The following is a 115,343-nucleotide window of genomic DNA, read 5'->3' on the forward strand; positions in this document are numbered from 1 at the left end:
AGCCCGGCGTCTTCCAGGTGCACGGCCAGGCGCCGGATACCCCGGGCTTGCAGGCCCGCCGCCAGGCTCAGCGACTGCTCCCACAGTTGCGCGTGGTTCATCTCGGGCTCAGTGGTTACCCAACGATTTTGCAGCGGCTCAAGCAGCAAGTGCTCAAGTTTCAACCCATTCATACGCGGCCTCGAACCCTTTGTCGTACCAGCCATTCCACGGCAAACAACAGCCCCATCAGCCCGTAGGCGATCAGGCCGTTGTACAACGTCCACCAGCTCAGCGGTGCCCACAGGGTGAGCGCGGCGGCGAGCAGGCCATTACAGAGAAAAAACACACTCCACACCAGGGTGACCCGGCGGGTATACACCACCGCGTGGGGCGGCAGGTGCGGGTCGGTCATGCGCGCCAGGCGCTCGACCATCGGCGGGCCGTATTTCAGGCTCAGGCCGAACAGCGCCAGCATGAATCCGCTGACCAGGCTCGGGTACCAGCGCAGCCACTGCGGGTTATCGAACCAGGCCAGCGCCAGGCAAAACACGATCACCACCACCGCCATCCAACGGCTGCCCGGGCGCTGCGCAGCGGTGAGCGCGCGCAACAGCCACAAGCTGCCCAGCAGCAAGCCGAACTGCCAGGGTGCAAAGTGCTCGGTGCCGTAATACACGGCGAAGGGGTACAGCAGCCCCGCCAATAACAGGCCAAGGCCGATCAGCCGGCTCATGCGGCGGGCTGGACCAGACGGTACACCGCCTCTACCACGTCGTTCACCGTGCGTACCGCCTTGAACTCTTCGGCGGCGATTTTCTTGCCGGTCTGGCGCTTGATGTGGTCGATCAGGTCCACGGCGTCGATGCTGTCGATTTCCAGGTCTTGGTACAGGTTGGCGTCGAGGGTGACGCGTTCCGGGGGCAGTTCAAACAGTTCCACCAAGGCGTCGCGCAGGGTGTTGAAGATATCGTCACGAGTTTGCATGGTACGGTCTCAAGCTGCCTGTCGGGCCGTGACGAATGCCGCAAGGCTGGCCACGTTGGTGAAGTGATTGCGGGTGTCCTTGGCGTCGGCATCGATTTTGATGCCGTATTTTTTCTGAATCGCCAGGCCCAATTCCAGGGCGTCGACCGAATCCAGGCCCAGGCCTTCGCCAAACAGCGTCTGCTCGCTGCCAATGTCGTCGACGCTGATGTCTTCCAGGCCCAGGGCCTCGATGATCAGCGTCTTTATGTCGTGCTCAAGGCGGTGTTGGTCGCTCATCTTCGGCGAGCTCCTTAATGAAATAGTGATGCAGGTGATCGTTGAGCTTGCGTGAAGCCTGGGGCGCGGCGCCGAGCGCGGCGAACGCCTGTGGTTCTATATCGGCCCCCACGCGCAAACTGAAGTGAAATCGACGGTGGGGAATGCGATACCAGGGTTCGGCCTTGGTCAGCGTGGTGGGGCTGACCTTGATCACCACTGGCGTGATGATTGTCGCACCACGCAGCGCAATGGCCGCACCGCCGCGATGAAAGGCCGGCGCCGCGCCCGGCGTGGTGCGGGTGCCTTCGGGAAAGATGATCAGCGTCTGGCCGGCGCGTAGGGCGTCGGCTGCTGCATCGAGCATGTCGGCACTGCCGTCATTGCTGATATAGCCGGCATCGCGCACCGGGCTGCGGGTGAACGGGTTCTGGAACAGGCTCTGCTTGACCACGCAGTTGGTCTGGCGCATCAGGCCGATCAGGAACACCACGTCGATCAGCGACGGGTGGTTGGCGACGATCATCTGGCCAGGGCGGCCAAGCTTTTCGGCACCCTCGACGCGGTACGTGAGAATGCCCAGGCCCTTCATCAGGCGAATAAAAAACCAGAACAGGCAACTGATGGTGTGGCGTGCGCGCCGTTGATGCTGGCTGGTGTCGCCCGGCAGGCAACTGAGCAACGGAAATACCAGCAAACGCAGGCACAGCCCGCCGATGCCAAACAGGCAAAAGCTGAGGGCCGTGGCGAACAGGCGCCAATAATAGGCCTGCCGTGGCTTGTGGGTCAGGGCTTGCGTTGCCAGTTCCATACTCGGTTCTTCCAGGCATGTTGGCAGGCGCCCTGTTCGGTCAGCAGGGTGCGCAGCAGGTTCAGGGCGTGGGGCCACTGGGTTTGAGTGAGTTGGACAGTGCCGGTGGTGAGTTCCAGTTGCCACTCGTCGCCCGGCGTGAGCAACAGGCCGAGGGCGTAGGGGAAGGGCACATCCCTAATCCAGCTGGCGTAGGCGTGGGGCGGTTGTTCTTCGGTGATCACCAGCAATACGGCGGCGGCGCCTTCGTTGAGCAACGCGGCGGCTTCGAGCAGGCCGTGTTCGAGGCCATCGCCGGCGGCGGCGAGGGCGGTCATCTCGCTGGTTTCATTGCGCAGGATCGACCACAGGCCAATCACCGCGTTATGCACCGACAGGCTGAACTGAGTGGGCGACAGCGGCTGCTCGTTGGCCAGGTCGCTGAGGATGTCCAGGGTGCGCGGGGTTTCGCCGTGGCGGGAAATAAACACCAGTGGCAGGTCTTCAAGGCCCTCGGCCAGCGGCCAGCCGACGCTGAACGCCATGCGCGCCAGCCGGCTCAGACGGCGGCGCTGCATGGCTGGCAAAAATGACACATCGGGGGACGCTTCGCTGACAGGCGGCAACACCGGGTCCCGGCACCAGGCGTACCAGTCGTCCGCACTCGCAAGGCCAGGAGCCCAGGCGCGCCATTGGGCGATGTTGAAGTTGATCACTGAGAAGTTATCCCGCCCCTGCGGGCTTCCATGTGCGGCCAATGGCCCCGGATTCCGGGACAGGGAGCAATGGCCGTATGGCGCGCATTATCCCGGTGCTGTGGGGTTCTAGCAAATAGTGGTGAAAGTTTGTTCACTAATGATCACAAATAAGTTGGAAGAATTTGCAGATTATCGGCGATCAAAGGCCGGACTCGATCGTTACGCGGTTTCCATTCATTTGTGAGCCAGACAGCGCGCAAGGATGAACGAGGTAGCTAACCGGCGCTTTTGCGCTCTACACTCGGGGGATTCATTGATACACGGAGGTTTTTCCATGCGGCGCGTGGTGTTCAATCAAAAAGGCGGTGTGGGCAAGTCCAGCATCGCCTGCAACCTGGCGGCGGTCAGCGCCAGCGAAGGTTATCGAACCCTGTTGGTGGACCTCGATGCACAGGCCAACTCAACCCAGTACCTCACTGGGCTGACGGGTGACGACATCCCCATGGGGATCGCGGATTTTTTCAAGCAGACGTTGTCTTCCGGGCCGTTTTCGAAGAAGAACAAGGTAGATATCTACGAAACGCCGTTCGACAACCTGCACGTGATCACCGCCACCGCCGAGCTGGCAGACTTGCAGCCCAAGCTCGAAGCCAAGCACAAAATCAACAAGCTGCGAAAGCTGCTGGATGAGCTGAGCGAGGATTACGACCGGATTTACCTGGATACGCCTCCGGCCTTGAACTTCTATGCGGTTTCGGCGCTGATTGCCGCTGATCGCGTGCTGATCCCCTTCGATTGCGACAGCTTCTCGCGCCAGGCGTTGTATGGCCTGCTAGCAGAGATCGAAGAATTGAAGGACGACCATAACGAAGGCCTGGAAGTGGAGGGCATCGTGGTCAACCAATTCCAGGCACGGGCGAGCTTGCCGCAGCAGATTCTCGATGAGTTGATTGCCGAAGGGCTGCCGGTACTGCCGGTGTACCTGGCCAGCTCCGTGCGTATGCGCGAGTCGCACCAGGAGAGCAAGCCGCTGATTCATCTGGACCCACGGCATAAGCTGACGCAGCAGTTTGTGGAGCTGCATAACTTGCTGGAAAACGCCTGACTCCACAGGCAACACCGAACACTGTGGGGGCCGGGCTTGCCCGCGATGAGGGCGGCACATTGAGTCAATGTGTCGCTTGGAACACCGTTATCGCAGGCAAGCCAGCTCCCACAGTTTGGATTGCATGCCGGCAGGTGAGTTGGATTTGTCCCACAAAGTATGTAGGAAGGGTCTGGCAATGGGGCTTGTGCCTTGTAACCTTGCCTACAGCTACGCCAGAATCCGCCGGCTTGTGCGTCTGGATGGGCGTCTCTAAGGTTTGCCGGTCGCTGAATGTTCAGTGATCGGGTTTAGTAGCCCGTGGTGAGATGTACGGCATATCGTCGATCAGGATCTTCCTGAATTCTATGGTGGCTGTACGGAGGGCGTTTTCGAGCGCGCCGGTTGCGTCTCCCCGGTCTACTAACCTGCGTACAGCTGCCACCCTCCGTTTAGTAGCGGGCTGGTTGCGGCTTCCCAACCCGGAGACGATCCATGGCTAACCTCTATACCGTGTCACCCAACCTCCCCACCGAAACCCTCGTACTCAACAGCTACGAAACCTTCTCCTCGGTGCGCACCTTGCTGCTCAACCTGTCCAACGACCTCACCGGCGAACACCGCGACGTAGCGCTGGCCATCCACCAGTTAAGCGAACTGGGCGTCATGCTGGTCAGCCAGATGATGGACCGCGAAGCCCCGCTGACCTAACGCATGAAATGCATCTAATGTGGGAGCTGGCCTTGCCTGCGATGGCATCACCTCGGTATACCAGGCAGACCGAGTCGCCTGCATCGCAGGCAAGCCAGCTCCCACATTGACCGAGTTGATGGGGGGATGTTTACACCCCCTGGCTACGCAACCAACTCATCAACTGCGGCAACGGAAACGCCCCACTCTGGCGCGCCACTTCGCGGCCGTTCTTGAACAGAATCAAACTGGGAATCGAGCGAATCCCCAGCTGAGCCGACAGCTGCTGGTTAGCCTCACTGTCCAGCTTCGCCAGCCGGCACTTGCCTTCCAACTGCCCGGCGGCCTGTTCGAATACCGGCGCAAACGACTTGCACGGCCCGCACCAGTCGGCCCACACATCGACCAGGAGCGGCAGGTCGCCCTTGATCTGGCTGGCATAGTCACCCTGTTTCAAATCAAAGGGTTTGTTCAGCAACACCGACTGCTTGCAACGCCCGCACTTGGGCGCATCAGCCAGGCGTTCGCCGGGGATGCGGTTGAGGCCGTTGCAATGAGGGCAGGGGATGACAAGAGGTTCGGACATCGGAGGCTCCTGGGGTTTGGCCAGTTGGGTATTTGGTGTCGAGACAGAGGTTTCTCAAGGATATAGATACTTATTCGCTCACATTTTCGTCCTCGCCAGCGTGAGCGGTGTGGCTAGGCTTTTTGTTGTGCGCCACCGGTCTGTTTGCGGCTATAGCAAATTGCGATAGTTCGAGTTCAGGTTTAACCTTCATAGCAAGATGCGATAAGGACGTTGCATGCGAGTCATCAGTGAAAGCAGGATCTGGGAAGCAAAAGGAAAATGGCCGCGCTCTGCAACAGCTCTGGATCAGTGGTATCGCGTGATCAAGCGCAACGCCCCCAAGGACTTTGCCGCAATGAAAGCCATGTTTCCCGCCACCGACAAGGTAGGTGAATTTCATGTATTTGATATTGGCGGTAACAAGCTGAGGTTGATTGCGTCGGTGCAGTATCGAATGCAGCACGTTTATATCAAACACCTGCTTGACCACCGTGATTTTGAGAAAAACAAATGGAAGGAAAAAATCAGATGAGCGCACTTATGCGAGTGGCGGCAGAGCACTGGCAGTTCGTTTCGCCTGTGCTGCGCAAGCCGGAAAACGAGGCAGACTACGACGCATTGGTATGCGGTTTGGATGAGCTATTGAGCTTGGTGGGTGAAGACGAGGACAGCCCGCTGATGAGCCTGGTCGACATTCTGAGCGACTGGATCGAAGCTTATGATCGTGAGCATCGCCCAATGCCCGTCGCCAGCGGGGTCGATGTGCTGCGCTACATGATGCGCGAGCACAATCTCACCCAGAGTGACCTTCCTGGCGTTGGGGCGCAATCAGTGGTCTCGGAGATATTGAGCGGAAAACGCCAGCTCAACGTGCGCCAGATTCGTTGGCTGGCCGAGCGTTTCGGGGTGTCAGTGGAGACCTTTATCTAAGAGGTCAAGACGAACAACTAATCTCCAAATGCTTGCCCCAATCCGGCGGCCGTTGCGCGTACTGCTCCATCCCTGCTTGCTCCTCAAACGGCCTGGTCAACACTTCATGCAGCCGCCGGACTTCGCTGTAGTCGCCTGATTCGGCGGCGGCGATGGCGTTTTGGGCCAGGTAGTTGCGCAGGATATATAGCGGGTTGACCGCGTGCATGCGCTCACGGCGCTGTTCCTGGGTGTAATCCCCGTCCCGCGCCACGCGGGCCTTGTACTGCTCGGCCCAGGCGTCGAACCCGGCCAGGTTGACAAAGTCATCACGTAGCCGCGCCACGGCCAGAGCAGCGGGTTCATCGCCCAGATGGCGCAAGAACAGCGTGTAGTCCACGCCGCTGTTCTGCATCAGCTTGAGCAAGCGCTCCACCAACTGCTGGTCGGCGTCTTCGGCGGTGGTCAGGCCCAGGCGGCGGCGCATCAAGTCCAGGTAGTGCGCCTGGTACAGCGGCAGGTACAGGCCGAGGGCTTCTTTCAGTGCGTCAACGCTGATAAACGGCGTGAGCGCCTGGGCCAAGGCGCTGAGGTTCCACTGCCCGATCGGCACCTGGTTGCTGAAGGAGTAGCGGCCTTCATGATCGGAATGGTTGCAGATGAAGTGCGCGTCAAAATCATCGAGAAACGCGAAGGGCCCGAAGTCGAAGGTAATGCCCAGGATCGACATGTTGTCGGTGTTCATCACGCCGTGGCAAAAACCATAAGCCTGCCACTTGGCGATCATTTCGGCGTTGCGCTCGACGATCTCGCGGAACATCGCCAGGTAAGGCTCGGGTTGCTCGCGGCATTCGGGGTAGTGCAGGTTCAGCACGTGCTCGGCCAGTTCGGCCTGTTGCTCAGGCTTCTTGGTGTAATAGAAATATTCGAAGTGCCCGAAGCGAATATGGCTGTGGGCCAGGCGTAAAACCATCGCTCCGCGTTCCTGTTTCTCCCGCCATACCGGCGTGCTGGAGCCGATCACGCACAGGGCGCGGCTGGTGGGAATGCCCAGCGCATGCAGGGCCTCGGAGGCGAGGAATTCACGAATCGAAGAGCGCAACACGGCACGCCCGTCACCCATGCGCGAGTAAGGCGTCATCCCGGCGCCCTTGAGGTGTAAATCCCAATGCTCGCCGGCCTCGTTATAGACCTCGCCCAGCAATAACCCGCGGCCATCGCCCAACTGCGGGGTGTAGCCGCCGAATTGATGCCCGGAATACACCATCGCCCGTGGCTCTGCCTCGGCCCATAGCTTATGGCCACCGAACAGCTCGGCAAATACCGGCGTTTCGGCCACGGCCGGGTCGAGGTCAAGCAGGGCCATGGCGGCCTTGCTCGCCACCACCAGGCGCGGTTCGTCCAGGGGTTCGGGCAGAACGTGGGTTGAGAACGCATCGCCCAGGCGTGCGAAGCGATTGTCGAAGGTCAGTTCGTCGAGGGCTTTCACCGGCCATCTCCAGCAGAATGTCCGAGCATTCTGCTGGGGATAGGGCATTTAGTCGAGTTTGCTGGGTGGCGGCTCCGGCGCATCCACCACTTTGCCCGCAGGTGGCTCTGGGGCGTCGGGCTGGTCGACGGGCTGCACAATGGTCTTGCGCTCATCCTCGGCCGGCACCAGTTTGTATTCCTGGCCGTGGAGGTTTTTCAGGTAGATCTCCATCTGCCGGAACGAGATGTTGATGTGCTGTTTCTTGAACTCACGGTTGATAAAGCGGTTGACCTCGTCTAGCACCGGGTTGCGGTCGCCCAGGTCGCGCACGTGCATGCGCAGCTCATGGTCCAGTGTGCTTTCGCCGAAGTTGAGGAAGTACACATGGGGTTCCGGTTCTTTCAGGACCCGAGGGTTTTCCCGAGCGGCTTTCAGTAACAGTTCCTTCACCAGGTCGAGGTCGGAGCCGTAGTCCACGCCGAGTTTGAGGGTCACCCGGGTGATGGTGTCGGTCAGCGACCAGTTGATCAACTGCCCGGTAATGAAGGTCTTGTTGGGGACAATGATGTCTTTATTGTCGAAGTCGGTAATGGTGGTGGCACGAATGCGGATCTTGCTCACCGTACCCGACAGGTTGCCGATGGTAATGGTGTCGCCGATGCGCACCGGGCGTTCGAACAAAATCATGATGCCGGAGATGAAGTTGGCGAAGATCTCCTGCATGCCGAAACCCAGGCCCACCGACAGCGCGGCCACCAGCCATTGCAGTTTGTCCCAGCTCACACCGAGGGTGGAAAGGGTGGTGACAAAGCCCACGCCGGCAATGATGTAGGACAGTAAGGTGGTGGTGGCGTAGGCGCTGCCTTGGGCCAGGTCGAGCTTGGACAGCACCAGGACTTCCAGCAGGCCGGGCAGGTTGCGCGCCAGGGCGAAGGTGATACCGATGATAATCGACGCGCCCAGCAGGTCGCCGATGCTGATGGGCACCATGCTGATATTCGCACCGGTACCGCTGGTGTATTCGTACAGCGTGACGTTGTCCAGGTAGGAAAATACCGAGATCAGGTCCGACCACACCCAATACAACGCCGCGATAAAGCCGCCGAGCAGGGCAAGGCGGATCAGGCGCATGGACTGTTCGTTGACCTGCTCGATGTCCAGGGTCGGCTCTTCGATCACCGCTTCGCCGTCACCGGCCTCCTTGGCTGCCTGGCGTTTGGCCAGGGCGCGGGCGTAGGCCAGGCGCCGTGCGGCAACACCCAGGCCGCGCACGAAGGTGGCTTCGATCACCAGCCAGAACATCAGCAGGTACAGGGTGTTGATCAGCCGGTCACTGAGTTTCAGCGCGGTGTAGTAATAGCCAAAGCACACGGCAATAAACAGCGCGATGGGCAGGGCGGTGAACACCACGCCGATTGCTTTGCGAAACAACGAGGCCTTTTCGTGGGTTGGGCTGTTCAGCAGCAGGCGGCCCAGCAGCCAGGCCATCAGCCCGTAGCAGGTCAGCACCACGGCGATACCCAACACGTCGTCAGCCAGCGCGGCCGGTTGATGTTCGGCAATTGCGACCACGGCCACCAACGCCAGTACCACCAGCCCGAGCTTGCGTATCCAGCCTTGCAGGAATTCGACCTGCGGCCTCTCCCAGCGAAAGTGCAGCTCCGCCACGCCGCCCGGCGCGAGGATGCGGTAGGCGGTGTAGAACACCAGCCAGGCTTGGGCGATCTGCAGCAAGGCCGCGCCCAGGTTGGCGTTTTGCCCGCGGGCGTCGATCTGCAACGCGTAGCCGCACAGCGCCAGGCCCAGGGCCACGGGCATCGCCAGCAGGATGTTGATCAGGATGGCCTGCGGCGTATGCCACTGGCTGTCGCGCTTGAAGTGGCCGATGTCCTGGTGAACCTTTTTCAGGCGCACATACAGCGCATTGCGCCGCCACAGCAGCGCGCCGATCAGCAACAGCAACGGCAGGAACAGCAGCGGGCGTTGGGTCAGGCCGTCATACAGCTCGCTGACGCTGGACGCCCAGGGCAGGGTGGTGACCTGCTTGCTCAGGTGCGCCGGTACGGTTTCCAGCCATTCGGTGTCCAGCGGCTTGTTGCTGGGGATCCAGAACATTTGCTCGTCGAGCGTGGCGCGCAGGGTGCTGGCGGTGCTGAGCAGTTGTTTCTGGTTCAGTTGCAGGGTGATGGATTCGTTGAGCAGTGCGCTCAGTTCGCGGCTCAGGCGTTCCAGCAGGTCGCTGCGGGTGATCGCCACTTCCAGCAGGGTGCGGCGCAGTTGCGGGGTGACTTCATCTGGCGGCTGGTTGGCCAGCAGGTTGTCCACATAGGCGCTGGGGGAGGTGATCAGCTCTCGCTGTTGGTTGACCTCGAACTGGTACAGGCGAATGTTGGCGATGTCGTCGGCCAGGTCTTTGTCCACGGTCAGACGCGGCAGGGCCTGCTTTTGTTTATAGAGAATCTTGGACAGCAGCAGGCTGCCCTTGAGCACGTTGATCTGCTCGTCCAGGGCCGAATCGCTTTGGGTCACGGTGTCCAGTTGCTGCTTGGTCTGCAGGTTTTTCTGGGTCAGGTCGTTGAGGCGGTCGGTGCTTTTGAGCAGGTAGTCGGACAGCTTCAGGTTGTCTGCGCTTTCCTTGGCCAGGATGCTGCTGCCGCCGGCTTTCTGCGCTTCGATGGACTGTTGGGTCACCGTCTGCTGGGACTGGGCCAGGCGTTTCTGGTTGATCAGGGTTTGCAGGTCCTGGATTTCCTGCTCCAGGCGTGCGGTTTTTTCCTGGATCAGGTCATGCTGGCTGTTGCCCAAATCTTGCAGCTGGCTGTTGCCGGCCAATTCCTGGCGGCGCAGGGGAATCAAGGCATTCAGGGCCGCCAGTTCGGCGTTGAGCTGGTTGCGCTGGTCGCTGCTGAGGGGCTTGCCGTTGTCTTTGCCAAGCTTGAGCGTCGCGTTGATTTGCTGGATGCGCGTCTGGCTGCTGCTGATTTCGGTCTGGGCGCGCTCGGGGCGGGTCTGGGCGGCGATGGTCAGGCTGTTGGCGTCGGCCAGTTCTTTTTGCAGGTCGCCTTGCTGGGTGCTGCGTTGCACCAATAACTGCTCAAGCTGCGGCACCGGCAGGCTGGCGTAGCGTTGGGCCACCGGAATGATTTTGGTGGCCTTGAGGCGCGCCAGCTCACGCTGGTTCTCATTGGTCTGGCGCGGGGCCTCTTCCAGCTGGCGCTTGAGGTCGGCCAGACGCTGCTCGTAGTCCTGCTGATTGCCCAGGTAGGTCAGGGTCTGTTGCAGGGTCGCCTGCAGCGCCTTCATGTCGGCGTCAGGCAGCTTGCGGTCGGGCAGTTTATCCAGGCTTTGCTGGACGGCTTCGGCGCTGGGCGGGTCGGCGGCGTATACGCTGCCAACACAAAGGGTCAGGCCCAGCAGGGCAGTGGCGAGAAAAGTACGCAGGGTTGGCATAGAGACCGGTCTTGCAAAGTGAAGAATCGGGGCGTCGTTGTCCCGCAGTTTAGAGGAAGAGTCCGGGGCCCGGGCGACTTCCTTCGGGGAATCTGACGCCGACTTTGCCAATCTTGTTCCCGTCCATGACCGCGACGGTCCAGATGGTGTTGTTCCACTCCACCTGGTCGCCGACTACCGGTGCACCGCCCACCTTCTGGGTGATGAAACGGCTCAGCGGCATGTCCGGGTCGATACCCTCAAGCTTGAGCCCGTACAAGGCGGAAACCGCGCCCAGCTGGGCGTCGCCTTCGAGGACGAAGTCGCCGAAGAAGCGCAAATCGAGGCCCCGTTGCGGTGCCTGGCTGAACAGTTTGCCCAGAGCCGGCAGGTTGTGTTCGTGGCCGATCACACAGAGCAAATCGTCGACTTCCAGCACCGTACTACCCGACGGATGGAGCAGTTGCTGGCCCCGAAACAGCGCAGCGATACGCGTGCCTTCGGGCATTTTCAGCTCGCGCAGGGCCGCGCCGATGCACCATTTTTCTGCGCCCAGGCGGTAGACGAAGAGCTCCCACTCGCTGGTAACGTGCACTTCCAGCGCTGCCCGGGAAATCGGCGCCGGGTCCGGCGGTACGGTGACTTTAAGCAACTTGGCCACCCACGGCAGGCTGGTGCCCTGCACCAACAGCGAGACCAGCACGATAAAGAACGCCAGGTTGAAGTACAGCTGTGCATGGGGCAGACCGGCCATCAGCGGGAACACCGCGAGGATGATCGGTACCGCGCCGCGCAGGCCGACCCAGGCGATAAAGGCCTTTTCGCGCCCGTGGAACGCTTTGAATGGCAGCAGGCCAACCATCACCGACAGCGGCCGGGCAAACAGGATCATCCACAGCGCCAGGCCCAGGGCGGGCAGGGCGATGGGCAGCAAATCGTGAGGCGTGACCAGCAGGCCCAGCACCAAGAACATCCCGATCTGCGCCAGCCAGGCCATGCCGTCGAGCATGTGCAAAATGCCATGGCGGCTGCGCACCGGGCGGTTGCCGATCACCAGCCCGCACAGGTACACGGCGAGGAAGCCGCTGCCGTGCAGGGCGTTGGTCAGGGCAAACACGAACAGGCCGCCGGCGATCACCAGGATCGGGTACAGGCCGTTGGCCAGGTTGATGCGGTTGACCAGTTGCAACATCAGCCAGCCGCCACCCAGGCCTACCAGGCCACCGATGCCGAATTCGCGGATCAGGTGCGTGAGCAGGCTCCAGTGCAGGCCGGTCTGGCCGCTGGCGAGCATGTCGATCAGGGTGACGGTGAGGAACACCGCCATCGGATCGTTACTGCCCGATTCGATTTCCAGGCTGGCGCTGACCCGCTCGTTGAGGCCCTTGCCGCCCAGCAGTGAGAACACCGCCGCGGCGTCCGTGGAGCCGACAATGGCGCCAATCAGCAGGCCCTGGATGATATTGAGGTCGAATAGCCAGGCCGCGGCCATGCCGGTGAGGCCGGTGGTAATCAACACCCCCACCGTGGCCAGGGACAAGGCCGGCCACAGCGCCACGCGGAAACTCGCCACCCGGGTGCGCAAACCGCCGTCGAGCAGGATCACGGCGAGGGCGAGGTTGCCCACCAGGTAGGCGGTCGGGTAGTTATCGAAAATGATGCCACCGCCATCGACCCCGGCGGTCATGCCCACGGCCAGGATAATCACCAGGATGGGGATCCCCAGGCGTGACGAAAGCGAACTCACCAGAATGCTCGCAGTCACCAGCAACGCGCCGATCAAGAACAGGCTGTTGATGGTCGTCGCATTCAAAGGCAGTACTCCAAGGCAGGGGAAGACAGGACGCAAACTGACCATGCAGTCTGCGTGCCAGGGATTCTAACCTGTTGAATTGCTGCGCTGTCAAAAAGCTTTTTCTGATTCGCGCACAGGCAAATGTGCGAGAGGGCTGCCTCTGTAGGAGCGAGCTTGCTCGCGAAAAACTCCCAGGCGCCACGTTCATTCAGCAAGCGCGCGTTATCGTTGGCGTTTTTCGCGAGCAAGCTCGCTCCTACAAGGGTGGGGCGGGTTTTAGGGTTAGAGACGGAAGCGGCCGACCATCCCATTCAAATCCACCGCCAACCGCGACAACTCACCGCTCGCCGCGCTGGTCTGGCTGGCGCCGGTGGCCGATTGCACCGACAGGTCACGGATATTCACCAGGTTGCGGTCCACTTCCCGCGCCACCTGGGCCTGTTCTTCCGCCGCGCTGGCGATCACCAGGTTGCGCTCGTTGATCTCCACAATCGCCGTGTTGATGGTGTCCAGCGACAGGCCCGCGCCTCGTGCGATGTTAAGTGTCGATTCGGCGCGCTCGGTGCTGTTGCGCATCGAATCCACCGCGTGCTCAGTGCCTGTCTGGATGCTGCCGATCATGCGCTCGATTTCGCTGGTGGACTGCTGGGTGCGATGGGCCAGCGCCCGCACTTCATCAGCCACCACGGCGAAACCACGCCCGGCTTCCCCGGCTCGCGCTGCTTCGATCGCGGCGTTCAGGGCCAGCAGGTTGGTCTGGTCGGCCAGGCCACGGATCACGTCCAGCACTTTGCCGATATCCCGCGATTCATTGGCCAGGTCGCCAATCAGGGAGGCGGTGGCCTGCACATCGGTACTCATGCGTTCGATGGCGCTAACGGTTTCCTGCACCAGGTCGCGGCCGTCGCCGGCAGAGGTGGTGGCGTTGCGCGAGGCTTCGGAGGTGCTCACCGCGTTGCGTGCGACTTCTTCCACCGCGCTGGTCATCTCGTTGACGGCAGTGGCGGCCTGTTCGATTTCGTTGTTCTGCTGGGTCAGGCCACGGGCGCTTTCGTCGGTGACCGCATTCAGCTCTTCAGCGGCAGACGCCAGCTGGGTAGCGGAGCCGGCGATACGTTGCAGGGTGTCGCGCAGTTTGTGTTGCATCTTGGCCATGGCCGCGAGCAGGCGTCCGGCTTCGTCGTTGCCGTCCACGGTGATCGGGCGCGTCAGGTTGCCTTCGGCCACTTCTTCGGCGGCTTCTAGCGCCTGTGCGATGGGCAGGGTGATGCTGCGGGTCAGCAGCCAGGCGAACAGCAAGGTCAGCGCCGTGGCAACCACCAGCAGGCCTACCACCAGGTCAAAGGCCATGTCGTATTGGTCTTTGGCGCGCTGGTTGGTGGCGTTGGCGTCGTCGTTATTGATATCCAGCAAGCGGGTCAAGACCGCATTGACCTGCTCGGAGTTGTCCAGCAACTCGGTGTTGAGCAGGCTGCGCAGCTCGTTGACCTGATTGGCGCGAGACAGGCTCTTCATGCGCTCTTCAATCTGGCGGTACTGACCCAGCAAGCGCACGTACTCGTTGTAAGCGTTGCGTTCTTCGGTGCTGGTGATCAGTTTTTCGTAGATGTCCTGGGCTGTGCGAATCTGCTGATTGCGCAGTTCGAAGGCTTCCAGGGTCTTTTGCTGTACATCTGGCTCGCGGTTGGTCAGCAAGCGGTACGACAGCACGCGCAGGCGCAGGGTCAGTTGGGTGAATTCATCCAGGGCGCGAATGCTGGGCACGCTGGCCGAGGTGATGTCTTCGGTGGCTGCACGAATTTTGCTCATCTGGTTCAGGGCGAACACACCGAGCAACAACATCAAGGCGCCAATAAACGCGAAGCCAAGGAAGGCCCTCGGGGCGATATTCATATTACGAAGAGACATGCTGGAGTCCTGGGGGAGGCGCTATCCATGCGGCCATGAGACGAGGTGTGCCCGCCTTATCGGCCCTGCGACTAAAGTCTTAAGGGGGCGCGCGCTTTTGTCGCATCGGACCAGGGGTTGGGTGAGTTCAGGAACCAGATCGGGTAAATGCAGTCACTAAGGCTCGAAAGTGCGGCCCGGCCTTGCAACATCGGGCTGCGCGGCCGGGGATAACCCTGGCATCCGAGGTGAATTTTCTTTATCGTCACCGCCCTTTTTAAACGCCCGAGAAATCAAAATGTTAGAAGCATCCCTCAGCCAATTGGAACAACTGGTCAGCGACCTCGTACAGCAGAATCAAGAACTGCTGGGCAGCAACGAATCCCTCAAGGCCGAGCTGGCCCGCGCCAAGGACGAAAACGACAGCCTGCAACTGAACCTGATGGAACAGGAAGAAAAGCACGGCGCCACCGCCGCCCGCATCCAGGCGCTGGTTGAGCGTGTAAGTGCAGGGCCTGTCAGCGCATGAGTGAGGGCATAAAGGTCGTTTCGATTCTCGGAGAGGATTACTCGATCAAGGCACCGGCCGGCGAAGATCAGACCCTGATGCATGCAGTGACCATGCTCAAAGCCTCCCTGGCGGTTACCAAGAAAAAGTACCCGACCCTGATCGGTGACAAGCTATTGGTACTGGCCGCGCTGAACCTGTGCGCCGAGCAGATTGAAATGCAACAGGCGCACCAGCAGGAACTCGACCGTTACCAAGAGCAAGTCAGCGCCACGGTCGATGTGATCTCTAAGGTGATCGGTCAGCCCTGAGGGCTAGAACCATTCCTCTTGCATGCCCAGGCACGTATCGTCGCGTGCCTCCAGAATCGCCAGTTCATGATGGCAGCTCGGTACTTCCCAGGTCAGGAAGTACCGGGCGGCCTGGAGCTTGCCCTTATAAAAGGCCGCGTCAGCCGCTTCCCCTTTGGCCAGCCCTTCTTCGGCGCGGATCGCCTGTTCCAGCCAGCGCCAGCCAATCACCGTGTGCCCGAACACTTTCAAGTACAGCGCCGAGTTCGCCAGGCTGCTGTTGACCTTGCCTTGGGCGAGATCGGTCAGCAGGCCAATCGTGACGCTTTGCAGCCGGTTTACCAGTTGCTCCAGAGGCTCTCGCAGTGCCGTGAGTGAAGGGTGCTTTTGCGCCCGGGCTCCGGTTTCGGCGATCAGGCGAATCAACTGCTTTAAACCGGCGCCGCCGTTCTGCGCCAATTTGCGCCCGAGCAGGTCCAGGGACTGGATGCCGTGGGTGCCTTCATGGATGGGGTTCAGGCGGTTGTCGCGGTAGTACTGCTCCACCGGGTATTCGCGGGTGTAGCCGTGGCCGCCGAGAATCTGGATCGCCAGCTCGTTGGCCTTGAGGCAGAACTCCGACGGCCAGGATTTGACGATGGGCGTGAGCAGGTCGAGCAGTTCGTGGGCTTGCTTGCGCTCGGTGTCGGTTTGCAGGGTGGTGGTGTCGTCGAATAGCCGCGCCGCGTAGAGGCCGAGGTCAAAGGCGCCTTCCACATAGGCTTTCTGGGTCAGTAGCATGCGCTTGATGTCGGCGTGCTGGATGATCGCCACCGGTGCGGTGCTCGGGTCTTTACTATCAGGCAGGCGCCCCTGGGGCCGTTCGCGGGCGTAGTCCAGGGAGTAGAGGTAGCCGGCGTAACCGAGCATCACCGCGCCCATGCCCACGCCGATGCGTGCCTCGTTCATCATCTGGAACATGCAGCTCAGCCCCTGGTGCGGCTTGCCCACCAGATAGCCGACACAGTTGCCGTTATCGCCAAAGTTAAGCGCCGTGGACGTGGTGCCGCGCCAGCCCATCTTGTGGAACAGCCCTGCCAGCAGCACATCGTTGCGAGCGCCCAGGCTGCCGTCCTCGTTGACCAGGAACTTGGGCACGATAAACAGCGAAATGCCCTTCACGCCTGCGGGAGCGTCCGGCAATTTTGCCAGCACCATATGCACGATGTTTTCCGACAGCGAATGGTCGCCACCGGAGATAAAGATCTTGTTGCCCTTGAGCCGATAACTGCCGTCAGCCGCGGGTTCTGCACGGGTACGAATGTCCGACAGGGAAGAACCTGCATGGGGCTCGGTCAGGGCCATGGTGCCGAAGAAGCGCCCGTCGATCATTGGCTGCAGGAAGCGTTGTTTCTGCTCCTCGGTGCCGAAGCTTTCGATCAGGTTGGCGGCGCCCATGGTCAGGAACGGGTAGGACGTCGAGGCGGCGTTGGCCGATTGGAAGTGCGCGAAACAGGCCTGGGACAACAGGGTCGGCAGTTGCATGCCACCTGCTTCAAAGCTACGTGCTGCGTTGAGGAAACCGGCCTCCAGGAAGGCGTCTACGGCGGGTTTGACTTCCGGGATCAGGATCGCTTGGCCGTTCTCATAACGCGGTTCGTTTTCGTCGTTCTTGCGGTTGTGGGGGGCGAAGTACTTTTCGGCGATGCTGCGCGCCGTGCTGATTGCAGCGTCGAAAGTTTCGCGGTTGTGCTCGGCAAACCGCTCGCGCTGGGTCAGGCCCTCGGCATCGAGGACTTCATACAGCTCGAAAGCCAGATTGCGGGAACTGAGCAGCGTCTCGGACATGGCGGCGTACCTTTGAAGGAATTGGCCTGAGTCTAAGTGCGCGAATGTAGGGTGGCTAGCAAGATTGATTTAAGTGATAGAAGGGCAGAACGCTGGCGAGGCATCGAGATCGTTCCCACGCTCTGCGTGGGAACGCCTCTTTTGACGCTCCGCGTCACGCTTCTGGACGCAGAGCGTCCTTAAGCTGCATTCCCACGCGGAGCGTGGGAACGATCAGCCGCGGTGTGTCAGTTAGCCGATGGTCATCAGGCTGGCGTTACCACCCGCCGCGGCGGTGTTTACGCTCAACGCTCGCTCGATCACCAGGCGCTCCAGGGCAATCGCGGTCTCACCTTGAGACATGCCATGCACCCCGACAATCGCCCCACCGCGCTGCGCCACTTGCTGGCACACCGCACGCAGTTGGTCGGAATCACCGTGATGCAGCACGGCGTCAAACACCACGTCGTCCTTGGTCCAGTCAGCCACGCGCTTGATCTTCGCCTGAATCTCTTTAGGCAGGCGTGGGAACAAGGCCTTGGTCAGCTCGGTTTCCGGCCATACCGCCGAACCACCGACGGCCAATACCGCCGCCAGTTGGGTCAGCAGGTCGCCTTCCACTTCGGCCAGGCACAGTACGTGCTCGCGCGGCAGGATGGCGTAGCTGTTGCGCTCGCCGGTCGGGCCGGCCAGTTGGCGGGTGATACCGCTTTGCGACTGGGCGGCGAACTGCGTGCACAGGGCGCTCAGTTCACTGAACTTATTGCCGTCGGCCCAGGTTTTCAGGGCGGTCAGCGATTGGCTCATGGCATCACGCAGGCGCACATCCGGCGCGGCCAACTTGTCGCCGCGTACGAAGGATTGCTCGATTGCATCGGTAGGACGAGTCGACAACAAGCGGTACAGGTACAGCGGGCCACCGGCTTTCGGGCCAGTGCCCGACAGGCCTTCGCCGCCGAACGGCTGCACGCCGACCACGGCGCCAACAATGTTGCGGTTGACGTAGACGTTACCGGCATTGACGTTGTCGATCACCTTGGCGATGGTCTCGTCGATGCGCGTGTGCACGCCCAGGGTCAGGCCGTAGCCGGAAGCGTTGATCTGGCCGATGAGCTGGTCGATCTCTTTGCGCTTGTAGCGCACTACGTGCAGCACCGGGCCGAAGATCTCGCGTTGCAGTTCGTCGAAGCTTTCCAGCTCGATCAGGGTCGGCATCACGAAGGTGCCGCGCTTGATCTCTTCACCGTCGGCAATCGCCACCTGGTAAACGTTGCGGCCTTTGTCACGCATGGCCTGGATGTGTTTCTCGATACCGGCCTTGGCTTCGGCGTCGATCACCGGGCCGATGTCGACCGACAGGCGTTCCGGGTTACCCAGGCGGCATTCAGCCATGGCGCCCTTGAGCATTTCGACCACACGGTCTGCCGAATCTTCCTGCAGGCACAGTACGCGCAGTGCCGAGCAACGTTGACCGGCGCTGTCGAAGGCCGACGACACGACGTCGATCACCACTTGTTCGGTCAGCGCCGAGGAATCGACGATCATCGCATTCTGGCCACCGGTTTCGGCGATCAGTGGAATCGGGCGACCCTGGGCATCCAGGCGACCGGCGACATTGCGTTGCAGCAGGCGCGCCACTTCGGTGGAACCGGTGAACATCACGCCTTTGACGCGATCATCACCCACCAGACGGGCACCGACGCTTTCGCCCTGGCCTGGCAGCAATTGCAGCACACCTTCCGGAATACCGGCTTCAAGCAGAATACGTACGGCCTGGGCAGCCACCAGCGGCGTCTGCTCGGCAGGCTTGGCCAGCACCGGGTTACCGGCAGCCAGCGCTGCAGCTACCTGACCGCTGAAGATGGCGAGGGGGAAGTTCCACGGGCTGATGCACACCACCGGGCCCAATGGGCGGTGGGCGTCATTGGTAAAGTCGTTGCGCGCCTGCACCGCGTAGTAACGCAGGAAGTCCACGGCTTCACGCACTTCGGCGATGGCGTTGGCGAAGGTCTTGCCGGCTTCACGGGCCAGCAGGCCCATCAGCGGCTGGATCTCGCCTTCCATCAGGTCGGCGGCGCGCTCCAGGATGGCAGCACGTTCGGCGGGCGGGGTGGCCTGCCAGATCGGCGCGGCGCTGATGGCGCACTGGATGGCGTTGTCGACGTCTTCGACGGTGGCTTCCTGTACCTGGCCGACCACATCACGCAGGTCGGATGGGTTCAGAACCGGTTGTGCCGCTTCATTGCTGGCAGCGCAACCGAGCATCGGTGCGGCTTTCCAGTTGTTGTGAGCAGTGGCCAGCAGGGCGCAGGACAACGAGGCCAGGCGATGTTCGTTGGCCAGGTCGATACCGGCCGAGTTGGCGCGGTCGCTGCCGTACAGGTCACGCGGCAAAGGGATGCGCGGGTGTGGCAGGCCGAAACCGCCTTCCTGGGTTGCCATTTGCTCGATGCTGGCCACCGGGTCGGCTACCAGTTCCTGGATCGAGATGGACTGGTCAGCGATGCGGTTGACGAACGAGGTGTTGGCGCCGTTTTCCAGCAGGCGGCGTACCAGATAGGCCAGCAGCGTTTCGTGGGTACCGACCGGCGCGTACACACGGCACGGACGGTTCAACTTACCTTCGGAAACCTTGCCTACAACCTGTTCGTACAGCGGTTCACCCATGCCGTGCAGGCACTGGAACTCGTACTGGCCGGGGTAATAGTTCTGACCGGCGATGTGGTAGATAGCCGACAGGGTGTGGGCGTTGTGCGTGGCGAACTGCGGGTAGATGACTTCCGGCACCGACAGCAGTTTGCGCGCGCAGGCAATGTAGGAAACGTCGGTGTACACCTTACGGGTGTACACCGGGTAGCCTTCCAGGCCTTCGACCTGGGCGCGCTTGATTTCGCTGTCCCAGTACGCGCCTTTTACCAGGCGGATCATCAGGCGATGGCGGCTGCGGCGGGCCAGGTCGATGACGTAGTCGATCACATACGGGCAACGCTTCTGGTACGCCTGGATCACAAAGCCGATGCCGTTCCAGCCAGTCAATTGCGGCTCGAAGCACAGGCGTTCGAGCAGGTCCAGGGACAGCTCCAGGCGGTCGGCTTCTTCGGCGTCGATGTTCAGGCCGATGTCGTACTGCTTGGCCAGCAAGGTCAGCGACAGCAGGCGCGGGTACAACTCGTCCATCACCCGCTCGTACTGCGCACGGCTGTAGCGCGGGTGCAGGGCGGAGAGCTTGATGGAGATGCCCGGGCCTTCATAGATCCCACGGCCATGGGAGGCTTTGCCGATGGAATGAATGGCTTGTTCGTACGAGGCCAGGTACTTCTGGGCGTCGTGTTCGGTGAGGGCGGCTTCACCGAGCATGTCGTAGGAATAGCGGAAGCCCTTGGCTTCGAACTTGCTCGCATTGGCCAGGGCTTCGGCGATGGTTTCGCCGGTGACGAACTGCTCGCCCATCAGGCGCATAGCCATGTCGACGCCCTTGCGGATCATCGGCTCGCCGCTCTTGCCGATGATGCGGCTCAGGGACGAGGTCAGGCCCGCTTCGTTGTGGGTCGACACCAGCTTGCCAGTCAGCAGCAGGCCCCAGGTGGCGGCGTTGACGAACAGCGAAGGGCTGTTGCCCAGGTGTGGCTGCCAGTTGCCGGTGCTGATCTTGTCGCGGATCAGCGCATCGCGGGTGCCTTTGTCCGGGATACGCAGCAGCGCTTCGGCCAGGCACATCAGCGCCACGCCTTCCTGGGACGACAGGGAGAATTCTTGCAGCAGGCCCTGAACAATACCGGCACGGCCGCCGGCACTCTTCTGATTGCGCAGTTTTTCGGCAATGCTCGCGGCCAGCTTGTTGGTGGCTTCGGCCATCGGCGCCGGCAGGCGCGCCTGTTCGATCAGCATCGGCACCACTTCCGGCTCGGGGCGACGGTAAGCGGCGGTGATTGCGGCACGCAATACCGATTGCGGCAGGATGCTCTCGGCGAACTCAAGGAAGCACTGGTGGGCGTGGTCGGCCTGGACCTCGCCGGCATCATCGGCCTCCTTGCTGCTCAAGCCATTGAGCTCGGACAGGGTTGCACCACCCTCGAGTTTCTCCAGGTAATTGAAAATCGCCTGCTTGATCAGCCAGTGCGGCGTACGATCAATGGAGGTCGCGGCGGCCTTCAGGCGTTCGCGGGTCGGGTCGTCGAGTTTGACCCCAAGGGTGGTCGTTGCCATTTTTTTATCCTCATGGGTGCCACTACCGAGTGGCATCTGCTGGCGGCAAGATTAGCTTTGCCCATCCCGAGGTGCAACCGGGTGCAACCCTTTTGTTGGTTAAATGTTCGACGCTTGATCGGAAAAAAATAAACAGGCGACCGAATCCGCTCCGCGCTGGTGCATTTGCTTCTGAGATCGGCTGTTCTTGCTCCGAAAAGGAGCAAAAAAAGCGCGTTTGTCCTAAAACATACTTGGGTGCAACTTAATCGGCAGAAACTGGTTGCACCTTATTTGCTTTGTTGAATAGCATTCGCGCACCAAGGTGCAACCAACCCTCAGGGTGGGTTCATCGGCTGGCGGCTTTCCTGGGGAAACGCCAGTCATAAATGCGCGGCATGCAGGTTCGTCTATCCGGTTATCCACGGGTGGCCGTCCCCATGACCGTCGCTACATAAAAACAAAGCCAGGGCGTCACTCCTATGAGCGTTAGCAATCCAACCCTGATCACGTTCGTGATCTACATCGCAGCAATGGTGCTGATCGGCCTGATGGCCTATCGCTCCACCAACAACCTTTCCGATTACATCCTGGGCGGTCGCAGCCTCGGTAGCGTGGTGACAGCCTTGTCCGCCGGTGCTTCCGACATGAGTGGCTGGCTGTTGATGGGCTTGCCGGGCGCGATCTACATGTCCGGTCTGTCGGAAAGCTGGATTGCCATCGGCCTGATCGTCGGTGCTTACCTCAACTGGTTGTTCGTGGCCGGCCGCCTGCGGGTGCAGACCGAACACAACGGCGACGCCCTGACCCTGCCGGATTACTTCTCCAGCCGCTTCGAAGATAAGAGCGGCCTGCTGCGGATCATCTCCGCCGTGGTGATCCTGGTGTTCTTCACCATCTACTGCGCCTCCGGCATCGTCGCCGGCGCCCGCCTGTTCGAAAGCACCTTCGGCATGTCCTACGAGACCGCGCTGTGGGCCGGTGCTGCAGCGACCATTGCCTACACCTTCATCGGTGGCTTCCTGGCAGTCAGTTGGACCGACACCGTACAAGCCACGCTGATGATCTTCGCGCTGATCCTTACGCCGATCATCGTGCTGCTGGCCACCGGCGGCGTAGACACCACCTTCCTGGCCATTGAAGCCAAGGACCCGACCAGCTTCGACATGCTGAAAAACACCACCTTCATCGGCGTTATTTCGCTGATGGGCTGGGGCCTGGGCTACTTCGGCCAACCGCACATCCTTGCGCGTTTCATGGCGGCGGACTCGGTGAAATCGATCGCCAAGGCGCGTCGTATTTCCATGACCTGGATGATCCTGTGCCTGGGCGGCACCGTGGCAGTGGGCTTCTTCGGTATCGCTTACTTCTCGGCACACCCGGAAGTAGCAGGCCCGGTGACTGAAAACCCAGAGCGTGTGTTTATCGAACTGGCCAAAATCCTGTTCAACCCATGGGTTGCCGGTGTGTTGCTGTCGGCCATTCTGGCGGCTGTGATGAGCACCCTGAGCTGCCAATTGCTGGTGTGCTCCAGCGCCCTGACCGAAGACTTCTACAAGGCGTTCCTGCGCAAGGGCGCGTCCCAGCGTGAACTGGTATGGGTCGGTCGCCTGATGGTGCTGGTCGTGGCCTTGATCGCCATCGCCATGGCAGCCAACCCGGAAAACCGCGTACTGGGCCTGGTCAGCTACGCCTGGGCCGGTTTCGGTGCAGCCTTCGGCCCTGTGGTACTGATCTCGGTAATCTGGAAACACATGACCCGCAACGGCGCGCTGGCCGGCATCCTGGTCGGCGCAATCACCGTGATCGTGTGGAAGCACTTCGAATTGCTGGGCCTGTACGAAATCATCCCAGGCTTCATCTTCGCCAGCCTGGCGATCTACTTCGTGAGCAAGATGGGCGCACCGACGGTGGGTATGGTCGAGCGTTTTGACGCGGCGGAAAAAGATTACAACTTGAACAAGTAATTCGCTGGGCGTTTAACGCCTGCTGAGCGAACAAGAAAGGCCCACGTCCGAAGGACGCTGGGCCTTTTTTTGGTGGGCTGATTGGGGCAATAGCCGCCGATGCCCGTGGATTCCAGCGGTACTCACGTAGGACCTTACTTATTTGCCGAGGCAGCGCTCGGCCAGGCGAACGGCTGGTGCAGAATCGGCCGCCCACCCTTCGCAGAGAAACACCGGATGTTCGCTCCTGCCAACCAACCCGCATTTACCCTGGCCCTGGATGGGTCGTCCAGTGACTTCAAGGTGTTCGCGTTCAACGGCACCGAGGCCATCAGCCAGCCTTACCGGTTTGAACTTGAGCTGGTCTGCGAGCAACCGGATATCGATCTGGAGGGCTTGCTGCATCGCCAGGTGTACTTGGGCTTCGATGATCAGGGGCATGGCGTTCATGGCCTGGTGTATCGGGTAGCCCAGGGCGACTCGGGCCGGCGCTTGACGCGTTACCAACTCAGTCTTGCGCCGCATTTGGCGTACCTGGCGCACAGCAGCCATCAGCGTATTTTTCAGCATAAGACGGTGCCGCAGATTGTTGCTCAGGTGCTGGCCAGGCAGGGGATTCACAGTGATCGCTTTGAGTTCCGGTTGAGCGGTGATTACCCGGAGCGTGAATATTGCGTGCAGTTCGGCGAGAGCGACCTGGCGTTCATTCAGCGCCTGTGTGCCGAGCTGGGGATTCACTATCACTTCCAGCATTCCCCCGAAGGGCATCTGCTGGTGTTTGGCGATGACCAGACGGTGTTTGCCCAGATGGATCAGCCCACGCCTTACCGGCCAGGTTCGGGAATGGTGGCCGATACCCCTGGGATCAAGCGCTTCACCTTGCAATTGGCGACCCGGACCACGGCGTTGAACCTGCGCGATTACGACTTTCGCAAACCCCATGTCGAGCTGGAAAGCGCAGCCGTCGATGAGTCTTTGCCCAAGCTTGAAGCGCAGCACTACCCCGGCAATTTTTCCGACCGAGCCCATGGCCGATACCTCGCCCAGCGTGGCTTGGAGCGGCACCGCAGCGACTACCGCAGTGCCCATGGCCAGGGCGATGAGCCGGCATTGGCCAGTGGTCGGTTTTTGCAGTTGCGCGAGCACCCCCGCGAGGACTGGAATGATTTGTGGCTGGTGACGCAGGTGCGCCATGAAGGCAAACAACCCCAGGTGCTGGAGGAGGCGGTTACCGAGGAAGAGGGTGGGGAGCTGCGCCAGGGGTATCGCAACGCATTTGTGGCCGCGCCATGGGATGCGGTGTTTCGTCCGCCTTTGCCGGAGCCGCCGCGCCCGACGGTATCGGGGTATCAAAGCGCGGTGGTTACCGGCCCGGTTGACAGTGAGGTCCACTGTGACGAGTACGGCCGGGTCAAGGTGCAACTGGCCTGGGATCGTGTCGGTGAGCACAACGACCATTCCAGTTGCTGGCTGCGGGTAGCCAGCGGCTGGGCCCATGACCGTTATGGCGTGGTGCTGATCCCCCGGGTCGGTATGGAGGTGCTGGTGGGGTTCGTCAATGGCGACATGGACATGCCGCTGGTGGTGGGGTGCCTGCCCAACGCCGCCACGCTAGTGCCCCTCGACCTGCCCGCAGACAAGACCCGCAGTCTCTGGCGTAGCCAGAGCAGCCCTGGCGGTGGTGGCTACAACGAACTGCGTATCGAGGACCGCAAGGGCGCTGAGGAAATCTACCTGCGCGCCCAGCGGGACTGGACCCAGCATGTGTTGCACGACCAGCAGGTACAGGTCGATAACCAGCGTCGCGTGCAGGTGGGCGGCGAGTCGCGCCATGAGCTGCGGGGCGAAGAGCAGCGCATCACCCACGGCAACCGTTTGACGCAGCTCGAGCAGGATGACCATCTGGTGGTCGGCGGTTCGCAGCACATGCGTGCCGGGCAGACCATTGCGTTGGGGGCCGGGCAAAACATCATCATTGATGCGGGTGCCAGCGTGACGATCCAGGCGGGTGGGCAGTCGATCACGTTGTCAGCGGGCGGGATATTCAGCAGTGTGCCGATTCAGCTCGGCAGCGCGCCTGCTCCGACACCTGCACCGTTGATGCCTGGATTGAACGAGACTTTATTGACCGTGGTTCCCGCGTCGTTAAGCCGTGCACAAGTGTTCAGCCTCAAACGCAGCGCGCCGTTCTGCGAAGAATGCGAGCGCTGCAAGAACGGCCAGTGTGACATCGGCGCCCATGCACGGAGTGCGTCCTGATGCCTTCGCTCTTGACGCCCAATGCCTGGCTGGCGCACTACCCGTTGCAGCCAGATGAACAGCTGTACGCCGTGCTGGGCAATGCCAGCGACGCCAAGCCGCTCGCCACCTGGCAAGGCACGGCTGCGGGGAAGATGCCGCGACCGATCTGGGTGGGCACGGCCTACGCCGACTGGGATGAGGTCATGCCCTACGTTGGCGTCGTTGAGCCGAGCAGTGCTTTTCTCGAGTGGATAGCCGCCACCCAAGCGGCGGATTGGGGCTGGCTGGCGGTCTCATCCAGCCCGCTGGAGGTGGTGATCGCGCATTTGAAGGGGTTGACCCAGGTGTACCTGCCGGAAAGCCAGCCGGTGTTTTTGCGCTTCTGGGACGGCGCGCACCTTTTGCCGATGTTGCAGTCATTAGGCGACGAGGCGGCGCGCGTGTTGCCGGTGTTCCAGCGCTACCTGGTCAACGGCCAACCGCTGTCGGTGGCGCCCAAATCAGTCACTGCGGCCCCAACCAGCCCGTGGTGGCAGGTACCGGCATCGTTGCTGATGCATATGGCCCAGCAGTCACCGCAGGTGCTGGTCGACAACCTGTTGCAATGGCTCCAGGAACAGCGCCCTGACCTCTACACCGCGTTTACGCCAGCGACCTTGCAGCACAAGGTCGCCTACTTCGTACGCAGGCCGCAAGTCAGCCATGGCGCATTGGCTGATTACCTTGCCTCGCAACTCAGTTGAGCCCCTGGCAATAGCGTGACATCCGTGCCGCCTGCCGTGCGGCCCTGCACCTTTGCGTCGGTAGGAGGTAAACTTCGCCCCCTGCGCAGGAGCAACCATGAATTATCGTCACGCCTTTCACGCCGGCAACCACGCCGATGTCTTCAAACACCTGACCTTGACCCGCCTCATCGCCCTGATGTCGCGCAAGGAACAGCCGTTCGCCTACCTCGACACTCACGCAGGCATTGGCTTGTACGACTTGCAGGGCGACCAGGCCAACCGCACCGGTGAGTACCTGGAAGGCATCGCCCGCCTGTGGGGCGCAAGCGACCTGCCTCCGCTCACCGCCGACTACATGCGCGTGCTGCACGAGATGAACCCGGATGGCCAGTTGCGCTACTACCCGGGCTCGCCGGAACTGGCGCGCCGCCTCACACGGCCCCAGGACCGTGTGCTGCTCAATGAGAAGCACCCGGAAGATGGCGTGCTGCTCAAGGACAACATGAAGGGTGATCGCCGCGTCAAAGTGCATCTGGGCGAGGGCTGGCATGTGCCACGGGCCTTGCTGCCGGTGCCGGAAAAGCGCGGGCTGATGCTGATCGACCCGCCGTTTGAAAAACTCGACGAAATGCAGCGTTGCGCGGCGTCCCTCAAGGAAGCCGTCAGCCGTATGCGCCAGACGGTCGCGGCGATCTGGTACCCGGTGAAAGACCAGCGCATGTTGCGCCGTTTCTACCAGGACCTGGCCGGTACCGGTGCGCCGAAGCTGCTGCGTGTGGAGTTGCTGGTGCATCCGCTGGACACGCCCAACACCCTCACCGGCTCGGGCCTGGCGATTGCCAACCCGCCGTGGGGTCTGGAAGAGGAATTGCGTGAGTTGCTGCCATGGTTGTCCAAGCAACTGGGCCAGACCCAGGGTGGCTGGCAGATGGATTGGCTCATCGCCGAATAACCGATCTCAATCCAAACGCAGGACCCAATGTGGGAGCGGGCTTGCTCGCGAAAGCGGAGTGTCAGTCACTGAATTTGCTGACTGATATACCGCTTTCGCGAGCAAGCCCGCTCCCACATTTTGGTTTGTGTAGCTTCCTAGATCGGGCAGGTCACGCCAGTGCCGCCGATCCCACAGTAACCCTGGGGATTCTTCGCCAGGTACTGCTGGTGATACGCCTCGGCGAAGTACACCGTCGGGGCCTCTTCGATTTCCGTGGTGATCTCACCCAGGCCGGCCTTGCTCAGCTCTTGCTGATAAGCATCAGCACTGGCTTTGGCCGCCGCCAATTGCTCCGGCGTGGTGGCGTAGATCACCGAGCGGTACTGGCTGCCGATGTCGTTGCCCTGGCGCATGCCCTGGGTCGGGTTGTGCAGTTCCCAGAACATCTTCAGCAGGTCTTCGTATTTCACCTTGGCCTGGTCATACACCACCAGCACCACTTCGCTGTGGCCGGTCAGGCCCGAGCAGACTTCTTCGTAAGTCGGGTTAGGCGTGAAGCCGCCGGCGTAGCCGACCACGGTGCTGACCACGCCGTCGCGCTGCCAGAATTTGCGTTCTGCGCCCCAGAAGCAGCCCAGGCCGAAGATCGCAAAGCCGACGTCATCCAGGAACGGGCCCAGCAGTGGGTTGCCGTTGACGAAGTGCGTTTCCGGTAACTTCATCGGGGTTTCACGACCAGGCAACGCTTGTTCTTGAGTAGGCAGCACGTTTTTGTTCACCAGAATTTCCGAGCGCAAGACCATGATCAGTCCTCTCGTCAGGTTGAGTAACAGTAAATTGTCAGACAGCCAGTGTGCCCGAGTGTTACAGCGCTGTCAGGCGATTGGCCCGCGCGGGTAGCGTTTAAGCCTCTGCATCAGCTCGGCACCCGGGATCGGGCGGTCGAACAGGTAGCCCTGGCCCACGTCGCAACGGTGCCGGCGCAGGAACGCCAACTGCTCAGCGGTTTCGATGCCTTCGGCCACGACCTTGAGTTTGAGGTTGTGGGCCATGGCGATCACCGCCGAGGTGATTTCCATGTCGTCCTGGTTGTCCGGGATTTCATGGATAAAGCTGCGATCAATCTTAATGATGTCGATGGGGAATTTTTTCAAGTAGCTCAGCGACGAGTAACCGGTACCGAAGTCGTCCATCGCCAGGGTCAGGCCAAAGCTCTTGAGCTGGTCCAGTTGCAGGCGCGTATCTTCGGTGGCTTCCAGCAGCAAGCCTTCGGTCAGCTCCAGCTCCAGCAGGTTGGCCGGCAGCTGTTCCTCCTTGAGGATGGTGGCAATCGAGGCCACCAGGTCCGGGTCGGAGAATTGCTTGGGCGACAGGTTGATGGCCACCTGCAAGTTGCCCAGGCCTGCGGCCGTCAATTGGCGGCTCATGCGGCAGGCCTGGCGCGCGATCCATTTACCGATGGGGATGATCAGCCCGGTTTCTTCAGCCACGCTGATGAACTGGTCGGGGCGGATCATGCCTTTTTCCGGGTGGTTCCAGCGCAACAGTGCTTCCATGCCCAGCAGGCGACCGCTGCGCAGGCATAGCTTGGGCTGGTAGAACACGTCCAGCTCGTTCTGGGTCAGGGCACGGCGCAGATTGTTTTCCACGAACAGCTTGTAGCTGGCCTCGGCATTCAGGGCTTCGGTGAACACCTGCACCTGGTGTTTACCGTTGGCCTTGGCCTTGTGCAGGGCCAGGCCGGCGTTGCGCATCAAGGTCTGTGGGTCGCGACCATGCAGCGGCGCACAGGCCAGGCCCACGGAGCCGGTGACGCTGATCAATTGGTTGTCGACGAACATCGGCTTGTCGAGGGTGGTCAGCAACTGGCTGGCCACCTGCTGGCCGGTCTCAAGGTCGGCGTCGTCCAACAGCACCGCGAATTCGTTGCTGGCAAAACGCGCCAGGCTGCCGCCGCTGCTCAAGCTGTTGCGCAGGCGGCGCGCCAGGCTGATCAGCAACTTGTCGCCGGTCTGGTGGCCGAGGCTGTCGTTGATGCGCTTGAAGTTGTCGATGTCCACCAACAGCAGGCTGATCGGGCTGTCGCTGTCGCGGGCAAAGCGCTCGTCGAGGTTGCGAATGAACGCGGGGCGATTGCCCAGGTTGGTCAGGTTGTCGGTGTAGGCCAGGCGTTCGATGCGCTGCTGCGCCAGCTTGGTCTGGGTGATGTCTTCGTAGATGCCGATGTAGTGGGTCAACTCGCGGTTGTCGCCATACACTTTGGAAATCGACAGCTGGCCCCAGTAGGGTTCCAGGTTCTTGCGGCGGCTCTTGAACTCGCCTTGCCAGCTGTTGCTTTTGGCCAGGGCCGAGGGCGCGTCGAACAGCAATTCGCTGAGGTTCTCCAGGGCTGGCAGTTGGGCCAGGCGATGGCCGTGGACTTCTTCGGCGCTGTACTGGGTGATCGCGGTGAAGCTGGGGTTGACGTACTCCACCACGCCGTCGCAATTGACCAGCAAGAACGCGTTGGCGCTTTGCTCTACCGCGCGCTGGAACAGGTGCAAGGCGCTGGTGGCAGTGCGGCGGTTGTGGTTGTTGATGACCTGGGCGAACTGGTCTGCCAACTCGCCGGCGAACGCGATTTCATCGGACTGCCAGGCGCGCGGGCTGCCACCTTGTTCCAGGCACAGCACGCCGACCACCTGGCCGTCGACACGGATGCTGGCGTCGAGCATCGCGTGGATGTCCTTGGCGCGCAGGCTTTCAGCCATTTCCCGGGTGCGTGGGTCGCGCATGGCGTGGGTGGCGTCGATGGCGCGGCTGGAGTGCAGGGCTTCCAGGTAATCCGGGAAGCCGCTGGCATCGATGGCTTCAGGCAGGTGGTGTTGTTGATCGGCGCGGTGATAGGCGGAGATCGGTACCAAGTGATGGCCTTCGAGGTTCCAGATGCTGGCGCAGTCGATCTGGTAAATGTCGCAGGCGCTGCGCGTGATCAGTTCAGCGGCTTCTTGCAGGGAGTTTGGCGTGGTGTAGCGTTGGCGCGCCAGCAGCAGGATCAGTTCTTGCTGGGCGCGCACTCGCTCCAGATGCTGCAACTGTTCCTGCTGTGCTCGCTGATTGAGCTCCAGGGCAATTTGCAGGCGGCTGTTCTGGTTTTCCAGGTCGACCGTCGGGGCGGGTGCGCTGTTCTCGCTGAACAGCCCCTCGACCACCATCAGGTAGCCGCGCACCAGGTGGCGGTTGTGTTGTTTGTAGGCCTCGCCCATTTCCAGCACGCTCAGCGGGCCGTCATGGGTGTGCAGGGTATAGCGCACCAGATAATGGGGGCTGTGGGCCAGTTGTTGCTGGATCGCATCGTGCAACTGGTAGCGCGCCTGGGGTTCCATCAGGCTGGCGTAGGGCGTGCCGATCAAGGCGCAGAGTTCAACCGCCGGCAGGCCGAACTGGCGTTCGCAATTGGGATCGAGGTAGAGCAGGGCCCAGCTTGCCTCATTAAGCCGCTCGAAACGCAGCATACCGAGGCGCGAAGGCACCGGTAATTGCGTCACTACCTCGGCCGCCATACGGGCGACATCGGGTTGGCTTTTCATGGGGAAACTCGCTTGGGAAAATGCGCACTGCGCTGGGCTCACGCCCTCTTGACTGTCGACTGCGGCAAGGTTGCATCATGCAGGACGCAGTGACAAGAGAGGATGAAGGCTAAGTGCTATAAGCCTGTTATCGGCCGCGCGAGGGATTTCTGTAATTGGGGTGATCGATGGTTCACGCCTGTTCTCTGTAGGAGCGAGGGGGACGCCTAGTTCTTGCTCGCGAAAAACGCCAGGGCACCGCGTTTATCCAGAAGACCCGCGTCATCGTTGACGATCTTCGCGAGCAAGCTCGCGTCTACAAAAACACAGGCAAAAAAAGCCCCGCCAAGTGGCGGGGTTGAGGTACGAGCGTGGCGCTCGGAAATCGGTGTGGCAAGGACCTTCCCGGTAACAGGAAGGCCCTGCGACTTACAGCAGGATGGTGCGGATGTCGTTCAGCAACTGGCTCAGGCGCTGGGTGAAGCGCGCAGCCGCGGCGCCGTTGATCACGCGGTGATCGTAGGACAGCGACAGTGGCAGCATCAGCTTGGGTTGGAACGCTTTACCGTCCCACACAGGCTGGATGGTGGCCTTGGACACACCCAGGATCGCCACTTCCGGCGCGTTGACGATTGGCGTGAAGCCAGTACCGCCAATGTGGCCGAGGCTGGAGATGGTGAAGCAGGCGCCCTGCATGTCGTCCGGGGTGAGCTTCTTGTCGCGGGCCTTGGCAGCCAGCGCAGCCGCTTCGCCAGCGAGCTGCAGCAGGCTCTTCTGGTCGACGTTCTTGATGACCGGTACCAGCAGGCCATCCGGGGTGTCGACCGCAAAGCCGATGTGCACGTACTTCTTGCGAATGATCGCCTTGCCGCTTGGCGCCAGCGAGCTGTTGAAGTCCGGCAGTTCCTTGAGCAGGTGTGCACAGGCCTTGAGCAGCAGTGGCAGTACGGTCAGCTTCACGCCGGCCTTCTCGGCCACGGCTTTCTGCGCAACGCGGAACGCTTCCAGGTCGGTGATATCGGCCTGGTCGAATTGGGTCACGTGCGGGATGTTCAACCAGCTGGCATGCAGGCCTGCCGCGCCGATTTGCATCAGGCGGGTCATCGGCACTTCTTCGGTTTCGCCGAAGCGGCTGAAGTCCACGGTGCGGATCGGCGGAATGCCCGAACCACCGGTAGCGCCGCCGGCAGCCGGAGCTTCCTTGGCTTTTTGCATCATGGTTTTGACGTAAACCTGCACGTCTTCCTTCAGCACACGGCCGTGCGGGCCGCTGGCTGCAACAGCGCTCAGCTCGACGCCGAATTCACGGGCCAACTGACGCACGGCTGGGCCGGCGTGAACCTTGGCACCGCTTGGCGCAGGTGCAGCCGCCGCAGGGGCTGGCGCAGCTTCGGCTTTTGCGGCCGGCGCAGGGGCAGCAGCGGCAGGTGCCGCTTCAGCCTTGGCCGCCGGAGCAGCAGCCGGTGCTGGTGCGGCGGCTGGCGCAGCACCTTGTACTTTGAGCTTGAGGATGAAGTCACCGGTGCCGACTTCGTCTTCCAGCTTGACCGCGATGCTTTCCACTACGCCGGCAGCCGGCGATGGGATCTCCATGGAGGCCTTGTCGGACTCCAGGGTGATCAGCGACTGGTCGGCTTCGACGGTGTCGCCGACCTTGACCAGCAGCTCGATGATCTTGGCCTTGCCCGACGAGCCGATGTCCGGGACGTGAATGTCCTGGACGGTGGCGGCGGCAGGTGCGGCGGCCGGGGCTGGAGCAGCCTCGGCAGCGGCAGGCTTTTCAGCAGCAGGTGCAGGTGCAGCGGCGGCCGGAGCCGCGGCCGCAGGGGCTGCATCAGCAGCGCCTTCGATTTCCAGTTCCAGCAGTTCGTCGCCTTCTTTCAGGCGGTCGCCCAGCTTCACTTTCAGGCTCTTGACCACGCCGGCCTTGGGAGCAGGGATTTCCATGCTCGCCTTGTCCGACTCCAGGGTCAGGATGCTCTGGTCGGCTTCGACGGTGTCGCCGACCTTCACAAACAGCTCGATTACTTCACCTTCACCGCTGCCGATGTCAGGTACGCGAATGAGTTCGCTCACAAAAAATCTCCTCAGCAGTCCAGTGGGTTGCGTTTTTCCGGGTTGATCCCGAACTTGACGATAGCGTCAGCCACCACCTTAGGTTCGATCTCACCACGGTCAGCCAAGGCTTCCAGGGCTGCCAACACCACGAAGTGACGGTCGACTTCGAAGAAGTGACGCAGCTTCTTGCGGCTGTCACTGCGGCCGAAACCATCGGTGCCCAGGACTTTGAATTCCTTGGACGGGACCCACTGGCGAATTTGTTCAGCAAACAGTTTCATGTAGTCGGTAGAGGCAATGACTGGACCCTTACGGCCGGCCAGGCACTCTTCGACGTAACTCTTGGCTGGCTTCTGGCCAGGGTGCAGACGGTTGCTGCGCTCCACGGCCAGGCCGTCGCGGCGCAGCTCGTTGAAGCTGGTGACGCTCCATACGTCGGCACCGACGTTGAACTCGTCGCGCAGGATCTTCGCCGCTTCACGCACTTCACGCAGGATGGTGCCGGAGCCCATCAGCTGTACGTGGTGTGCTGCTTCCTTGGTGTCTTCTTCGAGCAGGTACATGCCCTTGATGATGCCTTCTTCCACACCGGCCGGCATGGCTGGCTGCTGGTAGGACTCGTTCATCACGGTGATGTAGTAGAAAACGTCCTGCTGCTCTTCGGTCATCTTCTTCATGCCGTCCTGGATGATCACCGCCAGCTCATAGCCGTAGGTTGGATCAAAGGTGCGGCAGTTCGGGATGGTGGCAGCCAGGATGTGGCTGTGACCGTCTTCGTGTTGCAGGCCTTCGCCGTTCAGCGTGGTGCGGCCGGCGGTACCGCCGATCAGGAAGCCACGGGTACGGCTGTCGCCTGCTGCCCAGGCCAGGTCGCCGATACGCTGGAAGCCGAACATCGAGTAGAAGATGTAGAACGGCAGCATTGGCTGGTTGTGGCTGGAGTACGAAGTACCGGCAGCGATGAAGGAGCTCATGGCGCCTGCTTCGTTGATGCCTTCTTCGAGGATCTGACCCTTCTTGTCTTCCTTGTAGAACATCACCTGGTCTTTATCGACTGGCTCGTAGAGCTGGCCGACGGAGGAGTAGATGCCCAACTGACGGAACATGCCTTCCATACCGAAGGTACGGGCTTCGTCCGGGATGATCGGGACGATGCGCGGGCCGATGTCCTTGTCCTTGACCAACTGCGCCAGAATACGCACGAAGGCCATGGTGGTGGAGATTTCACGGTCACCCGAGCCGTCAAGGATAGCCTTGAGGGTGCTCAGGTCTGGCGTCGGTACGCTGAAGCTGTTGGCGCGGCGCTGTGGCACGAAACCGCCCAGTGCAGTGCGGCGCTCGCTCAGGTAGCGGGCTTCGGCGCTGTTTGGCTCTGGCTTGAAGAACGGCAGGTTCTCCAGCTCTTCGTCCTTGACCGGGATGTCGAAGCGGTCGCGGAACAACTTCAGGCTGTCGACATCGACTTTCTTGGTGTTGTGAGCGGTGTTCTTCGCTTCGCCGGCACCGGTGCCATAACCCTTGATGGTCTTGGCCAGGATGACGGTCGGTTGTTCTTTGTGGTTGACCGCTTCGTGGTACGCCGCGTAGACCTTGTACGGGTCGTGGCCGCCACGGTTGAGCTTCCAGATCTCGTCGTCGGACAGGTCGGCAACCATCGCCTTGAGTTCAGGCGTGTTGAAGAAGTGCTCACGGACGAACGCGCCGTCTTTGGCTTTGTAGTTCTGGTATTCGCCGTCGATGACTTCGTCCATGCGACGCTGCAGGATACCGTCGACGTCCTTGGCCAGCAGTGGGTCCCAGAAGCGGCCCCAGATGACTTTGGTCACGTTCCACTGAGCACCGCGGAACACGCCTTCGAGTTCCTGGATGATCTTGCCATTGCCGCGAACCGGGCCGTCGAGGCGCTGCAGGTTGCAGTTGATGACGAAGATCAGGTTGTCGAGCTTCTCGCGGCCGGCCAGGGAAATGGCACCCAGGGATTCCGGCTCGTCGCACTCGCCGTCGCCGAGGAAGCACCAGACTTTCTGCTTGCCTTCGGGGATGAAACCACGGGCTTCCAGGTACTTCATGAAGCGTGCCTGGTAGATCGCCTGGATTGGGCCCAGACCCATGGAAACGGTCGGGAACTGCCAGAAATCAGGCATCAGCCAAGGGTGCGGGTAGGACGACAGGCCCTGACCGTCGACTTCCTGGCGGAAGTTGTTCATTTGTTCTTCGCTGATGCGACCTTCCATGAACGCACGGGCGTAGACGCCTGGCGAGGTGTGGCCCTGGAAGTAGATCAGGTCGCCGCCGTGTTCGTCGGTCGGGGCCTGGAAGAAGTAGTTGAAGCCGATGTCATACAGGGTTGCGCTGGAAGCGAAGCTGGAGATGTGACCGCCCAGGTCCGAATCTTTCAAGTTCGTGCGCATTACCATCGCCATGGCGTTCCAACGTACCAGCGAGCGAATGCGGCGTTCCATGAACAGGTCGCCAGGCATGCGTGCTTCGTGGGTAACGGGGATGGTGTTGCGGTATGGCGTAGTGATGGCGTAAGGCAGTTGCGAGCCGCTGCGGGTCGCGAGTTCGCCCATACGGGTCATCAGGTAGTGAGCACGGTCTTCGCCTTCTTTGTCGAGAACCGATTCCAGGGCGTCCAGCCATTCCTGGGTTTCGACGGGATCGAGGTCTTGCATGGCTTGCTCCAGGGCGGAAAGGCTACCAGAATCGGTTGCCTGAAGTTTGCGACTGGCCTTGTGGGCAGACGACATAAATTCTTGGATGGCCGAAGGTTGCTTCGGCGTCCTGTAGTTTTACTACAAATCGTCGGCCATTTCAGCCTTTCGAATGTATATACGAGTAGTAAAACTACACAAGACTGAGCGTATGGCTCGGTCTTGCTGGTGAGCATAATCGTTATTGTTGGTCTATTGCGAACAAGAAAAGGTGAAACTTTGATGTTGCCTGCCAAGATTAATTTAATTTCAGCTATTTCTAACCTTTGTTCGACAGTCCTTCACCGAGTATGGCTCTTGCCTTCACAACTACACGCCATTTACACGCCGATCAAGGATAGACCATGAGCCTTCCAACGCTGGCCGAACTGCCGGCCATTCTGTTGCCTTACGCCAACCGGGCCGAGCAGTCATTTCGTGACGCAGTGGCCGCGCTGGATGACGATCATGGCCTTTCTGCGTGGACGCCGCAACGGTGGGCCGACTTCGCCCGCGTGTGCGCCGCCAGTGATTTCGTCATTGAACAGAGTGTTCGTGACCCTTTGATGTTGCTGGAGCTGGCGGCCTGGGGCGAGCTGGACCGCGGCTTTGCGCCCGGCGAGCTGTGCAGCCAGATAGCCGGTGCCGTGCAACAGGCCGAAACAGAAGATGAACTGGGCCGTGCGCTACGCCGCCAACGCACGCGCCAGCAGGTGCGCATCATCTGGCGCGACCTCACACGCCAGGCCGACCTGGTGCAAACCTGTCGCGATCTGTCCGACATGGCCGACGCCTGCATCGACCAGGCCTATCAATGGCTGTACCAGCGCCACTGCGCCCAGTTCGGCACGCCGACCGGCGCACGCAGTGGCGAGGCGCAGCACATGGTCATCCTCGGCATGGGCAAGCTCGGTGCGGTGGAGCTGAACCTGTCGTCGGATATCGACCTGATCTTCGCCTACCCCGAAGGCGGCGAGACGGTGGGCGTGAAGCGCGCCCTGGATAATCAGGAGTTCTTTATTCGCCTGGGTCAAAAACTGATCAAGGCCCTGGACCCGATGACCGTCGACGGTTTTGTCTTCCGCGTCGACATGCGCCTGCGTCCCTACGGTTCGGCCGGCGCCCTGGTGCTCAGCTTCAACGCGCTGGAGCAGTACTACCAGGACCAGGGCCGGGACTGGGAGCGCTACGCCATGATCAAGGCGCGGGTGGTGGCCGGCGACCAGGCGGCTGGCGCGCAACTGCTCGACATGCTGCGCCCGTTTGTCTATCGCCGTTATCTGGACTTCTCGGCCATCGAAGCGCTGCGCACCATGAAGCAACTGATCCAGCAGGAAGTGCGGCGCAAGGGCATGGCCGACAATATCAAGCTGGGCGCGGGCGGCATTCGTGAGGTGGAATTTATCGCCCAGGCATTCCAGCTGATCCATGGCGGCCGCGACCTCAGCCTGCAGCAACGCCCGCTGTTGAACGTGCTGGGCACGCTGGAAGGCCAGGGTTATTTGCCCGCGGCGGTGATCAGCGAGCTGCGCAGCGGTTACGAGTTCCTGCGCTACACCGAACATGCGATCCAGGCGATTGCCGACCGCCAGACGCAAATGCTGCCGGACAGCCCCGAAGACCAGGCACGCATTGCCTTTATGCTGGGCTTTAGTGACTGGGCCGCGTTCCATGAGCGCCTGATGTACTGGCGTGGCCGTGTGGACTGGCACTTTCGCCAAGTGATTGCCGACCCTGATGAAGAAGAGGGCGAAGAAAGCGAATTGGTGGTCGGCGGTGAATGGTTGCCACTGTGGGAGGAATCCCAGGATGACGATGCCGCGTGCCGCCAACTGAGTGAAGGCGGTTTCACCGATGCCCCCAAGGCCCTCAAGGCCTTGGCCAGCCTGCGCGCCAGCCCGCAGTTGCGCGCCATGCAGCGCCTGGGGCGTGAGCGCCTGGATGCGTTCATCCCGCGCCTGCTGGCCCAGGCCGTTGAACATGCCAACCCAGACCTGGTGCTGGAGCGCGTGTTGCCGCTGGTGGAAGCCGTGGCCCGGCGTTCGGCCTACCTGGTGCTGCTGACGGAGAACCCCGACGCCTTGCGCCGCCTGTTGACCTTGTGCGCAGCCAGCCCGTGGATCGCCGAACAGATCACCCGTTTCCCGCTGTTGCTCGATGAATTGCTCAACGAAGGCCGCTTGTTCAAGCCGCCGCTGGCGCCGGAGCTGGCCGCTGAGTTGCGCGAGCGCCTCACGCGCATTCCCGAAGATGACCTTGAGCAGCAGATGGAAGCCTTGCGCCATTTCAAACTGGCGCACCGCCTGCGGGTGGCCGCTTCCGAAATCGCTGGCAGCCTGCCGTTGATGAAGGTCAGCGACTACCTCACCTGGCTGGCCGAAGCCATTCTTGAACAAGTGCTGGCCCTGGCCTGGCGCCAGACCGTCGCCCGCCACGGCTCGCCGCAGCGCCTGGACGGCACCCTGTGCGATCCTGGGTTCATCATTGTCGGTTATGGGAAAGTCGGCGGCATCGAACTGGGGCATGGTTCGGACCTGGACCTGGTGTTTATCCATGACGGCGACCCCCAGGCCGAGACGGACGGTGCCAAGCCGATCGATGGCGCGCAATTCTTTACACGCCTGGGCCAGCGCATCATTCACCTGCTGACCACCCAGACCAACTCTGGGCAGCTGTATGAAGTAGACATGCGCCTGCGACCTTCCGGCGCATCCGGCTTGTTGGTGAGTTCCCTGGGTGCATTTGATCGCTATCAACAAAATGAAGCCTGGACCTGGGAACATCAGGCCCTGATCCGTGCGCGGGTACTGGTGGGCAGCCAGGATGTGGGCCAGGCGTTCGAGCAGGTACGGGCTAACGTGTTGGGGCGTGAGCGGGACTTGGAGAAGCTGCGCCAGGAGGTCAGCGAGATGCGTGCCAAGATGCGTGACAACCTGGGCACCAAGGCCACGACTGCCGGCAGGGGCGCCAATGCCTTCGAGGCCACGGCGCTGTTCGACCTCAAGCAGGACGCCGGAGGTATCGTCGATATTGAATTTATGGTGCAATACGCGGCTTTGGCGTGGTCTGCGCAACATCCATCGTTGCTGCGCTACACCGACAATATCCGCATTTTGGAGGGCCTGGAGCAGGTCGGGCTGATGCCCGCCGCCGATGCCCATTTGCTGCGTGAAGTGTACAAGGCTTATCGCTCAGCCGCGCACCGCCAGGCTTTGCAGAACGAGGCCGGTACGGTAGCCGGGGACCAGTTCGCCGACGAGCGGCGACAGGTGATGCGAATCTGGCAGGCGCTGGGCTTAAATTGAAACTCGACTGATTGGCGACGCCAATTTTTATATGGGATGCGGATTAATGTGGGAGCCGGGCTTGCCCGCGATGCAGGCGCCTCGGTTTATCAGGGATACCGAGGTGATGCGATCGCAGGCAAGCCAGCTCCCACATAAAGATGCTCCCTGGCGCACCGCGATCTACAGTTATTATCGAGGCGGGGAGGCATAGGCCTCCCCGCATCGTTTGTGGAAACTACATGAATATTCTGATCGTTGGGCCCAGTTGGGTCGGTGACATGGTGATGGCACAGACACTGTTTCAGTGCCTGCGCCTGCGCTATCCAGACTGCCAGATCGACGTGCTCGCCCCTGAGTGGAGCCGGCCGATCCTCGAGCGCATGCCAGAGGTGCGTAAGGCCTTGAGCTTCCCGCTCGGCCACGGCGCCCTTGAGTTGGCGACCCGCCGACGTATCGGCAAGTCCATGGCGGGCCAGTACGACCAGGCGATCCTGCTGCCTAACTCGCTGAAATCGGCGCTGGTGCCGTACTTTGCCGGTATCCCCAAGCGCACCGGCTGGCGCGGTGAGTTTCGCTATGTGCTGCTCAATGACGTGCGCACCCTGGATAAAGCCCGTTACCCGTTGATGATCGAACGCTTTATGGCTTTGGCCTACGAGCCGGGCGCTGAACTGCCCAAGCCGTATCCGCGCCCCAGCTTGCAGATCGACCCGGTGACCCGCGACGCGGCGCTGGCCAAGTTCGGCCTGACCCTGGATCGGCCCGTATTGGCCTTGTGCCCGGGCGCCGAATTTGGCGAGTCCAAGCGTTGGCCGTCGGAGCATTACGCCAAAGTCGCCGAAACCAAGATCCGCGAAGGCTGGCAGGTGTGGTTGTTCGGCTCCAAGAACGATCATTCGGTGGGTGAAGACATTCGTCAGCGCTTGATCCCCGGCCTGCGTGAAGAGGCGGTGAACCTCAGTGGCGACACGTCCCTGGCCGAGGCCATCGACCTGTTGTCGTGCGCCGACTCGGTGGTGTCCAACGACTCCGGCCTGATGCATGTGGCGGCGGCGCTGAATCGTCCGCTGGTGGCCGTGTACGGCTCCACATCCCCAGGCTTCACTCCGCCGTTAGCCGACAAGGTCGAAGTGGTGCGCCTGGGCCTGGATTGCAGCCCGTGCTTTGACCGTACTTGCCGCTTCGGCCACTACAACTGCCTGCGCCAGTTGCTGCCCCAGCCGGTAACCGATGCCCTGCAGCGTTTGCAGGGCGACGTGGTCGAGGTTCATTGAATTGCGGGTTCTGGTAATCAAGACCTCATCCCTGGGCGACGTGATCCATGCCTTGCCGGCCCTCACCGACGCAGCGCGGGCGATTCCCGGCATTCGGTTCGACTGGGTGGTGGAAGAAGGCTTTGCCGAAATCCCCACCTGGCACCCGGCGGTCGACAAGGTGATTCCGGTGGCGATTCGCCGCTGGCGCAAGAACCTCTGGCAAACCATCAAGAGCGGTGAATGGCGGCGCTTCAAGCAGGCGGTGCAGTCGACTAAATACGACCTGGTGATCGACGCCCAGGGCTTGCTCAAAAGCGCCTGGCTGACGCGCTATGTGCGGGCGCCCATCGCTGGCTTCGACAAAGATTCTGCGCGTGAACCCCTGGCTGCGCGCTTTTATTCCCGGCGCCTGGCCGTGGCCCGTGGGCAGCATGCGGTGGAGCGCTTGCGCCAGCTGTTTGCCGTGGCCCTGGGCTACGACCTGCCGCAGCGTCTGGGCGACTACGGCCTGAGCGTCGAAAAACTGCTCGGCCTGCCGCCGAAAAAACCGTTCGTATTGCTGTTGCATGGCACCACCTGGGACACCAAGCACTGGCCCGAAGCCTATTGGCGCGAGCTGGCCGAACGCATGGGCCGCCTGGGCGTGGACGTAAAGCTGCCGTGGGGTAACGCCGCCGAAAAGGCGCGGGCCGAACGCTTGGCCCTGGGCCTGCCCAACGCCGAAGTGTTGCCCAAGCTCAACCTGGCGGGCGTGGCCGGTATATTGGCGAGCGCCCGTGCCTGCGTGGCCGTGGACACCGGCCTTGGTCACTTGGCGGCGGCATTGGACGTGCCGACCATTTCCCTGTTCGGCCCCACCAACCCAGGCCTCACCGGCGCCTACGGCAAGGGCCAGATTCACTTGGCCAGCGACTGGCCGTGTGCGCCTTGCCTGCAAAAACAGTGCACTTATCAACCCACTGCCGACGACCTGCGGCGGTTCGACATCGCCCGCGAGTCGCCCCTGTGCTTCACGCGCTTGAACCCTGAGCGTGTTGCAAGCCGGCTGAGCACGTTGTTACTGGCCGAGGAGCAGCACTGATGCAACTGGCTTTTGTTCTGTACAAGTACTTCCCTTTCGGTGGCCTGCAGCGCGACTTCATGCGCATCGCCCTGGAATGCCAGCAGCGCGGCCACAGCATTCGGGTGTACACCCTGATCTGGGAAGGTGATATCCCGCCAGGCTTTGAGGTGCTGGTGGCGCCGGTCAAGGCCTTGGTCAACCACCGTCGCAACGAAAAGCTCTACGCCTGGATCCAGGCCGACCTGGCCAAGCGCCCAGTGGACCGCGTGGTGGGCTTCAACAAAATGCCGGGGCTGGACCTGTACTTTGCCGCCGACGGTGTGTTCGAGGACAAGGCCCAGACCCTGCGAAACCCGATGTATCGCTGGTTCGGGCGCTACAAGCACTTTGCCGAATACGAGCGCGCCGTGTTCGATAAAAACGCCAAGACGCAGATCATGGTGTTGTCTGAGCATCAGCAGCAGCTGTTTACCCAGTATTACGGCACCCAGGCCGAGCGTTTTCACCTGTTGCCACCGGGTATTGCCCGCGACCGCCGCGCCCCGCCGAACGCCGCCGAAATCCGCGCCGAGTTCCGCGCTGAATTCGGCTTGGCCGAGGATGATCTGCTGTTGGTGCAGATCGGTTCGGGGTTCAAGACCAAGGGCGTCGACCGCAGCCTCAAGGCGCTGGCCGCTCTGCCTTCGCGGCTGAAGAAACGCACCCGGCTATTTGTAATCGGCCAGGACGACCCCAAAGTATTCCAATTGCAGAGCGCGGCGCTGGGCCTGGGCGACCAGGTGCAGTTCTTCAAGGGCCGCAATGATATTCCGCGTTTCCTGCTGGGGGCGGACCTGTTGATTCACCCTGCGTACAACGAGGCGGCCGGCATGGTGCTGGTCGAAGCGGTGGTCGCCGGCCTCCCTGTACTGGTGAGCCAGGTGTGCGGCTATGCGTTCTACATCGACAAGGCCCAGAGCGGCCGGGTGTTGGACGAGCCGTTCGAGCAAACCCAGCTCAACCAGTATTTGGTCGATATGCTCGACGACCCACAAGCGCGTGCGACCTGGAGTCGCAATGGTCTGGCCTTCGCCGAGACGGCCGACCTCTTTAGCATGCCGCAGTACGCTGCGGACCTGATTCTGGCGGAGCCAAACCGATGAAGTTGATTCTAGCCGAACCCTTCAAGACCCTCTGGGCCGGACACGATGCGTTCGCCGAGGTCGAGAAGCTGGAAGGCCAGGTGTTCCGCGAGCTGGCCGCTCGCCGTACGTTGCGTACGGTAGTCGAGGGCCAGCCTTATTTTGTGAAGATCCACCGTGGGATCGGCTGGGGCGAAATCCTCAAGAACCTGGTCACCGCCAAATTACCGGTGTTGGGCGCGGGCCAGGAGTGGGTGGCGATCCAGCGCTTGCAGGCGCTTGGCGTACCGACCATGACCGCCGTGGCGTTCGGTGAAAAAGGCAGCAACCCTGCCGACCAGCATTCGTTCATCATCACCCAGGAACTGACCCCCATCATCAGCCTGGAAGACCTGACCCTGGACTGGGTCAAGCAACCGCCCGTGCCGGCCATCAAGCATGCCTTGACCCTTGAGCTGGCGCGTACCGTGGGCGCGATGCACCGCGGCGGCGTCAACCACCGTGACTGCTACCTGTGCCATTTCCTGCTGCACACCGACCGGCCTATCAGCGTCGACAACCTCAAGCTGTCGGTGATCGACCTGCACCGTGCCCAGGTACGTGCGACGATCCCCGTGCGTTGGCGCAACAAAGACCTGGCCGGCCTGTATTACTCCGCGTTGGAGATCGGCTTGACCCAGCGCGACAAGCTGCGTTTTCTCAAGGCCTACTTCCAGCAGCCGCTGCGCCAGATCCTGGCAGAGCAAACCGCGCTGTTGTCTGCGCTGGAACGCATGGCAGCAAAGCTGTATGCGCGTAAACAGCGATATGGGGATGCGATCTGATGGCGGGTTGGAATCTGGAACCTGCCTACGCCGCCCTGGCGGATGACTTTGGAAGCCTGGACGCGGTGTTCGCCCTGCAAGGCGAGCGGCTGACCCGCGACCCGTTGTCGGAAGTGATCCGGGTGGAGCGTGGCGGGGTCAATTATTACGTCAAGCGCTACGTAGGTGCCGGCAAGGGCCTGCGTCGTTACCTGGGCAGGCCGCGGGTGAAGTCCGAATGGCAGAACCTCAAGCGCTTCGCCAAGTGGGGCATCCCTACCGCCGACGTGGTGGCCTGGGGCCTGGACCGTAAGGGCCTGGCCTATAACCGTGGCGCCATGATCACCCGCGAACTGCCCAAGACCGAAGATCTGTCGGTGCTGGCCGAGCGTCACGATGAGCGCCTCAAAGACCCCCGGTGGGTCGATGGCATCAGCCGCCAGCTCGCCGAATACACGCGCACCATGCACGATCACCGCTTCACCCATAACGACTTGAAGTGGCGCAATCTGCTGGTGGACGACCAACGCACCCTGTACCTGATCGACTGCCCCAACGGTGATTTCTGGCGCGGTTTCTGGCTCAAGTACCGCATCACCAAAGACCTGGCCTGCCTGGACAAAGTCGCCAAGTATCACTTGTCGGCCACCCAGCGCCTGCGCTTCTACCTGCAATATCGTCAGCGCGCGCACCTGACCGCGTCGGACAAACAGCGAATTCGCCATGTGGTGAAGTTTTTCGAGGGACGCGAATGAGTGACTTCCTGGCGGCCGAAGACCGCGCTCTGCTTGAGCGCAACGGCCTGGCGACCTTCGACGCGCTGTGGGCCAAGCAACTGGATGCAGTGGACGAGCCGAACACCAGCGGCGACGGTTGGAGCAGTGTGTATCGCCTGGAGCTTGAGGGGCAGGGTTACTACCTCAAGCGCCAGAGCAACTACCTCACGCGCACCTTGCACCGCCCGTTCGGCGAGCCGAGTTTTGCCCGCGAGTTTCGCAACATCAGCCTGTATCGAAAGCTCGGTATACCGGCCCTGCAAGCGGCGTTCTTCGGTGAACGCAAGGTCAAGGGCGAGCGCCGGGCGATGCTGCTCACCCGTGCGCTGGATGGCTGGAATGACCTGGACTCGTTGCTGGAGCAGTGGTCGCAATTGAGCGCAGCCCAGCACAGTGCGATCCTGTTGGCGTGCGGCAAGCTGGCGCGTCATCTGCACAGCGTCGGGCAAGTGCATGGCTGTTTTTACCCCAAGCATATTTTCCTGCAGCCTGCCGGTGAGGGTTATGCCGCGCAGTTGATCGACCTGGAGAAAACCCGCCCGCTGCTGTTTGGCTGGCGTGACCGGGTCAAGGACCTGGAACCGCTGCTGCGCCGCGCGCCGCAATGGTCGGATGCGCAGGTGCGCCAACTGCTGGCGGCGTACCTTGAGCAGCCCGAGGACGGTGCCCTGGTGTCCACTTGGCACCAGCGCCTGACCGCGCGCCGCAGCCACAAGGAGAACCGCTGATGCGTTTATCCGAGCTGAAATCGGCTGGGCGTACCCCCAGCCTGCCACTGACCCTCGACCTGGCGGATGCCGCCGGCCCTGGGCAATTGCAATTGCTGAGCCTTTTGCGGGTGTTGCCGGGGCAGCGCTATGTGGGCGCCGCCGTGTGGCGGGGTCGCCCGGTGTTGGCCAAGTTGTTGGTGGGCAACAAGGCGGCGCGGCATTTTCAGCGTGAGCTTACGGGGGTGCGCCTGTTGGCTGAGCAGGGCCTGACCACGCCGTTGCTGCTGGCCGATGGCTTGCAGGACGGCGAGGGCGGTTGGCTGCTGTTTGAATTTATCGAGGGGGCCCAAAGCCTGTCCGACGCTTGGCTCGCCGTCGAAAACCTGCCGCCTTTGGCGGACGAACAAACCGCTGTGCTCGCCGAAGCGCTGGGCGCGATTGCCCAGATGCATGCCAAGGGCCTGTGGCAAGAAGACCTGCACCTGGACAACCTGCTGCGCAAGGATGGCAAGCTGTATTTGATCGATGGCGCCGGTATTCGTGTCGAAGAGGCGGGCAAGCCGTTGTCGCGCAATCGAGTGCTGGAGAACCTCGGTGTGTTCTTCGCCCAACTGCCCAAGAACCTCGAGCCCTTTACCGAAGAGTTGCTGGTGTATTACTTGTTGGCCAACGGCGAACACGCCTTGCCAATGCAAGCCTTGGAAAAGCAGGTGCGTAAAGTCAGCGCCTGGCGTTTGAGAGACTACCTGGACAAGACCGGCCGCGAATGCACGCTGTTCAGCGTGGTGCGCGGCGCTTTTGGCTTGCGTGCGATCCGCCGCGAAGAAGAAGCCGCCATGGTGCCGGTGCTGGAGCAGGCCGATGCGTTGCTCGACCAGGGTCACCTGTACAAGACCGGTGGCGCGGCGAGCGTGGCCAAGGTCGACGTGGCTGGCCGGCCGCTGGTTATCAAACGCTACAACATCAAGGGCTTTGCCCATTGGCTCAAGCGCTTCTGGCGCCCGAGCCGCGCCTGGCACTCCTGGCGCGAAGGCAACCGCCTGGCCTTCCTGGGCTTCGCCACGCCCAAGCCGCTGGCGGTGCTGGAGAAACGGTTCCTGTGGTTGCGCAGCCGTGCCTACCTGGTCACCGAATACCTGCCTGGGCCAGACATCATCGAGCGCTTTGCGCCGTATGTTGAAAGCGGCGATGCGCCCGAGAGCGAATTGCAGGCGCTGGACCAGTTGTTTGCCGAGCTGATCCGCGAGCGCATCAGCCATGGGGATTTCAAGGGCCATAACCTGTTCTGGAGCGACGGGCGCTGGGCGATGATTGACCTGGATGCGATGTGCCAGCACGGTTCGCTGTCCAGCTTCGCCCCTGCGTATGCCAAAGACCGTGCGCGATTTATGCGTAACTGGCCGCAGGGCAGTGCGCTGTACCAGGTGATTGACCAGCGCTTGCCCAAAGAGGCGGGTGTCGGCAGTTAAATCTATCGCGGGCAAGCCCGCTCCCACACTTGATCTGTGAACGCGGTCAAAATGTGGGAGCGGGCTTGCCCGCGATGGCGCCCGTCCAGGCGCTGCATTCAGAACTGGTACTGCGCCCCAGCCCCTGCATACCACGACCGCCCCGGCGCGGCTTCGTAATAGCGACCATTGCCGTCGCCCACAATTACCGACCCCACATACTGGCGATCCAGCAGGTTATCCAGGCGCAAGGTCTGGTGAAAGGTCCAGTGCTCTACCTTCTGCTCAAACCGTGCGCGCCAGTTGAAGACGCTGTAGGCCGGTGCGGCGTGTTGCTGGTTGGTGTCTTCTACGTAGACTTTGCTGCGGTACAGGCCCTCGATGGCGGTGCTGACCCAGTCCCGTGGTTTCCAGTTCAGTTCGGCGAACAGGGTAGTTTGTGGCACGCCGGAGAGGTAGTTGCCTTTGTCGATGGTGTTGGCGCCGCTGGCAAAGTCGCTGTCGTAGGTGGCGTGCAGGCGGGTGTAGGCGAGGCTGGTGCTCCAGTGCTCGCTCAGTTGGCTTTCAACGCCCAGTTCGAAGCCGCGGCGCAATGTGCGACCGGCGTTCTGGTAGCTGGTACGGCCGCCGATGGATTGCTGCACCACCAGTTCGTCCTCGGTGGTGATCTGGAAAACGGCGGCGTTGATCCGCGTGTTGTTCAGTTGCGCTTTCACACCCATTTCATATTGCGTACTTTCAGACGGCTTCAAGCCGAAGTTGAAGCCCTCGGCGTTGCCCGGTGCATAGGCCAGCTCGGCCTGGGTCGGGGTTTCAAAGCCTTTGCCTGCGCTGATGTAGCCATGCAGGTCGGGGGTGAACGCATACATCACGCTCATCGACGGTGTGTTTTTCTGGTAGGTCTTGTTGCCGCTGGCGTCGCCATTGCTGAGGAACTGGTCGTCAACGTCCATCTGCATCGTGCTGTGGCGTACGCCGGCTTGCAGGGTCCAGCGGTCGAGGGCCCAGTTGGCTTGGATATACGGGTCGAGGCTGCGAGCCGTGTCGATTTCGTCGCGGCGTAGTTGGCCTTTCACGCCCAGGGCATTGCCGCTGTAGTTCTGATAGCCATGGCGGCTGTCCTCGCTTTGGTCGAAGTCCAGGCCGGTAATGATCATCAGCTCGCCAGGCGCGCTTTCGATGGGCTGCATCCAGCGCACGCTGCCGCCGTAGAACTTTCGATCAAATTGCACCACGCCTCCGCCGCGTTCGTTGGCGGGCGTGCCCTTGGGGATCGACAGGTACTGAATCACACTACGGCGCCCAGTGTAGGCATTGACCTGCAAGGTGGCGCCACCGAAATACCGCTCGTAATTCATCCCCAATTGCTGATGATCGATACTTTTGCGCGTGTTGTAGTTCAGCGCATTGGCGCTCACCGAACGCGGGTCGGCCTTGTACGCCGCCCAGGTCTGCCCCAGTGGATCTTGCGTACCGTTCTGCTCCAGGCTGCTGTAGATCAGCGCCAGCTTGCTGTCGTCATCGGGCTGGAAATTGAGCTTGGCGAAAGTCTGGTCGCGGCGCGCGCTGCTGTGATCGCGGTAGCCGTTGGTGTCCATGCGCGAGGCGTCGAGCACAAACCCGGCGCCATTCGCCGCGCCCTCGGCGCTCAGGTGGTTCTTGTTCAGCCCGTCGCTGCCCACCAGGGTTTCGGCGCCGATGCGCGGCGGGCCTTCGCCGTCGCGGGAGAACATCTGGATAACACCGCCGGCGTTACTGCCATACAGCGTCGCCGCCGGGCCGCGCAACACTTCGATGCGCTCGGCGGTGTCGAGGTTGAAGGTGGCGGCCTGGCCCTGACCGTCCGGGGTACTGGCGGGAATGCCGTCGGCGACCAGCTTGATGCCGCGCACGCCGAATGCTGAACGGGCGCCGAAGCCTCGGGAAGAAATTTGCAGGTCCTGCGCATAGTTCTGGCGGTTCTGCACCACCAGGCCGGGCACGCGGGACAGGGCTTCGGAGGCGTTGATGCCGAGTTGGCCGTCACTGATCTGTTCGCGGCTGATGCCGTCCACGGAGTAGGGCAAATCAAACGTTGGGCTGGCGCTGCGCGAACCGGTGACCACGCTGGGGTCAAGTATCAGTGGCGAGTCCTCGCCTTGCGCTGTGCTGCTCCAGGCCAGCAGGCCAGGCAGCAAGAGGGAAAAGCGAGCGTGCGTTTTTTTCATGAGGCAGCCAGAGTCTCGGGCACGCATAGTGAAGGCGCGCAAAAAGTGCGCAAGTTTAAACAGTCAGGTAAGTTTTACCATTTCGGATTTTTCCCACGCAATGTGGCGGTGCTTCTCGGATGAATGAGCCAATCTCTCGGTGCTAGCGTGGCTGACCGTTTGCGAGGCTCGGATATGAAAAGAAAAAGAATGGCTGCACTGGGTATAAGTGTCGTTGCGCTGTTATTAAGCGGTTGTGGAACCGTTAATAGCGTCATGCGCAAAGAGGGCGACACGGCGCGTGAGCTCAGGCTCGTAAAAACCTATTGCCAATCCATTCCCCGCGCTTACAGCGGCGTGGCGTTTGATTTCTGCATGCTGCACGCGGCCCCGGACCCCACCGGGTTCCTCATACCCTTCGTGCTCGTAGATATTGCGGTGTCCGCGGTTGCCGATACGGTGGTTTTGCCCTATACGATTTATCGACAATCGGCCGACGGTAATATCAGCATCTATTGGCGTCCAGGCCGTTCATAAGCCTATGGGTATAAAAGCACCTGCCCAGCCCATTTACTGGGCGAAAGGAGTAGTCCGTGAGTCGTGGTTTCAAAGTACTGCTGGTTTCAACCTTGTTAATGGCCTCCGGTTGCGGAACGATCAATACCGTCTTGCGTCCGGATGCCGTGGCCAGCCAGAATCTCAAGGAGTCGCGCAGCCACTGCGAAAACGTGCCGCGTATCTACAGTGGGGTGATCTACGGCTTTTGTACCCTCAATGGCGAGCCCGCACCGGACAAAAGCCTGAAGGACCAAAGCCTGCTGGATCGCCAAGGCAATGCCTTCCCGATCATCGCGATTGAATTTGTCGCCTCTGGTGTCATGGACACCCTGATGCTGCCTTACACGATCTACCGCCAGAACAAGGACGGCAGCATCGAGATCTTCCGCTAGCCCCTCTCGGCGCTTGCCGCTAACAGCTTCCCTCTGCTTTTAAGCTATAATCCCGCCCTTTAGCTGTTTCTCGCCCAGGCGAGAGGCACACTTTTTTCAGGCGCGATGCGCCTGCATGCAGACTAAAAGAGGCTAGACCCCAGTGGCATTGACGATTCTTGGCCTGTCCGGCGCCCTTAGCCATGATCCTTCCGCAGCCCTGTATATCGACGGCAAGCTGATTGCGGCCGCCGAAGAAGAGCGCTTCGTACGCGACAAACATGCAAAGAACCGCATGCCCTACGAGTCGGCGAAGTTCTGCCTTGAGCAGGCTGGCATCAAGCCTTCGGACGTTGACGTGGTGGCGATCCCGTTCGCCCCGATCAGCCTGTTCGGCGAGGCGCGCTGGCACTACGCCAAGCGTTACTGGTACGCCCCGGACCGCGCCCTCGACGCGATCCTGATGGGCAACCGTCGTTACAAACGCTATCGCAACAAGATCGTCTGGTGCCTGGAGCAACTGGGCTTCGATCCTAAGAAAATCAAGATCGAACCGGTTGAACACCACCTGGCTCACGCCTCCAGCGCCTACCACTGCTCGGGCTTCCAGGAAAAAACCGCGATCCTGGGCATCGATGGCAAGGGCGAGTACGCCACCACCTTCTTCGGCTACGGCGAAAACGGCAAGATCCACAAGATCAAGGAATTCTACGATCCGGACTCCCTCGGCGGCCTGTACGGCGCAATCACCGAGTTCCTCGGTTTCGAGATGCTCGACGGTGAGTTCAAGGTCATGGGCATGGCGCCGTACGGCGATGCCAGCAAGTACGATTTCTCGCGCCTGGCCTCCTTTGAAAACGGCGAGCTGGTGATCAACACCGACTACGCCAATGTCATCGGCCTGCGCCGCTACAAAGAGAAGGGCAAGGGTTTCTACTTCTCGCCGAAACTGATCGAGTGGCTGGGGCCGAAACGCGAAGGCGACATCGCCGACGAGCCGTACATCCACTACGCGGCCAGCATGCAGGCGCTGTTCGAGAAACTGGCCTTGCAGATGATCGACCACTACCTGGGCGACATCCTCAAGGACACCGGCAAGCTGGCCTTCGCCGGCGGCTGTGCGCTGAACGTCAAGCTGAACCAGAAGATCATTGCCCGTGACGACGTCAAAGAGCTGTTCGTACAGCCGGCTTCCGGCGATGCCGGCACCGCCGTCGGTGCGGCGGCCTACGTGTCCCATGCTCGTGGTGTACCGGTCGAGAAGATGGAACACGTCTACCTCGGCCCGTCCTACAGCAACGAAGACGTGATTGCCGCGTGCGCCAAGCACGAGAGCAAGCCGAACTGGCGCAAGATCGAGAACATGCCTAAGCGCATTGCCAAGATCATGGTCGACGGCAATCCGGTAGCCTGGTTCCAGGGCCGCATGGAGTTTGGCCCGCGTGCGTTGGGCGGTCGTTCGATCATCGGTTGCCCAAGTGCAACCGGCGTGGCGGATCGCATCAACCACCAGATCAAGTTCCGCGAGCGCTGGAGGCCTTTCTGCCCGTCGATGCTCGACACCGTGGCCCCACAGATGATCAAGGTCGATCACCCGGCGCCGTTCATGACCTTCACCTTTGAAGTCGCCGAAGAGTGGAAGACCCGTGTACCGGAAGTGGTGCACGAAGATGGTACTTCCCGTGCCCAGGTGCTCAAGCGCGAATACAACCCGCGCTACTACGACATGATGAAAGAGCTGGAAGTGCTGACCGGTAACGGCGTATCCCTGAACACCTCGCTCAACCGTCGTGGCGAAGCGATGATCTGCTCGCCGACCGACGCGCTGAACATGTTCTTCGGCTCGGACCTGCAGTACCTGATCATGGAAGACATCCTGGTGGTCAAGGACGGCGTGGACCCTTATGACGCCGTGGTTTAAATGCTGAACCGCTTCCAGGGCTGGCGTGAACGTGGCTGGGCGCCTGTCGAGGCCGAGGTTTACGCCCAGGCCTGGCAGCGTTACGGCGGCAGCGTGGCGACCCATCCCCAGGTGATCGAGCGGCTGGCCGGCCTGGCGCAGATACCCGTGCGCTACCTGGGCTGGGAGCAAGGTGGTGAGTTCAAGGGGGCGATCGCCACCTGGGGGCGCGACCTGGCGCTGTCCAAGGACGTGCTCAAGCGCAGCGGCAAGAAAGGCCTGTTTGACCTGGGCAACGCCGAGATCATCCTGCCGATTGCCGCCGATGCGCAGGTACCGTTACGGCACCGTGCGCGCTACCTCTCGGCGCTGAACGAGGGGCGCGTGAGCACCCTCAAGCCTCAGGCCGAGCAATTGGCCATGGCGCGCACGCCCGAAGACCTGTCGAAGAAGTTTCGCTATAACCAGCGGCGTGAACTGCGCCTGTTGGAAGAGGCGGGCGGCGTGGTACGGGCGGTCAGTGAGTTTTCCAGCGTAGAACTGGCGGCGATTTATTGCGACCTGTTCCAGCGTCGTTGGGGCTTCCCGGCGGCGGGCGCGGCGCGTCTGGCCGAGGTGCTGGAGTTGCTCAAGGAATTCCTGTTCGGCTCGGTGCTGTTTCTGAACGACGCGCCGATTGCAGTGCAATTGGTGTATCAGGTGCAGTCCAACGAGTGGTTCAGCGCCGAGTATGTCAACGGCGGCGTCGACCCTGAAACCCGTGCATTCAGCCCTGGCAGTGTGCTGAGTTTCCTCAATACCCAAAGTGCCTGGGAACAGGCGCGGGCGGCGAACAAGTCACTGCGCTTCTCCTTCGGGCGTTCCGACCGTGAATACAAGGAACGCTGGTGCAACCCGGTGCCGGTGTTCAGCGTATGAGCCGCAAACAGCAACTGCTCAAGCGCCATCGGCGTAACAAACGTATTGCGCTGCTGATCGGCGTGCTGGTGTTGGTCGCGACCGGCGTACTGGTTGCCTGGTGGTTGCCGCTGATCCTTGCGGTGCTGTTGTGGGCCGCCCATGAGGCCTGGTTTGCCGATCACCTGTTTTACTCGCCCAAAGACAGCTATGAGTACGCGTTCCCGGCCGGCAGCGAACAACCCGGCTTGCGCCTGGAGGCGGGCCGACTGTTGCTGGATGCGCCGTTGGCGGCGGAGGAAACCCTGATCGTCGGCATTGAGTTGAAAAGTACCTGGCTGGGGCGTTTCTTCGACCCTGCGGTAGACCTGTTGGGCCTGGCAAGCCCGGACCGGCAAACCTTCGAACGCGGCGTCGCTGGGCGGCGTTATCTGAACCTGACCGGCGCCGCCGAAGACTTGGCGGCGGGCAAGCTCCACTTGCGCGGGCGTTTTTGCCGGATCAAGGGGCAGCCGACGCTGTGGCGCTTTCGCCAGCCCGACTATCGCCAGCAACGTGTGATGGTGATCGCGCCCCATGCCGACGATGCCGAGCTGGCTGCGTTCAGCCTTTACAGCCAGGCGACTGAAAGCTGGATCGTCACGCTGACCGCCGGTGAAATCGAAGCCGAGCATTATCAGCACATGGGCCTGCCCAAGGCTGAAGCTGCGCGCCTCAAGGGCCGTTTGCGCGCCTGGGACAGCGTCGCCGTGCCCCGCTGGGCGGGCGTGCCCGAGGCGCAGTGCGTGCAATTGGGCTACTTTTGCATGCAGTTGCAAGCCATGCAGGTCGCGCCGGATCAGCCTCAAGCCTCGCGCGAAGCCGATTTGGCCGATACGCGGCTGTTTCGCCAGTTCAATGGTTTTGCCCTGCCTGGCGATGCTGATGGCGCGCCGACTTGGCACAACCTGATCGCCGATCTGCGGGCGCTGCTGCTCAAGGCGCGGCCCCAGGTCATCGTGTTGCCCACGCCGTTGCTGGACCCCCACGCCGACCATATCTGCGCCCATGCGGCAGTGCTGGAAGCCTTGCAGGGCCTGGCGTGGCAGCCCGACACATTGCTCGGCTACGCCAATCACCTGCATGATAACGACCGTTGGCCCATGGGCGATTCCGGCGCTGGCGTAGCATTGCCGCCGCGTTTCGATGGCGCTGTGGAGCTGGTGCCGTGCAGTTTCGCCCTCGCCTTGAGCCAGCAGCAGGACAAGGCCATGGCCCTGGGCATGATGCACGACCTGCAGCCGCCAGCGCCGTTCAAGCGTCGAGTGCGTAGGTGGTTGCAGCAACTGCTGGCGGGCCGTAGTCCATCGCCCTATGGCGAGAACGAATTCTTTCGCAAGGCCGTGCGCCGCCACGAGCTGTTGTGGGTCCTGAAGCAGGACTGAGAGCCGATTGAAGGCGGGCCGTTATGCGCCTGCCGCCCTTTTTACCGGGCTGCGTGCCCGTAGCCAGATCGCTGCATGGAGAGTTATGAAGCCTCGTTTCAAGGTTTTGCAGTTACAGCCGGACTACAACGTCAAGACCCATGACTTCGCGGACTTGGGTGAGCAAATCGTCAAATCCCTGCCGGCTGAGCGTTTCGAGGTGACCTCCGGATTTCTCAGTGGGCGCCCGCTGCCCGGCCAGCCCCTGAGCGTGGCCGAGCACTCCCACTATTTCGAGCTGCCGGAGAAGTCTCTCAAGGGTATTCGCTTTGGCGCCATGTGGCAGATCTACAAATACTGCCGTGAGCAGAAGTTCGACGTGGTCATCTGTAACCGGTTCAAGTCGGTGAACATGATGCTGTCGCTCAACCGCTGGTTGAAGATCCCGCTGTGCATCGGCATCTCCCACGGCTTTGGCGAGTACGCCCGTGGTTACCGTCGACGTCAGACCCAGCGCTGGGTCAGCCCGGCGTGGCGCTTTGTCGGTGTGTCCGAAGCGGTCAAGGACTACCTGGTAGACCTCAACTGCGGCTTCACCCGTGAGAACACCACCTACGTCACCAACGCGATCGACATTCCCCAGGCAGAGGCTTTGCAGCTGTCCCGTGAAGACGCACGCAAGGCCTTGGGCCTGCCCATGGATGCACGGATGATTGGTGCCCTGGGCCGCCTCGTGCCGATCAAGGGTCATACCCATCTGCTGCAAGCCTTCGCCACGCTCAAGGACAAATACCCTGAGGCGCAGGTGGGCATCATTGGTTCCGGCCGTGCCGAAGCCGACCTGCGCGCCGACATCGAGCGCCTGGGCCTGACCGGCCGTGCGCACTTGCTGGGTTTTCGCGAAGACGGCATGAAGTACGTGCGTGGCTTCGATATCTGGACCATGCCGTCGCTGTTCGAAGGTCTGGGCCTGGCCTTGCTGGAAGGCATGAGCGGCCATCTGCCGGTGATTGCCTCCAACGGCCCGGCGATGCTGCCGCTGGTGCAGGGCGCGGGCGGCTTGTCCCACGACCCGGGCAATGTCGAACAACTGGCTGCGGCCCTGGATACTTACCTGGCCTTGAGCGATGAACAATTGCGCGCCAAGGGGGAGGAGGTGTTCCGCTATCTGGAGGCCAACCACACCCTCGACGAGTTCAAGCACAAGTACCTGACCCTGATTGAAACCGGTTTGCGTGAAGTAGGTAGAGCATGAATCAGCCACAACCCCTGGTCTCGGTGATCATCGCTTCCTACAACCATGGCCAGTACATCGAGCAAAGTATTCTTAGTGTGCTGGGGCAGACCTACCCCAATATCGAGCTGTTGGTGGTCGACGACGGCTCCAAGGATGACAGCGTCGAACGCATCCAGCGCTTGCAGGCCGAGCACGGCTTTGATTTCCAGGTGCAGCAGAATCAAGGGCTCAGCGCCACCTTGAACGGTGCGATTGCTCGCGCCAAGGGCAGCCTGATCGCACCGTTCGGCTCGGATGACATCATGTTGCCGGACCGTATTGCCACCCAGGTGGCGTATATGGATGGCAAGCCGAAGGTGGGCATGTGTGCTGGCAATATCGAGCTGATCGACGGGGATGGCAACCTGCACCCGGAGAAGAAACAGCGTCGCGACGTGCCGTTTCGCTGTCTGGATTTCGACGACCTGTTCCTGGACCGCAAACCGTTTCCACCGGCGCCGACCATGCTGATACGTCGCGAAGTGCTGGAGGAGGTCGGTGGTTTCGACCCACAGATTCCCCTGGAAGACTTGCTGATCCAACTGAAGATCACGGCGGCGGGCTATACCATCGACGCCCTTGACGTGGTGATGGCCAAGTATCGCCAGCACGCTAACAACACGTACAAGAACCACCGCTACATGATCCAGAACATCCTCAAGACCTACGCGAAGTTCAGCGAGCACCCGGCCTATGACGCGGTTCGCTACAACTTCCTGAACTCGATGTTCCTCAAGACCGCCGACCGCGACCGCCCGTTGGCGCGGGAGATTCTCAAGCAGATCCCTTTGAAGTTCTGGGGGCGCAAGACCTTGCGGGGGCTGGTGCGGTTGTATCTGGCGCCGCTCAAGAATAACTGAACCGGCACCGCACCCTGTAGGAGCGAGCAAGCTCGCTCCTACAGGTGTTTATAGGCTTTGGACCTGCTCGCGGATTTTCGCAGTGGCGGTTGGGCTTGCCACCGAGGCGTAACCTTTGACCAGTTGTTCGAAGTGCGTTTCGAACAGCCAGCTGCGGTCCTGCGGATAACGTTGCATGTGGCGCAGGTTACGTTGGCGCAGAGCGTGACGCAGTGAAGACGGGTAGATGCGCAGGTCAGCCACGTCGATCAGGGCAAACTCACCGTCGTCCATCAACAACACGTTACCCAGGTGCAGCGAGCGGAAGTACACGCCGCGCTCGTGCAGTTGCGCCATGAACCGGCCAAAGCGCTCCACCAGTGACTCACGCAGACTGCTGTCCAGACTTTGCAGCGCTTGGCGCAACGTCAGGCCGGGCAGTGGTGTGTAGGCCACGGCGCTGCTGGCATCGCTGAGGCGATAGAGCCCAAGGATGTGCGGCGTGGGAATGCCCAGGGTGCGCAGTTGCTCGCTGTTGCTGGCAAAGCGTTCGGAGTACGGGTTGAAACTGCCGGAGGTGTACCAGCGGCGTGGGCGGAACAGTTTGAGGAAACTGCCGTCCTCCAGGCGCAGGACTTTGGGCCCCAGGCCATCGGCTTCAATCACGTGGGCGTTGCTGCACAGCTGTTCAAACGCCGCGGGCTTGAGGTTCTGCACCTTCATGCGCAGCAGGCTGCGGTGGCGTTGGGCGAGGCTCAGGCCAGTGATAATTGCCAGGGGAATCCACAGCAGGAACCAGTGTTCCTTGGGGCGCGACAATATGCCGCCGCCTTCGGTCAGGCCTGCTCCGATGCCATAGGCCAGCAGGGACGATGCCAGGATGAACAGCGGCTGGGCGCGCTCCTTCAAACCTTTGTATAGGCCCCAGCCGAGCATGAAGGCCCAGGGGATAAAACCAATGATGCCGACGTAATAGAGCACGCCGAGGGCAAAGCTGTGGGGCTCGCGCAGTTGATAACCGTCCGCCAAGGTCAGGAACAACTCGGAGTCGTAACTATGGCCGATCCACGGGTGCTGGGCGATAAGCTGCAAAGACATGCTCCACAATTCCAAGCGGAACGAGCTGCCACGCATAATGATTGATTCAGGATAGAACAGCATCAGCCCGACGATGCCCAAGGCGGTGCCGGCGAGCAGTAGCATTGAGCGTCGATTGCGGCTGACAAAACTCATCCAAAGTATGGCCAGCGTCAGCGCCACCAGCGGCGTGCGTGAGCCGGTCGCCAGCACCGCAGCGGTCATGATCGCCAGGGACGGTACGCTGAACCACAACACGTTGAGACGCTGGGTGGTCATGCAGACGTATAGCCAGTACACCGTGAAAAAGCCAAACAGGTGCGAGCTGAGCAGCGGGTTGTCGAGGGCGCCCAGACCACCGATCATGCGCATGCCAGGTTGATAGCCCTTGGCGAACGCCACCAGATTACCCAGGCTCACCACCAGCGCAATCACCGCAGCGCTGAAGAAGATCGGTTTGAACAATTCGTTGCGGTAATGCAGCAACAGCCCGCAGCCACCAAACAGCATGAAGGTATTCAGCGGTCGCTTGAACAGGTCGGTATCGGAACTGGGCGCGGGGCTCCAGAGCAGACTGGTCAACGCCCAGGCGGAGAACGCCAGGAACGCGATCGCCAGGGGTTCGCGCAGCAGGTCCTTGAACTCCCGAGGACGCATGCACAACAGAAACAAGGTCGGTACGCTGAACAGGATGTAGACAATTCGGTGCAGTACATTGCGATTGCCGACAAAGAACAGTGCACTCAGGAGCAGCAACAAGCCAACAGGCAAAATCCATAGGACCAGGAAGTCGAAAACGCGATTTGAGCCATAGGTAAGGCGCTTGGAGTGCATACAGTAAAGCCATTCCAGAAAGAGAAAGCCGACCATCTTAAGCTAGTGGCTAAGTAATGTCGCCGGTAGGATCCAACCGGGCCGCGGCTTACGCCGGGTGCAAGTACAACAGAGAAGCTGTGCTAAAGTCAGCCTCCTTTTTCAAAACGCCGCGTGATATGACCGACTCCAGTCCGAGCGCAAGCCCTTCGAGCTTGAAAATATACTTCCGCCTGCTCAGTTACGTTAAGCCCTATATGGGCTTGTTCGCGTTGAGTATCCTTGGATTTCTGATTTTCGCGTCGACCCAACCGATGCTGGGTTACATCCTCAAGTACTTTGTCGACGGTCTTTCCAATCCGGAAGCTGTGCTGTTCCCGACCGTGCCCTTTTTGCGCGACCTGCAATTGCTGCAGGCGGTGCCGCTGCTGATTATCCTGATCGCGGCCTGGCAGGGCCTGGGTTCATTCCTGGGCAACTACCTGTTGGCCAAGGTCTCCCTGGGTTTGGTCCACGACCTGCGGGTGCAGCTGTTCAACAACCTGCTGACACTGCCCAACCGTTACTTCGATAACCACAACTCCGGGCACCTTATTTCCCGCATTACCTTCAACGTGACCATGGTCACGGGTGCCGCGACCGATGCCATCAAGGTGGTGATTCGCGAAGGCATGACGGTGATCTTCCTGTTCGCTTCTTTGCTGTACATGAACTGGCGCCTCACCTTGGTAATGATCGCGATCCTGCCGTTGATTGCCGTGATGGTCAGTACCGCAAGCAAGAAATTTCGCAAGCAGAGCAAGAAGATTCAGGTGGCCATGGGCGACGTGACCCACGTGGCCTCGGAGACCATCCAGGGCTACCGCGTGGTGCGCAGCTTCGGCGGTGAAGTCTACGAACAGAAGCGCTTTTTCAAGGCCAGCCAGAGCAACACCAACAAGCAACTGCGCATGACCCGCACCGGGGCGATCTACACCCCGGCGCTGCAATTGGTGATCTACTCCGCCATGGCCGTGCTGATGTTCCTGGTGCTGTACCTGCGTGGCGACGCCTCGGCGGGTGACATGGTGGCCTACATCACCCTGGCGGGCTTGTTGCCCAAGCCGATCCGCCAACTTTCGGAAGTCAGCTCGACCATCCAGAAAGGCGTGGCGGGCGCCGAAAGCATCTTCGAACAACTGGACGAGGACGTTGAGGTCGACCACGGCACTCTCGAACGCGACAAGGTCAGCGGTCGTCTGGAAGTGCGTCACCTGAACTTCACCTACCCTGGCACCGATCGCCATGTGCTCAAGGACATCAGCTTCACCGCCGAGCCTGGGCAGATGATTGCGCTGGTGGGTCGTTCCGGCAGCGGCAAGTCGACCCTGGCCAGCCTGATCCCGCGTTTCTACCACCATGAAAGCGGTGAGATCCTGCTCGATGGCATCGAGATCGAAGACTACAAGCTGCTCAACCTGCGCAAGCATATTGCCCAGGTCACCCAGCATGTGACCCTGTTCAGCGACACCGTGACCAACAACATTGCCTATGGCGACCTGGCCGGTGCGCCTCGCGCCGACGTCGAAGCGGCGGCGGCGGATGCCAATGCCAAGGACTTCATCGATCAGTTGCCCAAGGGCTTCGATACCCAGGTGGGTGAGAACGGTGTGCTGTTGTCGGGCGGCCAGCGCCAGCGCCTGGCGATTGCGCGCGCCTTGCTCAAGAATGCGCCGCTGCTGATTCTCGACGAGGCCACCTCCGCTCTCGACACCGAGTCCGAGCGGCATATTCAGGCGGCACTCGATAAGGTCATGCAAGGCCGCACGACTCTGGTGATCGCACACCGCCTGTCCACCATCGAGAAGGCTGACCTGATTCTGGTGATGGACGACGGGCGGATTGTCGAGCGTGGTACCCACGGCGAGTTGTTGGCGCAGAACGGTTACTACGCCCGCCTGCATGCCATGGGCCTGGATGCACCGGTGCAGGCTGATATCACCTGATCCACCCGGCATCACGGGGTAATGAAATGTAGGAGCGAGCTTGCTCGCTCCTACAGAGAGCAAATCCCCTCCCACATTTGCCCTGCGGCGGTCGCAAGCCATCGCAAACCCTGTGCTAATATCGCGCCCCTGTTCATTTTGTATGTGGGTTGCTCCATGAAGTTGTCCATGCCGCGATTCAATCAAGCCGCTGTCTTGGTGGTCGGCGATGTCATACACGACCGTTACTGGCATGGTGGTACCTCACGGATTTCCCCTGAGGCTCCGGTACCGGTCGTCAAGGTCGAGCAAATCGAAGACCGCCCAGGTGGCGCTGCCAACGTCGCGCTCAATATTGCCGCCCTCGGCGCCCCGGCCTCCCTGGTGGGGGTGACCGGCGACGACGAAGCGGCCGAAAGCCTGGCCAACAGCCTGCAGGGCGCCGGCGTGCGTGCGTTGTTTCAGCGCATCGCCCATCAGCCGACCATCGTCAAGCTGCGGGTCATGAGCCGTCATCAGCAGTTGCTGCGTATCGATTTTGAAGAACCCTTCGCCACCGACGCCCTGGCCCTTGGCGACCAGGTCGAGGCACTGCTCGAAGGTATCAAGGTGCTGGTGTTGTCCGACTACGGCAAAGGCGCCTTGCAGAATCACCAGGTGTTGATCCAGGCCGCCAAGGCCCGCAACATTCCGGTGCTGGCCGATCCCAAGGGCAAGGACTTTTCGGTTTACCGAGGCGCCAGCCTGCTCACGCCCAACCTCAGTGAGTTCGAAACCATCGTCGGCGGTTGCGCTGATGAGCACGAACTGGTGAGCAAGGGCGCGGCGCTGATGGCCGATCTCGACTTGGGCGCCTTGCTGGTGACCCGTGGCGAGCACGGCATGACCCTGCTGCGTCCAGGCCATCCGGCGATGCACCTGCCAGCGCGTGCCCGTGAAGTGTTCGACGTCACCGGCGCCGGTGATACCGTGATTTCTACCCTGGCAGCCTCCATTGCTGCCGGTGAAGAACTGCCCCACGCCGTGGCACTGGCCAACCTGGCGGCGGGCATTGTGGTGGGCAAGCTGGGTACCGCCGCCATCAGCGCACCGGAGTTGCGCCGTGCGATTCAGCGCTCGGAAGGCTCGGAGCGCGGTGTGCTAGGCCTGGAGCAATTGCTGCTGGCGATTGACGATGCCCGGGCTCACAACGAAAGCATTGTGTTCACCAACGGTTGCTTTGACATCCTGCACGCCGGGCATGTGACGTACCTGGAGCAGGCGAGTGCCCAAGGCGACCGTTTGATCGTCGCGGTCAACGATGATGCGTCGGTCAGCCGCTTGAAAGGCCCTGGCCGCCCGATCAACAGCGTTGACCGGCGCATGGCGGTACTCGCGGGCCTGGGTGCGGTGGACTGGGTGATCAGCTTCTCTGAAGGCACGCCGGAAAATCTGTTGGCCCAGGTCAAGCCCGACGTGCTGGTCAAGGGCGGTGACTACAGCGTCGACCAAGTGGTCGGTGCGGACATCGTCAGTGCCTACGGTGGCACGGTCAAAGTGCTGGGGTTGGTTGAAAACAGCTCCACCACCGCGATTGTCGAGAAGATCCGCAACAACGAGTGATACCCCGTGGGGCGAGCCTGCTCGCCCCTAGCTTTTCTTCGGCACGATCTTGCGCAGCATCTGCCGCGCCTTGCCGGTCAAGCGCTTGAGCTTGGAGTCTTTTTCCGGCTCTGCCAGGCCCTGCTGCCTGAGCCAGTCCTTCCAGCGAATGCGCTCATCGCGCACCAGCCAGCCTTCTTGCTGGGCAAAACTTTCCGCCAGATACAGGCCGCGCGTGCTGGCTGGGTACAGCTGATCCTTCTTGACGGTATACAACTCTGCAAGCGGCTCGCCGTCTTTGAGCGGCATCAAGTACAGGTCCGGACGCTGACGATCCAGGCGTGCCACCAGTTGGTCGCCCTCCAAACGCTCATCCACATGAAACAAACTGAGGGACTTGGCCTCCTTCGGCACTTCCAGGCGCAGGTCATAAATCAATTGCAGCGAGGCGGTCGGCAGGTGCACGTAGGCCCGTGGGCGCTCGATCAGTTGCATGGTGGCGCAGCGTACCGGGCGTGCGGCGCCGGACAAGGGGCTGAGCCGAAACGGTAGGGCTTCGCGGTAATGCAGGGCGGCGGAGTAGGGCGCCGGCAGCCAGGTGTCGTTGAAGCGCCCGCCGAGCCAGCCTTCGGGTGTTTCGAGCAGGCACTCTTCAGCAATTTCCTGGATGGCGGTGTGCAGCGGCAGGTTCAGTTCATGGGCCGGGACGTAGCCGGAGATCAGCTTGAGCACCACGTCGCCACGGTCCTGGCGGCGTTGGCGCACCAGCACCCAGTAGTCCTTGTTTTGCCAGTGCAGGGTCAGGCGTACCGAGACGCCGAGGTTCGCCAGTTCCAGGGCGAAGCGTTCGGCATCTGGTACCTCGACCGGCTTGCGCCGTTGCAGGGTCTGGGCGAAGTTGAGCGGCATGCCGACGCTCTGGTAGCTCAGGCCTTCGGGGGTGGCTTCGACGTGCAGCGGCAGTGTCTTGAAGTTGCTGGGGTTCTTTCTTATGAGCGTACGCGGCATGTCGGCTCCTTCTTGCGACGGGGTCGGCCGCGTGGGCGGCATCAGAGTTGACGAATGACCCGGGCAGCAGTTGCTACGTTATGGGCCAGGTGCAGCGGATTAATGGTCCCGACAATAGCACTGGCGACGCCCGTTTGCGCGAACAACAAGGTGAAACTGGCCTGAATTGGATCCATTCCCGGTTCCAGGCATACGTGGCCGCTGGCCAGCGCCTTTTTCACCAGGATGCCCTTGCCGTGGGCGGCCGCATAGTCGATCACGGCCTTCTCAGCCTGTTCGTTGAGGTTGTAGGTGACCATCGCGCAGTCGCCCTGTTCCAGCGCTTTCACGCCGCCCTCGACGGTTTTGCCGGAGAAGCCGAAACCGCGAATCTTGCCGTCTTTCTTCAACTGCGCCAGGGTCTGGTAAACCTCGCAATCGTTGAGGATATGCAAGTCGTTGCCGTCGGAGTGCACCAGCACCAGGTCGATGAAATCCGTTTCAAGTCGTTTCAGACTGCGTTCGATCGACATCCGCGTATGGGCCGCGCTGAAATCGTGATGGGACACGCCATTGGCAAACTCTTCGCCAACCTTGCTGACGATGACCCAGTCCTTGCGCTGGTCACGCAGCAGCGGCCCCAGGCGCTCTTCGCTCATGCCATAGGCCGGTGCGGTGTCGATCAGGTTGATGCCCAGTTCGCGGGCCTGGCGCAACAGCATGCGGGCCTCGTCGTCGCCAGGGATCTGAAAGCCGTTGGGGTATTTCACCCCTTGGTCGCGGCCCAACTTGACGGTGCCCAGGCCCAGGGGCGACACCAGCAGGCCGGTGCTGCCCAGGGGGCGATGCAGGTCGTGCAGGGTTGGCAGGCTCATGGCAACAGGTGCTCCCAGACGGGTTGGCCGATTGCCGGTGCTGGCAGCTCGGGCAGCGGGGTATTGGCGCCTGGGCGGATGCCGTCGCGCTCCAGAGCGTGGAGTACGCGGTCGGCGAAGTCCGGCGCCAGGGCCAGTTTGGTGGGCCAGCCGACCAGCAGGCGGCCGTCTTCGGCAAGGAACGCGTTATCGGGACGGCTCAGCCCCGATTGCAGCGGCTCGGCGCGATCCACCCGCAGGGTGGCCCACTGGGTCTGGCTCATGTCGATCCAGGGCAGCAGTTGCGCCAGCTCTTTCTGCGCGGTGGCGATCTGTTCTTGCGGCGTACGCGCCACACCGTCAGCCTCGGCGATATCACCGCCCATGTACCACACCCAGTTGCCATCCGCGGCCGGGTGGGTGGTCACGGTAATCCGTGGCTTGGTGCCGCCGCCCAGGCAGTGGGCGTACAGCGGCTTGAGGCCGGGGCCTTTGGCGATGATCATGTGCAGCGGGCGTTTTTGCATGGCCGGCTGGCTATGGCCCAGGGCGGCGAGCAAGTCTGCCGTGCCGCCGCCAGCGCTCAGGACTATGCGCTGGGCGCGGATCTCACGGCCATCGACCTTCAAGCCCACCAGGGTGTCACCCTCCAGCAACGGTTCGATGTGCACACCTGCGAGCAGGCTGTCACCAGCCAGTTGCGCCAAGCGATTGATCAGGCTGGGTACGTCCACCACCAGCTCGGCCAGGCGGTAGACCTTGCCTTTGAAGCGACGGTCCTGCAGCGCCAGGGGCAGTTCGTCGCCCTTGACCTGATCGACGCGGCCACGCACGGCCTTGCTGGCGAAAAAGCTGGTGAGGTTGCCGGCAATCGTCCCGGGCGACCACAAGTAATGTGCCTGGGACAGCACGCGCACACCGGACAGGTCCAGCTCGCCGTTGCCGGCCAGGGCTTCACGCCAGCGGCGCGGCATATCGGCAATGGCTTCGGAGGCGCCGGTGAGGGCGCCATGCAGGGCGTATTTCGCACCGCCGTGGATGATGCCCTGGGACTTCAGGCTTTGCCCGCCGCCCAGGGTGGCGCTTTCCACCAGTACCGTGGAAAACCCCTGGCCGCGCAGGCGCGCATTGAGCCAGAGGCCGGCAACCCCGGCGCCGACAATCAGAACGTCGGTGGAAATAACGGATGGCATCGGCGACCTCAGTGTTCAAGACAAGAGGCGCAGTATACAGGCTGTTGAGTGGCGGTCAGTGTCCGGCGGTTTTCGAGAACAGCTGAATCACCACCACGCCCAGCACAATCAGGCCCATCCCCAGCATCGCCGGCACATCCAACTTCTGCCCGTAGATGAACAACGCCGCGATGCTGACCATCACGATGCCCATCCCGGCCCATACCGCGTATGCCACGCCGACCGGCACGGTGCGTACCACTAGGGTCAGCATCCAGAACGCCACGCCGTAACCGACGATCACCAGCAACAACGGAATAGGGGTGCTCCAGCCTTTGATGGCTTTCATGGAAACGGTGGCGATCACTTCCGAGCAGATGGCGATGGCCAAGTAGTAGTAGGCGGCATTCATGGGGCAATCCTCGAGGTGATGCGCATTTGATAAGGTCGGCATTCTAGAGGTTCGCCAGATGGGGTAAAGTCATTACCTATCTGGAATTGAGATGGGTTGAGCCATGAGCGTGCAATGGGATCTGGAGCAGATGCGCCTGTTTGTCAGCGTCGCCGAGCAGCGCTCGTTTTCTGCCGTGGCGCGTGGGCAGCGCAAGGCGCAATCGGCGGTCAGCAGTGGCATTGCCCTGCTGGAGGCTGACTTGGGCGTTGTCCTGTTCGAACGTAGCAGCGGCCGGCAACCGCGCCTGACCGAGGCCGGCAGTGTGTTGTTGGAGGAAGCGCGTGAGGTGCTGCGCCAGTGTGAGCGCCTCACGGGCCGGGCGTTGTCGTTGACCCGCGGCGAGGAAGCCTGCCTGCGCCTGGCTCAGGATGAGGCGATGTTGTTCCAGCCTGTGCTCGACAGCCTGGAGGCGCTGGCCGTGCACTACCCGCTGCTGGAGGTGCAGTTGTCCAGCGCGGCCCAGGGCGATGTGGCGCGCAAGCTGGTGGAGCGCAAGGCGGACCTGGGGCTGTTGTTCTATCACGACCAGATTCCCGAAGCCCTGGAGCGAAGGGTGGTGGGCAGCGTGGAAATGGTCACGGTGTGCGGAGTCAATCACCCGTTGGCCAAGGAGCAGTACGTGACGTGCCAACACCTGGCCCAGTTTCGGCAGTTGCTGATGTCGACCCAGACCAGCGTCTACCCCGGCAGCGAGGCGGCCAGCCCCCTGGTGTGGCGCGCCGACAGCTTCTACGTATTGGCCGAATGGCTGATGAGTGGCCTGGGCTGGGCCTGGCTGCCTCGGCATATCGTGCAATACCCGACCTACCAGCAACAGATGGTCGAATTGGCCAGCGAGTGGACCCCGCCCGCCCTGGTGGTGGAACTGGTGTGGCGCCGCGACGAGCACCTTGGGCCTGCCGCGCGCTTCCTGGCCAAACGTTTTGCCGAGTGCTTGCAGGCGATCGACTGAAAAAGCCGATAAACTCCGCCGCCATGAATAGAACTCTCTACAGCTGTCTGTTTTACCTGGCGCTGCCGTTGGTGGCTTTACGCTTGTGGTTGCGTGCGCGCAAAGCGCCGGCCTATGCCAAGCGGGTGGGCGAGCGGTTTTCCTATGGCTTTCCGGTGATGCGGCCCGGCGGGATCTGGGTGCACGCGGTGTCGGTCGGCGAAAGCATTGCCGCCGCCCCGATGGTTCGCGGCTTGTTGGAGCGTTATCCACAGCTGCCGATTACCGTCACCTGCATGACGCCCACCGGTTCCGAGCGGATCCAGGCGTTGTTCGCCAACGAACCGCGCATCCAGCACTGCTATTTGCCGTACGACTTACCGTGCGCCGCCAAGCGTTTTTTGAACCGCGTCCAGCCCACGCTGGCGGTGATCATGGAAACCGAGCTGTGGCCCAACCATATCCACGCCTGTGCCCAGCGCGGTATCCCGGTGGCGCTGGCCAATGCGCGGTTGTCGGCGCGCTCGGCCAAGGGGTACGCGCGATTTGCCAAGCTGACGGCGCCGATGCTGGCAGAAATGAGCCTGTTCGCCGTACAGACCGAGACCGAGGCCGAACGCTTGCGCAGCCTGGGTGCACGTCCTGAAACCGTGGAAGTGACCGGCTCGATCAAGTTCGACCTGAGCATCGACCCGCAGTTGACGGCCCGCGCCGCTGCCCTGCGTGAACAATGGGGCGCCAGCGAGCGTCCGGTCTGGATCGCCGCCAGTACCCACGAAGGTGAAGACGACGTGGTGCTGGCCGCTCATCGCCAGTTGCTGGCGAACTATCCCAATGCACTGCTGATTCTGGTGCCCCGTCATCAGGAGCGCTTTGGCCCTACGTTTGAGCGCTGCGTGCAGCAAGGGTTTGCCACCGTGCGTCGCTCCAGCGGCGAGCCGGTTACCGAGCACACCTCGGTGCTGCTCGGCGACACCATGGGCGAATTGCTGTTTCTTTACGCCCTGGCCGACAGCGCATTCGTCGGCGGCAGCCTGGTGCCGACCGGCGGGCACAACCCGCTGGAACCGGCGGCGCTGGGTAAACCGGTGATCATGGGCCCGCATGTCTTCAACTTCCTCGACATCACCGCGATGATGCGCGACGCCGGGGCTTTGCGAGAGGTGGACGATGCCGATGGGCTGGCCGAAGCGGTGCGACAGTTGTTTGAGTTGCCCCAGGACGCACGCAAGATGGCGCAGGCGGGGCTCAAGGTGATGCAGGCCAATCAGGGCGCGCTCAAGCGTTTACTGGACGGTTTGGACAAACTGATCAAACACTGACAACACCAACCCAATGTGGGAGCTGGCTTGCCTGCGATAGCATCACCTCGGTGTACCTGATGTACCGAGGTGTCTGCATCGCAGGCAAGCCAGCTCCCACATTTTAATAGCCGGGGCGGGCCTTGAGCTGTTCGGCAGCGGCTTTGGCCAGGTCCGGCGGCAGGAAGTCTTTGTCCGGGTTGTAGTCAGCCTTGAGATAGCGCGCCAGATCTTGCAAATCCCCCGGGTTGAGCGTGCCGGCCGCCTGCTTCAAGCGCAGGTTGTCGAGGATGTAATCGTAGCGGCTGTTGTTGTAGTTGCGCACCGACGCGTACAGCTGGCGCTGTGAGTCCAGCACGTCGACGATGTTGCGCGTGCCCACCTGATAGCCGATTTCCGTGGCTTCCACTGCGCTCTGGTTGGAGATGATCGACTGGCGGCGCGCTTGCACCTGCTCCACATCGGTGTTGACTGCACGGTGCAGATTGCGGGTGTTTTCCACCACTTGGCGGCGCAGGCCTTCACGTTGTTGCTCGGTCTGGTCGAGGCGCGAATAGGATTCGCGCACTTGCGAGCTGGTAAGGCCGCCGCTATAGATCGGGATGTTCAAGCGCAGGCCGACGGTGCGTTGCGACACATCGCCACCGTACGGGATGGGCAACTGATTCGGGTTGCTGAAACCCAGGGCGTCGTTGTCGCCTTTTTCGTATTGCGCAACCGCATCGAGGGTCGGCAAGTGGCCGGCCTTGCGCTGCCGAAGGGTTTCTTCGGCGGCGGTTACCGCGTAATTGCTGGCGAGCAGGTTGAGATTCTGGCGCCCGGCGGTTTCGACCCAGGCCTTGGCGTCGTTCGGCGCCGGCGGCAGCACCGGCAGCGTATGAACGATGCCCTGGATCGAATTGTATTGGCGGTTGGTCAGGGTGATCAGCGCTTCGAAAGCGTCGTCCACCTGGCGCTGGGCCAGGATGCGGTTGGCCCGGGCAGTGTCGTAGCTGGCCTGGGATTGCAGCACATCGGTCTTGTCCGACAGGCCCACATCGAAGCGTTCGTTGGACTGGTCGAGCTGGCGCTTGAAGGCATTTTCTTCGGCTTTGGTCGACGCCAGGTTGTCCTGGGCGCGCAGTACGGCGAAGTAGCTTTCGGCACTTTGCAAAATCAGGTTCTGCTCGGAGGCCGACAGTTGCAGCGAGGCTTGCTCGTTGACCGCTTGGGCGGCTTGCAGCTGGAACCAGCGGTCGGCGCGAAACAGCGGCTGGCTCAGGGTGGCGCGCCAGGAGTGGGCGTCACGGTTGGCCGTGGCGGCCGGTTGATCGATCTGGGTGCGCACGTTATTGCTGTCGGCACCGGCCGACAGATTCGGCAGCAAACCTGCGCGGGCCTGGGGCACCACTTCTTTTTGCGCGCCGTACTGCGCACGGGCAGCGGCCAGGTCGGCGTTGTTGTGCGCCGCTTCCTGATAGACGCTGACCAGGTCGGTGTTGGCGGACAAGGGCGCTTCAGCTGCCCAGACCAGTCCGTTGGTCGCACAAGACACGGCAACAGCCAGTGAGAGTTTGCGCAGCATGAGGCGATCCCTAATTTTAATATTACGACTATAATTTAGCGCTCAAGGCTAAGGCTGGCCATTCCTGGCGTCAAGCCTTGAAGCAGTGCCCGAGTGTAGTGGCCGGACCTGCGCACAACAATCCCACGATCGCGCCATTCATCACGCTGAATGCACCGCTATTGGCAATTTGCCCACGCCATGGTCTAGACTGGCCGCGTTCTTGTCGGGGTGCCTTGTTGGAAGGCTGAGATCGGTAAATACCGGATCCCGTTGAACCTGATCAGGTTAGCGCCTGCGTAGGGAACAAGATTTCTCGTCACCCGGCGAGTCCTCTTGTGCTTCGTCCGGGATGTTGTTCGACAATCGAACAGCCCTCGTGCGCCAAGCACAGCACTGGTTACAGTGCGTCCGTCCGTCACAGGTTCGCTCCGACAAAAATCCACCGCCTGGATAAGTTGGAGAGCCCGTGATGAGTACAAAACTAAAAAATACCGTGCACCTGAGTGAATCGGCCAAGGTCGACTCCGGCTCCGTGCAGCCGTTTACCCGCTCGCAAAAAATCTACGTGCAGGGCTCCCGCCCGGATATTCGCGTGCCGATGCGCGAGATCAGCCTGGACGTCACGCCTACCGATTTCGGCGGCGAAATCAACGCGCCGGTTACCGTCTACGACACCTCAGGCCCCTACACCGACCCGAATGTGATTATCGACGTGCGCAAAGGCCTGGCCGACGTGCGCTCGCCGTGGATAGAAGTACGCGACGACACCGAGCGCCTGCCCGGTCTCACATCGCACTTCGGCCAGCAGCGCTTGAGCGACGCCGAACTGACTGCCCTGCGTTTTGCCCATGTAAAGAACCCGCGCCGCGCCAAGGCCGGTGCCAACGTCACGCAAATGCATTACGCGCGCAAAGGCATCATCACGGCCGAGATGGAATACGTCGCCATCCGCGAAAACATGAAGCTTGAAGAAGCCCGTGCCAGTGGCTTGCTGGATCAGCAGCACGCCGGCCACAGCTTCGGCGCCAGCGTGCCGAAAATCATCACGCCTGAATTCGTACGCGAAGAAATCGCCCGGGGCCGCGCGATCATCCCGGCCAACATCAACCACACCGAGCTGGAACCGATGATCATCGGCCGTAACTTCCTGGTGAAGATCAACGGCAACATTGGCAACAGCGCCCTGGGTTCGTCCATCGAAGAGGAAGTGGCGAAGCTCACCTGGGGCATTCGCTGGGGCTCGGACACGGTGATGGACCTGTCCACCGGTAAACACATCCACGAAACCCGCGAGTGGATCATCCGCAACTCGCCAGTGCCAATCGGGACCGTGCCGATCTACCAGGCCCTGGAAAAAGTCGGGGGCGCCGCCGAAGACCTGACCTGGGAGCTGTTCCGCGACACCTTGATCGAACAGGCCGAGCAGGGCGTCGACTACTTCACCATCCACGCTGGGGTATTGCTGCGGTATGTGCCGCTGACTGCCAAGCGCGTGACCGGCATCGTCTCCCGTGGTGGTTCGATCATGGCCAAGTGGTGCCTGGCCCACCACAAAGAGAACTTCACCTACACGCATTTCGACGAAATCTGCGAAATCATGAAGGCCTATGACGTCAGCTTCTCCCTTGGCGATGGCTTGCGCCCGGGTTCGATTGCCGATGCCAACGACGCCGCGCAATTCGGCGAACTGGAAACCCTGGGCGAACTGACCAAGACCGCCTGGAAGCACGACGTGCAAACCATGATCGAAGGCCCCGGCCATGTGCCGATGCAGTTGATCAAGGAGAACATGGACAAGCAACTGGAGTGCTGCGACGAGGCGCCGTTCTACACCCTAGGCCCGCTGACCACCGACATTGCGCCCGGCTATGATCACATCACTTCGGGTATCGGCGCGGCAATGATCGGCTGGTTCGGTTGTGCCATGCTCTGCTACGTCACGCCCAAGGAGCACCTGGGCTTGCCGAACAAGGATGACGTGAAGACCGGGATCATTACCTACAAGATCGCGGCCCACGCGGCCGACCTCGCCAAAGGCCACCCCGGCGCGCAGATTCGCGATAACGCCTTGAGCAAGGCGCGCTTCGAGTTCCGCTGGGAAGACCAGTTCAACCTCGGCCTGGACCCGGATACCGCACGTTCATATCACGATGAAACCTTGCCGAAGGATTCGGCCAAGGTCGCGCATTTCTGTTCGATGTGCGGGCCTAAGTTCTGTTCGATGAAAATCACCCAGGAAGTGCGTGAGTACGCGGCCAACCAGCGCATCGATGCGGTGGATGTGGATGTGGCCAAGGGCTTGGCCGAGCAGGCTGAGCGGTTCAAGCAGGAAGGTAGCCAGCTCTACAAGAAGGTCTGATCCATAGGCGGCGGTGCCTGCACCGCCGTCATCGCGGGCAAGCCCGGCTCCCACAGTTGGCCTAAGTGGACACAGATTTTGTGTTCACAGCCGGTCCCCTGTGGGAGTCGGGCTTGCCCGCGATAGCGATCCGACAAACACCCACTCTCCCCTGCAATAACAACCGATCAGCGGCGTGCCGGCATCAGCTCAGGCTTGATCACGCCGGTGAGGCGCGTATAGGGCAGGGTGATTTCGATCAGCCCCTGTGCGTAAGGGGCGATGGTGCTGACGTTGTACTTGAGCACCACGCCGCCGCTGGTCAGGGCCACGTTCGGGGTTTTCTGAAACGGCCAGCTCTTCACGAACTCCGGATCGCGATCCATCTTGGTGCTGATCAACCAGCTGTTGTGGGCAACTTTAGCGGTATTCCAGAACGCCTGCTCCTGGCCGGGCAGCAGCATGTCGGCCAGGGTCAGTTCCTTATGCAGAATCCGTGAATAGTTGATAAACCCGCGGCCTGGCTCGCCGTGGGCGACGCCGGTGTCCAGGTAGCTGGACACTTCAACGATCACCAGTCCGTCATGCTGGTCACGTACCTTGGCTTGCAAGTACATGCCGTGGCGGTCAGGCGACTCACGCAGGAAGGTGTTCCGGTAGGCGGTCAGGCTCGCCGGTACGCTGGCGCCAGGCGTGGTGCGGGTCATTTGCAGCAAACGCTGTTCCACCAGGCTGTCGAGTTGTGGCTCGGTGGGGAAATGCACGGTGTCGATGTTCACCAGCGGGCAGGCCGGGCTATCACAGCCGGGCTTGATCTGCTCCGATTTGTCGGTAGTAACGTCCAGCGGCTTGAGATAGGCAGGTTGGAACAGGCTCTGGCAAGCACCCAGGGTCAAGGCAATACAGGCCATGGAGGCGATTTTTAAAAGCGACATGTGTGTCCTTCGTAAATCGATGGAAAGCGAAAAGAGTAGCGCTTGGACTGCCAACGTGGCCGCCAGTTCGCCACTAAACTGATTGCAGTGAGTTTGACGCTCGCCGCCTCTCCCGGCAACCGCAAAGGGGCTGCATCAACGGGCGTCGGCGCGTTAGGATGGCGCCCATTGCATGAGCTTAACGAGGGACACCATGACGGACATCGCGAAGTCGACGCCGAACAAAATCGAGATTGTTCAGCGTGACAATGCCTATAAAGGCTTCTACAAGCTCGATCGCCTGCAACTGCGCCACGAAAAATTCGACGGCGGCATGAGTCGGGTGATCAACCGCGAGGTGTTCGTGCGTCATGACGCCGTATGCGTGCTGCCCTACGACCCGCTGCGCGATGAGGTGGTGCTGATCGAACAGTTCCGCGTCGGCGCCATGGGCCGCGCCGATAACCCCTGGCTGGTGGAGATGGTCGCCGGCCTGATTGACAAGGATGAGCAACCCGAGGAGGTTGCACACCGCGAGGCCGAGGAGGAAGCTGGGCTGACATTCTCCGCGCTGTGGCCGATCACCAAGTATTTCCCATCGCCGGGCGGCAGTACCGAATTTGTCCACCTGTACCTGGGCCGTTGCGACAGCTCGGGCGCGGGTGGCGTCCATGGATTGGAAGAAGAAGCAGAAGATATCCGCGTCACCGCCTGGGCATTCGAAGATGCCTTGCAGGCGGTGCGCGACGGCAAGATTTCCAACGCAGCCAGCATTATCGCCCTGCAATGGCTTGCGCTTAATCGCGCGGAAGTGAGGGGGTTATGGCAGTAAAGGCACGGGAACGTTATCGAGTAGACCTGATCGGGCTGCAAGCGGCCTGCGAGGCCAACTATGCGCGGCTGATGCGCCTGCTCCCGGACATGCGCCACGCCCCCCAGGCGCGGCGCATTGCTGTCACCCATGGCGACCAGATGCTCGGCGTGCTGACCCTGGAAGTCATTCTCACCTGCCCGTACACCACCACCCTGCGGGTGCGCCAGGAACACAGCCTGCCGTGGTTGCCGGTGCCGCAACTGGAAGTACAGGTCTACCACGACGCCCGTATGGCCGAAGTGATCAGCGCCGAGCACGCACGACGCTTTCGCAGCATCTATCCTTACCCGAATGTGTTCATGCACCAGCCCGATGAGAAAGCACAGCTCAATGTGTTCCTCGGTGAATGGCTCAGCCACTGCCTGGCCTTGGGCCATGAGTTTGAAGTGGTGCGGTAGAGGTGAACTGCGTCTGCTTCCTTGGGTTTCCTCTTTGTGTCCTGCCCCAGCATAATCGCGCCAAATGTCCATTCCTGTAGTTGCCAGGGAGAGCGCCTTGCCGAGCGTATCCGCCGTGAATCCTGATGCCGTGTTGCTGGTGCAGTTGTCCGACAGCCATCTGTTTGCCGACGCTGACGCCACGCTGCTGGGCATGAACACCCGTGAAAGCCTGCAGCGGGTGGTCGAGCTGGTGCGTGCGCAACAGCCGGCCATCGACCTGATACTGGCGACCGGCGACTTGTCCCAGGACGGCACGCTGGCGTCCTATCAACAGTTTCGCGATTTGACCGCTCCCCTTGGCGCCCCGGCGCGCTGGATTCCCGGCAACCACGACGAACCGCAGGTCATGGCCCAGGCTGCCATGCACAGTGATTTGCTCGAACCGGTGGTGGATATCGGCAACTGGCGTATCACCCTGCTGGATTCGGCGGTACCCGGGTCGGTGCCGGGTTACTTGCAAGACGAGCAACTGCAACGGCTGGCGCAGGCCTTGAGCGAAGCGCCGGATCGCCATCACCTGGTGTGTTTCCACCATCATCCGGTGCCCATCGGCAGTGCATGGATGGAGCCGATTGGCCTGCGCAACCCCGAGGCTCTGTTTGCCGTGCTTGAGCGCTTCCCGCAGACAAAGGCATTGCTTTGGGGCCATGTGCATCAGGAAATCGACGGCGAGCGCAACGGTGTGCGACTGCTGGCTTCGCCGTCCACCTGTATCCAGTTTGCGCCAGGGAGTGAGGATTTCCAGGTCAGCGAGCAGGCACCGGGTTATCGCTGGTTGCGCTTGCATGGCGACGGACGGTTGGAAACGGGGGTGGAGCGGGTCAAAGGCTTCGCTTTTACGGTCGATTACGGCAGCAACGGCTATTAAGGCCTGCAAACACTGATCAAAAGGTGGGAGCTGGCTTGCCTGCGATGACGGTGTACCTGGCGCTGGCTCGTTGACTCAATCGCCGCCATCGCAGGCAAGCCAGCTCCTACATTGGGTCCGCTTCTGCCTGCATTCCCTGTAAACTGCGCCTCTTTGGCCCCAGCACGGAGAGCCCGGCATGTCCGCTTCGATCCTGTATATCCACGGCTTCAACAGTGCGCCGGCTTCCAACAAGGCCAGCCAGTTGACCACCGTGATGGGCACCCTTGGCCTGTCCGACCAGTTACGCGTACCGGCGCTGCATCACCACCCTCGTCAGGCAATTCTTCAATTGGAGCAAGCGATTGCGCAACTGGGCCGGCCACTGCTGGTCGGCAGCTCACTCGGCGGCTACTATGCAACCCATCTTGCCGAACGCCATGGTCTCAAGGCGTTGCTGGTCAACCCGGCGGTCAGTCCCCATCGGATGTTCGACGGTTACCTGGGCACCCAGAAGAACCTCTACACCGATGAGACCTGGGAGTTGACACAGGACCACGTCACGGCCTTGGCCGAGCTGGAAGTACCGGCGCCCCAGGATGCCGCGCGTTATCAGGTGTGGTTGCAGACCGGGGACGAAACCCTGGATTATCGCCTGGCCCAACAGTATTACCGGGCCTGCGCCTTGCGCATCCAGGCCGGTGGCGACCATGGTTACCAGGGGTTCGCCCAGCAATTGCCGGCACTGTTGTGCTTTGCCGGCATTGGCGCAGATCAGTTTCAATCCTTCGATTTTTCGTCACTGTAGAAAATCGCAGGTCACTTTTTAATCGAACGACTCACGACGAGACCCCATGGCCACTCCCAGCGCTAGCTCTTATAACGCCGACGCCATCGAAGTCCTCTCGGGCCTCGACCCGGTGCGCAAACGCCCCGGCATGTACACCGACACCAGTCGGCCGAACCACCTTGCCCAGGAAGTCATCGACAACAGCGTCGACGAAGCCTTGGCCGGGCACGCCAAGTCGGTGCAAGTCATCCTTCACGCCGACCATTCCCTGGAAGTGTCCGACGACGGTCGTGGCATGCCGGTGGACATTCACCCCGAAGAGGGTGTGCCGGGCGTCGAGCTGATCCTTACCAAGCTGCATGCCGGCGGCAAGTTCTCCAACAAGAACTACCAGTTCTCCGGCGGTTTGCACGGCGTGGGTATTTCCGTGGTCAACGCGCTGTCGACCCTGGTGCGGGTCAAGGTCAAGCGCGATGGCAACGAGTACCAGATGACTTTCGCCGATGGCTACAAAGCCACCGACCTGGAAGTGATCGGCACCGTGGGCAAGCGCAACACCGGCACCAGCGTGTACTTTGCGCCGGACCCCAAGTATTTCGATTCGCCCAAATTCTCCATCAGCCGCCTCAAGCACGTGCTCAAGGCCAAGGCCGTGCTGTGCCCGGGGCTGCTGGTCAGCTTTGAAGACAAAGGCACCGGCGAGAAGGTCGAATGGCACTACGAAGACGGCCTGCGCTCTTACCTGGAAGACTCGGTCAGCGACTTCGAGCGCCTGCCCAACGAGCCGTTCTGCGGCAGCCTGTCGGGTAATAAAGAAGCGGTGGACTGGGCGCTGCTGTGGTTGCCCGAAGGTGGCGACAGCGTGCAGGAAAGCTACGTCAACCTGATCCCCACGGCCCAGGGCGGCACCCACGTCAACGGTTTGCGCCAAGGCTTGCTGGATGCCATGCGTGAGTTCTGCGAATACCGCAGCCTGTTGCCGCGCGGCGTCAAACTGGCGCCGGAAGACGTGTGGGAGCGCATCGCGTTCGTGCTGTCGATGAAGATGCAGGAACCGCAATTCTCCGGGCAGACCAAGGAGCGCCTGTCGTCCCGCGAGGCAGCGGCGTTTGTCTCTGGCGTGGTCAAGGACGCCTTCAGCCTGTGGCTCAACGAGCATCCCGAGCTGGGCCTGGCCCTGGCGGAGCTGGCGATCAACAACGCCGGCCGGCGCTTGAAGGCGAGCAAAAAGGTCGAGCGCAAGCGCATCACCCAGGGCCCGGCACTGCCGGGCAAACTGGCCGATTGCGCCGGGCAAGACCCGATGCGTTCCGAGCTGTTCCTGGTGGAAGGTGACTCCGCCGGCGGTTCCGCCAAGCAAGCGCGGGACAAGGAGTTCCAGGCGATCCTGCCGTTGCGCGGCAAGATCCTCAACACCTGGGAAGTCGATGGCAGCGAAGTGCTGGCCAGCCAGGAAGTGCATAACATCGCGGTCGCCATCGGCGTCGATCCGGGCGCGGCAGACATGAGCCAGTTGCGCTACGGCAAGATCTGTATCCTCGCCGACGCCGACTCTGACGGCCTGCACATTGCTACCTTGCTGTGCGCGTTGTTCGTCCAGCATTTCCGCCCGTTGGTGGATGCCGGTCACGTCTACGTCGCCATGCCGCCGCTGTACCGCATCGACCTGGGCAAGGAAATTTTCTACGCCCTGGACGAAGCCGAGCGCGATGGCATCCTTGACCGCCTGGTGGCCGAGAAGAAACGCGGCAAGCCACAGGTCACGCGATTCAAGGGCCTGGGTGAAATGAACCCGCCGCAACTGCGCGAAACCACCATGGACCCGAACACCCGGCGCCTGGTGCAGTTGACCCTGGAAGACTTCGCCGCCACCTCGGAAATGATGGACATGCTGCTGGCGAAGAAACGCGCCGGCGACCGCAAGACCTGGCTTGAATCCAAAGGCAACCTGGCTGAGGTACTGGGCTGATGCGCACAGGCGTCGCCCTGGCGATCCTGATGTTGAGCGGGCTGGCGGTCACCCAGGTGGCCGCAGCCAGCGTGGCAGAGCTCAAACTGGTCTCGGAACACCCGGTTGACGGCATGCGCGGTGGGAACCTGTCGGGCCTGGCGTTGTGTGGCAACGAGCTGTGGACGGTTTCGGACCGCGATGACGACCAGATCTACCGCCTGGATACCCGTGCGCCGACCTGGAGCGCGCAAGCGCTGACGATCGACGTGCCGCCCGTGCCCGAGTCCGGCCTGCCTTGGGGCTTGCGTTCGCGCACCAAGGCCGCTTCGTTCATACGTGGTGGTGACCTGGACTTTGAAGGCATCAGTTGTGATGCCGCAGGCAACCGCTACATTGTCAGCGAAGCCCATGCCGCGGTGTTGCAGGTACCCGCAACGGGCGCACCCGAGTGGTTGAAAATCGCGCCGGGCATGGTGCGTGAAGCCAGGGCCAGTGGCATGTTGCTGCACTTTAATGCCTTGTTCGAAGGCCTGGCGGTAAACCCTGAAGGCAATCAGATCTGGCTGGCTGCCGAGCGCGAACGCCGTGGCCTGGTCTCGATCAAGCGTGGGCAGAGCGTATGGGATTGCGATGGCCGTTGTGTATTGTTGAGCGAGGCCGGCCAGGAAGTGCAACCGGCGCAGTTCCCCAACGCCAAGGCCGTGTCCAAGGACTTTGCTGACCTGTCGCTGTTCAACGGCAAGCTGTTTACCCTGGAGCGCAATGCGTTTCAGATCTGCCGGCGCGACCCGCTCACGGCCAAGGTTGAGCTGTGCTGGTCGTTTGCCGACGAAGCCCTGACGCCGCAGCGACGTTACCCGCAGTCGTATGGCCTGGCTGAAGCCCTGTTGGTGGATGCCGACGGTGCCTGGGTCGGGATCGACAACAATTTCGGCCCGCGTGCCGATGGTGAAAAACGTCCGATGGTCTATCGTTTTGCCGCTCCGGATGGCGGCTGGAGTGCCCAGCCATGAGTCGAGATTTTTTTGAATTGAATCAGCGCAGCGGCAGTTCCGCTGCGCCTTACCCCATGATGAGGCCCGCATGAGTGACATCCTCGCAGACAGCTTAGATGGCGTAGAACGCCGGTCGCTGGCTGAATTCACCGAAAATGCCTACCTCAACTACTCCATGTACGTGATCATGGACCGTGCCTTGCCGCATATCGGCGACGGCCTGAAGCCCGTGCAACGGCGCATCATCTACGCCATGAGTGAGTTGGGCCTGGACGCTGATTCCAAGCACAAGAAATCGGCGCGTACTGTCGGTGACGTGCTGGGTAAATTCCACCCCCACGGTGATTCGGCGTGCTATGAAGCCATGGTGCTGATGGCCCAGCCGTTCAGCTACCGCTATACCCTGGTGGACGGGCAGGGTAACTGGGGTGCACCGGATGACCCCAAATCCTTCGCCGCCATGCGTTACACCGAGGCGCGGCTGTCGCGTTATTCCGAAGTGCTGCTCAGCGAGCTGGGCCAGGGCACTGCCGACTGGGGGCCGAACTTTGACGGCACCCTCGACGAACCCCTGGTGTTGCCGGCGCGTTTGCCGAATATCCTGCTCAACGGCACCACCGGTATTGCGGTCGGCATGGCCACCGATGTGCCGCCGCACAACCTGCGCGAAGTCGCCACTGCCTGCGTGCGTTTGCTGGATGAGCCCAAGGCTACGGTCGAGCAGCTGTGCGAGCATATCCAGGGCCCGGATTACCCGACCGAAGCAGAAATCATCACGCCGCGCGCGGACCTGCTGAAGATGTACGAAACGGGCAAGGGCTCGGTGCGTATGCGCGCGGTGTACCACATCGAGGACGGCGACATTATTGTGACCGCGCTGCCGCACCAGGTATCGGGTGCCAAGGTGCTGGAGCAGATCGCCGCGTTGATGCAGGCCAAGCCGTCGAAATTGCCACAAGTGGCCGACCTGCGTGACGAGTCCGACCATGAGAACCCATGCCGCATCGTGATCATCCCGACCAACAGCCGGGTGGATCATGAAGTGCTGATGCAGCACTTGTTTGCCAGCACCGACCTGGAGTCCAGCTACCGGGTCAACGTCAATATCATCGGCCTGGACGGCAAGCCGCAGTTGAAGAACCTGCGCAATCTGCTGGTGGAATGGCTGGAATTCCGCGTGCAGACCGTGCGTCGCCGCCTGCAATTTCGCCTCGACAAGGTCGAGCGCCGCTTGCACCTGTTGGACGGCTTGCTGATCGCCTACCTCAACCTGGATGAAGTGATCCATATCATCCGTACCGCCGAGCATCCGAAGGCCGAGCTGATCGCGCGTTTCGAGCTGAGCGAAATCCAGGCGGACTACATTCTTGACACCCGCTTGCGCCAGTTGGCACGCCTGGAAGAAATGAAGCTGCGCGACGAGCAGGATGCCCTGCTCAAGGAACAAGCCAAGCTGCAAGCCCTGCTGGGCAGCGAAGCCAAGCTCAAGAAGCTGGTGCGCAGCGAACTGATCAAAGACGCCGAAACCTATGGCGATGACCGTCGCTCGCCTATCGTCGAGCGCGCTGAAGCCAAGGCGCTGACCGAAACCGAGCTGTTGCCCAACGAGAAAATTACCGTCGTTCTGTCGGAAAAGGGTTGGGTTCGCTCCGCCAAAGGGCATGATATTGACGCCACCGGCCTTTCGTACAAAGCCGGTGATGGCTTCAAGACCGCTGCCGCCGGGCGTTCCAATCAATTCGCGGTGTTTATCGACTCGACCGGGCGCAGTTATTCGGTGCCGGCCCACACCCTGCCGTCTGCACGGGGGCAGGGCGAGCCGTTGACCGGGCGCCTCACGCCGCCACCGGGGGCGAATTTCGAGTGCGTGCTGTTGCCGGACGATGATTCGCTGTATGTCATCGCCTCCGACGCCGGTTACGGTTTCGTGGTCAAGGGTGAAGACCTGCAGGCCAAGAACAAGGCGGGCAAGGCGCTGTTGAGCCTGCCGAACAATGCCAAGGTGATCCTGCCAAGGCCGGTGGAGGATCGGGAGAGTAACTGGCTGGCGTCGGTGACCACCGAAGGGCGCTTGCTGGTGTTCAAGATCAGCGACTTGCCGCAGCTGGGCAAGGGTAAAGGCAACAAGATCATCGGGATTCCCGGTGACCGGGTGGCCAGTCGCGAGGAGTATGTGACTGACATCGCCGTGGTCCCGGAAGGTTCTACCCTGGTGCTCCAGGCCGGCAAGCGCACGTTGTCATTGCGCCCTGACGACCTTGAACACTACAAGGGTGAGCGTGGCCGGCGAGGTAACAAACTGCCACGAGGCTTCCAGCGAGTGGATGCCTTGCTGGTCGAAACGCCGGTTTAAGCGGTACTAGAGGCCTCGATCTACGATTTAACGCGTAGATCGATGCTTTCGCGCTGGAGTCATGGCGCATATTCACGGATGATATGGCCTTTCCAGCGCCGGCGTGGCCGAGCGTGTTCAGGTTATTTTTAGTATTACATTGTGGTTCGCCTTGTGGCAGCCACTTGGATGGGATGATGACTGCTCCACGCCTTCCTCTATTTTTGATGCTCGCTGGCCTTTTGGGGTTGGCGGGTTGCAGCACACATCAACCGGTGTCGCTGTACCAGCTGGACAGCGGAAGTCCGGCTCAGCCAGCCCAAACCGCTGGCATGGCCGTATTGCTGGGGCCGGTAGTGGTTGCCGATTACCTGCAACGCGAAACCCTGCTTCAACGTCAGAACGACGGCAGCCTGCAAGGTTCCACAGATGGTCGTTGGGCCGGTAGCCTGTCGTCGGATATCAACCAGTTGATGTTGCGTCAGGTCGCCGGCCAGCTGGACAGCCAGCGTGTGGTCCTGGCACCGGGACCCTCCGGGTTCACCCCGGATGTACAGGTGTTGCTGACCATTACGCGGCTGGATTCCGGCAAGTCGCAACCGGCGATCCTGGATGCACAGTGGCGCCTGATCGACCGTCGCGGGCAGGTGCGGGACAACCGCATTGTGCATCTGCAGGAAGAGCACGCCGGCACCACTGCGTCCCAGGTCCAGGCCCAGGGTGTGCTGTTGCAGCACTTGGCACAGCAGTTGTCGGTGGCGCTCAAACCATTGGCCAACCAGCCGCCGATTGCCGAAGCGCAACCGCGTAAGCAGGCCCCCGCCCAGGCCAAGCCTGCGGCCCCGGAAAAACCGAAGATGCCGATGGCCACGCCGATTCGTACGGATTTGGAAGTGTTCAGATTCTGATCTGAATGGCGCACAAACAAAAGGCCCGCTGAATAAGCGGGCCTTTTTATTGGGCTGCTCTGTAGGAGCGAGCTTGCTCGCGAAAAGCGTCAACGATAACGCGTGCTTTCTGAATAAACGCGGCGTCTGTGAGTTTTTCGCGAGCAAGCTCGCTCCTACAAAAGGCCTTAGCCTCAGGGCTTACGGGTCTCGTGCATCCGCGCCAACTGTCGCTCCAGCATCGACGGATACGGCTCCATCAATCGCTCCACACAGCTGGCCCCCTCAGGGCTGGCAATCGGGCGGATACGCGCGCGTTGGCGGATCAGTGTGTCTTCGCTGATCTTGCGCTCCACCAACAGCAGGTTGCGGCTGTGCTGGGACAGGGCCAGGGCATCCTGGGCGATTTCGGTCAGCAGCAGGTCGATCTGGCTCATGCCAAACAGGTCGTCACCCACGGTTAGGCCCAGCTGCAGTTGCAGGGTAATGCCGCTGTCGGCCACTTCGATCTGCAGGGCGTGGCCCAGGGCGCGCAACAGCTCGCCGCAGCAGATGGCATTGGTCAGGTAGTCCTCGCCGCTGTCTTCGCTGTGGAACAGCATCAGCGTGCTGCCATCGTTCAGGGTGTGCAGTTCGCTCTGGTAGAGCGAAGCGGCCTGGTCGAGGCAGTCACGGTAGCGTTCGAGCAGTTCGGTCAGGCGGGCGCGGGGCAGGCGGCGCAGTTGCTCCTGGGCACCCAGTTGCACGGCGAGTACAGCACTGTGCTGTGGCTCGGCGTTCTTGACCGCAACCGGTTTGGGCGCAGCGACTGGGGCGGCTGCCGAGGTGTCGCGCAGGTCGGCGAACGGGTCTTCGTCGTCCAGCTCGTCTTCCTCAGCCTTGATCACATGGCGCGGCGCAGGCTTGAGGCCGGCCACCGGGGCGCTTTCGTCGAAGCCTGGGTCGCGCAGGTCGCGCACTTCAAACTCAGGCTCGTCGTTGTAGTCCTCGGTGTCGTCGTACTCAGGCTCAGGCTCGACTTCAGGCGCTTTCGGCTCCGGGGCAAAGCTGGTGTGGAGCTGGCGCGCGAGGTCGCCGATTTCGTCCTGGCGATCGGTGGCCGGGGTGTGTTCGTCGATATCCCGCAGCCAGATGCGCAGTTGCATCAACGGCGTGGAGATATGCCGACCAAGGCGCAGGCTCAAGGCCAGGGCCAAGGCCAGCAGGATCGCGCTCAGGATGCCCATGCTTTGCAGGCTGATGGTCATCGGCTGCTGGAACTGTTGCATATCAAGGCTGATACGCAGTTGGCCGGCCTTCACGTCCTGGAACGTGATATTGCTCTGATACAGGCCCTCGGCCTCACCGAGCAGGCCGTTTTTCGGGCGCTGCCCGGCCTCGGCCATGATCCGGTTGTCCACGCTATAGATGGCGGCGTGGGCCACCAGCGGGTTCTTGGTCAGGTTGTTGAGCAATACGTTGAGGCTGAGGATGTCGTTGGACACCAGCAACTCAGTCGCCGAAGTGGCAGTCTGGGTTGTCAGGCTCGCGCCCAGGGCGTCAGCTTGCTCGTGCATGGCCTGCTTGAACTGCAAACCCATCACGCAGGCGTAGATCACCAGGGCCAGAGCGACCAGGATCACGTTATGGCTGGCGATGCGCAATGCAATCGGTACACGGCGATGGCGCAGTGCCCGGAAGATCAGCAGGAAGAAGTTATCGGTTTTTACTGGCGTGGGCCGGTTCACTTGCGCTCGGCTCTTGGTCCGTGAAGTTGACGCGCAGTATAGCGACAGGCCCCTGGCCGGCAAAGCGCTGCCTGTGCCCGATGGTCACTGAAAGTGGGTAGAATGCGGTTTTTTTCCAGCCTGGGGGTGCGCTTTGCGCGAAATTGTCCTGATCAACATCACGGGTGAAGACCGACCGGGTCTCACCGCAGCCATTACCGGCGTCCTGGCCCAGGGTGGTGTGAACATTCTCGACATCGGCCAGGCAGTGATCCACGACACCTTGTCGTTCGGCATCCTGGTGGAGATCCCCAGCACCGAGCAGGCCTCCTCGGTACTCAAGGACATCCTGTTTACGGCGTATAAGCTCGATCAACAGGTACGTTTCACCCCGGTGTCCGAAGCTGACTACCAGCACTGGGTCGAAGGCCAGGGTAAAAAGCGCCATATCGTCACCCTGTTGACCCGCAAGGTAACGGCTGAGCAGCTGCAGCGCGTCAGTTCGATCACCGCGCAATACGGATTGAATATCGACCATATTGACCGTCTGTCGGGTCGCATGCCATTGGACACCCCGGCTGACAAAGGCAAGGGCTGCATCGAGTTCTCCGTGCGCGGTGAACCGGCTGACGCGCAAGCGCTGCGCGCCGACTTCCTGAGCGTGGCCCAGGAACTGAATGTCGATATCGCCTTCCAGGAAGACTCCCTGTTCCGTCGCAACCGCCGCTTGGCGGTGTTCGACATGGACTCCACCTTGATCGAAGCCGAAGTCATCGACGAGCTGGCCAAGGCGGCCGGTGTGGGCGAGCAAGTTTCTGAGATTACTGAGCGCGCGATGGCCGGCGAGCTGGATTTTCGTGCCAGCTTCAAGGAGCGTCTGGCGCTGCTCAAGGGCCTGGATGTGGGTGTGCTGGATTCGATCGGCGCGTCGCTGCGCCTGACTGAAGGCGCCGAAACCCTGTTCGCCGAACTCAAGCGACTGGGCTACAAGACCGCCATCCTGTCCGGCGGCTTCACGTACTTCGCCAAGCAGTTGCAGGCCAAGCTGGGCATTGACTATGTATTCGCCAACGAGCTGGAAGTGGTGGATGGCAAAGTGACTGGCGTCGCGGTGGAGCCGATTGTCGACGCCCAGCGCAAGGCCGACCTGCTCAAGGAATTGGCCCATAAGGAAGGCTTGCGCCTGGAGCAGACCATTGCGGTCGGCGACGGCGCCAATGACTTGCCGATGCTGGCGATTGCCGGGTTGGGCGTAGCGTTCCGTGCCAAACCGTTGGTCAAGCAATCGGCCAAGCAGGCGATTTCGACACTGGGGCTGGATGGCGTGCTGTATCTGCTGGGCTTGCGTGACCGCGACGGTCAGCTATAAGCCGATCTCACTGTCACTGATCGTTCCCACGCTCCGCGTGGGAACGCCTCCAGTGACGCTCTGCGTCACGCTTTGGGCGCAGAGCGCCTCGGGCTGCATTCCCACGCGGAGCGTGGGAACGATCAACTGCAATATCAGGCTTTCGGCAGTGCGATACCCTGGCCCATCTGCACCGGCGTACCCGCTGCCAGTTCTTCAGCCCACTTCACCTGGTCCGGCCCGAACAGCACGATGGCAGTGGAGCCCAGTTTGAAACGACCCAGTTCCGCACCCTTGTCCAGATGAATCGGCGCGCGGGCCGCTTCGTCGTAGCGGAAGGTTTTCAGCTCGCGTTTCGGCGGCGTTACCAAACCGGCCCACACGGTTTCAATCGACGCAACGATCATCGCACCTACCAACACCACGGCCATCGGGCCGCGTTCGGTGTCGAACAAGCAGACAACGCGCTCGTTACGGGCGAACAGTTCCGGCACGTTTTCGGCGGTGGTCTGGTTGACCGAGAAAATCCGCCCTGGCACATACACCATCTCGCGCAGGGTACCGGCCAGTGGCATGTGCACCCGGTGGTAGTCCTTGGGCGACAGGTAAATTGTCGCGAACTCGCCGCCCATGAACGGCGCAGCCATTGCGGCATCGCCACCGAGCAGTTCCAGCACGCTGAAGCTGTGGCCCTTGGCCTGGAAGATACGGCCATGTTCGATCGGGCCTAGCTGGCTGACCGCGCCATCGGCAGGACTCAACACTGCACCTGGGGTTGGATCCAACGGGCGGGCGCCGTCTTTCAGCGCGCGGGTGAAGAAGGCGTTGAAGTGCTCATAGGCGCTCAGGTCTTCCACCAGGGCCTGGGACATGTCCACCTGGTAGCGCTTGGCGAACCAGGCAGTGAAGGCGTTCTTGAACCAGCGCACGCGGCACTCGGCGATGCAACCAGCCAGGCGCGACAGCAAGTGGTGCGGCAGCAAGTACTGGCTGAGGATAAACAACTGCTTTTTCATAACTGTCCTTAAACCTTAAATCTCAACGGGGGTGTCGGGGTGGTTGCCCCATTCGCCCCAGGAACCGGCATAACCTTTGACTCGCGGATAACCGAGCGCCTTGGCCACCAGGTAGGTGAAGCCAGAGCGGTGGTGAGTCTGGCAGTGGGTGATGATTTCTTTGTCTTTGGTCAGCCCGAGGTCTTCGAGGATTTGCGGCATGTCACGGCGGATACGCAGGTTGCGCGCCTTGTCCATGCCGGCAGTCCATTCGAAGTTCACCGCGCCGGGAATGTGGCCGCCCTTGGCTGCGAGCACTTTCTCGCCGGAATACTCCAGCGGGCCACGGGCGTCCCAGATCCCCAGGTCGGCCGCGCCGAGACGGCTTTGCAGGTATTCACGGGTGGCGGTAGGGCCGTCGTGCAGCGTAAGGCTGACCGGGCCGCCGGCTGCTGGGGGCACATCGGTGGAAAGCGGGTGCCCTTCCTCCAGCCAAGCCAGCAGGCCGCCGTCGAGGTAGTGATATTTCTGGTGGCCGATCACGTCGAGCATCCAGATAAAACGCCCGGCCCAACCGCCGCCTTCGTCGTCGTAGACCACATAGGTGGCGTCCGGGGTGTGGCCCAGTTCGCCGAACAGTTTTTCCAGGTCGGCCTTGCTTGGTAGCAGGCCGGGTGCCGGTGGCTGTCCCAGTTGGGTGCGCTTGGGGTCAACGAAATGCGCGCCGGGGATATGCCCTTCGGCGTAGCGGGCGACACTGGTGAGGTCTACCAGTATCAAGTGCTTGGAATCGAGGCGACCCAACAGGTCGGCGGATTCGATCACCAGCGGCAAGCCAGAGAAGTCAGGCATGTGAGGTCTCCTGGGCACAAATGTTGGCGATAAAGGCCGGTGATTGTAGCGCAAGCATCAGGCGCTGCGGTTGGTAAAGCTGTGCAGAGCTTTCTCGATGCATTGGGCGGTTTTGCCGAACGCTTGGACGGTGGTTTCCGAGAACGGCCCGCCGCCCTGGTCCGCCACGATCAGCATGACCACACGGCCGTTGCAGCTCAGTGAGCGCAGTAGCAGATGCTCGCCAATAAACAGACGACGCAGGATCGGTGGCAGCAATGCGGAAAACTGCACATGGTTGTCGGGGTTCAGGCGTACCTGGGCGGACTTTTCCAGCAGGCGTTGCAGCAATGTGCTGTTCACCACATCCAGGCTCAGGTGAGCCGCGTCCTTGGGCAGGCCGTCGGCCTGGTGTACACGCAAGGTGCTCAAGGCGCGATCTGCCATGAATATCAGTACCCGCTGCATGCCACTGGCGACCAAGGCTTCCTTGGCGCAAGTGGTCAGGTGCATGGCGTTGGCAAAGCGGCTCGGCTCCACCAGCAACTCGGTGCAGCGCGTGCGCCACACGGCCAAGGCTTCGGCCGTGGGCGGTGGTGCAGGCAGCAAGCCGCGATGGACTTTCTGCACATGCCACGGCCAGATCAGCGACAGCGCCGGGTGCCAGAGGTCGGGCATCAAGGTGGTACGCGCGCTGGTCACCGCTTGCTGGTGGGCTTGCTGTTGCACATCGCTCAATGGCGTTTGCAGGTACAGCGCCGTCAGGTATTGCCAGCGCTCTGTGTGCGGGCAGGTCCAGGATTCCTGGGCCGACATCGCCAGGCCATTGGCCAGCAATACGGTATTGGCCGGCTGGTTCAGCCAGCGTCGCAGGTTGGGCTCGGCATCGAGCAATTGCTGGTGACGCAGGGCATCGTCTTGACGGGCAATGTGCAGCGCCTTGACCAGCAGGCGTTGCTCGGCCAACAGCAACTTGTAGCCCTGTGAAACCCAGATCGGCAGGTGCCAGGCTTCGGTCAGGCCCAGGCACAGGTCGAGCAAGCGCACGCCGAACAGCTGTTGCTCGACCTGGCGTGCCGATTGGCCTTTATGGATCACCCGCAACTCCCACTCTTCCAAAAGCTTGGGGTAGGCGACGGCCATCGGCCACAGTGGCGACAAAAACAGCAGGCTGCCCCAGTGGATGTCCTGCCACAACCGCGCCAGGCGACTGCCGAACAAACCGTTAGCTTGCTGGGATGCGTGCTGGCTGATTAGCAACAGTTGACGCAAGGCCACGGGGATTTCCCGGGCGGGTACCGAAGGCAGGCGCGCCAACAGCTCTTCGGCACGTTTGAGGCCAAGACGGTTAAGTGCGACTTCAAGGTTTTCCGCAGGTTCGGCCAGGCTGCCGTGGGCTTGGCTGTTGGCTTCGCGCATCACACTCAGCACCAGGGCCGGACTGTTTTGCATCAACTCAGCAATATCTCGCAATGAACTGCGGCTATCGCGAATAGCTTTGCACACGCGTTCATGGCTGGCCTGGGGCACGGGCAGCAGCACGTCGTCCAGGCACTTGATCCAAGCGGCGAGGGTAGTGGGGCGGTTTGTTGGGACTGTCGTTTCAATTGCCATGATTGGGGCGCGATCATCACTTGCGTTCAACACGCCCGGAACGGGCCGAATTGGCTTTTCGCCTTAGCGGGCTATAGTCTGGCGCAGTTTTGCCGATAAGTAGAACAAGAGTTTTCTGCTGCACCCAATATGTCCATGAACCCGACGGCGCAAGTACCCCTCTCCTATGGCTAAAATTATCGGCATCATTGTCGTCATCGCAAGTGTGCTCGGAGGGTACGTCCTCTCCCACGGTAAAATCGCCGCACTGATCCAGCCTTTCGAAGTGCTGATTATCGGCGGTGCCGCGTTCGGCGCATTTTTGCAGGCCAACCCAGGCTATATGACCATGCACGTGGTCAAGAAGTCCCTGGGCATGTTCAGCTCGCGCTTCTCCCACACGTTTTATCTGGAAGTGCTGGGGCTGATCTACGAGATCCTCAACAAAAGCCGCCGCGAAGGCATGATGGCGATCGAAGGCGATATCGAAGACGCCGCGGCCAGCCCGATTTTTGCCAAGTACCCGGCCGTGCTCAAAGACGAGCGCATGACCGCGTATATCTGTGATTACCTGCGCATCATGTCCTCCGGCAACATGGCGCCCCACGAGCTGGAAGGCCTGTTCGACATGGAGTTGTTCAGCCTCAAGGAAGAGCTGGAGCATCCTTCCCACGCCGTGACCGGCATCGCCGACGGCATGCCCGGTTTCGGTATTGTCGCAGCGGTACTGGGTATCGTGGTGACCATGGCGTCCCTGGGCGAAGGCGATCAGGCGGCCATCGGCATGCACGTAGGTGCGGCGCTGGTGGGGACCTTCTTCGGTATTCTCGCCGCCTATGGTTTCTTCGGCCCGCTCGCCACCTCCCTGGCCCACGATGCCAAGGAAGAAATCAACCTCTACGAAGCGATCAAGGCGTGCCTGGTGGCATCGGCCTCGGGCATGCCGCCGTCGCTGGCTGTGGAGTTCGGGCGCAAGGTGCTGTACCCGAAACATCGCCCAAGCTTCTCCGAGCTGGAACAAGCGGTTCGCGGTCGCTAAGCCATGGAAAACAACCAGCCGATCATCATCAAGCGCGTCAAGCGCTTCGCTGCGGGGCACCATGGCGGCGCCTGGAAAATCGCCTTCGCCGACTTTGCCACGGCGATGATGGCGTTCTTCCTGGTGTTGTGGCTGATGTCCACCGCTACGCCAGAACAGAAAATCGCCATCGCCGGCTACTTCAAAGACCCGATTGGCTTTTCGGAAAGCGGTACGCCGTTTGTCATTGACCTGGGCGGCTCGCCGGAACTGGCGCCCGAGCGCACCATCAACCCGGAAGTGCAAACTGAATCGCCTCAGGAAAAAATCCCGATCGAGCGCGACACTGTCGAATCCATGGCCGAGCAGGTCGAACAGGAGCGACTGGAACTGTTGCTGCAGGAATTGCAGAACAAGGTTGAAGAAAACCCACAGTTGCTGAAGTTCAAGGACCAGATTTCCTTCGAGATCACCCCCGAGGGGCTGCGCATCCAGATTACCGATGCCGCCAACCGGCCGATGTTCGACTCGGGCAGTGCGCGCTTGAAGCCGTACTTTGAAGACATCCTGCTGGCCATGGCTGACACCATCAAGGCGGTGCCCAACAAGATCAGCATCAGCGGGCACACCGACGCCAAGCCCTACGCGGGCCAGGGTGATTTCGGCAACTGGGAACTCTCGGCCAACCGCGCCAATGCTGCCCGACGTGCGCTGGTGGCCGGCAGCTACCCGGACCCGCAAGTGGCGCGGGTGGTGGGCTTTGCCTCCTCGCAGCTGTTTGATCCCAAAGACCCGTACAACCCGGTCAACCGCCGTATCGACATCGTGGTGCTGACCAAAAAAGCCCAGCGTGCGATTGAGGGTGATCAACCACCGCTACCGGCACCGACCCAGGGCGACGGTGCGCCAGGCGAAGTGCCGGCCGACCCGAACGCGCTGCCTCCGGAGCAGGAACCGCTGCCAGCCCATGAGCTGCGCCAGAAGCTGAACCTGTTTGATGACGGGGGCGTCAAGGATCCTACGGCGCCTGCACCGGGGTCATAGTTGATCTAAGCGCTGGAAACGTAAACGCCCCGATCATTCGGGGCGTTTTCATGTGTGTTCAAAGTGGGAGGTACGCTTTGACACCACTGACTACGCCTCGCATGTCGTCGGCGCACAGGCGTGGGACGAAGTACTCTCGACCTTTGGAGCGAGTCTTTCTATGCAACTTGTCGAGGCGCTCAAAGCTGACGGTATAAATCATGTCGCACTTCACCCATAGCTCTTTATAGCCATCGGACTGAAGTGGATTGGTGCGTAGCAAATGGTGCCAGTCGTATTGGGTCGCTGGTGCAGTAGAGGAGATTGGCACCACGGTGCAGAGCTTGCGACTGTGGGTCGCGGTAGGAGATATCACTACGACTTTGCGGATCTTCAGCATTTCCGGGGCGACAAAGCCTCGGGTGAAGTCACACAGCAAAACGTCGCCTTGTTTGGGGTGATAGTAGAGAGCCAAATGTTAATTCCCCACAAAAAGCAAAGCCGCCCGAAGGCGGCTTCATTCGACACGCAGTGGAGCTTGCTTCGCCCCTTCTGCGCCGCTGGATCAACTCCGAAAAGGATCCAGACTCCTGCCAGCTTTCGCTGGTGACGGAGCAATTATGAGCATCAGGAAATCCGAATACAAGCTGGCTTGTGCGTATCAGCCACCCAGTTGACTCGAATTCTTGATGCCTGCTCCTGTTAAATCAATGGGCTAGGGCTTTCAGCCCGCTGGTTTATGTGTATCAAGAAATTGACCGTCAATAATTGCTCTCAGGCAAGCTCGCAATAATCGACCGATAGCTGTTCATCCGCTGCTGCTGCACGCGCCCATCTTCCAGTGCCTTGAGCAATGCACAACCCGGTTCGCGGTCGTGTTTGCAGTCGCGGAAGCGGCAGGTGCCGATCAGGTCGTTGAACTCGATGAAGCCCGCTTCCACATCGCTGCGGCTGACGTGGCCCAAGCCGAATTCACGGATACCCGGTGAGTCGATCAACTCGCCGCCGCCCGGGAAGTGGAACAACCGCGCGGTGGTGGTGGTGTGGGTGCCCTGGCCGGACAGTTCCGACAGCGGGCCCACGCGGGTTTCGACTTCAGGCAACAGGCTGTTGACCAGCGACGACTTGCCCACGCCTGACTGGCCGACGAACACGCTGATCCGCCCGTCCAACTGCTGTTGCAGTTGTTCCATGCCGTTGCCGTGGTGAGCCGACACTTCCAGCACCGGGTAGCCCAGGGTGCGATAGACCGCCAGCAGCGCATTGAGCGCCGGGGCGTTCTGCTCGTCGATCAGGTCGAATTTGTTCAGCAGCAGCAACGGGCGGATGCCAGCATGCTCGGCCGCGACCAAGTAGCGGTCGATCAGGTTGGCATGGGGTTCGGGCAGTGGCGCGAACACGATCACGATCATGTCAACGTTGGCCGCCACCGGCTTGAGCTGCCCACGGCTGTCGGGGCGGCGCAGCTCGGTACTGCGCGGCAACTGGGCGACGATGACGCCGATGCCCTGGTTGCCGGCACGCCACACCACCTTGTCGCCGGTGACCAGCGCGGGCAGGTTGGCGCGCAAGTGGCAACGGAACACCTGGCCCGCGAGTTCGCCTTCGAGCGCCTCGACTTCGACCTGCACACCAAAGTGCGCGATCACCAAGCCGGTTTGTTCGGGCCCCAGGTCGCCGCCCTCGAGCGCTTCCACGGCGGAGGATTCACGTTTGGCGGCGCGGGCGGCGCGTTCACCTTGAATCTTTTCGATGCGCCAGTTTTGGCGACGGTTGAGCTGGCGTTTGGCCATTGGTGTTCCGTGTCGATAATGCAAAAGTTGGGTAAAACGGTCGCGAGTCTAGCACGCCCCCGCCTGCTAAACTGCCCGGCTACGCCAAGGTGCCAAGAGAATCAAGCCATGCAAAACCCACAGAACCTGATTTGGATCGATCTGGAAATGACCGGTCTGAACCCCGACACCGACGTCATCATCGAGATGGCGACCATTGTCACCGACAGCAACCTCAACACCTTGGCCGAAGGCCCGGTGATCGCCATCCACCACAGCGACGCCGTACTCGCCACCATGGACGAGTGGAACACCCGCACCCACGGTAACTCCGGGCTGACCCAGCGCGTGCGCGACAGCCGCATCAGCATGGCCGAAGCCGAGGCCGAAACCATCGCCTTCCTGGAAAAATGGGTGCCCAAGGGCAAATCGCCGATCTGCGGCAACAGCATCTGCCAGGACCGTCGCTTCCTTTATACGCACATGAAGGGGCTGGAAAGTTACTTCCACTACCGCAACCTGGACGTGTCGACCTTGAAGGAACTGGCTGCGCGTTGGGCGCCGGAAGTCAAAGACAGCTTCCATAAAGGCAGCACGCACCTGGCGCTGGATGATATTCGCGAGTCAATTGCCGAGTTGCAGCATTACCGCAAACATTTCATCAAGGCTTGATTCTGCGGCGCCAGTGAATGCGCCATCGCAGGCAAGCCAGCTCCCACATTTGGCTGCATTTGTAAATTCAAAGTGTGGGAGCTGGCTTGCCTGCGATACAGGCGACGCGGTTTATCGCCAAGCGCCCCCTTTTGGTGCCCTCGGCAAATGATTAGACTGCCGGCCTCTCTGTCAGGATCGCCATCATGTTGCTGATGCTCTACCTCGTCGCCATCACCGCCGAAGCCATGACTGGCGCCCTGTCTGCGGGGCGGCGTGGCATGGACTGGTTTGGCGTGGTGCTGATCGCTTGCGTGACGGCCTTGGGCGGCGGTTCGGTGCGCGATGTGTTGCTTGGCCACTACCCGCTGACCTGGGTCAAGCACCCGGAATACCTGGTGCTGACCTCCGTCGCGGCACTGGTGACGATCTTTATCGCGCCGTTGATGCGCCGCCTGCGCTCGCTGTTTTTGGCGCTGGACGCCTTGGGGTTGGTGGCGTTTACCCTGATTGGCTGCATGACCGCCCTGGAAATGGGCCACGGCATGTTGGTGGCGTCGGTCAGCGGGGTCATCACCGGCGTATTCGGCGGCATCCTGCGGGATATCTTCTGTAACGACATTCCGCTGATCTTCCGCCGCGAGTTGTACGCCAGCGTGTCGTTCCTGGCCGCCTGGTTCTACTTGCTGTGCCTGTATCTGGAACTGCCCAGCGAACAGGCGATTCTGCTGACGCTGTTCAGCGGCTTTCTATTGCGCTTGCTGGCGATCCGTTTTCACTGGGAAATGCCCAAGTTCGTCTACAACGACGACGTACACTAGCGGGCCGCGTGCTGGTTCAGCGCCCATTCCACGTGTTCGCGTACCAACTCCGACGGGAAGTCCCGCCGCGCCTTGAGTGCCTCCAATACCGGAATGCTGGAGGGCGCATTGCCCAGGCCCACTGCCAGGTTGCGTAACCAGCGCTCATAACCGGCACGGCGCAGGGGCGAGCCCTCGGTGCTGCTGAGGAATTTATCCTCGTCCCACATAAACAATTCGGCCAGTTCAGCGTTATCCAGATTGTGCCGTGGCTTGAAATCGCTTTCGGCGGTGGGTCGGGCGAAACGATTCCACGGGCAAACGATCTGACAGTCATCGCAGCCAAATACCCGGTTGCCGATCAGTGGGCGCAGGTCTTCGGGGATGGCGCTCTTGAGTTCGATGGTCAGGTAGGAAATGCAGCGCCGGGCGTCCAGTACATAGGGGCCGACGAAGGCGTTAGTGGGGCAGATGTCCAGGCAGGCGGTGCAGCGGCCACAGTGTTCGGTGGTGTGGGGTGGGTCTACCGGCAAGGGCAAATCGACAAACAGCTCGCTCAGGAAGAAATAACTGCCGGCCTTGCGGTTGAGCACAAGGGTGTTTTTACCTATCCAGCCCAGGCCCGCTTGCTCGGCAATGGCTTTTTCCAGGACGGGCGCGCTGTCGACAAAGGCGCGAAAGCCGAACGGCCCGATCTGCGCCTGGATGCGGTCGGCCAGTTGCTGCACGCGCTTGCGGATCAGCTTGTGGTAGTCGCGGCCCAGGGCGTAGCGCGATATATAGGCTTTTTCCGGCTGGGCCAGTAGTTGCGCCATCTGGGTGTCGCCGGGCAGGTAGTCCATGCGCAGTGACACCACGCGCAAGGTGCCGGGCACCAGCTCGTCGGGGTGGGAGCGTTTGCTGCCGTGGGCGCCCATGTATTCCATCTCGCCGTGGTAACCCGCGTCGAGCCAGCGTTGCAGGTGCTGTTCATGCTCAGCCAGGTCGAGGCCGCTGATGCCGACTTGCTGAAAGCCCAGCTCGCGACCCCAGTCTTTGATCGATTGGGCGAGGGCGGGCAGATCGGAGGTAATAGCAGGCATGAGACACGGGAAACCACAGGTTAGATGCGTATAATTCTGCCAGACATCGGAGCTTGAAGACGCATGCCTCAGACAAAACACCCAATTACCGACGTTCAGCTGTTGTTGCCCGGCCATTTGCCGCAACTGGCTGCGCGTTCCCCGGACGCCCATAAGGGCCAATTCGGCCACCTGCTGGTCATCGGTGGTGACCGTGGCGTTGGCGGCGCGGCGTTGCTGAGCAGCGAAAGCGCCTTGCGCAGCGGCGCCGGCATGGTCTCGCTGGCGACGCGGCCGGAACACGTGCCGGCCGCTCTGGCTCGGCTGCCGGAGGTCATGGCCGTCGGCGTGAGCTCAGCCAACCAGTTGATGGGCCTGCTGGAAAAAATCTCGGTGATCGTCATTGGCCCAGGCCTCGGCGATGCCGCCTGGGGCAAGAGCTTGTTGTCGGTCGCGGCCAATGCCAGCCTGCCGCAGGTGTGGGATGCCGATGCGCTCAATCAACTGGCCACTGGCAGCGTCGAGCTGCCGGCCAACTGTGTAATTACCCCTCATCCGGGCGAAGCTGCGCGTTTGTTGGGGCTCTCGACAGCCGAGGTTCAGGCTGATCGCCTTAAGGTGGCGCGCGCGTTGAGCCAAAGATTCAATGCCGTGACTATCCTCAAGGGTGCTGGCAGTTTGATTGCCAGCCCGGATGGGCGTGTGTCGCGGTGTGATCAAGGCCACCCGGCGATGGCAACAGCTGGGCTCGGTGATGTTTTGGCCGGTCTGGTCGGGGCACTATTGGCTCAGGGTATGCCCGCGTACGAAGCGAGCTGCCTGGCCGTGTGGTTGCACGCGACCGCCGGAGACCGCCAGGGCAGTTTTGGTCGCGGCTTGGCCGCCAGCGACCTGATCCCCGCCATTCGTCAATTGCTGGAGGAGCAGTCGCCGTGCCTGAAGTAATTCTTTTCCTGGCAGATGAAGAGGCCATGGTCGCGTTGGGTCAGCGTATTTCGCAGGTCACGCAAGGGGCCGGGTTGATCTTTCTCGAGGGCGACCTGGGCGCAGGCAAAACCACATTGTCCCGGGGGATTATTCGCGGCCTTGGCCATACCGGCGCGGTAAAAAGCCCGACCTTCACGTTGGTCGAGCCTTACGAGATCGGCGACGTGCGTGCTTTCCACTTCGACCTCTATCGCCTGGTCGATCCGGAAGAGTTGGAGTTCATGGGCATCCGTGATTACTTCGACGATGATGCGCTGTGCCTGATCGAGTGGCCAAATAAAGGCACAGGCTTTTTGCCAAAGCCGGACCTGACCATTACCATTACGCCGCATGAGCACGGACGTCAGCTGAAGTTGTTGCCCCAGAGCCCACGCGCTGAGTCGTGGTGTGCTGCTCTGGCATTGGAATTCAAATAATTGGTGGGGTTAGGTATGCGCTTTCGCGCGTTGGTTGCTGTCGTGGGGGTGTTGCTTGCGGCAATGACTGTCAATGCTCTGGCTGCTTCACAGGTGAAAAGTGTTCGCCTGTGGCGAGCGCCGGATAACACGCGACTGGTGTTCGACCTGTCTGGCCCGGTCCAGCACAGCGTCTTTACCTTGACGGCGCCTGATCGCCTGGTGATCGACATCAACGGTGCCAGCCTGGCCGCGCCGCTGAAAGTCTCCACCGCCAACACGCCCATTACCGCCATGCGCTCGGCCCAGCGTACGCCGACCGACCTGCGTGTGGTCATCGACCTGAAAAAGGCCGTGACCCCCAAAAGCTTCTCCCTGGCCCCCAACGCCCAGTACGGCAACCGCCTGGTGGTCGACCTGTTCGACAACCCCGCCGACGCCGCACCGCCGCCTGCGCCAACGCCGAGCGTGGCGACGGTGCCTGCGGTGCCGGTCAACCCTTCGCAACCCCAGGTCAAGCTGCCACCACCGCCGCCTGCCCCGGCAGGCAAGCGCGACATTATCGTGGTGATCGACGCCGGCCACGGTGGCGAAGACCCTGGGGCTTCCGGCTCCCGCGGCCAGCATGAGAAAGACGTGGTGCTCGCCATCGCCCGTGAACTGCAGCGCCAGGTCAACGGCATGAAAGGCTACCGCGCTGAGCTGACCCGTACCGGTGACTACTTCATTCCGTTGCGTGGCCGTACCGAAATTGCCCGTAAGAAGGGCGCTGACCTGTTCGTGTCCATTCACGCCGACGCCGCGCCTTCAACCGCTGCCTTTGGCGCCTCGGTATTTGCCCTGTCGGATCGCGGCGCTACCTCCGAGACTGCGCGCTGGCTGGCCGACAGTGAAAACCGTTCCGACTTGATCGGCGGGGCCGGCAACGTCTCCCTTGATGACAAGGACAAGATGCTCGCAGGCGTACTGCTCGACCTGTCGATGACCGCCTCGCTGACCTCCAGCCTCAACGTGGGCCAGAAAGTCCTGAGCAATATCGGCCGCGTGACCTCGCTGCACAAGCAGCGCGTAGAACAAGCCGGGTTCATGGTGTTGAAATCGCCGGATATCCCGTCGATCCTGGTGGAAACCGGGTTTATCTCCAACGCCAACGAAGCGTCGAAACTGGCCAGCGCCAGCCACCAGCAAGCGCTGGCGCGCTCCATCAGCGCCGGTGTGCGCCAGTTCTTCCAGCAGAACCCGCCGCCGGGCACCTATATCGCCTGGCTGCGCGACTCCGGCAAAATCGCCCAGGGCCCGCGTGACCATCGTGTGCAGCCCGGTGATACCGTTGCCATGCTGGCCGTGCGTTTCCAGGTCACGCCTGCAGCCTTGCGCAGCGCCAATAACCTGAAAACCGATGAGTTGAAGATCGGCCAGGTGTTGACCATCCCCGGTACTTCATTGGCGGCGCAGTGATGAGCGAATCCACCTTGAACAGCGGCTCACGCATTGAATTGCTCAGCCCGCGCCTTGCCAACCAGATCGCCGCGGGTGAGGTGGTTGAGCGCCCGGCGTCGGTGATCAAGGAGTTGCTGGAAAACAGCATCGACTCGGGTGCCAAACGCATTGATGTCGATGTGGAGCAGGGCGGCGTCAAGCTGCTGCGGGTACGTGACGATGGCAGCGGCATCTCTTCGGATGACCTGCCCCTGGCCCTGGCCCGCCACGCCACCAGCAAGATCCGCGACTTGGAGGACCTGGAGCGGGTCATGAGCCTGGGCTTTCGTGGTGAGGCCCTCGCCTCCATCAGCTCCGTGGCCCGCCTGACCCTGACCTCCCGCACCCGCAGCGCCGAGCAAGCCTGGCAGGTGGAAACCGAAGGCCGCGACATGGCGCCTCGGGTCCAGCCGGCGGCGCACCCGGTGGGTACCTCAGTGGAAGTGCGCGACCTGTTTTTCAATACCCCTGCGCGGCGCAAATTCCTCAAAGCCGAGAAAACCGAATTCGATCACCTGCAAGAAGTCATCAAGCGCCTGGCCCTGGCCCGTTTCGACGTGGCCTTTCACCTGCGCCACAATGGCAAGACCATCCTCAGCCTGCACGAAGCCAACGACGACGCCGCCCGTGCTCGGCGGGTGGCGGCGGTGTGTGGCAGCGGGTTCCTGGAGCAGGCGCTGCCGATTGAGATCGAGCGCAATGGCTTGAGGTTGTGGGGCTGGGTCGGGTTGCCGACGTTCTCCCGCAGCCAGGCCGATTTGCAGTATTTCTTTGTGAACGGCCGGGCGGTCCGCGACAAACTGGTGGCCCATGCGGTGCGCCAGGCTTATCGCGATGTGCTGTTCAACGGGCGACACCCGACTTTTGTGCTGTTCTTTGAGGTTGACCCTTCGGTGGTCGACGTCAACGTGCACCCGACCAAACACGAGGTGCGCTTCCGTGACGGGCGCATGGTGCATGACTTCCTCTACGGCACGCTGCACCGCGCCTTGGGTGACGTGCGCCCGGATGATCAGTTGTCGGCGCCGATTGTCACGGCCGTGGTACGCCCGAGCGGTCCGGAAGCCGGCGAGTTCGGCCCCCAGGGTGAGATGAGCCTGGCGGCCAACCTGCTGCAATCGCCGCAGGCGCAGCCAGCCTACACGGCGCCGAATTCGGGTGCCGGTGCGGGTTATCAGTACCAATACACACCGCGCCCGCAATCGACGGCGCCGGTGGCCGAAGCCCAGGCGGCGTACCGTGAGTTTTTCGCGCCGTTGCCGGGTGCCGAGCCGGGTGCTGCTGTGGCGTTGCCCGAAGGCGGCGGTGATATTCCGCCGCTGGGCTATGCCCTGGCGCAGCTCAAAGGCATTTATATCCTCGCCGAAAACGCCCATGGCCTGGTGCTGGTGGACATGCACGCTGCCCATGAACGGATCATGTACGAGCGCCTGAAGATCGCCATGGCCAGCGAAGGCCTCAGCGGCCAGCCGCTGCTGGTGCCCGAATCCCTGGCGGTGAGCCAGCGTGAAGCCGACTGCGCAGAAGAACATCACAGTGTGTTCCAGAAGCTGGGCTTCGAACTGCAACGCCTGGGCCCGGAAACCCTGGCGATCCGCCAGATTCCCGCGCTGCTCAAGCAGGCCGAGGCCAACCGCCTGGTGGCCGACGTACTGGCAGACCTGATGGAGTACGGCACCAGTGACCGTATCCAGGCGCATATCAACGAATTGCTCGGCACCATGGCCTGCCACGGCGCCATCCGCGCCAACCGCCGCCTGGCCCTGCCGGAAATGAACGGCCTGCTGCGCGACATGGAAAACACCGAGCGCAGCGGCCAATGCAACCATGGCCGACCGACCTGGACCCAGATGGGCCTGGATGATCTGGACAAACTATTTTTGCGCGGCCGCTGATGAGTGCCTTGCCTCCCGCCATTTTCCTGATGGGCCCCACGGCCGCCGGCAAGACCGACCTGGCCATCGAGCTGACCAAGGTGCTGCCCTGCGAATTGATCAGCGTCGACTCTGCCCTGGTTTACCGGGACATGGATATCGGTACGGCCAAGCCGTCGAAGGCGCTGTTGGCCCAGTATCCGCACAAGTTGATCGACATCATCGATCCGGCGCAGAGCTATTCGGCGGCGGATTTTCGCACCGACGCCCTGGCGGCCATGGCCGAGATCACCGCGCGCGGCAATATCCCGCTGCTGGTGGGCGGCACCATGCTCTACTACAAGGCGTTGCAGGAAGGCCTGGCCGATATGCCGCCTGCCGATGCCCAGGTGCGCGCCGAACTTGAAGAAGAGGCTGCGCGCCTTGGCTGGAAGGCCCTTCATGATCAGTTGGCGGCGGTAGATCCGGTGTCTGCGGCACGTATTCACCCCAATGACCCCCAGCGGCTCACACGCGCCCTGGAGGTCTGGCGCGTCAGTGGCCAGACCATGACTGAACATCGGCTGAAACAAAGTGCGCAAAGTACTGATGCAGGCGCATCTGGACAGTCACAATTGCCCTATACTGTGGCGAATCTGGCCATCGCTCCGGCAGATCGCCAGGTGCTGCATGAACGAATTGCACAAAGATTCACAATTATGTTGGAACAGGGGTTTGTGGACGAGGTCGTAGCACTGCGTTCAAGAGGTGACCTGCATGCAGGGCTGCCTTCGATACGTGCTGTAGGCTACCGCCAAGTCTGGGATCATCTGGATGGCAAGCTGACGTCAGCCGAAATGCAGGAGCGCGGCATCATCGCCACGCGCCAGTTGGCGAAGCGCCAGTTCACCTGGCTGCGCAGCTGGAGCGATTTGCACTGGTTGGACAGCCTGGACAGCGACAATCTGTCACGCGCCTTGAAATACTTGGGAACGGTCTCCATATTGAGCTGAGTCCTTGCAATTGCCGTCTATCCTTGGGGGTGTGACGGCCATAAGCTATCTATTTTCCGATTTTTTATTATTGATCCTTAAAGGAGTGCGGCACATGTCAAAAGGGCATTCGCTACAAGACCCTTACTTGAATACTTTACGTAAAGAGAAAGTTGGGGTTTCCATCTATCTGGTCAACGGCATCAAGCTGCAAGGTACGATCGAGTCGTTCGACCAATTCGTTATCCTGCTGAAAAACACCGTCAGCCAGATGGTTTACAAGCACGCTATCTCGACAGTCGTTCCAGTTCGTCCAATCCGTCTGCCTAGCGCAGCCGGTGATGAACAGGGTGACGCTGAGCCAGGTAACGCCTGATAGGAGTCTCCTTTGTTCTTTGAGCGCCACGGTGGTGGTGAGCGAGTAATCCTCGTTCACTTGGATGGACAGGACCCTGAGGCGCGCGAAGATCCGCAGGAGTTTCAGGAGTTGGCAAATTCGGCCGGCGCCGAGACCGTTGCGTTTTTTAACGTACCGCGTCATCGGCCAACCGCCAAATACCTGATTGGCAGCGGCAAGGTCGAGGAACTGCGCGACCTGGTTCATGCCGAAGAAGCCGATCTGGTGATCTTCAATCACACCCTCACGCCCAGTCAGGAACGTAACCTCGAACGTGTTTTCGAGTGTCGCGTGATCGACCGTACCGGCCTGATTCTCGACATTTTCGCCCAGCGCGCCCGTACCCATGAAGGCAAGCTCCAGGTCGAACTGGCCCAGCTTGATCACATGAGCACCCGCCTGGTTCGCGGCTGGACTCACCTTGAGCGTCAGGGTGGCGGTATCGGCATGCGTGGCCCGGGTGAAACCCAGTTGGAAACCGACCGGCGTCTGCTGCGGGTTCGCCTGCGCCAGATCAAGGGCCGCCTGGAAAAAGTGCGCAGCCAGCGCGAGCAGTCGCGACGTGGCCGTTCCCGTGCGGATATCCCTACAGTGTCGTTGGTGGGCTACACCAACGCCGGCAAATCCACGCTGTTCAATAACGTGACCAAGTCGGATGTGTACGCGGCCGACCAACTGTTCGCCACCCTCGACCCGACCCTGCGGCGTCTGGACATCGACGACCTGGGGCCGATTGTGCTGGCCGATACCGTGGGTTTCATTCGTCACCTGCCCCACAAGCTGGTCGAGGCATTTCGGTCTACGCTCGAAGAGTCGAGCAATTCCGACCTGCTGTTGCACGTGATCGATGCGGCCGAACCGGATCGCATGTTGCAGATTGAACAGGTCATGGTGGTGCTGGGCGAGATTGGTGCCCAGGACTTGCCGATCCTCGAGGTCTATAACAAACTCGATTTGCTTGAAGGCGTTGAGCCACAGATCCAGCGCGACGAGAACGGCAAGCCCCAGCGGGTCTGGTTGTCGGCGCGAGATGGCAGTGGCTTGGAGTTGCTGGAACAAGCCATTGCCGAATTACTCGGCAGCGATTTGTTCGTCGGCACCTTGCGCTTGCCGCAGCGTTTTGCTCGACTGCGTGCACAGTTTTTCGAGTTGGGCGCGGTACAGAAAGAAGAACACGACGAAGAAGGTGTCAGCTTGCTGGCCGTTCGATTGCCACGCTCGGAACTCAATCGGCTGGTCAGCCGAGAGGGTGTTGTACCGGCAGAGTTTATCGAACAACACACTTTGCAATAAAAGCCTGAGAAAGCGGTTGTGCCGCAGTAGCAGGCATTCTGTAGCATTGGTCGGCGCGCCGTGGGTGCGTCTTTGCTTTATCAGATGGAGAGCGCTATGGCTTGGAATGAGCCGGGTGGCAACTCGAATAATCAGGATCCTTGGGGTGGTAAGCGCCGCAATAACGGCGACCGCAAGGGGCCACCGGATCTCGACGAGGCCTTCCGAAAGCTGCAGGAAAGCCTGAATGGGTTGTTCGGTGGTGGAAAAAAACGTGGTGGTGACGACGGCGGTCGCACAAGCAAGGGCGGTGGCTATGGCCTGCTGGGCCTGGGTCTTGTCGTGCTCGCGGCCGTATGGCTGTACAGCGCGGTCTACGTGGTGGACGAGCAGGAGCAAGCCGTGGTGCTGCGCTTCGGCAAGTACTACGAGACTGTCGGGCCAGGCCTGAACATCTATTTCCCGCCGATCGACAAGAAGTACATGGAGAACGTGACGCGTGAGCGTGCGTACACCAAGCAGGGCCAGATGCTGACCGAAGACGAGAACATCGTCGAAGTGCCGCTGACCGTGCAGTACAAGATCAGCAACCTGCAGGACTTCGTGCTGAACGTTGATCAGCCGGAAATCAGTCTGCAACACGCAACCGAAAGTGCCCTGCGCCACGTGGTGGGTTCCACCGCCATGGACCAGGTGCTGACCGAAGGTCGTGAATTGATGGCCAGCGAAATCAAGGAGCGCCTGCAACGGTTCCTCGATACCTATCGCACTGGTATTACCGTCACTCAGGTGAACGTACAGAGCGCAGCGGCACCGCGTGAAGTGCAGGAAGCCTTTGACGACGTGATCCGTGCCCGTGAAGACGAGCAGCGTTCGCGCAACCAGGCTGAAACCTATGCCAACGGCGTTGTGCCGGAAGCCCGTGGTCAGGCCCAGCGCATCCTTGAAGATGCCAACGGTTACCGCGATGAAGTGGTCTCCCGCGCCAAGGGTGAGGCAGATCGTTTCACCAAGCTGGTCGCCGAGTACCGCAAGGCTCCTGAAGTGACCCGCGAGCGTCTGTACCTGGACACCATGCAGGAAGTCTTCAGCAACACCAGCAAGGTTCTCGTGACCGGCAGCAAAGGTGGGCAGAACAACCTGCTGTACCTGCCGCTGGACAAGATGATCGAAGGTGGTCGTAGCGGCGCTAGTGCACCGTCCACCGGTTCGAATGCCGCTGCCAACGAAGCGAGTGCCCGTGCGGCCGCTGACTTGCTGCAACAGCAAACACGTACCAGGGAGAGTCGTTGATGAGCAATAAATCGCTGACCGCCCTGATTGTGGGCGTCGTCGTGGTCATCGCTGCCTGGAACTGCTTCTACATCGTCGCTCAGACCGAGCGTGCGGTGCTGCTGCAATTCGGTCGCGTGGTCCAGGCGGATGTCCAGCCGGGCCTGCATGTGAAAGTCCCCTACGTCAACCAGGTGCGCAAGTTCGACGCGCGCCTGATGACCCTGGATGCACCGACACAGCGCTTCCTGACCCTGGAAAAGAAAGCCGTGATGGTTGACGCCTACGCCAAGTGGCGCGTCAAGGATGCCGAGCGCTTCTATACCGCGACTTCCGGCCTCAAGCAGATTGCCGACGAGCGTTTGTCCCGTCGTCTGGAATCGGGGCTGCGTGACCAGTTTGGTAAGCGCACCCTGCACGAGGTGGTATCCGGTGAGCGTGATGCGCTGATGGCTGACATCACCCGCTCACTGAACACCATGGCGGAAAAAGAGCTGGGTATTGAAGTGGTTGACGTTCGCGTCAAGGCCATTGACCTGCCCAAGGAAGTAAACCGCAGCGTGTTCGAGCGTATGAGCACCGAGCGTGAGCGTGAAGCGCGTGAGCACCGCGCCAAGGGTAACGAGTTGGCTGAAGGTATCCGTGCCGATGCCGACCGTCAGCGTCGTGTACTGCTGGCAGAAGCCTATCGTGAGTCTGAAGAGGCTCGTGGTGACGGTGATGCTCAAGCCGCGGCGATTTACGCCAAGGCCTATGGCCAGGATCAGGAGTTCTACGCGTTCTACCGTAGCCTGCGTGCCTACCGTGAAAGCTTCGCGAACAAAACCGACGTACTGGTGCTGGACCCAAGCAGCGACTTCTTCCGCTACCTGGAAAAGTCCAAGTAACCAGCCCGTGATTCTGTAAGGCGCACTCCGTCGGGCGGCTAAAATGCCTGGCGGGGTGATCCTTTCAGAAAACGGGTGTATGATGCGGCAGCCGGGAAATTCCCGGCTTTTTTGCGTCTGCATGTTTGATTCGGCAGGCGTGACAGGTTTTTCGAGGAAAGTGCCCGACGAGGCCGTTTGCAGGCCGTTCGTCACGTCGCTCTTGCGCGTGGTTTATGCAAGGGGCGGGTATTTTCTGCTTCACTCAAGGCTCGGCCGAGGGCTGGCCGCCCGGATCAAAGGGGAATGGCGTAATGGCAACGGTAGACCGCTGGCTGCTGCCAGATGGCATCGAAGAAGTACTGCCACCAGAAGCTGCGCGCATTGAAGTAGCGCGTCGCCAGGTGTTGGATCTGTTCCAGAGCTGGGGTTACGAGTTTGTCGTGACTCCCCATATCGAGTACCTGGAATCCCTCCTGACCGGCGCGGGCCAGGACCTGGATCTGCGCACCTTCAAGGTCATCGACCCGCAATCGGGCCGGCAAATGGGGTTCCGTGCCGACATCACGCCGCAAGTGGCGCGCATCGATGCGCACACCCTGCGGCGCGAAGGCCCGAGTCGCCTGTGCTACGCCGGTAGCGTACTGCATGCCCAGCCGCGTGCGTTGTCGTCTTCCCGTAGCCCGATCCAGTTGGGCGCCGAGTTGTACGGCGATGCCAGCCCGAGCAGCGATGTTGAAGTGATCAGCCTGATGCTGGCCATGCTGCAACTGGCGGATGTGCCGGATGTGCACATGGATCTGGGCCATGTCGGTATCTACCGTGGCTTGGCGCGCGCTGCCGGGTTGTCCGGTGAAGTGGAGCAGCAGTTGTTCGATGCCCTGCAGCGCAAGGCGATCGATGAAGTGATCGCTCTCACCGAAGGTGTGCCTGCTGAGCTGGCTGGCATGCTGCGGGCGCTGGTAGACCTGTGCGGCGGCCGTGAAGTGCTGGTGGCTGCGCGTGAGCGCCTGGCGAATGCGCCGGCACCGGTATTGGCAGCACTGGACGATGTGCTGGCAATTGCCGAGCGCCTGTCGGCACGGTTCCCGGAGCTGCCGCTGTATTTTGATCTGGGTGAATTGCGCGGCTACCACTACCACACCGGTGTGGTGTTCGCGGTATTCGTCCCGGGTGTTGGCCAGGCCATCGCCCAAGGTGGTCGCTATGACGATATCGGCGCCGACTTCGGTCGTGCGCGTCCGGCCACTGGTTTTTCCACCGATTTGAAAACCCTGGTGACCCTGGGGCGTGCTGAGGTCGAGCTGCCGTCTGGTGGCATCTGGATGCCCGACAGTACGGACGCAGCGCTCTGGCAGCAGGTTTGCCAGTTACGCCGTGAGGGTCAGCGTGTAGTCCAGGCCTTGCCTGGGCAGCCATTGGCCGCCGCCCGTGAAGCGGACTGCGACCGGCAATTGATTCAGCAGAACGGGCTTTGGCAAGTATCGCCACTGGCTTCTTGAGTTTCCCTGCCGGCCATCGCCGGCACCAAGTTTGCGCGAATGAGGACAAGTGTTATGGGTAAGAATGTCGTAGTCCTGGGCACCCAATGGGGTGATGAGGGCAAAGGCAAGATCGTTGATCTGCTGACCGAACATGCTGCCGCCGTAGTGCGCTACCAAGGTGGCCACAACGCTGGCCACACCCTGGTCATCGATGGCGAAAAAACCGTCTTGCACCTGATCCCGTCGGGTGTTCTGCGCGAAGGCGTGCAGTGCCTGATCGGCAACGGCGTGGTGGTTGCACCTGACGCCCTGCTGCGCGAGATCACCAAGCTGGAAGAAAAAGGCGTACCGGTGCGCGAGCGCCTGCGTATCAGCCCGTCCTGCCCGCTGATCCTGTCCTTCCACGTTGCGCTGGACCAGGCCCGTGAAAAGGCGCGTGGCGAGCTGAAGATCGGCACCACCGGTCGCGGCATCGGCCCGGCCTACGAAGACAAGGTTGCACGTCGTGGCCTGCGTGTGGGCGACCTGCTCAACATGCCGCGCTTTGAAGACAAGCTGCGTGAACTGGTGGATTACCACAACTTCATGCTGGTCGGTTACTACAAAGAGCCAGCCATCGAGTTTGAAAAGACCCTGGCCGAGTGCAAGGAATACGCTGAGCTGCTCAAGCCGCTGATGCTGGACGTGACGGCCGAGCTGCACGACCTGCGTCGCGCTGGCAAGGACATCATGTTCGAAGGTGCCCAGGGTTCGTTGCTGGACATCGACCACGGTACCTACCCGTACGTGACCAGCTCCAACACTACTGCTGGCGGCGTTGCCACCGGCTCGGGCGTTGGCCCGATGTTCCTGGACTACATCCTGGGCATCACCAAGGCTTACACCACCCGTGTAGGTTCCGGTCCGTTCCCGACTGAGCTGTTCGACGACGTTGGCGCACACCTGGCCAAGCAAGGTCACGAATTCGGCGCCACCACTGGCCGTGCTCGTCGTTGCGGCTGGTTCGACGCCGTTATCCTGCGTCGCGCTATCGATGTGAACAGCATCTCGGGCATCTGCCTGACCAAGCTGGATGTACTCGACGGCCTGGAAGCCATCAACATCTGCGTCGGCTACAAAGACGCCCAAGGCAACGATGTTGCCCCGACTGACGCTGACAGCTACGTGGGCCTGCAGCCTGTGTACGAAGAAGTGCCAGGCTGGACCGAATCGACCGTGGGCGCCAAGACCCTGGAAGAACTGCCAGCCAACGCCCGCGCCTACATCAAGCGTGTGGAAGAGCTGATCGGTGCACCGATCGACATTATTTCGACCGGCCCGGACCGCAACGAGACCATCGTTCTGCGTCACCCGTTCGCGTAATAAGCTGTTGATGTAAAAAGCAAAGGGCTCCTTCGGGAGCCCTTTGTCGTTTCTGCCTGGCAAACGGCACGACCCTTGCTGTGTTTCCCTCTTTCGAGGTGCTATCAAATTAGTGGCACCCGTGGTGGAGGGATTTCCAGTGTCTGCCGTTCTCTCGTTGTTACAAAGCCGTCTGTTGCGGCCGGTGTTCGTTACCCTTGGTATCGCTCTTTTGGTGCAAGTGCTGGTGGCCGTCGCGCTGACGCGGAGCACGGTGACGGCGCTGGAAGCCGATTTGGGCAATCGTCTGGGCATAGATAGCCAGAAGTTGTCTGGCGAACTGGCCCAGGCTGGCAAGGAAGTCACGTCCAGCCTGGACAGCCTCTCCGCCAGCACGCGCCAGCGCCTCACAGCCGGGCTTTCCACGCGCTTGCAGGAAGAGCAAAAGCAGTTGCGTGCGACGCTGGAAAAAGACCTGCAGGACTCCGCCAATGACATGGCGCAACTGCTGGCCTCGGTCGCGCCCCGTGCCATGTGGGACATTGACGTGCCGACCCTTTCTGAGTTTGCCCGCCGGGCCCAGCGCAACCCCAATGTGCTGTTTGTGGTGTATGACGACGCCGCAGGCGAGCACCTGACCCGATACCTGAACCGCGAAAACCCTATCAACCAGGCCCTGCTGGCAAAGGGCGCAGGGGAGCGTGCCCTGGACAAGGTGCTGGACGCGGCCAAGACAGACCCCTCCGTGTATTACGTAGAAGCCTCCATCAGCCCCAACGGCGTGGAAATCGGCAAGGTGCGCATGGGCGTGTCGACCGCGACGGTTGAAGCCGACCTGCAAGCCTTGGATAAGCGCTTTGCCGCGCTGATCGCCAGCGGTGATCAGCTGGTGGGTGACAGCCTCAAGGGAGCCGCTGCTGACAGCGCCAACGCCATGGGCGCCCGGCTGCAATCGGCGCAAGCCACTGCCACGCAAATGACGGCCAACACGGCCGCCGCTGTGCAAGACGCGGCGGGCACCCTGCGCTGGCGTATCGGCATGGGTCTGGCGCTGGTGGGGCTTGGGGTCTTGCTGCTGATCGCTATTGTGCTGGGCCGGCGCGTGGTCAATCGTCTGAAGCTGCTGATTGCCGCGATGGATGACCTGGCGGCCGGCGAAGGCGACCTCACCAAGCGCGTGCAGATCAACAGCAAGGATGAAATCGGTGATATGGCCTCGGCGGTCAATCGCTTTGTGGATAAGTTGCAGCCCATCGTGCGGGAGGCAGGCGACGTGGCCCAGCGTACTGGTGTGGAAATCGGCGCCATGACGTTGCGCAATGCTGGCGCCGATGCGGCGGCGGGCTTGCAGCGTGATGAAGTGGCCGAGAGTTTGCGCGCTTTGTCGCAAATGGCCGATGAGGCCCAGGCCGAAAGCCACGCCATGCAGGCGGCCCTGCAGCAGGTGGTGGATATTCGCCAGGCCACGGATGAAAACTCACGGACCTCGGCCGAAGTTGGCAGCTTGATCGAGGCGTTGGCGGGGCAGGTGCAGGCCGGTTCCCAGGTGATCGAACGGCTGGCGCAGCAAAGCGAACAAATTGAAGTGGTGTTGACCGTGATTCACGGTATCGCCGAGCAAACCAACCTGCTCGCTCTCAACGCGGCCATCGAAGCGGCACGGGCTGGCGAGACTGGGCGCGGCTTTGCGGTGGTGGCCGATGAAGTGCGTGCGCTGGCCAGCAAGACTCAAAGCTCCACTGGCGATATCCAGGCGCATATTGTTGCGTTGCAGCAGGGCGCGCGTGAGGCCGTAGAAACCATCGGCAAGGCGGGGCGCCAGGCCAGTGAGGGCTTGCTGGTGCTGCGCGATAGCGTGCGCTTGCAGCAGACGGTGCAGGCTTCTGTGGAGCAGGTGCATGCGGCGATTGGCCTGGCGACGCGCGCGGCCGAGCATCAAGCCCAGGGCGCGCATGCGGTGCGTGGGCGCGTCGAGGTGATTCATGCCCAGGCCGAGCGTGCGGCGCAAGCGGTGGTGGAGACGACGGCCAGTGGCAAGGTGTTGGATGGGTTGGCGGCGCAGTTGAAGGCGAGTTTGGGGCAGTTCAGGGCGTGAGGTTGTCTGGACTGGCCTCATCGCAGGCAAGCCAGCTCCCACATTCAACTGCATTCCAAAGTTGGAACTCGGTCACTGTGGGGGCTGGCTTGCCTGCGATAGCTGTTTCAGCGACTCAGATACATCCGAGTCGTGAGCAGATACACCGGCAACCCCGACACCACTATCAACAACGCCGCATACGGCGCCGCCGCCGCAAATTCCACATTCGAGGTATGTGCCCAGACGGCCGTCGCCAAGGTATTCAACCCGGTCGGGCTGAGCAGCAACGTCGCCGTCAATTCCTTCATCGCATCCAGGAACACCAAGGCAAACGCCGCCCCCAGCGCCGGAAAGATAATTGGCAGCGTCACCCGGCAAAACGCACTGAAGGACGATGCGCCTAACGTGCGCGCAGCCTCTTCCAACTGTGGCGCCGCCTTGTTCAGTGCTGTACGAATCGGCGCCTGTGCCAACGGCAAAAACAGCAGCGCATAAGCAATCAGCAATAACGCCGAGGTCTGGTACAGCGCGGGCACGTAATGCAGGGCGAAATACACCAGGGTCAGCGCAATCACCAGGCCGGGCAGGGCATGCAGTAGATACGGCAAGCGTTCGGCCCAGATTGCCAACTGTCCTTTGTAGCGCACCACCAGCAGCCCAACCGGCACTGCCAGTACCAGGCACAGTGCGGCGCCGCCCAGGGAGAGCGCCAGGGATGACAGCAGCGCCTCGCTGATCTCGGCCATCGGAAACGCCGCTGACGAACCGACGGCCAACCAATAGCCGAGCATGCCCAGCGGGATGCCGCTGCCGATGATCGCCAATGCCAGGCAATACACCTGGCCCAATGGCGCCCACTTGCCGAGTCGAACCTGCTCGGCGTGCCGCGCCGCGCCCTGGCCGATGCGCACATGCCGGCCTTTGCCGCGTACGCGCAGCTCCAGCCACAGCAGGGTCAGGCACATCACCAGCAGCACTGCCGAGAGCATTGCCGCATTGGCATTGCTGAATTCCAGTTCGAACTGCTGGTAGATCGCGGTGGTGAAGGTCTGCAACCCGATAATCGACAGCGCGCCGAATTCCACCAGCATGTGCAGTGCGATCAATAGTGAGCCGGCCAGCAGCGATGGCCACAGCAGCGGGAGTGTGATGCGAAAGAACACGCCCCAGCGGTTGAGCCCTAGCGTGCGGGCCGATTCTTCCAGGGAGGGGTCTAGATTGCGCAGTGTTGCCGCCACCGGCAAAAATACCAGCGGGTATTTGGACAGGCTCATCACCAGGATCGCGCCACCGAGCCCCTCGAACTGAGCGCTCAGCGACACCCAGGTAAAGCTGCTGACAAACGCCGGCACCGCAAACGGCAGGCACAGGATCACGCCCCAGATGCGCCGTCCTGGCAGGTTGCTGCGTTCCAGTAGCCAGGCCAGGGACAGGCCGATCACGCCGCAGGTCAGGGTCACGCCGACCATCAATGCCAGCGTGTTGCGCAGCAGCCCGAACACATAAGGTCGCCACAGTAGATGCACCGCCTCCGTCCAGCCCGCCTGCCAGGCTTTGAGCCCGACATAGGCGAGCGGCAACAGGCTCAGGCCAACCAGCAATAGCACAGGCAGCAGCAGCCAGATTGACGGGCGTTTGCGACGGGGGGTGAACCCCGTGACGGAAAGCGATGGGTTCATCAGTTCAGGCCAACGTCACGTTCCAGCTCCAGGGCTTCTTCGGCGTTACCCAGGTCTGCGGGGGTGACCTTTGGTGGCTGCAGCTCGCTAAATGGCTTGAGGCCGCGGTTCGATTCCATGCCCTTGCGCAGCGGGTACTCGGCCGACGTGTTGGTGATCACGCGCTGGCCCTCTTCGCTGGCCATGAATGCCAGCAATTGCTGAGCTTCTTTGGGATGCTTGCTGGATTTGAGTGCGGCAGCGGAGGACACGGTGATCAGGCCGCCAGCATCACCATCGGTGAAGTAATGCAGCTGGGAGTCCAGGTTGGTTTTTTCCTTTTTCAGGGCGAACCAGTAGTAGTTGTTTACCAGCACGGTAGCCACTTCGCCGTTTTCCACGGCCTTGAGGGCGACCATATTGTTGCTGTACACCTTGCCGAAGGCGCGCAGGCCGGTCAGCCATTCTTCCGCGGCTTCGCGACCGTGCAGCTTGATGATTGCCACGGCTTGTTCCTGGAACGCGCCGCTGGTAGGCACGAAACCGACCTTGCCTTGCCATTCGGGGCCGGCGAAATCCAGTACCGACTTGGGCAAGTCTTTTTCCGCAATCAATTTGGGGTTGAAGGCTACGACGCGGGTGCGTGCGGTCACGCCCATCCAGTCGCCGTTTTTACCCACGTAATCCTTGGGCAGCACATTGAGGGTGCTGGCATCGATTTTTGCCAACAGGCCTTGCTCGCCGAGTTTGTTCAGGGGCGGTGATTCTTCGGTGTAGATGACGTCGGCAGGGGAGCGCTCACCTTCTTCGACGACTTGGCTGGCCAACTGGTTGCTGCTGCCTTTGCGCACGTTGACGTGGATGCCGGTCTTGGCTTCGAAGGCCTTGGCGAGTTCATCGCCGACTTCTTTGTGTTGGCCGTTGTATAAGGTCAGGGAGACCTTGTCGGCAGAATGGGCGGCGGGCGAGAGCAGGGTCAGGCTGAGTAGGGTGAGGGTCAGGCCGTGCAGAAGGGATGTCTTGAGTCGGTTGTCACGGATCATCATCCGAAGTGTTCCTCGCTTATATGCAACAAATCATTGCAAGGATAAACGATAAATCTTCTCAAGTGCGGATGAGGGGGAAATCACTGGGGAAGTTTTCAAACCCCGGAAACGAAAAAACCCGCTTTCGCGGGTTTGATCTGAATTTGGTGCCCAGGAGAAGACTCGAACTTCCACGACCTTGCGATCACCAGCACCTGAAGCTGGCGTGTCTACCAATTTCACCACCTGGGCATTATCTAACAACGTTGCCGCTGTTGATGGGGCGAACTATACGGCGGGGTTTTTAATCTGTAAACCCCTGATTCGAAAAATATAAATCAATTTTTCCGTTAAAAATCAAAGGCCTGAAACGAAAAAACCCGCTTTCGCGGGTTTGATCTGAATTTGGTGCCCAGGAGAAGACTCGAACTTCCACGACCTTGCGATCACCAGCACCTGAAGCTGGCGTGTCTACCAATTTCACCACCTGGGCAGCATCAACAACGTTGCCGTCGTCGATGGCGCGCACTATACGGAGCGATATTTGAGCTGTAAACCCCTGCCATGAAAAAAGCCTGGAAAATTTCACCGGCGGTCGTGCAAGGTGCGTGGCGGGGGTCGTAAAGGTCTTTTAAACGCTTGTTGATACCTGAAATTTCCCGTTTCAATACGCGTATGCCAAACTAACCCACATATAGACAAGGTGAAAACTCTCTAATGGCCGATTGGCAGTCCCTCGATCCCGAGGCCGCTCGTGAAGCGGAAAAATATGAAAACCCTATTCCTAGCCGCGAACTGATCCTGGCGCACCTCGCCGATCGTGGTTCGCCTGCTAGCCGCGAGCAGTTGGTCGAAGAATTCGGTCTGACCACCGAAGACCAGCTCGAAGCCCTGCGCCGCCGTTTGCGTGCGATGGAGCGCGATGCTCAATTGATCTACACCCGTCGTGGCACTTACGCGCCGGTAGACAAGCTCGACCTGATCCTGGGCCGCATTGCCGGCCACCGCGACGGCTTCGGCTTCCTGATACCGGACGATGGCAGCGACGACCTGTTCATGAGCCCGGCGCAAATGCGTCTGGTGTTCGATGGCGACCGTGCCCTGGCGCGGGTTTCTGGCCTCGACCGCCGTGGTCGTCGTGAAGGCGTGATCGTCGAAGTGGTGTCCCGTGCCCACGAATCTATCGTCGGCCGTTACTTTGAAGAAGGCGGCATCGGCTTCGTGGTGCCGGATAACCCGAAGGTGCAGCAGGAAGTGCTGATCACCCCGGGCCGCAATGGCGCCGCCAAGGTCGGCCAGTTCGTCGAGGTGAAAATCACCCACTGGCCTACTGCGCGCTTCCAGCCCCAGGGCGATATCGTGGAGGTGGTCGGCAACTATATGGCGCCGGGCATGGAAATCGACGTTGCCTTGCGCACCTACGATATTCCTCACGTCTGGCCTGATGCCGTGCTCAAGGAAGCCGCCAAGCTCAAGCCGGAAGTCGAAGAGAAAGACAAAGAAAAACGTATCGACCTGCGCCATCTGCCGTTCGTCACTATTGACGGCGAAGATGCCCGCGACTTCGACGATGCGGTCTACTGCGAAGCCAAGCCTGGCAAGCTGCGCCTGTTCTCCGGCGGTTGGAAGTTGTACGTCGCGATTGCCGACGTCTCCAGTTACGTGAAGATCGGTTCGGCCCTGGATAACGAGGCTCAGGTGCGCGGCAACTCCGTGTACTTCCCAGAGCGCGTGATTCCGATGCTGCCTGAGCAGCTGTCCAACGGCCTGTGCTCCCTGAACCCGAAAGTCGACCGTTTGGCCATGGTGTGCGAGATGACCATCTCCAAAACCGGCGAAATGACCGACTACCAGTTCTATGAAGCGGTGATCCACTCCCAGGCGCGTCTGACCTACAACAAGGTCAGCACCATCCTGGAAACGCCGAAGACCAGCGAAGCCAAGGCCCTGCGTACCGAGTACGCTGGCGTGGTGCCGCACCTCAAGCAGCTTTACTCGCTGTACAAGGTGTTGCTGGGTGCCCGTCATACCCGTGGCGCGATCGATTTCGAAACCCAGGAAACCCGGATTGTCTTCGGCTCCGAGCGCAAGATTGCGGCGATCACCCCGACCACCCGTAACGACGCGCACAAGCTGATCGAGGAGTGCATGCTGGCGGCCAACGTGGCCACTGCCGAGTTCCTCAAGAAGCACGAAATTCCTGCGTTGTACCGTGTGCACGACGGCCCGCCGCCGGAGCGCCTGGAAAAACTTCGCGCCTTCCTCGGCGAGCTCGGCCTGTCCCTGCACAAAGGCAAGGATGGTCCTACGCCGAAGGATTACCAGGCCCTGCTGGCCAGCATCAAGGACCGTCCGGATTACCACGTGATCCAGACCGTGATGCTGCGATCCCTGAGCCAGGCGGTGTACAGCGCCGATAACCAGGGCCACTTCGGCCTGAATTACGAGGCGTACACCCACTTCACTTCGCCGATTCGCCGCTACCCGGACTTGCTCACGCACCGGGCGATCCGCAGCGTGATCCATTCCAAGCAGAACACCCCGCACGTCAAGCGCGCCGGTGCCATGACCATTCCGAAAGCACGGATCTATCCGTACGACGAAGCGGCCCTGGAGCAGCTGGGTGAGCAGTGCTCCATGAGCGAGCGCCGCGCCGACGAAGCCACCCGCGACGTGGTGAACTGGCTCAAGTGCGAGTTCATGAAGGATCGCGTGGGCGAGTCGTTCCCTGGTGTCATCACCGCCGTGACCGGCTTTGGGCTGTTCGTCGAGCTGACCGACATCTACGTCGAGGGCCTGGTGCACGTCACCGCCTTGCCGGGTGATTACTACCACTTCGATCCTGTGCATCACCGCCTGGCGGGCGAGCGCACCGGTCGCAGCTTCCGTCTGGGCGATACCGTTGAAGTGCAGGTCATGCGTGTCGACCTCGACGAGCGCAAGATCGACTTCGGCATGCCTGACAAGCCGGCAGAGCCTGCGGGTCGTAAAAAACGTGGTGAAACCACAGCGCCTGCGTCCAAAGGCAAAGCGACCACTGCAAAAACCACGGCCGAGCCTGCACCTGCCAAGGCCGGTCGTCGTTCTTCCGCCAAGGACAAGGCCCCTGAAGCCTACCGCCCAAGCGACGCTGCGGCGAAAAACGCCGAGCTGCGCAAGAGCCGCGAGTTGAAGCAGCAGTTGCTCAACGAAGCCAAAAGCGGTGGTAAAGCGGCGTCTGGGGGAAAGTCTCACGGGGCGGAAAAACCGTCGAGCAAGCCAAGTAAACACCGTAAAGGCCCGCCAAAAGCGGGTTCGGCTCCCGCAAAAAGCGGCGGGTCGCGCAAACCTAAGGCCAAGTCATGAGTCTGGAAAAAATCTACGGCGTGCACGCCGTAGAAGCACTGCTGCGTCACCATCCCAAGCGCGTCAAGCAGGTGTGGTTGGCCGAAGGTCGCAGCGAGCCGCGCGTACAGGCGCTGGTCGAGTTGGCTACGCAGAATAAGGTTGCCATCGGCCAGGCCGAGCGTCGTGAAATGGACGTGTGGGTCGAAGGCGTTCACCAAGGTGTGGTGGCTGACGTCAGTCCGAGCCAGGTGTGGGGCGAGGCGATGCTCGACGAGCTGCTCGACCGTACCGAAGGTGCGCCGTTGCTCTTGGTGCTGGACGGCGTGACCGACCCGCACAACCTCGGCGCCTGCCTACGTTCGGCGGATGCTGCCGGTGCGCTGGCGGTGATCGTGCCCAAGGACAAGTCCGCGACCCTGACGCCGGTGGTGCGCAAGGTCGCCTGCGGTGCGGCGGAAGTGATTCCGCTGGTGGCCGTGACCAACCTTGCGCGTACCCTGGAGAAGCTCCAGCAGCGCGGCCTGTGGGTCGTGGGCACGGCGGGGGAGGCTGAGGTCAGCATTTATGACCAAGACCTTACCGGCCCTACCATCCTGATCATGGGCGCCGAAGGCAAAGGCATGCGCCGGTTGACCCGTGAGCATTGCGATTACCTGGTGCACCTGCCGATGGCTGGTAGCGTCAGCAGCCTCAATGTGTCGGTTGCGACGGGTGTTTGCCTGTTTGAAGCCCAGCGTCAGCGTGGTGCGAAAGCCAAGGCCAAGCCCAAGAAGTGATCAAAATGTGGGAGCGGGCTTGCCCGCGATGACGGAGTGTCAGTCAGCAGAGATGTTGCCGGTGCCATGGTCATCGCAGGCAAGCCCGCTCCCACATTGGTTCTGTGGTGTTTATTCAGGATTGTTCAAATAATCACCAATTGCCTTGCGCCGCTTCTCCCCCTTCTCTACAATTGCGCCCCTTGCCTTCCTGGCAGGCACCGATGTGCCTCCCCTGCGGCAAGATCCATAAGTGTCATTCACTCCTTGTCTGACCGTTTTTGAGCGGCAGGCTACAACCCGTAAGGAGCATTCATGCGTCATTACGAAATCATCTTTTTGGTCCACCCGGATCAAAGCGAGCAAGTCGGCGGCATGGTTGAGCGTTACACCAAGCTGATCGAAGAAGACGGCGGCAAAATCCACCGTCTGGAAGATTGGGGCCGTCGTCAACTGGCCTACGCAATCAACAATGTTCACAAGGCTCACTACGTGATGCTGAACGTTGAGTGCACTGGCAAGGCCCTGGCCGAGCTGGAAGACAACTTCCGCTACAACGATGCAGTGATCCGTAACCTGGTCATCCGTCGCGAAGAAGCCGTTACCGGCCAATCCGAGATGCTCAAGGCTGAAGAAAACCGCAGTGAGCGCCGTGAGCGTCGCGATCGTCCTGAGCACGAAGGCGCTGAAAGCGCTGAAGGCGAAGAGAACGACAGCGATAACGCTGACGAGTAATCCACGGACCTTATTAAGGAGCCTATCAAATGGCACGTTTCTTCCGTCGTCGTAAATTCTGCCGCTTCACCGCTGAAGACGTGAAAGAGATCGATTACAAAGATCTCAACACTCTGAAAGCCTACGTATCCGAGACCGGCAAAATCGTTCCAAGCCGTATCACCGGTACCAAAGCACGTTATCAGCGTCAGCTGGCCACCGCTATCAAG

The 115,343-nt window shown here is 61.3% G+C and carries 93 protein-coding genes, 2 tRNA genes, 1 pseudogene and 1 riboswitch (2 of these 97 cut by a window edge); of the genes and pseudogenes, 59 read left to right on the forward strand and 37 right to left on the reverse strand.

The window, feature by feature from the left end; translation table 11 throughout:
- The 6 genes in view from BT199_RS14750 to BT199_RS14775 are tightly spaced (at most 9 nt apart) and all read right to left on the reverse strand, a layout consistent with a single transcriptional unit that may run on beyond the window.
- Window positions 1-173, reverse strand: partial view of an acyl-CoA synthetase family protein gene (locus tag BT199_RS14750; protein ID WP_072434819.1) — the beginning only. It extends 1,498 nt beyond the left edge of the window; only the first 173 of its 1,671 coding nucleotides appear in the window; it begins with the start codon at window positions 171-173; its stop codon lies beyond the left edge, outside the window.
- On the reverse strand, window positions 170-715 hold the full coding sequence (locus BT199_RS14755) for a COG4648 family protein (protein WP_003187947.1): 546 nt from the start codon (window positions 713-715) through the stop codon (window positions 170-172). Before BT199_RS14755 ends, BT199_RS14750 begins: the two co-directional genes overlap by 4 nt.
- On the reverse strand, window positions 712-966 hold the full coding sequence (locus BT199_RS14760; RefSeq protein ID WP_003187949.1) for an acyl carrier protein: 255 nt from the start codon (window positions 964-966) through the stop codon (window positions 712-714). The genes BT199_RS14755 and BT199_RS14760 overlap by 4 nt, the downstream gene beginning before the upstream one ends.
- A 9-nt stretch (window positions 967-975) precedes the next feature.
- On the reverse strand, window positions 976-1,245 hold the full coding sequence (locus BT199_RS14765) for a phosphopantetheine-binding protein (protein WP_014716603.1): 270 nt from the start codon (window positions 1,243-1,245) through the stop codon (window positions 976-978).
- Entirely contained in the window at window positions 1,223-2,035 is an 813-nt protein-coding gene (locus tag BT199_RS14770) for a lysophospholipid acyltransferase family protein (RefSeq protein ID WP_072434821.1), read from the reverse strand. Before BT199_RS14770 ends, BT199_RS14765 begins: the two co-directional genes overlap by 23 nt.
- Window positions 2,011-2,730, reverse strand: coding sequence for a beta-ketoacyl synthase chain length factor (locus BT199_RS14775; protein WP_014716605.1), 720 nt, complete (start codon window positions 2,728-2,730; stop codon window positions 2,011-2,013). Before BT199_RS14775 ends, BT199_RS14770 begins: the two co-directional genes overlap by 25 nt.
- A gap of 316 nt (window positions 2,731-3,046) precedes the next feature.
- On the opposite strand from BT199_RS14775, the gene BT199_RS14780 reads away from it, so the two are divergent.
- Window positions 3,047-3,817 (forward strand): ParA family protein, encoded by a 771-nt coding sequence (locus BT199_RS14780; protein WP_020301660.1) that lies wholly within the window; start codon window positions 3,047-3,049, stop codon window positions 3,815-3,817.
- Window positions 3,818-4,291: 474 nt separating this feature from the next.
- Entirely contained in the window at window positions 4,292-4,507 is a 216-nt protein-coding gene (locus BT199_RS14785) for a DUF6124 family protein (protein ID WP_047712416.1), read from the forward strand.
- Window positions 4,508-4,637: 130 nt separating this feature from the next.
- Here BT199_RS14785 and trxC read toward each other — a convergent pair whose 3' ends face one another.
- A complete protein-coding gene (gene trxC / locus BT199_RS14790) occupies window positions 4,638-5,072 on the reverse strand; it encodes a thioredoxin TrxC (RefSeq protein ID WP_072434823.1) in 435 nt (144 codons plus the stop codon).
- Between the two features lie 217 nt (window positions 5,073-5,289).
- Here trxC and BT199_RS14795 point away from each other — a divergent pair, with 217 nt between their 5' ends.
- Both BT199_RS14795 and BT199_RS14800 read left to right on the forward strand, forming a co-directional pair.
- On the forward strand, window positions 5,290-5,586 hold the full coding sequence (locus BT199_RS14795; protein ID WP_072434825.1) for a type II toxin-antitoxin system HigB family toxin: 297 nt from the start codon (window positions 5,290-5,292) through the stop codon (window positions 5,584-5,586).
- Complete coding sequence (locus BT199_RS14800) at window positions 5,583-5,984, forward strand: helix-turn-helix domain-containing protein (protein ID WP_034125602.1); 402 nt, start codon at window positions 5,583-5,585, stop codon at window positions 5,982-5,984. The genes BT199_RS14795 and BT199_RS14800 overlap by 4 nt, the downstream gene beginning before the upstream one ends.
- A 4-nt stretch (window positions 5,985-5,988) precedes the next feature.
- On the opposite strand, the gene selO is transcribed toward BT199_RS14800, so the two are convergent.
- The 5 genes and pseudogenes from selO to BT199_RS27710 form a co-directional block, all read right to left on the reverse strand.
- Window positions 5,989-7,452: a protein adenylyltransferase SelO gene (selO, locus tag BT199_RS14805; RefSeq protein WP_072434827.1), complete on the reverse strand. Its 1,464-nt coding sequence runs from the start codon at window positions 7,450-7,452 to the stop codon at window positions 5,989-5,991.
- A gap of 48 nt (window positions 7,453-7,500) precedes the next feature.
- Complete coding sequence (mscK, locus tag BT199_RS14810; RefSeq protein WP_014716611.1) at window positions 7,501-10,884, reverse strand: mechanosensitive channel MscK; 3,384 nt, start codon at window positions 10,882-10,884, stop codon at window positions 7,501-7,503.
- Between the two features lie 49 nt (window positions 10,885-10,933).
- A complete protein-coding gene (locus BT199_RS14815) occupies window positions 10,934-12,676 on the reverse strand; it encodes a potassium/proton antiporter (RefSeq protein ID WP_014716612.1) in 1,743 nt (580 codons plus the stop codon).
- A gap of 264 nt (window positions 12,677-12,940) precedes the next feature.
- The gene (locus BT199_RS27705; RefSeq protein ID WP_370694794.1) at window positions 12,941-13,813 is read right to left on the reverse strand and encodes a methyl-accepting chemotaxis protein; all 873 of its coding nucleotides are present in this window, start codon (window positions 13,811-13,813) and stop codon (window positions 12,941-12,943) included.
- Window positions 13,796-14,566, reverse strand: a pseudogene (locus BT199_RS27710) (MCP four helix bundle domain-containing protein); the annotation flags it as partial. The pseudogene BT199_RS27710 and the gene BT199_RS27705, both read right to left, overlap by 18 nt.
- A 277-nt stretch (window positions 14,567-14,843) precedes the next feature.
- Between BT199_RS27710 and BT199_RS14830 the strand changes: the two are divergent.
- Window positions 14,844-15,074, forward strand: coding sequence for a hypothetical protein (locus BT199_RS14830; RefSeq protein WP_003187970.1), 231 nt, complete (start codon window positions 14,844-14,846; stop codon window positions 15,072-15,074).
- On the forward strand, window positions 15,071-15,364 hold the full coding sequence (locus tag BT199_RS14835; RefSeq protein WP_003187971.1) for a cell division protein ZapA: 294 nt from the start codon (window positions 15,071-15,073) through the stop codon (window positions 15,362-15,364). The genes BT199_RS14830 and BT199_RS14835 overlap by 4 nt, the downstream gene beginning before the upstream one ends.
- A 3-nt stretch (window positions 15,365-15,367) precedes the next feature.
- Here the strand turns inward: BT199_RS14835 and BT199_RS14840 are convergent, their stop codons facing one another.
- Entirely contained in the window at window positions 15,368-17,170 is a 1,803-nt protein-coding gene (locus BT199_RS14840) for an acyl-CoA dehydrogenase (RefSeq protein ID WP_072434831.1), read from the reverse strand.
- Window positions 17,171-17,401: 231 nt separating this feature from the next.
- On the reverse strand, window positions 17,402-21,355 hold the full coding sequence (putA, locus tag BT199_RS14845; protein WP_032893907.1) for a trifunctional transcriptional regulator/proline dehydrogenase/L-glutamate gamma-semialdehyde dehydrogenase: 3,954 nt from the start codon (window positions 21,353-21,355) through the stop codon (window positions 17,402-17,404).
- Between the two features lie 461 nt (window positions 21,356-21,816).
- Here putA and putP point away from each other — a divergent pair, with 461 nt between their 5' ends.
- From putP to BT199_RS14870, 4 genes are all read left to right on the forward strand, one after another.
- A complete protein-coding gene (gene putP, locus BT199_RS14855; RefSeq protein WP_014716616.1) occupies window positions 21,817-23,301 on the forward strand; it encodes a sodium/proline symporter PutP in 1,485 nt (494 codons plus the stop codon).
- A gap of 216 nt (window positions 23,302-23,517) precedes the next feature.
- Window positions 23,518-25,539: a type VI secretion system tip protein TssI/VgrG gene (tssI, locus tag BT199_RS14860; RefSeq protein ID WP_072434833.1), complete on the forward strand. Its 2,022-nt coding sequence runs from the start codon at window positions 23,518-23,520 to the stop codon at window positions 25,537-25,539.
- Complete coding sequence (locus BT199_RS14865; protein ID WP_072434835.1) at window positions 25,539-26,264, forward strand: DUF4123 domain-containing protein; 726 nt, start codon at window positions 25,539-25,541, stop codon at window positions 26,262-26,264. The genes tssI and BT199_RS14865 overlap by 1 nt, the downstream gene beginning before the upstream one ends.
- A gap of 97 nt (window positions 26,265-26,361) precedes the next feature.
- On the forward strand, window positions 26,362-27,198 hold the full coding sequence (locus BT199_RS14870) for a 23S rRNA (adenine(2030)-N(6))-methyltransferase RlmJ (protein WP_014716619.1): 837 nt from the start codon (window positions 26,362-26,364) through the stop codon (window positions 27,196-27,198).
- Window positions 27,199-27,335: 137 nt separating this feature from the next.
- Here the strand turns inward: BT199_RS14870 and msrA are convergent, their stop codons facing one another.
- The 4 genes from msrA to aceE form a co-directional block, all read right to left on the reverse strand.
- Window positions 27,336-27,983 carry a peptide-methionine (S)-S-oxide reductase MsrA gene (msrA, locus tag BT199_RS14875; RefSeq protein ID WP_057975421.1) on the reverse strand — a complete coding sequence of 216 codons (648 nt, stop codon included), beginning with the start codon at window positions 27,981-27,983 and terminating at the stop codon, window positions 27,336-27,338.
- Window positions 27,984-28,055: 72 nt separating this feature from the next.
- A complete protein-coding gene (locus BT199_RS14880) occupies window positions 28,056-30,749 on the reverse strand; it encodes a putative bifunctional diguanylate cyclase/phosphodiesterase (protein WP_020301653.1) in 2,694 nt (897 codons plus the stop codon).
- A gap of 408 nt (window positions 30,750-31,157) precedes the next feature.
- Complete coding sequence (gene aceF / locus BT199_RS14885) at window positions 31,158-32,804, reverse strand: dihydrolipoyllysine-residue acetyltransferase (protein ID WP_014716622.1); 1,647 nt, start codon at window positions 32,802-32,804, stop codon at window positions 31,158-31,160.
- Window positions 32,805-32,815: 11 nt separating this feature from the next.
- Complete coding sequence (gene aceE, locus BT199_RS14890) at window positions 32,816-35,461, reverse strand: pyruvate dehydrogenase (acetyl-transferring), homodimeric type (RefSeq protein WP_014716623.1); 2,646 nt, start codon at window positions 35,459-35,461, stop codon at window positions 32,816-32,818.
- Between the two features lie 383 nt (window positions 35,462-35,844).
- On the opposite strand from aceE, the gene glnE reads away from it, so the two are divergent.
- From glnE to BT199_RS14930, 8 genes are all read left to right on the forward strand, one after another.
- Entirely contained in the window at window positions 35,845-38,784 is a 2,940-nt protein-coding gene (gene glnE / locus BT199_RS14895; RefSeq protein WP_072434837.1) for a bifunctional [glutamate--ammonia ligase]-adenylyl-L-tyrosine phosphorylase/[glutamate--ammonia-ligase] adenylyltransferase, read from the forward strand.
- A 221-nt stretch (window positions 38,785-39,005) separates the two neighbouring features.
- Window positions 39,006-40,040, forward strand: coding sequence for a lipopolysaccharide heptosyltransferase II (waaF, locus tag BT199_RS14900; RefSeq protein WP_060764898.1), 1,035 nt, complete (start codon window positions 39,006-39,008; stop codon window positions 40,038-40,040).
- A 1-nt stretch (window position 40,041) separates the two neighbouring features.
- Window positions 40,042-41,103 carry a lipopolysaccharide heptosyltransferase I gene (gene waaC / locus BT199_RS14905; RefSeq protein WP_072434839.1) on the forward strand — a complete coding sequence of 354 codons (1,062 nt, stop codon included), beginning with the start codon at window positions 40,042-40,044 and terminating at the stop codon, window positions 41,101-41,103.
- Window positions 41,103-42,227, forward strand: a complete 1,125-nt coding sequence (locus BT199_RS14910; protein ID WP_014716627.1) for a glycosyltransferase family 4 protein — start codon at window positions 41,103-41,105, stop codon at window positions 42,225-42,227. Before waaC ends, BT199_RS14910 begins: the two co-directional genes overlap by 1 nt.
- The gene (gene rfaP / locus BT199_RS14915) at window positions 42,224-43,030 is read left to right on the forward strand and encodes a lipopolysaccharide core heptose(I) kinase RfaP (protein ID WP_072434841.1); all 807 of its coding nucleotides are present in this window, start codon (window positions 42,224-42,226) and stop codon (window positions 43,028-43,030) included. Before BT199_RS14910 ends, rfaP begins: the two co-directional genes overlap by 4 nt.
- A complete protein-coding gene (locus BT199_RS14920) occupies window positions 43,030-43,764 on the forward strand; it encodes a lipopolysaccharide kinase InaA family protein (RefSeq protein WP_003187993.1) in 735 nt (244 codons plus the stop codon). Before rfaP ends, BT199_RS14920 begins: the two co-directional genes overlap by 1 nt.
- Entirely contained in the window at window positions 43,761-44,513 is a 753-nt protein-coding gene (locus tag BT199_RS14925) for a lipopolysaccharide kinase InaA family protein (protein WP_020301649.1), read from the forward strand. Before BT199_RS14920 ends, BT199_RS14925 begins: the two co-directional genes overlap by 4 nt.
- Window positions 44,513-45,964, forward strand: coding sequence for a lipopolysaccharide kinase InaA family protein (locus tag BT199_RS14930; protein WP_072434843.1), 1,452 nt, complete (start codon window positions 44,513-44,515; stop codon window positions 45,962-45,964). The genes BT199_RS14925 and BT199_RS14930 overlap by 1 nt, the downstream gene beginning before the upstream one ends.
- 98 nt (window positions 45,965-46,062) lie before the next feature.
- On the opposite strand, the gene BT199_RS14935 is transcribed toward BT199_RS14930, so the two are convergent.
- Complete coding sequence (locus BT199_RS14935) at window positions 46,063-48,150, reverse strand: TonB-dependent receptor family protein (protein ID WP_072434845.1); 2,088 nt, start codon at window positions 48,148-48,150, stop codon at window positions 46,063-46,065.
- Window positions 48,151-48,339: 189 nt separating this feature from the next.
- Between BT199_RS14935 and BT199_RS14940 the strand changes: the two genes are divergently transcribed.
- The 7 genes from BT199_RS14940 (at window position 48,340) to BT199_RS14970 (ending at window position 55,394) form a co-directional block, all read left to right on the forward strand.
- The gene (locus tag BT199_RS14940; protein ID WP_019818311.1) at window positions 48,340-48,666 is read left to right on the forward strand and encodes a YceK/YidQ family lipoprotein; all 327 of its coding nucleotides are present in this window, start codon (window positions 48,340-48,342) and stop codon (window positions 48,664-48,666) included.
- 56 nt (window positions 48,667-48,722) lie between these two features.
- Window positions 48,723-49,079, forward strand: coding sequence for a YceK/YidQ family lipoprotein (locus BT199_RS14945; protein ID WP_014716633.1), 357 nt, complete (start codon window positions 48,723-48,725; stop codon window positions 49,077-49,079).
- A gap of 142 nt (window positions 49,080-49,221) precedes the next feature.
- Entirely contained in the window at window positions 49,222-50,979 is a 1,758-nt protein-coding gene (locus BT199_RS14950; RefSeq protein ID WP_014716634.1) for a carbamoyltransferase family protein, read from the forward strand.
- Window positions 50,980-51,876 (forward strand): GNAT family N-acetyltransferase, encoded by an 897-nt coding sequence (locus tag BT199_RS14955; RefSeq protein WP_014716635.1) that lies wholly within the window; start codon window positions 50,980-50,982, stop codon window positions 51,874-51,876.
- Window positions 51,873-53,279 carry a PIG-L family deacetylase gene (locus tag BT199_RS14960; protein ID WP_020301645.1) on the forward strand — a complete coding sequence of 469 codons (1,407 nt, stop codon included), beginning with the start codon at window positions 51,873-51,875 and terminating at the stop codon, window positions 53,277-53,279. The genes BT199_RS14955 and BT199_RS14960 overlap by 4 nt, the downstream gene beginning before the upstream one ends.
- A gap of 85 nt (window positions 53,280-53,364) precedes the next feature.
- Complete coding sequence (locus tag BT199_RS14965; protein WP_014716637.1) at window positions 53,365-54,513, forward strand: glycosyltransferase family 4 protein; 1,149 nt, start codon at window positions 53,365-53,367, stop codon at window positions 54,511-54,513.
- The gene (locus tag BT199_RS14970; protein WP_072434847.1) at window positions 54,510-55,394 is read left to right on the forward strand and encodes a glycosyltransferase; all 885 of its coding nucleotides are present in this window, start codon (window positions 54,510-54,512) and stop codon (window positions 55,392-55,394) included. The genes BT199_RS14965 and BT199_RS14970 overlap by 4 nt, the downstream gene beginning before the upstream one ends.
- Window positions 55,395-55,442: 48 nt before the next feature.
- Here the strand turns inward: BT199_RS14970 and BT199_RS14975 are convergent, their stop codons facing one another.
- Complete coding sequence (locus BT199_RS14975) at window positions 55,443-57,284, reverse strand: bifunctional O-antigen ligase/aminoglycoside phosphotransferase family protein (RefSeq protein WP_072434848.1); 1,842 nt, start codon at window positions 57,282-57,284, stop codon at window positions 55,443-55,445.
- Between the two features lie 158 nt (window positions 57,285-57,442).
- Here BT199_RS14975 and msbA point away from each other — a divergent pair, with 158 nt between their 5' ends.
- Complete coding sequence (msbA, locus tag BT199_RS14980; protein ID WP_014716640.1) at window positions 57,443-59,248, forward strand: lipid A export permease/ATP-binding protein MsbA; 1,806 nt, start codon at window positions 57,443-57,445, stop codon at window positions 59,246-59,248.
- A 156-nt stretch (window positions 59,249-59,404) separates the two neighbouring features.
- On the forward strand, window positions 59,405-60,829 hold the full coding sequence (hldE, locus tag BT199_RS14985) for a bifunctional D-glycero-beta-D-manno-heptose-7-phosphate kinase/D-glycero-beta-D-manno-heptose 1-phosphate adenylyltransferase HldE (protein WP_072434850.1): 1,425 nt from the start codon (window positions 59,405-59,407) through the stop codon (window positions 60,827-60,829).
- Window positions 60,830-60,856: 27 nt separating this feature from the next.
- On the opposite strand, the gene BT199_RS14990 is transcribed toward hldE, so the two are convergent.
- From BT199_RS14990 to BT199_RS15005, 4 genes are read right to left on the reverse strand one after another with little or no spacing between them, the layout of a single operon-like run.
- Window positions 60,857-61,816 (reverse strand): hypothetical protein, encoded by a 960-nt coding sequence (locus BT199_RS14990; RefSeq protein WP_003188010.1) that lies wholly within the window; start codon window positions 61,814-61,816, stop codon window positions 60,857-60,859.
- A gap of 41 nt (window positions 61,817-61,857) precedes the next feature.
- Complete coding sequence (locus tag BT199_RS14995) at window positions 61,858-62,670, reverse strand: aldo/keto reductase (protein ID WP_014716642.1); 813 nt, start codon at window positions 62,668-62,670, stop codon at window positions 61,858-61,860.
- On the reverse strand, window positions 62,667-63,842 hold the full coding sequence (locus tag BT199_RS15000; RefSeq protein WP_072434851.1) for an NAD(P)/FAD-dependent oxidoreductase: 1,176 nt from the start codon (window positions 63,840-63,842) through the stop codon (window positions 62,667-62,669). Before BT199_RS15000 ends, BT199_RS14995 begins: the two co-directional genes overlap by 4 nt.
- A gap of 55 nt (window positions 63,843-63,897) precedes the next feature.
- Window positions 63,898-64,233 carry a DMT family transporter gene (locus BT199_RS15005; RefSeq protein WP_003188013.1) on the reverse strand — a complete coding sequence of 112 codons (336 nt, stop codon included), beginning with the start codon at window positions 64,231-64,233 and terminating at the stop codon, window positions 63,898-63,900.
- Window positions 64,234-64,336: 103 nt separating this feature from the next.
- Here BT199_RS15005 and BT199_RS15010 point away from each other — a divergent pair, with 103 nt between their 5' ends.
- Window positions 64,337-65,227: a LysR family transcriptional regulator gene (locus BT199_RS15010; RefSeq protein WP_014716644.1), complete on the forward strand. Its 891-nt coding sequence runs from the start codon at window positions 64,337-64,339 to the stop codon at window positions 65,225-65,227.
- A gap of 23 nt (window positions 65,228-65,250) precedes the next feature.
- Window positions 65,251-66,528 carry a lipid IV(A) 3-deoxy-D-manno-octulosonic acid transferase gene (waaA, locus tag BT199_RS15015; RefSeq protein WP_020301640.1) on the forward strand — a complete coding sequence of 426 codons (1,278 nt, stop codon included), beginning with the start codon at window positions 65,251-65,253 and terminating at the stop codon, window positions 66,526-66,528.
- A 103-nt stretch (window positions 66,529-66,631) separates the two neighbouring features.
- Here waaA and BT199_RS15025 read toward each other — a convergent pair whose 3' ends face one another.
- On the reverse strand, window positions 66,632-68,071 hold the full coding sequence (locus BT199_RS15025; RefSeq protein WP_014716646.1) for a TolC family outer membrane protein: 1,440 nt from the start codon (window positions 68,069-68,071) through the stop codon (window positions 66,632-66,634).
- Window positions 68,072-68,267: 196 nt separating this feature from the next.
- Window positions 68,268-68,373, forward strand: a riboswitch (TPP riboswitch).
- A 149-nt stretch (window positions 68,374-68,522) separates the two neighbouring features.
- Here BT199_RS15025 and thiC point away from each other — a divergent pair.
- Window positions 68,523-70,412, forward strand: a complete 1,890-nt coding sequence (gene thiC, locus BT199_RS15030) for a phosphomethylpyrimidine synthase ThiC (RefSeq protein ID WP_014716647.1) — start codon at window positions 68,523-68,525, stop codon at window positions 70,410-70,412.
- Between the two features lie 167 nt (window positions 70,413-70,579).
- Here the strand turns inward: thiC and BT199_RS15035 are convergent, their stop codons facing one another.
- Complete coding sequence (locus tag BT199_RS15035) at window positions 70,580-71,326, reverse strand: RsiV family protein (protein ID WP_072434853.1); 747 nt, start codon at window positions 71,324-71,326, stop codon at window positions 70,580-70,582.
- Between the two features lie 193 nt (window positions 71,327-71,519).
- Between BT199_RS15035 and BT199_RS15040 the strand changes: the two genes are divergently transcribed.
- From BT199_RS15040 to BT199_RS15075, 8 genes are all read left to right on the forward strand, one after another.
- Window positions 71,520-72,137 (forward strand): NUDIX domain-containing protein, encoded by a 618-nt coding sequence (locus BT199_RS15040; RefSeq protein WP_014716649.1) that lies wholly within the window; start codon window positions 71,520-71,522, stop codon window positions 72,135-72,137.
- The gene (locus BT199_RS15045; RefSeq protein ID WP_003188022.1) at window positions 72,128-72,577 is read left to right on the forward strand and encodes a DUF1249 domain-containing protein; all 450 of its coding nucleotides are present in this window, start codon (window positions 72,128-72,130) and stop codon (window positions 72,575-72,577) included. Before BT199_RS15040 ends, BT199_RS15045 begins: the two co-directional genes overlap by 10 nt.
- Window positions 72,578-72,674: 97 nt before the next feature.
- The gene (cpdA, locus tag BT199_RS15050) at window positions 72,675-73,487 is read left to right on the forward strand and encodes a 3',5'-cyclic-AMP phosphodiesterase (protein WP_072434855.1); all 813 of its coding nucleotides are present in this window, start codon (window positions 72,675-72,677) and stop codon (window positions 73,485-73,487) included.
- A gap of 178 nt (window positions 73,488-73,665) precedes the next feature.
- Window positions 73,666-74,274 (forward strand): YqiA/YcfP family alpha/beta fold hydrolase, encoded by a 609-nt coding sequence (locus BT199_RS15055; RefSeq protein WP_014716651.1) that lies wholly within the window; start codon window positions 73,666-73,668, stop codon window positions 74,272-74,274.
- A 46-nt stretch (window positions 74,275-74,320) separates the two neighbouring features.
- A complete protein-coding gene (parE, locus tag BT199_RS15060) occupies window positions 74,321-76,225 on the forward strand; it encodes a DNA topoisomerase IV subunit B (protein WP_003188026.1) in 1,905 nt (634 codons plus the stop codon).
- Window positions 76,225-77,220 carry an esterase-like activity of phytase family protein gene (locus tag BT199_RS15065; protein WP_020301637.1) on the forward strand — a complete coding sequence of 332 codons (996 nt, stop codon included), beginning with the start codon at window positions 76,225-76,227 and terminating at the stop codon, window positions 77,218-77,220. Before parE ends, BT199_RS15065 begins: the two co-directional genes overlap by 1 nt.
- Before the next feature lie 70 nt (window positions 77,221-77,290).
- On the forward strand, window positions 77,291-79,555 hold the full coding sequence (gene parC / locus BT199_RS15070) for a DNA topoisomerase IV subunit A (RefSeq protein WP_020301636.1): 2,265 nt from the start codon (window positions 77,291-77,293) through the stop codon (window positions 79,553-79,555).
- A 173-nt stretch (window positions 79,556-79,728) separates the two neighbouring features.
- The gene (locus BT199_RS15075) at window positions 79,729-80,442 is read left to right on the forward strand and encodes a PqiC family protein (protein WP_032873461.1); all 714 of its coding nucleotides are present in this window, start codon (window positions 79,729-79,731) and stop codon (window positions 80,440-80,442) included.
- 173 nt (window positions 80,443-80,615) lie between these two features.
- On the opposite strand, the gene BT199_RS15080 is transcribed toward BT199_RS15075, so the two are convergent.
- On the reverse strand, window positions 80,616-82,148 hold the full coding sequence (locus BT199_RS15080; protein WP_072434857.1) for a HAMP domain-containing protein: 1,533 nt from the start codon (window positions 82,146-82,148) through the stop codon (window positions 80,616-80,618).
- Between the two features lie 133 nt (window positions 82,149-82,281).
- On the opposite strand from BT199_RS15080, the gene serB reads away from it, so the two are divergent.
- Window positions 82,282-83,496 (forward strand): phosphoserine phosphatase SerB, encoded by a 1,215-nt coding sequence (gene serB / locus BT199_RS15085; RefSeq protein WP_003188034.1) that lies wholly within the window; start codon window positions 82,282-82,284, stop codon window positions 83,494-83,496.
- Between the two features lie 134 nt (window positions 83,497-83,630).
- Here serB and asd read toward each other — a convergent pair whose 3' ends face one another.
- From asd to BT199_RS15100, 3 genes are read right to left on the reverse strand one after another with little or no spacing between them, the layout of a single operon-like run.
- Window positions 83,631-84,491: an archaetidylserine decarboxylase gene (asd, locus tag BT199_RS15090; RefSeq protein ID WP_072434859.1), complete on the reverse strand. Its 861-nt coding sequence runs from the start codon at window positions 84,489-84,491 to the stop codon at window positions 83,631-83,633.
- A gap of 15 nt (window positions 84,492-84,506) precedes the next feature.
- Window positions 84,507-85,322: a rhodanese-like domain-containing protein gene (locus BT199_RS15095; protein ID WP_014716657.1), complete on the reverse strand. Its 816-nt coding sequence runs from the start codon at window positions 85,320-85,322 to the stop codon at window positions 84,507-84,509.
- A gap of 57 nt (window positions 85,323-85,379) precedes the next feature.
- A complete protein-coding gene (locus tag BT199_RS15100) occupies window positions 85,380-86,915 on the reverse strand; it encodes an HDOD domain-containing protein (protein WP_072434861.1) in 1,536 nt (511 codons plus the stop codon).
- A gap of 166 nt (window positions 86,916-87,081) precedes the next feature.
- Between BT199_RS15100 and motA the strand changes: the two genes are divergently transcribed.
- Window positions 87,082-87,933, forward strand: a complete 852-nt coding sequence (motA, locus tag BT199_RS15105) for a flagellar motor stator protein MotA (RefSeq protein ID WP_003188041.1) — start codon at window positions 87,082-87,084, stop codon at window positions 87,931-87,933.
- Window positions 87,934-87,936: 3 nt separating this feature from the next.
- Window positions 87,937-88,956, forward strand: coding sequence for a flagellar motor protein MotB (gene motB, locus BT199_RS15110; RefSeq protein ID WP_014716660.1), 1,020 nt, complete (start codon window positions 87,937-87,939; stop codon window positions 88,954-88,956).
- A 58-nt stretch (window positions 88,957-89,014) separates the two neighbouring features.
- Here motB and BT199_RS15115 read toward each other — a convergent pair whose 3' ends face one another.
- Both BT199_RS15115 and rsgA read right to left on the reverse strand, forming a co-directional pair.
- Entirely contained in the window at window positions 89,015-89,410 is a 396-nt protein-coding gene (locus BT199_RS15115; RefSeq protein ID WP_014716661.1) for a type II toxin-antitoxin system PemK/MazF family toxin, read from the reverse strand.
- Between the two features lie 286 nt (window positions 89,411-89,696).
- Window positions 89,697-90,728 carry a small ribosomal subunit biogenesis GTPase RsgA gene (gene rsgA / locus BT199_RS15120; RefSeq protein WP_072434863.1) on the reverse strand — a complete coding sequence of 344 codons (1,032 nt, stop codon included), beginning with the start codon at window positions 90,726-90,728 and terminating at the stop codon, window positions 89,697-89,699.
- Window positions 90,729-90,836: 108 nt separating this feature from the next.
- Between rsgA and orn the strand changes: the two genes are divergently transcribed.
- Window positions 90,837-91,379 (forward strand): oligoribonuclease, encoded by a 543-nt coding sequence (orn, locus tag BT199_RS15125; protein ID WP_003171343.1) that lies wholly within the window; start codon window positions 90,837-90,839, stop codon window positions 91,377-91,379.
- A 182-nt stretch (window positions 91,380-91,561) separates the two neighbouring features.
- Window positions 91,562-92,179, forward strand: coding sequence for a trimeric intracellular cation channel family protein (locus BT199_RS15130; RefSeq protein ID WP_169856984.1), 618 nt, complete (start codon window positions 91,562-91,564; stop codon window positions 92,177-92,179).
- Here BT199_RS15130 and queG read toward each other — a convergent pair.
- The gene (queG, locus tag BT199_RS15135; RefSeq protein WP_072434865.1) at window positions 92,176-93,240 is read right to left on the reverse strand and encodes a tRNA epoxyqueuosine(34) reductase QueG; all 1,065 of its coding nucleotides are present in this window, start codon (window positions 93,238-93,240) and stop codon (window positions 92,176-92,178) included. The genes BT199_RS15130 and queG overlap by 4 nt on opposite strands.
- 63 nt (window positions 93,241-93,303) lie before the next feature.
- Here queG and BT199_RS15140 point away from each other — a divergent pair, with 63 nt between their 5' ends.
- The 12 genes from BT199_RS15140 (at window position 93,304) to BT199_RS15195 (ending at window position 107,652) form a co-directional block, all read left to right on the forward strand.
- Window positions 93,304-94,164, forward strand: coding sequence for an NAD(P)H-hydrate dehydratase (locus tag BT199_RS15140; RefSeq protein WP_072434867.1), 861 nt, complete (start codon window positions 93,304-93,306; stop codon window positions 94,162-94,164).
- Window positions 94,152-94,622: a tRNA (adenosine(37)-N6)-threonylcarbamoyltransferase complex ATPase subunit type 1 TsaE gene (gene tsaE, locus BT199_RS15145; RefSeq protein ID WP_014716665.1), complete on the forward strand. Its 471-nt coding sequence runs from the start codon at window positions 94,152-94,154 to the stop codon at window positions 94,620-94,622. The genes BT199_RS15140 and tsaE overlap by 13 nt, the downstream gene beginning before the upstream one ends.
- 15 nt (window positions 94,623-94,637) lie before the next feature.
- Window positions 94,638-96,059 (forward strand): N-acetylmuramoyl-L-alanine amidase, encoded by a 1,422-nt coding sequence (locus tag BT199_RS15150; RefSeq protein WP_003188054.1) that lies wholly within the window; start codon window positions 94,638-94,640, stop codon window positions 96,057-96,059.
- On the forward strand, window positions 96,059-97,975 hold the full coding sequence (mutL, locus tag BT199_RS15155) for a DNA mismatch repair endonuclease MutL (protein ID WP_069868915.1): 1,917 nt from the start codon (window positions 96,059-96,061) through the stop codon (window positions 97,973-97,975). Before BT199_RS15150 ends, mutL begins: the two co-directional genes overlap by 1 nt.
- Window positions 97,975-98,946 carry a tRNA (adenosine(37)-N6)-dimethylallyltransferase MiaA gene (gene miaA / locus BT199_RS15160; protein ID WP_072434868.1) on the forward strand — a complete coding sequence of 324 codons (972 nt, stop codon included), beginning with the start codon at window positions 97,975-97,977 and terminating at the stop codon, window positions 98,944-98,946. Before mutL ends, miaA begins: the two co-directional genes overlap by 1 nt.
- Before the next feature lie 94 nt (window positions 98,947-99,040).
- Window positions 99,041-99,301 carry an RNA chaperone Hfq gene (gene hfq, locus BT199_RS15165; protein WP_003188059.1) on the forward strand — a complete coding sequence of 87 codons (261 nt, stop codon included), beginning with the start codon at window positions 99,041-99,043 and terminating at the stop codon, window positions 99,299-99,301.
- A gap of 12 nt (window positions 99,302-99,313) precedes the next feature.
- Complete coding sequence (gene hflX / locus BT199_RS15170) at window positions 99,314-100,615, forward strand: ribosome rescue GTPase HflX (RefSeq protein ID WP_003188061.1); 1,302 nt, start codon at window positions 99,314-99,316, stop codon at window positions 100,613-100,615.
- 96 nt (window positions 100,616-100,711) lie between these two features.
- Entirely contained in the window at window positions 100,712-101,887 is a 1,176-nt protein-coding gene (gene hflK, locus BT199_RS15175; RefSeq protein WP_003188062.1) for an FtsH protease activity modulator HflK, read from the forward strand.
- Window positions 101,887-102,753 carry a protease modulator HflC gene (gene hflC, locus BT199_RS15180; RefSeq protein ID WP_003188064.1) on the forward strand — a complete coding sequence of 289 codons (867 nt, stop codon included), beginning with the start codon at window positions 101,887-101,889 and terminating at the stop codon, window positions 102,751-102,753. Before hflK ends, hflC begins: the two co-directional genes overlap by 1 nt.
- A 293-nt stretch (window positions 102,754-103,046) precedes the next feature.
- Window positions 103,047-104,234, forward strand: coding sequence for an ATP phosphoribosyltransferase regulatory subunit (locus BT199_RS15185; protein ID WP_003188066.1), 1,188 nt, complete (start codon window positions 103,047-103,049; stop codon window positions 104,232-104,234).
- 54 nt (window positions 104,235-104,288) lie between these two features.
- Window positions 104,289-105,578: an adenylosuccinate synthase gene (locus tag BT199_RS15190; protein ID WP_014716669.1), complete on the forward strand. Its 1,290-nt coding sequence runs from the start codon at window positions 104,289-104,291 to the stop codon at window positions 105,576-105,578.
- A gap of 139 nt (window positions 105,579-105,717) precedes the next feature.
- Window positions 105,718-107,652 carry a methyl-accepting chemotaxis protein gene (locus BT199_RS15195; RefSeq protein ID WP_072434869.1) on the forward strand — a complete coding sequence of 645 codons (1,935 nt, stop codon included), beginning with the start codon at window positions 105,718-105,720 and terminating at the stop codon, window positions 107,650-107,652.
- 107 nt (window positions 107,653-107,759) lie between these two features.
- Here BT199_RS15195 and BT199_RS15200 read toward each other — a convergent pair whose 3' ends face one another.
- The 4 genes from BT199_RS15200 to BT199_RS15215 all read right to left on the reverse strand — a co-directional run bounded on the left by BT199_RS15200 (window position 107,760) and on the right by BT199_RS15215 (window position 110,810).
- Window positions 107,760-109,313 carry an ABC transporter permease gene (locus tag BT199_RS15200; RefSeq protein ID WP_019818303.1) on the reverse strand — a complete coding sequence of 518 codons (1,554 nt, stop codon included), beginning with the start codon at window positions 109,311-109,313 and terminating at the stop codon, window positions 107,760-107,762.
- Window positions 109,313-110,338 carry an extracellular solute-binding protein gene (locus BT199_RS15205; RefSeq protein ID WP_072434871.1) on the reverse strand — a complete coding sequence of 342 codons (1,026 nt, stop codon included), beginning with the start codon at window positions 110,336-110,338 and terminating at the stop codon, window positions 109,313-109,315. Before BT199_RS15205 ends, BT199_RS15200 begins: the two co-directional genes overlap by 1 nt.
- A 144-nt stretch (window positions 110,339-110,482) precedes the next feature.
- Window positions 110,483-110,569, reverse strand: a tRNA-Leu gene (locus tag BT199_RS15210).
- A 154-nt stretch (window positions 110,570-110,723) separates the two neighbouring features.
- A tRNA-Leu gene (locus tag BT199_RS15215) sits at window positions 110,724-110,810 on the reverse strand.
- Window positions 110,811-111,034: 224 nt separating this feature from the next.
- Here BT199_RS15215 and rnr point away from each other — a divergent pair.
- The 4 genes from rnr to rpsR all read left to right on the forward strand — a co-directional run.
- The gene (gene rnr / locus BT199_RS15220) at window positions 111,035-113,662 is read left to right on the forward strand and encodes a ribonuclease R (protein ID WP_014716673.1); all 2,628 of its coding nucleotides are present in this window, start codon (window positions 111,035-111,037) and stop codon (window positions 113,660-113,662) included.
- A complete protein-coding gene (gene rlmB, locus BT199_RS15225) occupies window positions 113,659-114,420 on the forward strand; it encodes a 23S rRNA (guanosine(2251)-2'-O)-methyltransferase RlmB (protein ID WP_003188074.1) in 762 nt (253 codons plus the stop codon). Before rnr ends, rlmB begins: the two co-directional genes overlap by 4 nt.
- A 294-nt stretch (window positions 114,421-114,714) precedes the next feature.
- Entirely contained in the window at window positions 114,715-115,134 is a 420-nt protein-coding gene (gene rpsF / locus BT199_RS15230) for a 30S ribosomal protein S6 (protein WP_003188075.1), read from the forward strand.
- Between the two features lie 29 nt (window positions 115,135-115,163).
- Window positions 115,164-115,343 carry the 5' portion of a 30S ribosomal protein S18 gene (rpsR, locus tag BT199_RS15235; protein WP_002551829.1) on the forward strand. The gene runs 51 nt beyond the window's last position, so only the first 180 of its 231 coding nucleotides appear in the window; its start codon is at window positions 115,164-115,166; the stop codon falls past the right edge of the window.

The organism is Pseudomonas sp. NFR02, assembly GCF_900119375.1.
Classification (GTDB): domain Bacteria; phylum Pseudomonadota; class Gammaproteobacteria; order Pseudomonadales; family Pseudomonadaceae; genus Aquipseudomonas; species Aquipseudomonas paracarnis.

What these genes read in the sequence shown, in the direction of transcription:
- miaA (WP_072434868.1), top strand. Translation starts at nt 97,975, where the DNA reads ATGAGTGCCTTGCCTCCCGCCATTTTCCTGATGGGCCCCACGGCCGCC.
- BT199_RS14830 (WP_003187970.1), top strand. Translation starts at nt 14,844, where the DNA reads ATGTTAGAAGCATCCCTCAGCCAATTGGAACAACTGGTCAGCGACCTC.
- BT199_RS14940 (WP_019818311.1), top strand. Translation starts at nt 48,340, where the DNA reads ATGGCTGCACTGGGTATAAGTGTCGTTGCGCTGTTATTAAGCGGTTGT.
- BT199_RS15045 (WP_003188022.1), top strand. Translation starts at nt 72,128, where the DNA reads ATGGCAGTAAAGGCACGGGAACGTTATCGAGTAGACCTGATCGGGCTG.
- waaA (WP_020301640.1), top strand. Translation starts at nt 65,251, where the DNA reads ATGAATAGAACTCTCTACAGCTGTCTGTTTTACCTGGCGCTGCCGTTG.
- BT199_RS14865 (WP_072434835.1), top strand. Translation starts at nt 25,539, where the DNA reads ATGCCTTCGCTCTTGACGCCCAATGCCTGGCTGGCGCACTACCCGTTG.
- putP (WP_014716616.1), top strand. Translation starts at nt 21,817, where the DNA reads ATGAGCGTTAGCAATCCAACCCTGATCACGTTCGTGATCTACATCGCA.
- BT199_RS15005 (WP_003188013.1), bottom strand. Translation starts at nt 64,233, where the DNA reads ATGAATGCCGCCTACTACTACTTGGCCATCGCCATCTGCTCGGAAGTG.
- BT199_RS15140 (WP_072434867.1), top strand. Translation starts at nt 93,304, where the DNA reads ATGCCTCAGACAAAACACCCAATTACCGACGTTCAGCTGTTGTTGCCC.
- BT199_RS14755 (WP_003187947.1), bottom strand. Translation starts at nt 715, where the DNA reads ATGAGCCGGCTGATCGGCCTTGGCCTGTTATTGGCGGGGCTGCTGTAC.
- thiC (WP_014716647.1), top strand. Translation starts at nt 68,523, where the DNA reads ATGAGTACAAAACTAAAAAATACCGTGCACCTGAGTGAATCGGCCAAG.
- rfaP (WP_072434841.1), top strand. Translation starts at nt 42,224, where the DNA reads ATGAAGTTGATTCTAGCCGAACCCTTCAAGACCCTCTGGGCCGGACAC.
- BT199_RS14800 (WP_034125602.1), top strand. Translation starts at nt 5,583, where the DNA reads ATGAGCGCACTTATGCGAGTGGCGGCAGAGCACTGGCAGTTCGTTTCG.
- BT199_RS14935 (WP_072434845.1), bottom strand. Translation starts at nt 48,150, where the DNA reads ATGAAAAAAACGCACGCTCGCTTTTCCCTCTTGCTGCCTGGCCTGCTG.
- BT199_RS15150 (WP_003188054.1), top strand. Translation starts at nt 94,638, where the DNA reads ATGCGCTTTCGCGCGTTGGTTGCTGTCGTGGGGGTGTTGCTTGCGGCA.
- BT199_RS14920 (WP_003187993.1), top strand. Translation starts at nt 43,030, where the DNA reads ATGGCGGGTTGGAATCTGGAACCTGCCTACGCCGCCCTGGCGGATGAC.
- msrA (WP_057975421.1), bottom strand. Translation starts at nt 27,983, where the DNA reads ATGGTCTTGCGCTCGGAAATTCTGGTGAACAAAAACGTGCTGCCTACT.
- BT199_RS14955 (WP_014716635.1), top strand. Translation starts at nt 50,980, where the DNA reads ATGCTGAACCGCTTCCAGGGCTGGCGTGAACGTGGCTGGGCGCCTGTC.
- parC (WP_020301636.1), top strand. Translation starts at nt 77,291, where the DNA reads ATGAGTGACATCCTCGCAGACAGCTTAGATGGCGTAGAACGCCGGTCG.
- mscK (WP_014716611.1), bottom strand. Translation starts at nt 10,884, where the DNA reads ATGCCAACCCTGCGTACTTTTCTCGCCACTGCCCTGCTGGGCCTGACC.
- hfq (WP_003188059.1), top strand. Translation starts at nt 99,041, where the DNA reads ATGTCAAAAGGGCATTCGCTACAAGACCCTTACTTGAATACTTTACGT.
- hflK (WP_003188062.1), top strand. Translation starts at nt 100,712, where the DNA reads ATGGCTTGGAATGAGCCGGGTGGCAACTCGAATAATCAGGATCCTTGG.
- BT199_RS14910 (WP_014716627.1), top strand. Translation starts at nt 41,103, where the DNA reads ATGCAACTGGCTTTTGTTCTGTACAAGTACTTCCCTTTCGGTGGCCTG.
- waaF (WP_060764898.1), top strand. Translation starts at nt 39,006, where the DNA reads ATGAATATTCTGATCGTTGGGCCCAGTTGGGTCGGTGACATGGTGATG.
- BT199_RS15000 (WP_072434851.1), bottom strand. Translation starts at nt 63,842, where the DNA reads ATGCCATCCGTTATTTCCACCGACGTTCTGATTGTCGGCGCCGGGGTT.
- rsgA (WP_072434863.1), bottom strand. Translation starts at nt 90,728, where the DNA reads ATGGCCAAACGCCAGCTCAACCGTCGCCAAAACTGGCGCATCGAAAAG.
- glnE (WP_072434837.1), top strand. Translation starts at nt 35,845, where the DNA reads ATGAGCCTTCCAACGCTGGCCGAACTGCCGGCCATTCTGTTGCCTTAC.
- motB (WP_014716660.1), top strand. Translation starts at nt 87,937, where the DNA reads ATGGAAAACAACCAGCCGATCATCATCAAGCGCGTCAAGCGCTTCGCT.
- asd (WP_072434859.1), bottom strand. Translation starts at nt 84,491, where the DNA reads ATGAAAAAGCAGTTGTTTATCCTCAGCCAGTACTTGCTGCCGCACCAC.
- BT199_RS15200 (WP_019818303.1), bottom strand. Translation starts at nt 109,313, where the DNA reads ATGAACCCATCGCTTTCCGTCACGGGGTTCACCCCCCGTCGCAAACGC.
- BT199_RS14835 (WP_003187971.1), top strand. Translation starts at nt 15,071, where the DNA reads ATGAGTGAGGGCATAAAGGTCGTTTCGATTCTCGGAGAGGATTACTCG.
- BT199_RS14765 (WP_014716603.1), bottom strand. Translation starts at nt 1,245, where the DNA reads ATGAGCGACCAACACCGCCTTGAGCACGACATAAAGACGCTGATCATC.
- BT199_RS15190 (WP_014716669.1), top strand. Translation starts at nt 104,289, where the DNA reads ATGGGTAAGAATGTCGTAGTCCTGGGCACCCAATGGGGTGATGAGGGC.
- BT199_RS15185 (WP_003188066.1), top strand. Translation starts at nt 103,047, where the DNA reads ATGGCAACGGTAGACCGCTGGCTGCTGCCAGATGGCATCGAAGAAGTA.
- hldE (WP_072434850.1), top strand. Translation starts at nt 59,405, where the DNA reads ATGAAGTTGTCCATGCCGCGATTCAATCAAGCCGCTGTCTTGGTGGTC.
- BT199_RS27705 (WP_370694794.1), bottom strand. Translation starts at nt 13,813, where the DNA reads ATGGCCAAGATGCAACACAAACTGCGCGACACCCTGCAACGTATCGCC.
- BT199_RS15025 (WP_014716646.1), bottom strand. Translation starts at nt 68,071, where the DNA reads ATGCTGCGCAAACTCTCACTGGCTGTTGCCGTGTCTTGTGCGACCAAC.
- hflC (WP_003188064.1), top strand. Translation starts at nt 101,887, where the DNA reads ATGAGCAATAAATCGCTGACCGCCCTGATTGTGGGCGTCGTCGTGGTC.
- BT199_RS15010 (WP_014716644.1), top strand. Translation starts at nt 64,337, where the DNA reads ATGAGCGTGCAATGGGATCTGGAGCAGATGCGCCTGTTTGTCAGCGTC.
- mutL (WP_069868915.1), top strand. Translation starts at nt 96,059, where the DNA reads ATGAGCGAATCCACCTTGAACAGCGGCTCACGCATTGAATTGCTCAGC.
- BT199_RS15055 (WP_014716651.1), top strand. Translation starts at nt 73,666, where the DNA reads ATGTCCGCTTCGATCCTGTATATCCACGGCTTCAACAGTGCGCCGGCT.
- motA (WP_003188041.1), top strand. Translation starts at nt 87,082, where the DNA reads ATGGCTAAAATTATCGGCATCATTGTCGTCATCGCAAGTGTGCTCGGA.
- BT199_RS14960 (WP_020301645.1), top strand. Translation starts at nt 51,873, where the DNA reads ATGAGCCGCAAACAGCAACTGCTCAAGCGCCATCGGCGTAACAAACGT.
- BT199_RS14760 (WP_003187949.1), bottom strand. Translation starts at nt 966, where the DNA reads ATGCAAACTCGTGACGATATCTTCAACACCCTGCGCGACGCCTTGGTG.
- rpsF (WP_003188075.1), top strand. Translation starts at nt 114,715, where the DNA reads ATGCGTCATTACGAAATCATCTTTTTGGTCCACCCGGATCAAAGCGAG.
- trxC (WP_072434823.1), bottom strand. Translation starts at nt 5,072, where the DNA reads ATGTCCGAACCTCTTGTCATCCCCTGCCCTCATTGCAACGGCCTCAAC.
- queG (WP_072434865.1), bottom strand. Translation starts at nt 93,240, where the DNA reads ATGCCTGCTATTACCTCCGATCTGCCCGCCCTCGCCCAATCGATCAAA.
- BT199_RS14970 (WP_072434847.1), top strand. Translation starts at nt 54,510, where the DNA reads ATGAATCAGCCACAACCCCTGGTCTCGGTGATCATCGCTTCCTACAAC.
- BT199_RS14880 (WP_020301653.1), bottom strand. Translation starts at nt 30,749, where the DNA reads ATGAAAAGCCAACCCGATGTCGCCCGTATGGCGGCCGAGGTAGTGACG.
- putA (WP_032893907.1), bottom strand. Translation starts at nt 21,355, where the DNA reads ATGGCAACGACCACCCTTGGGGTCAAACTCGACGACCCGACCCGCGAA.
- rnr (WP_014716673.1), top strand. Translation starts at nt 111,035, where the DNA reads ATGGCCGATTGGCAGTCCCTCGATCCCGAGGCCGCTCGTGAAGCGGAA.
- aceE (WP_014716623.1), bottom strand. Translation starts at nt 35,461, where the DNA reads ATGCAAGACCTCGATCCCGTCGAAACCCAGGAATGGCTGGACGCCCTG.
- BT199_RS15040 (WP_014716649.1), top strand. Translation starts at nt 71,520, where the DNA reads ATGACGGACATCGCGAAGTCGACGCCGAACAAAATCGAGATTGTTCAG.
- BT199_RS15095 (WP_014716657.1), bottom strand. Translation starts at nt 85,322, where the DNA reads ATGCCTGACTTCTCTGGCTTGCCGCTGGTGATCGAATCCGCCGACCTG.
- BT199_RS14930 (WP_072434843.1), top strand. Translation starts at nt 44,513, where the DNA reads ATGCGTTTATCCGAGCTGAAATCGGCTGGGCGTACCCCCAGCCTGCCA.
- BT199_RS15075 (WP_032873461.1), top strand. Translation starts at nt 79,729, where the DNA reads ATGATGACTGCTCCACGCCTTCCTCTATTTTTGATGCTCGCTGGCCTT.
- BT199_RS14925 (WP_020301649.1), top strand. Translation starts at nt 43,761, where the DNA reads ATGAGTGACTTCCTGGCGGCCGAAGACCGCGCTCTGCTTGAGCGCAAC.
- BT199_RS14965 (WP_014716637.1), top strand. Translation starts at nt 53,365, where the DNA reads ATGAAGCCTCGTTTCAAGGTTTTGCAGTTACAGCCGGACTACAACGTC.
- BT199_RS14840 (WP_072434831.1), bottom strand. Translation starts at nt 17,170, where the DNA reads ATGTCCGAGACGCTGCTCAGTTCCCGCAATCTGGCTTTCGAGCTGTAT.
- BT199_RS14995 (WP_014716642.1), bottom strand. Translation starts at nt 62,670, where the DNA reads ATGAGCCTGCCAACCCTGCACGACCTGCATCGCCCCCTGGGCAGCACC.
- BT199_RS14975 (WP_072434848.1), bottom strand. Translation starts at nt 57,284, where the DNA reads ATGCACTCCAAGCGCCTTACCTATGGCTCAAATCGCGTTTTCGACTTC.
- orn (WP_003171343.1), top strand. Translation starts at nt 90,837, where the DNA reads ATGCAAAACCCACAGAACCTGATTTGGATCGATCTGGAAATGACCGGT.
- BT199_RS14770 (WP_072434821.1), bottom strand. Translation starts at nt 2,035, where the DNA reads ATGGAACTGGCAACGCAAGCCCTGACCCACAAGCCACGGCAGGCCTAT.
- BT199_RS15100 (WP_072434861.1), bottom strand. Translation starts at nt 86,915, where the DNA reads ATGGCAATTGAAACGACAGTCCCAACAAACCGCCCCACTACCCTCGCC.
- tssI (WP_072434833.1), top strand. Translation starts at nt 23,518, where the DNA reads ATGTTCGCTCCTGCCAACCAACCCGCATTTACCCTGGCCCTGGATGGG.
- BT199_RS15035 (WP_072434853.1), bottom strand. Translation starts at nt 71,326, where the DNA reads ATGTCGCTTTTAAAAATCGCCTCCATGGCCTGTATTGCCTTGACCCTG.
- BT199_RS14990 (WP_003188010.1), bottom strand. Translation starts at nt 61,816, where the DNA reads ATGCCGCGTACGCTCATAAGAAAGAACCCCAGCAACTTCAAGACACTG.
- BT199_RS15205 (WP_072434871.1), bottom strand. Translation starts at nt 110,338, where the DNA reads ATGATGATCCGTGACAACCGACTCAAGACATCCCTTCTGCACGGCCTG.
- msbA (WP_014716640.1), top strand. Translation starts at nt 57,443, where the DNA reads ATGACCGACTCCAGTCCGAGCGCAAGCCCTTCGAGCTTGAAAATATAC.
- rlmB (WP_003188074.1), top strand. Translation starts at nt 113,659, where the DNA reads ATGAGTCTGGAAAAAATCTACGGCGTGCACGCCGTAGAAGCACTGCTG.
- BT199_RS15065 (WP_020301637.1), top strand. Translation starts at nt 76,225, where the DNA reads ATGCGCACAGGCGTCGCCCTGGCGATCCTGATGTTGAGCGGGCTGGCG.
- BT199_RS14780 (WP_020301660.1), top strand. Translation starts at nt 3,047, where the DNA reads ATGCGGCGCGTGGTGTTCAATCAAAAAGGCGGTGTGGGCAAGTCCAGC.
- parE (WP_003188026.1), top strand. Translation starts at nt 74,321, where the DNA reads ATGGCCACTCCCAGCGCTAGCTCTTATAACGCCGACGCCATCGAAGTC.
- BT199_RS14870 (WP_014716619.1), top strand. Translation starts at nt 26,362, where the DNA reads ATGAATTATCGTCACGCCTTTCACGCCGGCAACCACGCCGATGTCTTC.
- BT199_RS14795 (WP_072434825.1), top strand. Translation starts at nt 5,290, where the DNA reads ATGCGAGTCATCAGTGAAAGCAGGATCTGGGAAGCAAAAGGAAAATGG.
- BT199_RS14785 (WP_047712416.1), top strand. Translation starts at nt 4,292, where the DNA reads ATGGCTAACCTCTATACCGTGTCACCCAACCTCCCCACCGAAACCCTC.